Source organism: Mycoplana sp. 10N416, from assembly GCF_056394765.1.
Genome location: NZ_JBFTIM010000007.1, coordinates 57672 through 171392, shown reverse-complemented (window position 1 = coordinate 171392; position 113721 = coordinate 57672). Strand labels below are relative to the sequence as shown.

At 61.9% G+C, this 113721-nt stretch carries 106 protein-coding genes, 1 tRNA gene and 2 pseudogenes (2 of these 109 running past the window's edge); 45 read left to right on the top strand and 64 right to left on the bottom strand.

The genetic code is table 11. The features are described 5' to 3' along the window. The 3 genes from AC1DDS_RS16015 to trpLE form a co-directional block, all read right to left on the bottom strand. Positions 1–900, bottom strand: partial view of a cation diffusion facilitator family transporter gene (locus AC1DDS_RS16015; protein ID WP_477479805.1) — the 5' portion only. Its footprint begins 18 nt before the window's first position; the window shows 900 of its 918 coding nt (coding positions 1–900); it begins with the start codon at positions 898–900; its stop codon lies beyond the left edge, outside the window. A 140-nt stretch (positions 901–1040) separates the two neighbouring features. Beyond that, positions 1041–3230, bottom strand: a complete 2190-nt coding sequence (locus AC1DDS_RS16010) for an anthranilate synthase (protein WP_477479804.1) — start codon at positions 3228–3230, stop codon at positions 1041–1043. Positions 3231–3341: 111 nt separating this feature from the next. Then, positions 3342–3386: a trpE operon leader peptide TrpLE gene (gene trpLE / locus AC1DDS_RS16005; RefSeq protein ID WP_197065633.1), complete on the bottom strand. Its 45-nt coding sequence runs from the start codon at positions 3384–3386 to the stop codon at positions 3342–3344. Between the two features lie 164 nt (positions 3387–3550). Here trpLE and AC1DDS_RS16000 point away from each other — a divergent pair, with 164 nt between their 5' ends. The 3 genes from AC1DDS_RS16000 to AC1DDS_RS15990 all read left to right on the top strand — a co-directional run bounded on the left by AC1DDS_RS16000 (position 3551) and on the right by AC1DDS_RS15990 (position 5303). Beyond that, complete coding sequence (locus AC1DDS_RS16000; protein WP_477479803.1) at positions 3551–3892, top strand: hypothetical protein; 342 nt, start codon at positions 3551–3553, stop codon at positions 3890–3892. Between the two features lie 245 nt (positions 3893–4137). Continuing rightward, positions 4138–4689, top strand: a complete 552-nt coding sequence (locus AC1DDS_RS15995; RefSeq protein ID WP_477479802.1) for an extensin-like domain-containing protein — start codon at positions 4138–4140, stop codon at positions 4687–4689. Between the two features lie 98 nt (positions 4690–4787). Continuing rightward, a complete protein-coding gene (locus AC1DDS_RS15990; protein ID WP_477479801.1) occupies positions 4788–5303 on the top strand; it encodes a DUF1993 domain-containing protein in 516 nt (171 codons plus the stop codon). A gap of 131 nt (positions 5304–5434) precedes the next feature. Here the strand turns inward: AC1DDS_RS15990 and AC1DDS_RS15985 are convergent, their stop codons facing one another. Further along, the gene (locus AC1DDS_RS15985) at positions 5435–7114 is read right to left on the bottom strand and encodes a formate--tetrahydrofolate ligase (RefSeq protein WP_477479800.1); all 1680 of its coding nucleotides are present in this window, start codon (positions 7112–7114) and stop codon (positions 5435–5437) included. 361 nt (positions 7115–7475) lie between these two features. Here AC1DDS_RS15985 and AC1DDS_RS15980 point away from each other — a divergent pair, with 361 nt between their 5' ends. Then, complete coding sequence (locus AC1DDS_RS15980; RefSeq protein WP_310419325.1) at positions 7476–7937, top strand: Lrp/AsnC ligand binding domain-containing protein; 462 nt, start codon at positions 7476–7478, stop codon at positions 7935–7937. Between the two features lie 64 nt (positions 7938–8001). Here AC1DDS_RS15980 and AC1DDS_RS15975 read toward each other — a convergent pair whose 3' ends face one another. From AC1DDS_RS15975 to AC1DDS_RS15940, 8 genes and pseudogenes are all read right to left on the bottom strand, one after another. Continuing rightward, complete coding sequence (locus AC1DDS_RS15975) at positions 8002–9129, bottom strand: DUF2333 family protein (RefSeq protein WP_310419322.1); 1128 nt, start codon at positions 9127–9129, stop codon at positions 8002–8004. Beyond that, positions 9122–10423, bottom strand: coding sequence for a DUF6638 family protein (locus AC1DDS_RS15970; protein WP_477479799.1), 1302 nt, complete (start codon positions 10421–10423; stop codon positions 9122–9124). The genes AC1DDS_RS15975 and AC1DDS_RS15970 overlap by 8 nt, the downstream gene beginning before the upstream one ends. 59 nt (positions 10424–10482) lie before the next feature. Next, positions 10483–10638 (bottom strand): annotated as a pseudogene (locus AC1DDS_RS15965) (DUF559 domain-containing protein); the annotation flags it as partial. Positions 10639–10996: 358 nt separating this feature from the next. Beyond that, positions 10997–12916 carry an AAA family ATPase gene (locus tag AC1DDS_RS15960; protein ID WP_477479798.1) on the bottom strand — a complete coding sequence of 640 codons (1920 nt, stop codon included), beginning with the start codon at positions 12914–12916 and terminating at the stop codon, positions 10997–10999. 4 nt (positions 12917–12920) lie between these two features. After that, positions 12921–14069 carry a hypothetical protein gene (locus AC1DDS_RS15955; RefSeq protein ID WP_477479797.1) on the bottom strand — a complete coding sequence of 383 codons (1149 nt, stop codon included), beginning with the start codon at positions 14067–14069 and terminating at the stop codon, positions 12921–12923. A gap of 150 nt (positions 14070–14219) precedes the next feature. Continuing rightward, the gene (locus tag AC1DDS_RS15950; RefSeq protein ID WP_477479796.1) at positions 14220–15308 is read right to left on the bottom strand and encodes a hypothetical protein; all 1089 of its coding nucleotides are present in this window, start codon (positions 15306–15308) and stop codon (positions 14220–14222) included. Positions 15309–15482: 174 nt separating this feature from the next. Next, positions 15483–15887: a c-type cytochrome gene (locus tag AC1DDS_RS15945; protein ID WP_477479918.1), complete on the bottom strand. Its 405-nt coding sequence runs from the start codon at positions 15885–15887 to the stop codon at positions 15483–15485. Between the two features lie 155 nt (positions 15888–16042). Further along, on the bottom strand, positions 16043–16630 hold the full coding sequence (locus AC1DDS_RS15940) for a thymidine kinase (RefSeq protein ID WP_310419302.1): 588 nt from the start codon (positions 16628–16630) through the stop codon (positions 16043–16045). A gap of 257 nt (positions 16631–16887) precedes the next feature. On the opposite strand from AC1DDS_RS15940, the gene AC1DDS_RS15935 reads away from it, so the two are divergent. The 9 genes from AC1DDS_RS15935 to AC1DDS_RS15895 all read left to right on the top strand — a co-directional run bounded on the left by AC1DDS_RS15935 (position 16888) and on the right by AC1DDS_RS15895 (position 24489). Then, the gene (locus tag AC1DDS_RS15935) at positions 16888–17820 is read left to right on the top strand and encodes a choline ABC transporter substrate-binding protein (protein ID WP_477479917.1); all 933 of its coding nucleotides are present in this window, start codon (positions 16888–16890) and stop codon (positions 17818–17820) included. Between the two features lie 194 nt (positions 17821–18014). Continuing rightward, the gene (gene choW / locus AC1DDS_RS15930) at positions 18015–18887 is read left to right on the top strand and encodes a choline ABC transporter permease subunit (protein WP_310419299.1); all 873 of its coding nucleotides are present in this window, start codon (positions 18015–18017) and stop codon (positions 18885–18887) included. Beyond that, the gene (choV, locus tag AC1DDS_RS15925) at positions 18884–19927 is read left to right on the top strand and encodes a choline ABC transporter ATP-binding protein (protein ID WP_477479795.1); all 1044 of its coding nucleotides are present in this window, start codon (positions 18884–18886) and stop codon (positions 19925–19927) included. The genes choW and choV overlap by 4 nt, the downstream gene beginning before the upstream one ends. A gap of 104 nt (positions 19928–20031) precedes the next feature. After that, the gene (locus AC1DDS_RS15920; RefSeq protein ID WP_477479794.1) at positions 20032–20805 is read left to right on the top strand and encodes a HugZ family pyridoxamine 5'-phosphate oxidase; all 774 of its coding nucleotides are present in this window, start codon (positions 20032–20034) and stop codon (positions 20803–20805) included. 130 nt (positions 20806–20935) lie between these two features. Next, positions 20936–21271: an ArsR/SmtB family transcription factor gene (locus AC1DDS_RS15915; protein ID WP_310419292.1), complete on the top strand. Its 336-nt coding sequence runs from the start codon at positions 20936–20938 to the stop codon at positions 21269–21271. Between the two features lie 283 nt (positions 21272–21554). Continuing rightward, complete coding sequence (locus tag AC1DDS_RS15910) at positions 21555–21929, top strand: tudor domain-containing protein (protein WP_477479793.1); 375 nt, start codon at positions 21555–21557, stop codon at positions 21927–21929. 56 nt (positions 21930–21985) lie between these two features. Then, positions 21986–22222 (top strand): DUF4189 domain-containing protein, encoded by a 237-nt coding sequence (locus tag AC1DDS_RS15905; protein WP_477479792.1) that lies wholly within the window; start codon positions 21986–21988, stop codon positions 22220–22222. 331 nt (positions 22223–22553) lie between these two features. After that, complete coding sequence (gene ade / locus AC1DDS_RS15900; protein ID WP_477479791.1) at positions 22554–24248, top strand: adenine deaminase; 1695 nt, start codon at positions 22554–22556, stop codon at positions 24246–24248. A 67-nt stretch (positions 24249–24315) separates the two neighbouring features. Then, on the top strand, positions 24316–24489 hold the full coding sequence (locus tag AC1DDS_RS15895; protein WP_477479790.1) for a hypothetical protein: 174 nt from the start codon (positions 24316–24318) through the stop codon (positions 24487–24489). 307 nt (positions 24490–24796) lie between these two features. Here AC1DDS_RS15895 and bglA read toward each other — a convergent pair whose 3' ends face one another. Continuing rightward, positions 24797–26443: a beta-galactosidase BglA gene (gene bglA, locus AC1DDS_RS15890; RefSeq protein WP_477479789.1), complete on the bottom strand. Its 1647-nt coding sequence runs from the start codon at positions 26441–26443 to the stop codon at positions 24797–24799. 209 nt (positions 26444–26652) lie between these two features. On the opposite strand from bglA, the gene AC1DDS_RS15885 reads away from it, so the two are divergent. The 3 genes from AC1DDS_RS15885 (at position 26653) to AC1DDS_RS15875 (ending at position 29221) form a co-directional block, all read left to right on the top strand. After that, positions 26653–27660 carry an Ldh family oxidoreductase gene (locus AC1DDS_RS15885; RefSeq protein ID WP_477479788.1) on the top strand — a complete coding sequence of 336 codons (1008 nt, stop codon included), beginning with the start codon at positions 26653–26655 and terminating at the stop codon, positions 27658–27660. A 12-nt stretch (positions 27661–27672) separates the two neighbouring features. Then, positions 27673–28584, top strand: coding sequence for a sugar kinase (locus AC1DDS_RS15880; RefSeq protein WP_477479787.1), 912 nt, complete (start codon positions 27673–27675; stop codon positions 28582–28584). 217 nt (positions 28585–28801) lie between these two features. Beyond that, complete coding sequence (locus AC1DDS_RS15875; protein WP_477479786.1) at positions 28802–29221, top strand: plastocyanin/azurin family copper-binding protein; 420 nt, start codon at positions 28802–28804, stop codon at positions 29219–29221. Positions 29222–29309: 88 nt separating this feature from the next. Here AC1DDS_RS15875 and der read toward each other — a convergent pair whose 3' ends face one another. The 3 genes from der to AC1DDS_RS15860 form a co-directional block, all read right to left on the bottom strand. Continuing rightward, positions 29310–30731, bottom strand: coding sequence for a ribosome biogenesis GTPase Der (gene der, locus AC1DDS_RS15870; RefSeq protein ID WP_477479785.1), 1422 nt, complete (start codon positions 30729–30731; stop codon positions 29310–29312). 38 nt (positions 30732–30769) lie between these two features. Then, complete coding sequence (locus AC1DDS_RS15865; protein ID WP_477479784.1) at positions 30770–31441, bottom strand: tetratricopeptide repeat protein; 672 nt, start codon at positions 31439–31441, stop codon at positions 30770–30772. 100 nt (positions 31442–31541) lie between these two features. After that, entirely contained in the window at positions 31542–32129 is a 588-nt protein-coding gene (locus tag AC1DDS_RS15860; RefSeq protein WP_477479783.1) for an NnrU family protein, read from the bottom strand. Positions 32130–32326: 197 nt separating this feature from the next. On the opposite strand from AC1DDS_RS15860, the gene AC1DDS_RS15855 reads away from it, so the two are divergent. Then, positions 32327–33334 carry a polysaccharide deacetylase family protein gene (locus tag AC1DDS_RS15855; protein WP_477479782.1) on the top strand — a complete coding sequence of 336 codons (1008 nt, stop codon included), beginning with the start codon at positions 32327–32329 and terminating at the stop codon, positions 33332–33334. A 7-nt stretch (positions 33335–33341) separates the two neighbouring features. Here the strand turns inward: AC1DDS_RS15855 and sbmA are convergent, their stop codons facing one another. From sbmA to glpK, 9 genes are all read right to left on the bottom strand, one after another. Continuing rightward, positions 33342–34607, bottom strand: a complete 1266-nt coding sequence (sbmA, locus tag AC1DDS_RS15850) for a peptide antibiotic transporter SbmA (RefSeq protein ID WP_477479781.1) — start codon at positions 34605–34607, stop codon at positions 33342–33344. Positions 34608–34701: 94 nt separating this feature from the next. After that, positions 34702–35895 carry a YbfB/YjiJ family MFS transporter gene (locus AC1DDS_RS15845; protein ID WP_477479780.1) on the bottom strand — a complete coding sequence of 398 codons (1194 nt, stop codon included), beginning with the start codon at positions 35893–35895 and terminating at the stop codon, positions 34702–34704. A gap of 91 nt (positions 35896–35986) precedes the next feature. Beyond that, positions 35987–36736, bottom strand: a complete 750-nt coding sequence (gene map / locus AC1DDS_RS15840; RefSeq protein ID WP_477479779.1) for a type I methionyl aminopeptidase — start codon at positions 36734–36736, stop codon at positions 35987–35989. 54 nt (positions 36737–36790) lie between these two features. Beyond that, entirely contained in the window at positions 36791–37840 is a 1050-nt protein-coding gene (locus AC1DDS_RS15835) for an LLM class flavin-dependent oxidoreductase (RefSeq protein WP_477479778.1), read from the bottom strand. 115 nt (positions 37841–37955) lie between these two features. After that, positions 37956–38441, bottom strand: coding sequence for an SRPBCC family protein (locus tag AC1DDS_RS15830; RefSeq protein ID WP_477479777.1), 486 nt, complete (start codon positions 38439–38441; stop codon positions 37956–37958). Between the two features lie 82 nt (positions 38442–38523). Beyond that, complete coding sequence (locus AC1DDS_RS15825; protein ID WP_477479776.1) at positions 38524–39777, bottom strand: RNA polymerase sigma factor; 1254 nt, start codon at positions 39775–39777, stop codon at positions 38524–38526. Next, positions 39774–40154, bottom strand: a complete 381-nt coding sequence (locus tag AC1DDS_RS15820) for a YciI family protein (protein WP_310419234.1) — start codon at positions 40152–40154, stop codon at positions 39774–39776. Before AC1DDS_RS15820 ends, AC1DDS_RS15825 begins: the two co-directional genes overlap by 4 nt. Before the next feature lie 94 nt (positions 40155–40248). Beyond that, the gene (locus tag AC1DDS_RS15815; protein WP_477479775.1) at positions 40249–40419 is read right to left on the bottom strand and encodes a hypothetical protein; all 171 of its coding nucleotides are present in this window, start codon (positions 40417–40419) and stop codon (positions 40249–40251) included. Positions 40420–40693: 274 nt separating this feature from the next. After that, on the bottom strand, positions 40694–42187 hold the full coding sequence (glpK, locus tag AC1DDS_RS15810; RefSeq protein WP_477479774.1) for a glycerol kinase GlpK: 1494 nt from the start codon (positions 42185–42187) through the stop codon (positions 40694–40696). Positions 42188–42390: 203 nt separating this feature from the next. On the opposite strand from glpK, the gene AC1DDS_RS15805 reads away from it, so the two are divergent. From AC1DDS_RS15805 to xdhB, 3 genes are read left to right on the top strand one after another with little or no spacing between them, the layout of a single operon-like run. After that, a complete protein-coding gene (locus AC1DDS_RS15805; RefSeq protein WP_477479773.1) occupies positions 42391–43164 on the top strand; it encodes a 3-hydroxybutyrate dehydrogenase in 774 nt (257 codons plus the stop codon). 19 nt (positions 43165–43183) lie between these two features. Continuing rightward, complete coding sequence (gene xdhA, locus AC1DDS_RS15800; protein ID WP_477479772.1) at positions 43184–44659, top strand: xanthine dehydrogenase small subunit; 1476 nt, start codon at positions 43184–43186, stop codon at positions 44657–44659. Continuing rightward, on the top strand, positions 44659–46995 hold the full coding sequence (gene xdhB, locus AC1DDS_RS15795; protein WP_477479771.1) for a xanthine dehydrogenase molybdopterin binding subunit: 2337 nt from the start codon (positions 44659–44661) through the stop codon (positions 46993–46995). The genes xdhA and xdhB overlap by 1 nt, the downstream gene beginning before the upstream one ends. Positions 46996–47054: 59 nt before the next feature. Here xdhB and AC1DDS_RS15790 read toward each other — a convergent pair whose 3' ends face one another. Further along, on the bottom strand, positions 47055–47222 hold the full coding sequence (locus AC1DDS_RS15790) for a hypothetical protein (RefSeq protein WP_477479770.1): 168 nt from the start codon (positions 47220–47222) through the stop codon (positions 47055–47057). A gap of 136 nt (positions 47223–47358) precedes the next feature. Here AC1DDS_RS15790 and AC1DDS_RS15785 point away from each other — a divergent pair, with 136 nt between their 5' ends. The 3 genes from AC1DDS_RS15785 (at position 47359) to guaD (ending at position 51105) form a co-directional block, all read left to right on the top strand. Beyond that, the gene (locus AC1DDS_RS15785) at positions 47359–48255 is read left to right on the top strand and encodes a LysR substrate-binding domain-containing protein (RefSeq protein WP_477479769.1); all 897 of its coding nucleotides are present in this window, start codon (positions 47359–47361) and stop codon (positions 48253–48255) included. A 301-nt stretch (positions 48256–48556) separates the two neighbouring features. Next, the gene (gene puuD / locus AC1DDS_RS15780) at positions 48557–49801 is read left to right on the top strand and encodes a urate hydroxylase PuuD (protein ID WP_477479768.1); all 1245 of its coding nucleotides are present in this window, start codon (positions 48557–48559) and stop codon (positions 49799–49801) included. Continuing rightward, positions 49798–51105 (top strand): guanine deaminase, encoded by a 1308-nt coding sequence (gene guaD, locus AC1DDS_RS15775; protein WP_477479767.1) that lies wholly within the window; start codon positions 49798–49800, stop codon positions 51103–51105. Before puuD ends, guaD begins: the two co-directional genes overlap by 4 nt. Positions 51106–51178: 73 nt before the next feature. On the opposite strand, the gene uraH is transcribed toward guaD, so the two are convergent. Genes uraH through puuE form a run of 4 tightly spaced genes read right to left on the bottom strand, consistent with a single transcriptional unit; the run spans position 51179 to position 53496 of the window. Further along, the gene (uraH, locus tag AC1DDS_RS15770; protein WP_477479766.1) at positions 51179–51541 is read right to left on the bottom strand and encodes a hydroxyisourate hydrolase; all 363 of its coding nucleotides are present in this window, start codon (positions 51539–51541) and stop codon (positions 51179–51181) included. Next, on the bottom strand, positions 51538–52071 hold the full coding sequence (locus AC1DDS_RS15765) for an ureidoglycolate lyase (protein WP_477479765.1): 534 nt from the start codon (positions 52069–52071) through the stop codon (positions 51538–51540). The genes uraH and AC1DDS_RS15765 overlap by 4 nt, the downstream gene beginning before the upstream one ends. After that, on the bottom strand, positions 52064–52570 hold the full coding sequence (uraD, locus tag AC1DDS_RS15760; protein WP_477479916.1) for a 2-oxo-4-hydroxy-4-carboxy-5-ureidoimidazoline decarboxylase: 507 nt from the start codon (positions 52568–52570) through the stop codon (positions 52064–52066). The genes AC1DDS_RS15765 and uraD overlap by 8 nt, the downstream gene beginning before the upstream one ends. After that, the gene (gene puuE, locus AC1DDS_RS15755; RefSeq protein ID WP_477479764.1) at positions 52567–53496 is read right to left on the bottom strand and encodes an allantoinase PuuE; all 930 of its coding nucleotides are present in this window, start codon (positions 53494–53496) and stop codon (positions 52567–52569) included. The genes uraD and puuE overlap by 4 nt, the downstream gene beginning before the upstream one ends. A 183-nt stretch (positions 53497–53679) precedes the next feature. On the opposite strand from puuE, the gene AC1DDS_RS15750 reads away from it, so the two are divergent. Beyond that, positions 53680–54054: a PRC-barrel domain-containing protein gene (locus AC1DDS_RS15750; protein ID WP_477479763.1), complete on the top strand. Its 375-nt coding sequence runs from the start codon at positions 53680–53682 to the stop codon at positions 54052–54054. A gap of 3 nt (positions 54055–54057) precedes the next feature. Here AC1DDS_RS15750 and AC1DDS_RS15745 read toward each other — a convergent pair whose 3' ends face one another. Beyond that, positions 54058–55203: an NAD(P)/FAD-dependent oxidoreductase gene (locus tag AC1DDS_RS15745; RefSeq protein WP_477479915.1), complete on the bottom strand. Its 1146-nt coding sequence runs from the start codon at positions 55201–55203 to the stop codon at positions 54058–54060. 40 nt (positions 55204–55243) lie between these two features. On the opposite strand from AC1DDS_RS15745, the gene mnmC2 reads away from it, so the two are divergent. Further along, the gene (gene mnmC2 / locus AC1DDS_RS15740; protein ID WP_477479762.1) at positions 55244–55975 is read left to right on the top strand and encodes a tRNA (5-methylaminomethyl-2-thiouridine)(34)-methyltransferase MnmC2; all 732 of its coding nucleotides are present in this window, start codon (positions 55244–55246) and stop codon (positions 55973–55975) included. Between the two features lie 3 nt (positions 55976–55978). Here mnmC2 and AC1DDS_RS15735 read toward each other — a convergent pair whose 3' ends face one another. Beyond that, positions 55979–59662, bottom strand: a complete 3684-nt coding sequence (locus tag AC1DDS_RS15735; protein WP_477479761.1) for a PAS-domain containing protein — start codon at positions 59660–59662, stop codon at positions 55979–55981. Between the two features lie 229 nt (positions 59663–59891). Here AC1DDS_RS15735 and AC1DDS_RS15730 point away from each other — a divergent pair, with 229 nt between their 5' ends. Next, positions 59892–61484, top strand: coding sequence for a trimethylamine methyltransferase family protein (locus AC1DDS_RS15730; RefSeq protein ID WP_477479760.1), 1593 nt, complete (start codon positions 59892–59894; stop codon positions 61482–61484). A 12-nt stretch (positions 61485–61496) separates the two neighbouring features. Here AC1DDS_RS15730 and AC1DDS_RS15725 read toward each other — a convergent pair whose 3' ends face one another. Together AC1DDS_RS15725 and AC1DDS_RS15720 are read right to left on the bottom strand one after the other, a co-directional pair. Beyond that, positions 61497–62006: a c-type cytochrome gene (locus AC1DDS_RS15725; protein ID WP_477479759.1), complete on the bottom strand. Its 510-nt coding sequence runs from the start codon at positions 62004–62006 to the stop codon at positions 61497–61499. 84 nt (positions 62007–62090) lie between these two features. Next, the gene (locus AC1DDS_RS15720; RefSeq protein WP_477479758.1) at positions 62091–62537 is read right to left on the bottom strand and encodes a host attachment protein; all 447 of its coding nucleotides are present in this window, start codon (positions 62535–62537) and stop codon (positions 62091–62093) included. A 418-nt stretch (positions 62538–62955) separates the two neighbouring features. Here AC1DDS_RS15720 and AC1DDS_RS15715 point away from each other — a divergent pair, with 418 nt between their 5' ends. Next, a complete protein-coding gene (locus tag AC1DDS_RS15715) occupies positions 62956–64494 on the top strand; it encodes a DEAD/DEAH box helicase (protein WP_477479757.1) in 1539 nt (512 codons plus the stop codon). A gap of 75 nt (positions 64495–64569) precedes the next feature. Here the strand turns inward: AC1DDS_RS15715 and AC1DDS_RS15710 are convergent, their stop codons facing one another. The 7 genes from AC1DDS_RS15710 to chvE form a co-directional block, all read right to left on the bottom strand. Further along, the gene (locus AC1DDS_RS15710) at positions 64570–65460 is read right to left on the bottom strand and encodes a DMT family transporter (RefSeq protein WP_477479756.1); all 891 of its coding nucleotides are present in this window, start codon (positions 65458–65460) and stop codon (positions 64570–64572) included. A 219-nt stretch (positions 65461–65679) separates the two neighbouring features. Then, entirely contained in the window at positions 65680–67425 is a 1746-nt protein-coding gene (gene araD / locus AC1DDS_RS15705; protein ID WP_477479755.1) for an L-arabinonate dehydratase, read from the bottom strand. A 49-nt stretch (positions 67426–67474) separates the two neighbouring features. Further along, the gene (locus AC1DDS_RS15700) at positions 67475–68908 is read right to left on the bottom strand and encodes an aldehyde dehydrogenase family protein (RefSeq protein ID WP_477479754.1); all 1434 of its coding nucleotides are present in this window, start codon (positions 68906–68908) and stop codon (positions 67475–67477) included. A gap of 56 nt (positions 68909–68964) precedes the next feature. After that, positions 68965–69960 carry an AraD1 family protein gene (gene araD1 / locus AC1DDS_RS15695; RefSeq protein WP_477479753.1) on the bottom strand — a complete coding sequence of 332 codons (996 nt, stop codon included), beginning with the start codon at positions 69958–69960 and terminating at the stop codon, positions 68965–68967. A gap of 131 nt (positions 69961–70091) precedes the next feature. Then, a complete protein-coding gene (gene mmsB, locus AC1DDS_RS15690) occupies positions 70092–71300 on the bottom strand; it encodes a multiple monosaccharide ABC transporter permease (RefSeq protein ID WP_310419154.1) in 1209 nt (402 codons plus the stop codon). After that, positions 71300–72835, bottom strand: a complete 1536-nt coding sequence (gene mmsA, locus AC1DDS_RS15685; protein ID WP_477479752.1) for a multiple monosaccharide ABC transporter ATP-binding protein — start codon at positions 72833–72835, stop codon at positions 71300–71302. Before mmsA ends, mmsB begins: the two co-directional genes overlap by 1 nt. Positions 72836–72948: 113 nt before the next feature. Continuing rightward, positions 72949–74019 (bottom strand): multiple monosaccharide ABC transporter substrate-binding protein, encoded by a 1071-nt coding sequence (chvE, locus tag AC1DDS_RS15680; RefSeq protein WP_310419149.1) that lies wholly within the window; start codon positions 74017–74019, stop codon positions 72949–72951. 275 nt (positions 74020–74294) lie between these two features. On the opposite strand from chvE, the gene AC1DDS_RS15675 reads away from it, so the two are divergent. Then, positions 74295–75293, top strand: a complete 999-nt coding sequence (locus AC1DDS_RS15675) for a LysR family transcriptional regulator (protein ID WP_477479914.1) — start codon at positions 74295–74297, stop codon at positions 75291–75293. A gap of 9 nt (positions 75294–75302) precedes the next feature. Continuing rightward, entirely contained in the window at positions 75303–75788 is a 486-nt protein-coding gene (locus AC1DDS_RS15670) for a hypothetical protein (RefSeq protein ID WP_477479751.1), read from the top strand. Between the two features lie 35 nt (positions 75789–75823). On the opposite strand, the gene AC1DDS_RS15665 is transcribed toward AC1DDS_RS15670, so the two are convergent. Beyond that, a complete protein-coding gene (locus AC1DDS_RS15665; RefSeq protein ID WP_477479750.1) occupies positions 75824–76057 on the bottom strand; it encodes a hypothetical protein in 234 nt (77 codons plus the stop codon). Between the two features lie 274 nt (positions 76058–76331). On the opposite strand from AC1DDS_RS15665, the gene iolG reads away from it, so the two are divergent. Beyond that, positions 76332–77324: an inositol 2-dehydrogenase gene (gene iolG / locus AC1DDS_RS15660; protein ID WP_477479749.1), complete on the top strand. Its 993-nt coding sequence runs from the start codon at positions 76332–76334 to the stop codon at positions 77322–77324. 562 nt (positions 77325–77886) lie between these two features. After that, positions 77887–77963: transfer RNA gene (locus tag AC1DDS_RS15655), tRNA-Arg, on the top strand. A gap of 143 nt (positions 77964–78106) precedes the next feature. Here AC1DDS_RS15655 and AC1DDS_RS15650 read toward each other — a convergent pair. Continuing rightward, positions 78107–78295 carry a hypothetical protein gene (locus AC1DDS_RS15650; RefSeq protein ID WP_477479748.1) on the bottom strand — a complete coding sequence of 63 codons (189 nt, stop codon included), beginning with the start codon at positions 78293–78295 and terminating at the stop codon, positions 78107–78109. A 102-nt stretch (positions 78296–78397) separates the two neighbouring features. Beyond that, positions 78398–78622: an RNase H family protein gene (locus AC1DDS_RS15645; protein WP_477479747.1), complete on the bottom strand. Its 225-nt coding sequence runs from the start codon at positions 78620–78622 to the stop codon at positions 78398–78400. 1551 nt (positions 78623–80173) lie between these two features. On the opposite strand from AC1DDS_RS15645, the gene AC1DDS_RS15640 reads away from it, so the two are divergent. The 3 genes from AC1DDS_RS15640 to AC1DDS_RS15630 all read left to right on the top strand — a co-directional run bounded on the left by AC1DDS_RS15640 (position 80174) and on the right by AC1DDS_RS15630 (position 83457). After that, the gene (locus tag AC1DDS_RS15640) at positions 80174–80746 is read left to right on the top strand and encodes an FAD synthase family protein (RefSeq protein ID WP_477479746.1); all 573 of its coding nucleotides are present in this window, start codon (positions 80174–80176) and stop codon (positions 80744–80746) included. A 4-nt stretch (positions 80747–80750) separates the two neighbouring features. Next, positions 80751–81893, top strand: a complete 1143-nt coding sequence (locus AC1DDS_RS15635) for a CDP-glycerol glycerophosphotransferase family protein (protein WP_477479745.1) — start codon at positions 80751–80753, stop codon at positions 81891–81893. Between the two features lie 313 nt (positions 81894–82206). Next, positions 82207–83457 carry a hypothetical protein gene (locus AC1DDS_RS15630; protein ID WP_477479744.1) on the top strand — a complete coding sequence of 417 codons (1251 nt, stop codon included), beginning with the start codon at positions 82207–82209 and terminating at the stop codon, positions 83455–83457. Here AC1DDS_RS15630 and AC1DDS_RS15625 read toward each other — a convergent pair. Then, positions 83450–84472, bottom strand: a complete 1023-nt coding sequence (locus tag AC1DDS_RS15625; RefSeq protein ID WP_477479913.1) for a polysaccharide pyruvyl transferase family protein — start codon at positions 84470–84472, stop codon at positions 83450–83452. The two genes, AC1DDS_RS15630 and AC1DDS_RS15625, sit on opposite strands and share 8 nt — an antisense overlap. 219 nt (positions 84473–84691) lie before the next feature. Between AC1DDS_RS15625 and AC1DDS_RS15620 the strand changes: the two genes are divergently transcribed. Continuing rightward, complete coding sequence (locus AC1DDS_RS15620) at positions 84692–85759, top strand: hypothetical protein (RefSeq protein WP_477479743.1); 1068 nt, start codon at positions 84692–84694, stop codon at positions 85757–85759. Positions 85760–85813: 54 nt separating this feature from the next. Here AC1DDS_RS15620 and AC1DDS_RS15615 read toward each other — a convergent pair whose 3' ends face one another. From AC1DDS_RS15615 to AC1DDS_RS15605, 3 genes are all read right to left on the bottom strand, one after another. Beyond that, a complete protein-coding gene (locus AC1DDS_RS15615) occupies positions 85814–86782 on the bottom strand; it encodes a hypothetical protein (protein ID WP_477479742.1) in 969 nt (322 codons plus the stop codon). 453 nt (positions 86783–87235) lie between these two features. Further along, the gene (locus tag AC1DDS_RS15610) at positions 87236–90826 is read right to left on the bottom strand and encodes a CDP-glycerol glycerophosphotransferase family protein (protein ID WP_477479741.1); all 3591 of its coding nucleotides are present in this window, start codon (positions 90824–90826) and stop codon (positions 87236–87238) included. Positions 90827–91472: 646 nt separating this feature from the next. Next, the gene (locus tag AC1DDS_RS15605) at positions 91473–91943 is read right to left on the bottom strand and encodes an aminoacyl-tRNA deacylase (RefSeq protein WP_477479740.1); all 471 of its coding nucleotides are present in this window, start codon (positions 91941–91943) and stop codon (positions 91473–91475) included. A gap of 249 nt (positions 91944–92192) precedes the next feature. Here AC1DDS_RS15605 and AC1DDS_RS15600 point away from each other — a divergent pair, with 249 nt between their 5' ends. Both AC1DDS_RS15600 and AC1DDS_RS15595 read left to right on the top strand, forming a co-directional pair. Further along, complete coding sequence (locus AC1DDS_RS15600) at positions 92193–92621, top strand: GFA family protein (protein WP_477479739.1); 429 nt, start codon at positions 92193–92195, stop codon at positions 92619–92621. 232 nt (positions 92622–92853) lie between these two features. Continuing rightward, the gene (locus AC1DDS_RS15595; protein WP_310419110.1) at positions 92854–93213 is read left to right on the top strand and encodes a DUF488 domain-containing protein; all 360 of its coding nucleotides are present in this window, start codon (positions 92854–92856) and stop codon (positions 93211–93213) included. Positions 93214–93322: 109 nt separating this feature from the next. Here AC1DDS_RS15595 and AC1DDS_RS15590 read toward each other — a convergent pair whose 3' ends face one another. Then, the gene (locus AC1DDS_RS15590; protein WP_310419108.1) at positions 93323–93664 is read right to left on the bottom strand and encodes a DMT family transporter; all 342 of its coding nucleotides are present in this window, start codon (positions 93662–93664) and stop codon (positions 93323–93325) included. A 37-nt stretch (positions 93665–93701) separates the two neighbouring features. Continuing rightward, positions 93702–94262, bottom strand: coding sequence for a TetR/AcrR family transcriptional regulator (locus AC1DDS_RS15585; protein ID WP_477479738.1), 561 nt, complete (start codon positions 94260–94262; stop codon positions 93702–93704). Positions 94263–94436: 174 nt separating this feature from the next. On the opposite strand from AC1DDS_RS15585, the gene AC1DDS_RS15580 reads away from it, so the two are divergent. Both AC1DDS_RS15580 and AC1DDS_RS15575 read left to right on the top strand, forming a co-directional pair. Next, positions 94437–94844: a group II truncated hemoglobin gene (locus AC1DDS_RS15580; RefSeq protein ID WP_477479737.1), complete on the top strand. Its 408-nt coding sequence runs from the start codon at positions 94437–94439 to the stop codon at positions 94842–94844. Positions 94845–94856: 12 nt separating this feature from the next. Next, on the top strand, positions 94857–95231 hold the full coding sequence (locus AC1DDS_RS15575) for a DUF423 domain-containing protein (RefSeq protein WP_477479736.1): 375 nt from the start codon (positions 94857–94859) through the stop codon (positions 95229–95231). Positions 95232–95286: 55 nt separating this feature from the next. Here AC1DDS_RS15575 and AC1DDS_RS15570 read toward each other — a convergent pair whose 3' ends face one another. Both AC1DDS_RS15570 and AC1DDS_RS15565 read right to left on the bottom strand, forming a co-directional pair. Then, positions 95287–95553, bottom strand: coding sequence for a hypothetical protein (locus AC1DDS_RS15570; protein WP_477479735.1), 267 nt, complete (start codon positions 95551–95553; stop codon positions 95287–95289). Positions 95554–95576: 23 nt separating this feature from the next. Next, positions 95577–95900, bottom strand: a pseudogene (locus AC1DDS_RS15565) (DUF2325 domain-containing protein); the annotation flags it as partial. 792 nt (positions 95901–96692) lie between these two features. Between AC1DDS_RS15565 and AC1DDS_RS15560 the strand changes: the two are divergent. Next, on the top strand, positions 96693–97070 hold the full coding sequence (locus AC1DDS_RS15560) for a hypothetical protein (RefSeq protein ID WP_477479734.1): 378 nt from the start codon (positions 96693–96695) through the stop codon (positions 97068–97070). Positions 97071–97171: 101 nt separating this feature from the next. Beyond that, positions 97172–97612, top strand: a complete 441-nt coding sequence (locus AC1DDS_RS15555) for a hypothetical protein (protein ID WP_477479733.1) — start codon at positions 97172–97174, stop codon at positions 97610–97612. Positions 97613–97652: 40 nt separating this feature from the next. On the opposite strand, the gene AC1DDS_RS15550 is transcribed toward AC1DDS_RS15555, so the two are convergent. From AC1DDS_RS15550 to AC1DDS_RS15540, 3 genes are all read right to left on the bottom strand, one after another. Then, the gene (locus AC1DDS_RS15550) at positions 97653–99137 is read right to left on the bottom strand and encodes a sensor histidine kinase (RefSeq protein WP_477479912.1); all 1485 of its coding nucleotides are present in this window, start codon (positions 99135–99137) and stop codon (positions 97653–97655) included. Positions 99138–99363: 226 nt separating this feature from the next. Continuing rightward, positions 99364–99915, bottom strand: a complete 552-nt coding sequence (locus AC1DDS_RS15545) for an RNA polymerase sigma factor (protein WP_477479911.1) — start codon at positions 99913–99915, stop codon at positions 99364–99366. Between the two features lie 5 nt (positions 99916–99920). Next, positions 99921–100121, bottom strand: coding sequence for a NepR family anti-sigma factor (locus AC1DDS_RS15540; RefSeq protein ID WP_405030230.1), 201 nt, complete (start codon positions 100119–100121; stop codon positions 99921–99923). Between the two features lie 131 nt (positions 100122–100252). Between AC1DDS_RS15540 and AC1DDS_RS15535 the strand changes: the two genes are divergently transcribed. Beyond that, entirely contained in the window at positions 100253–101053 is an 801-nt protein-coding gene (locus tag AC1DDS_RS15535) for a response regulator (protein WP_477479732.1), read from the top strand. Positions 101054–101251: 198 nt separating this feature from the next. Here AC1DDS_RS15535 and AC1DDS_RS15530 read toward each other — a convergent pair whose 3' ends face one another. From AC1DDS_RS15530 to AC1DDS_RS15495, 8 genes are all read right to left on the bottom strand, one after another. Beyond that, positions 101252–102835, bottom strand: a complete 1584-nt coding sequence (locus AC1DDS_RS15530; RefSeq protein WP_477479731.1) for an FGGY-family carbohydrate kinase — start codon at positions 102833–102835, stop codon at positions 101252–101254. 4 nt (positions 102836–102839) lie between these two features. Beyond that, positions 102840–103526: an HAD family hydrolase gene (locus AC1DDS_RS15525; RefSeq protein WP_477479730.1), complete on the bottom strand. Its 687-nt coding sequence runs from the start codon at positions 103524–103526 to the stop codon at positions 102840–102842. Between the two features lie 63 nt (positions 103527–103589). Further along, entirely contained in the window at positions 103590–105074 is a 1485-nt protein-coding gene (locus AC1DDS_RS15520) for a mannitol dehydrogenase family protein (protein WP_477479729.1), read from the bottom strand. Between the two features lie 132 nt (positions 105075–105206). Beyond that, entirely contained in the window at positions 105207–105980 is a 774-nt protein-coding gene (locus AC1DDS_RS15515) for an L-iditol 2-dehydrogenase (RefSeq protein WP_477479728.1), read from the bottom strand. Next, positions 105977–106978, bottom strand: a complete 1002-nt coding sequence (locus AC1DDS_RS15510) for an ABC transporter ATP-binding protein (protein ID WP_477479727.1) — start codon at positions 106976–106978, stop codon at positions 105977–105979. The genes AC1DDS_RS15515 and AC1DDS_RS15510 overlap by 4 nt, the downstream gene beginning before the upstream one ends. A 12-nt stretch (positions 106979–106990) precedes the next feature. Further along, positions 106991–107821 (bottom strand): carbohydrate ABC transporter permease, encoded by an 831-nt coding sequence (locus AC1DDS_RS15505; RefSeq protein WP_477479726.1) that lies wholly within the window; start codon positions 107819–107821, stop codon positions 106991–106993. A 4-nt stretch (positions 107822–107825) separates the two neighbouring features. Then, positions 107826–108698 (bottom strand): carbohydrate ABC transporter permease, encoded by an 873-nt coding sequence (locus AC1DDS_RS15500; protein ID WP_477479725.1) that lies wholly within the window; start codon positions 108696–108698, stop codon positions 107826–107828. Between the two features lie 224 nt (positions 108699–108922). Continuing rightward, the gene (locus AC1DDS_RS15495) at positions 108923–110236 is read right to left on the bottom strand and encodes an ABC transporter substrate-binding protein (RefSeq protein ID WP_477479724.1); all 1314 of its coding nucleotides are present in this window, start codon (positions 110234–110236) and stop codon (positions 108923–108925) included. 227 nt (positions 110237–110463) lie between these two features. On the opposite strand from AC1DDS_RS15495, the gene AC1DDS_RS15490 reads away from it, so the two are divergent. Beyond that, positions 110464–110682, top strand: a complete 219-nt coding sequence (locus tag AC1DDS_RS15490; RefSeq protein ID WP_477479723.1) for a hypothetical protein — start codon at positions 110464–110466, stop codon at positions 110680–110682. 236 nt (positions 110683–110918) lie between these two features. After that, positions 110919–111932, top strand: coding sequence for an HAD family hydrolase (locus AC1DDS_RS15485; RefSeq protein ID WP_477479722.1), 1014 nt, complete (start codon positions 110919–110921; stop codon positions 111930–111932). Positions 111933–112043: 111 nt separating this feature from the next. Here AC1DDS_RS15485 and AC1DDS_RS15480 read toward each other — a convergent pair whose 3' ends face one another. Then, complete coding sequence (locus tag AC1DDS_RS15480) at positions 112044–112997, bottom strand: sugar-binding transcriptional regulator (RefSeq protein ID WP_310419050.1); 954 nt, start codon at positions 112995–112997, stop codon at positions 112044–112046. 255 nt (positions 112998–113252) lie between these two features. Between AC1DDS_RS15480 and AC1DDS_RS15475 the strand changes: the two genes are divergently transcribed. Then, positions 113253–113721 carry the start of an NAD(P)-dependent oxidoreductase gene (locus AC1DDS_RS15475; RefSeq protein ID WP_477479721.1) on the top strand. Its footprint extends 893 nt past the window's final position, so 469 of the gene's 1362 nt are visible here — the first part of the coding sequence; its start codon is at positions 113253–113255; the stop codon falls past the right edge of the window.

Sequence of the window (113721 nt, the reverse complement as noted above, 5' to 3'; positions counted from 1 at the left end):
CACTTTTACCCTGATGCCGTGCGCTTTCTCAGTTTCCGGTTCGACGTGGATGGCGATCTGTGCGCCCGGCTGCACCGCTTCGATTGCCGCTTCGAGCCGGTCGCAGATTTCATGCGCATCGCCCACCGCCATCCTGGCCGGAACCACCAGATGGAAATCGACGAAGGTGGCCGATCCGGCTTGTCGCGTCTTCAGATCGTGGACGCCGAGCGATCCTTCCGCATGGGTGGCGATTGCCTGCTTGATCGCCGCCTCCTCGGCCGGATCGACCGCATGGTCCATCAACCCGCTTACAGAGTTGGAGATGATTTTCCACCCCTGGAAGACGATGTGCAAGGCGACGAGGATCGCCATGACCGGGTCGAGGATCGCGTATCCGGTCGCAAGTGCCAGTAGAAGCCCGGCAAGCACGCCCGCCGACGTGACCACGTCGGAAAGAATGTGATGCCCGTCCGCGGTCAATGCCGGCGAGCGGTGCCGGCGGCCCGCACGGATCAGGATCGTTGCCCAGCCGGCGTTCACAAGCGCCGCAACCAGGTTGATCGCAAGACCCAGTACCGGCTGTTCCAGCAGCGTCGGCGCCCACAGCTTCGGCACGGCCTCCTGCAGGATGAGCAGCGCCGCAACGACGATCAGCACGCCTTCGATGACGGCAGAGAAATACTCGGCCTTGTGGTGGCCGAACGGGTGCGTCGCATCAGCCGGCCGCGCGGCGTAGCCGATCGCGCCCCAGGCGATAACGGCAGCGATCACATTAACCGTCGATTCGAGCGCGTCCGACAGCAATGCGACCGAACCGGTCACCCACCAGGCAAGGAGCTTCAGCCCCATGACGAACACGGCCAGCGGAATGCCGATCAGGGCCAGTCGCTTGACGGTCGGGTTTCCGTTGGTAGTCATGCTCGCTCCACTGCGGATGCAAACGAATTGCAAAATCCATGTTCTTCAACGCAAAACCGCCCGCGCGGGTTTTCGCGCAGGCGGTTTTTCTATGCGGTTTCTATCAGCCAATTCGGCCGAGATGTCAAAGGCTGATTGGGTTATGCAGCTTTCGTTTTTGTCTTGCGCGCAAGATGGGCGACCACATTTTCGATCATTCGCATGCCCGCGTCACCGCCGAGCGTCATGATCGATTCTGGGTGAAACTGCACAGCGGCCACCGGCTCCTTGGCATGCTCGATCCCCATGATCGTGCCGTCCTCGCTCTCGGCGGTGACGATGAAATCCCGCGGCAACGTTGCCGGGTCGGCGAAGATCGAGTGATAACGCCCGACCGTTACCTCCTTGCCGAGGCCGGAGAAGACGATGCCGGGTTCCAGCACGCGGATGCGCGAGGGCTTGCCGTGCATCGGCACCGCAAGCTGGCGCAGTTCCCCGCCATAGGCCTCGGCCAACGCCTGCAGACCGAGGCAGACGCCGAAGACCGGCAGGTCGCGCGCACGCGCCTTCTTGATCGTCGCCTTGCAGTCGAAGTCCTTCGGGTTGCCGGGGCCGGGCGAAAGCACGACGAGGTCGGGCTTCAGGCGGTCGAACAGTTCGTCGGCGACGGGCGTGCGCACCGTCGTCACGGTTGCCCCCGTCTGGCGGAAATAGTTCGCCAGCGTATGCACGAAGCTGTCTTCGTGGTCGACGAGCAGGATGTTCACCCCGGCGCCGACGGTGGCGACGTCGCGCTGGAGTTTGGCCGTATTGCCGGCCTTGGCGTCACGGATGGCTGCGATCATGGCGGATGCTTTCAGTTCAGTCTCGGCTTCTTCCTCTTCCGGATTGGAATCGTTGAGCAGCGTCGCCCCGGCCCGGATCTCGGCGATCCCGTCCTTGATGCGGATGGTGCGCAGCGTCAGCCCGGTGTTCATGTCGCCGTTGAAGCCGACCATGCCGATCGCGCCACCATACCACAGCCGCGGGCTCTTCTCGTGCGCCTCGATGAAGCGCATCGCCCACAGTTTTGGCGCGCCGGTGACGGTCACGGCCCATGCATGGGACAGGAAGCCATCGAAGGCATCCATGTCGTCGCGCAGGCGCCCTTCGATGTGATCGACCGTATGGATCAGGCGGGAATACATCTCTATCTGGCGGCGGCCGATCACCTTGACGGAACCCGGCTCGCAGACGCGGCTCTTGTCGTTGCGGTCGACGTCCGAGCACATCGTCAGCTCCGACTCGTCCTTCTTGGAATTCAGAAGTTTGAGGATCTGTTCGCTGTCGGCGATCGGATCGTCGCCACGCTTGATCGTCCCGGAAATCGGGCAGGTCTCGATGCGCCGACCCGACACACGCACGAACATTTCGGGCGAGGCGCCGACGAGATATTCCTGGTTTCCGAGGTTGATGAAGAAGGAATAGGGCGACGGATTGATCGCCTTCAGGCGCTTGGAGATCTCGGAGGGCTTGCTCTCGCAGCGCTCATAAAATTTCTGGCCCGGCACCACCTCGAACAGGTCGCCGCGGCGGAAACTTTCCTTCGCCTTGACGACAAGCTCGGCATATTCGCCGGGCTGATGGTCGCCGCGCGGCGGGACAGTGTCGGTGGCGCGGAACGGCTCCGGCGCGATGGTCTCGCCCTTCCCTTCCGTGGTCAGCCCGTCCTTGGCAAAGTCGTAGCGATCGATCCAGGCCTTGGCGGAATAGTGATCGACGACGAGGATCTCATCGGGAAGGAACAGTACCATGTCACGCTGGTCTTGCGGACGATCCAGCTTGAGGTCGATCGCGTCGAACTGGAAGGCCAGGTCGTAGCCGAAGGCACCGTAAAGGCCGAGGTTGGCATCCTCCGGCGAACGAAACAGCTCCGTCACCGCCCGCAGGACCGTAAAGACCGTCGGGATCTTGGAGCGCTCCTCCTCGGTGAAGACACGATCCGGCTCGTTGACCCTGATATCGAGGCGCCGCGAGGACGACGCACCGATCGTCAGGTCGCCCACCTCCGCAAGACGCGGCGCGATCATGGCCAGCAGCGCTTCGCCGCGCTCGTTGTACGCTTCGAGCCAGACGTCCCGTCCGAACGAGGTGATGGCGAGCGGCGGATCGACAATCGCGGTATCCCAACGCGTGTAGCGGCCGGGATACTCGTAATTCGACGAGAACACCGCGCCGCGATGCTGGTCGAGCCGGTCGACATAGGCCGAGATCGCGTTCGCATAGTCCGCCGCCCGGCGCCGGCGCGTGACGACGATGCCGCCGCGCGTCTCGTAGGTCTCGGCGCCATCGTCCCGAAGTTTCGTCACCATTCCTTGCTCTCCTGTTCGGCCCAGTTCCGAAGGCAGCCCGAAATGAAAAAGCCGCCTCGAGGTTTCCGGGCGGCTTGTCGTTCAATCGCGCATGACTGGTCGAGGCCGCGGTTAGCGTGCCCACCACCAGATCGCGATGTTGCGTGCGTTCGTCATCGCAGAATTGTTAGCGTGAAGCACAAACGAACGCAACGCCATTTTCGGCGACGGCCACGTCCTTCCGAAACCTCGCGATATCTGGGGATAGCCAGGCTTTACCGGCCCTGACATGCTGGCACCGCATTGAATTCATCCTGTCGAATTTCAGGGACGGCCCACGCATGGTGACATGCCAACTTGCCCGCTTTCGTCACTTGCAGCGGCGCCTGCTCGAGAGGATCGACGAATACGACACGCCTGAATTTCAAGCGCTGGACCGCGAGGCGGCGGACACGTTCGAGGCCATTCTGCAGCTTTCGCCGGCGAACGCCGACGACATTCGGGCGCTCATTAGCTTTCTTCTCGACATGATCGCCGGAAGCGAAGCTTGCGGCAGTGGACGTCTGATCGAACGCGTCCGCGAACTGACGGGATTTCTCGCCGCTTGCGCCGAAATCTCGCATCGTTTCGAACCGGCGCAGGCGTCTGAGCTCGAAAACGCGCTTTCTTCGGGGAACCGATAATCTTCCCGATCGTTCTATGACCACCCACACGAACAGGATGGAGTGGATTCATACACCTGCGATCGACCGCCGTTCTCATTGCCAGCTTGCTGCTGGCCGGAGCAACGCTTCCTGAAAAAGGCCCGGTGCCGGCCCCGCGTCCGGCAAAGGAGAGCCCCCAGTCGAACAAGGAGGCTCCGCCGGCAGACAGTTTGCACGACAAGGAACGACCGCTCCCGCCACCGCCGCTTGCCGAGGAGGACGCAGTGGCATTCCGTGCCTGCACGGAGGAACTGAGATCGGCTGGCGCGATCATCAAGGAAGAAGCCCGCATCGATACCAAGGATGGCTGCGGCATCGCTCGGCCGGTCACTGTCTCGCGTCTGGCCAGCGACATCGAGATCGGACCCACGGCAACCTTGCGATGCGAAACGGCATTGCAGCTGCAGCGATGGACCCGCGAAGCGGTCATTCCTGCAATCAGTGCGGTGATGCCAACCAAGCGCCTTGTCGGCCTAGAGCAGGCCTCCACCTATGTCTGCCGAAATCGCAACGGCGCGCCGAACGGCAAGATCTCCGAGCACGCATTCGGCAACGCGGTCGATATCGCCGCCTTCCGTTTCTCCGACGGCAGCCGGCTTGCGATCGCGCCGCGCGACGAGGATGGGTCAGCCGAAGGCGCGCTACAGCGCGCCGCGGTGGCCAGCGCCTGCCTGTATTTCAGGACCGTCCTCGACCCGGGCAGCGACGCCGCGCACGAAAGCCACCTGCACCTCGACGTCATGAAGCGCACGAACGGTTACCGATACTGCTGGTAGGCGTGAAATGCAGGCATATTTGGCTCCCGTAGCCGATGAACGTTCTATATTCATCGCCAGTACGAAGAACCTCACATCATTCTTGAAGGACCGCTTCTATGACCGTCTCCATGCACCGACTTTCCGTCCCCGTCTTCGTTCGCGGCCTCAAGGTATTGGCGAGGTTGGTCGACAAGGCACAAGCCCATGCGGATGCCAACAAGATTGCCCCCGAAGTGCTCATCAACGCACGGCTCGCGCCGGACATGCTTCCTTTTTCCGGGCAGATCCAGCGTGCCAGCGACACCTCGAAGAACGCGTTGGGGCGCTTGACCGGAGCAGGCGCGCCGAGCTTTCCGGACATGGAAACGACGTTTGAGGAACTGCAGGCGCGCGTCGACAAGACCATCGCCTATCTCAGTTCGATCAGCGAGACGGACCTCGATGGCAGTGAGGCCCGCACGGTCACCCTCAATGTCGGCAAGCTGCAGGTGACTTTCAGCGGTGACGATTATCTGCTGGAATTCGCCCTGCCGAACTTCTTCTTCCACGTCACGACTGCCTACGACATTCTTCGCCACAACGGCGTTGAGATCGGAAAGAGCGACTATCTCGGTCCTTTTGGCCATCAGTAACAATGAGTCTGGGTCGCCGCGCTTGTGGAGGACAGACCACCAAAAACGAGGCGCCGCGACACAATCGCGGCGCCCCGTCGTTCGACTGACGCAGTGAGCCTATGGCCTCGCGGGGAGGCCAGAGGATGCCATCAGAACAGTCCCTCGATCTGCCCCATCTCGTTGAGGAAGATCTTTTCCGAGGACGGCACCTTCGGCAGGCCCGGCATGGTCATGATCTCGCCGGTGATGACGACGATGAAGCCGGCTCCGGCCGAAAGCCGCACTTCGCGGATCGGCACGGTATGCCCTTCCGGCGCACCGCGCAGGTTAGGATCGGTGGAGAAGGAATACTGCGTCTTCGCCATGCAGATCGGCAGGTGTCCGTAGCCCTGCGCTTCCCAGGCGTGAAGCTGGTCGCGCACCGACTTGTCGGCGATCACCTCGCCGGCATGGTAGATATCCTTGGCGATCGTCTCGATCTTGTGGAAGAGCGACATGTCGTCCGGATAGAGCGGTGCGAACTGCGAATGGCCGGACTCGGCGAGTTCGACGACCTTGCGCGACAGTTCCTCGATGCCGGCCGAGCCCTGCGCCCAGTGCTTGCACAGGACGGCTTCGGCGCCGAGCGTTGCGACGTATTCCTTGATCGCCCGGATTTCCCGGTCGGTGTCGGTGATGAAGTGGTTGATCGCGACGACGACCGGCACCCCGAACTTCTTCACGTTCTGCACATGGCGGCCGAGGTTGGCACAACCCTTGTGGACCGCTTCGACGTCCTCGCGGCCGAGGTCTTCCTTCTTGACCCCGCCGTTCATCTTCATGGCGCGCGCCGTGGCGACGATCACCGCCGCGTCCGGCTTGAGCCCGGCCTTGCGGCACTTGATGTCGAAGAACTTCTCCGCTCCGAGATCGGCACCGAAACCGGCTTCCGTGACGACGTATTCGCCGAGTTTCAGCGCCGTCTTCGTCGCGACGACCGAGTTGCAGCCGTGCGCGATGTTGGCGAACGGGCCGCCATGGACGAAGGCCGGATTGTTCTCGAGCGTCTGCACGAGATTCGGCTGCATTGCGTCCTTGAGCAGAACGGTCATGGCGCCGTCGGCCTTGATGTCGCGGGCGAAGACCGGGGTCTTGTCGCGGCGATAGCCGATGATGATGTTGCCGAGCCGCTTTTCGAGGTCCCTCAGGTCGTTCGCCAGGCAGAGGATCGCCATGACTTCCGAGGCGACGGTGATGTCGAAGCCGGCCTCGCGCGGATAGCCGTTGGCGACGCCGCCGAGCGAACAGACGATCTCGCGCAGCGCCCGGTCGTTCATGTCCATGACACGGCGCCAGGCGACGCGGCGGATGTCAATGTTCTGCTCGTTGCCCCAGTAGATGTGGTTGTCGATCAGGGCGGCGAGAAGGTTGTGCGCCGAGGTGATCGCGTGGAAGTCGCCGGTGAAGTGGAGGTTCATGTCCTCCATCGGCACGACCTGGGCATAGCCGCCGCCGGCAGCGCCGCCCTTCACGCCGAAGCACGGGCCGAGCGAAGCTTCACGGATACAGACGATCGCCTTCTTGCCGATGCGGTTCAGACCGTCGCCGAGGCCGACCGTCGTGGTCGTCTTGCCTTCGCCGGCCGGCGTCGGATTGATCGCCGTCACCAGAATAAGCTTGCCGTCCTTCTTTTCCCTCTGTTGAGCGATGAAGGAGGCGCTGATCTTCGCCTTGTCGTGGCCGTAGGGAAGCAGGTGCTCAGGGGGAATGTCGAGCTTGGCGCCGATTTCCAGGATCGGCTTCTTCTTCGCCGCGCGGGCGATCTCGATATCGGATTTGACCTCGGTCATGGTTGTACTGCTTCCTCTCCAGCTAGGGCGTTCAAGCGCCGCCCTCTCATTGTGATTCTTTGCATTGCAGCCATCGCGAGCCACCGCCCCACATCCGGCGCAGAATCGCCCACCGGGCGCCGAAGCGCCCGTTGAGCGGCACGTAATTAGTACCTGAACGCCTGAATGGCGCTACGCCGGAATTTGCCGCCCGATTGGCTAAAAGCGACAAGCGAGTGGGTTGCTCGCAACGATCGGAACGCCCGATACGCCGCCAACGGGGCCATGTTGCGAGCTGCGCGAAATTGTGAGGTGACTTTCACCATTTTTCGTGCCAACTGCCGGCCAAACAATCACCAGAAGACAACATCGATAGGGAAACATGAAGGAACTCGATCGACTTGACCGAAAGATACTCCGCGCCCTCCAGCAGGAGGGGCGTTTGACGAACATCGAGCTGGCGGAGAAGGTCAATCTTTCCCCGACAGCCACGGCCGAGCGCGTCAAACGCCTGACCCGCGACGGCTACATCACCGGCTACATGGCGGTCCTTTCGCCCGAGCGCCTCGGCCGCAATCTTCTCGTGTTCGTGCAGATCAAGCTCGACCGGACGACGCCGGACGTATTCGACACCTTCGCCGAAGCGGTCCGCCAAAGCGACCATGTCATGGAGTGCCACATGGTCGCCGGCGGCTTCGACTATCTCGTCAAGGCGCGCGTCGCCGGCATGGAAGCCTACCGGGCGTTCCTGTCGGATACGTTCCTGTCCCTGCCCGGCGTGCGTGAGACGCACACCTATGCCGTGATGGAAGAGGTCAAGAGCACCGGCTGGCTGCCCGTGTAAGGGCAGCCAAGCCCCATGTCCGTGCCGCAGGTGCCGGCCCGACAGGGCCCCGCACCCTTGGCAATCATCGCGTCAGGATGTCCCGCATCTCGACCAGGTTGGAACGGACGCGCAGGATGTAGAAGCCCATCGTCGCCAGATGCGTCGGCATGATCCAGCCGTCCTCGCGGCCGTTGGAGATGATCAGCGGCTGGATGTTCAGAGCGGCGCGCAACTGCTTGACCGTCTCCGTCCAGATTTGCGTCAGGCCGCGCTGGGTGATGACGGCATCGAAGTCGGCGCCGGCCGCCGACAGAATCCCGTAGTAGCCGTAGAGCTGGCCGTAGGCGAACCAGAAGCGGTCGTCAGCGCGCGTGTCGAACCAGCCGCCATTGTGGAACTCGGAGCGCTCGCGGATGATCGCGGACGTATTGCCAAGGTCGTTGGCGATGCGGTCGAGGAACTGGACGAGGTTGTCGGAGCGGGCGTCGAAGGTGGCGTTGCACTGTTCGAGCGCGTCGTTGAACTTGTGCAGGTCCCGCATCGCCGCGCGGTAGAAGCTCGGCGTCGGCGTCTTCGGCCCGAACGGGCTGAAGCCGAAGTACCAGGTTTCCTCGTCGAACTGGATGTTGCCGCGCGCGGTCTGGAGATCGTTGTTGACGCCGGAGGTGCCACGTACGCGCCCGAGCGTATCGACCAGTTCCACCGACGTGCGGCGGACGGCCTGGTTGATGCCGCGCTGGAACGAGGCCTTGTTGTCGAGCCAGGGCGTGTCATCCCAATCCATGCCGAAAAGGCCAAGCTTGTAGAGGATCATCGACGAGACCCAGGCATTCTGGTTCACGTTGAAGTCGATCAGGTCGGCCGTCACGTCGACGATCGCGGAACGCTCGCACTTGTTGGCCGGCGCCGCCTCGCCGACCGCAACCTTCACCGGCAGGCCCGCATCGTTCTTGCGGGCCGGATAGTTGTAGGCATTGACGTAGTCGACGTTGAAATTGTGCCAGGCCTGGGTCTGCCAGATGAAATAGCCATAGAGCCCGACAAGGCCAAGAAGGACGATTGCGATCGGGCCCTTGATGACCCAGCCGCGCTGCCGATACCAGTTGCCAGCTGCGATGAAAGGCCAGACCAGCCACGACACGAAAAGGCCTATGCCGCGCCCGATGGCGGCGAAGACGCGCTGGAAAAACGCGGCGATCGGGTCAAGCATTGCCTTTGTCCTCTCCAATTCCATAGAGCCTCTGCCGGAAGGCAGGCTTGTCCTTCAAATAGGTTCGCGTCAGCGTTTCAACCACATATTCCCTAAACTTTTCGCTGAGCGTCTCATAGCTTTTGTAAAAGCCCTGCTTGTCGAAGATAAAACGGGAGACGAAATCGAACGGGGTCATCTGCGAGATCAGCTGGTTGACCAGCCATCGGTCGGGATGGCCGGGGGCGGCACGCACGAGCAGAAACCGGTCCCGGGGGGCAACATCGTTGAGCCGGATCTCGCCGGTTGCGGCAATGACGCGCATCGCCTCCTGCAAGGTGGGATAGATCCCGTCCTCGGCGATCAGCGCGGCGTTGCGATGCATCCAGGTCTGGAGCCAGATGCGGTCCGCCTTGGCCAGGTCGGCGCGAGGATCGACCCGGTTGATGAGGTTCATGATCACCATTTCGGCGCGATGCTGTAACAGCCCCGAAGCCTCGACCCAGGAGGCGCGCGGCAGTTCCAATCGCCCGGTCGCGGCGAGAAAATCGAATATTCGCTGATGGTCATCGAGCGCGATGTAACTCACCTGCCAGGGCCGCGAACGGCGGAAGCCGGGCACGGAGGGATCGCAGATCACCGTCGTCTGCCGGCCATCGAGAAAGACGAAGACGCCGCCGAAGTGGTTGGCCCAGAAGGCCTCGTGGCGGAAAACGAGCTGGTCAGGCACCAGCGCGTTCTGGCGGATGTCGCCCGTCTGCTTGGCAAGCTCGACCATGTGCTCCAGCATCGCGTCGTCGGCCCAGGCATTGGGAACGGCCTGCAGGCGGTCGACCAGCGTCCGCAGTTCCGCCGCCTTGCCGAGCAGGTCGTCTGCCGAAAGCACGCGAAAACGCACCTCGTTGATCGATAGCAGGTCGTCGATGTCATCGACGACCGAGACGCTGTCCTCGATCTCGCCATAGAGCGCATCGCGGATCGTCACCGCATTGATGGCGCGCGCATTGGCGTCGAAGAACTCGTGCATGAGGGCTGCAGTGTTGGAGAAGCTCGTGTGCACGACGGGCAGTTCGGCCTGATCCGGCGTGAGGATGATGAAGCGGCGGTTCACCCGGTTCGGATCGAGATAATCGCGGTCGCCGAGTTCGTCGGCGATCTCCGGCGCAAAGCCGGTCATGTCGATGCTGAATTGGGAAAGCCTGGTGCGCGGCAGGCCGAAACCCTCGAGCGCCCTGTTGTAGCGCTCGACCAGATGCGGCTCGGAGATCTCGAGCAGCCGCCCATAGATCAGCTCGCTTTCGAGGAGGCGGTTCATGGCGTTGCTGCCGAAGGCAGAAATTTGAGATCAAGCGCCCTAACCCTCTCGGTCAATCAGTCCGCGAAATATGCTCCGATCGGGTACTGGCGTACGAACTTGTGCCCATTCAGCCGCCGGCCGCGCAGTTCTGACCAAAGCAGTTCTTCAGCGTCGTTATCAACCTGCCGAAGCTGCCTGGCACGCTCTGTTCTCTTCGAATTCGCTCCCCTCATCTGCCCTCACCTAATCTCATCAAGCCCCTCACCCTAGCCCTCTCCCCGCGAGCGGGGAGAGGGGACTGGACGCGTCGCGACAAATGTCCTTCTCCCCGCCTGCGGGGAGCGGCAGGCGGATGAGGGGCAAATGGGCATCGCCGCGCGCGAAGTTCTGACGACTCTGCGACGATCCGAACACGGTTGCACCTCATTTCGATACCGTTCGATGCCCCTCACCCTAACCCTCTCCCCGCAAGCGGGGAGAGGGAATTCGAAGGGCGCGGCACCCGTCCTTCTCCCCGCAAGCGGGGAGAAGGTGCCGGCAGGCGGATGAGGGGCAATCGTGCGGATCTGTTCGGAAACCCAGACCCCGACATTAGTCCCTCTCCCACCGCCCGTCCGCCTTCATCGCCTCGATCTCCCGGATCGCCCGTTCCCGTTGCCGCTCACGGCGGATGATCTCGGAAACGGCGGCGGCGTCGGCCTTGTCGGCGTAGCGGAACTCGCTGTCGGCGTAGCGGTTGATCTCCTGCAGCACCATCTCGATCGTGATCGGCCCGCGCAGCGCCTCGATCATCTGTTTCTTGTCGTCATAGGACTTGTGCATGAACGCCTCCGGGGTGGCGAACCACTCGTCGGGCAGGTCCACGTCCATCGCCCGCATCTTGACGGCATCGGTGATGTTCTTGATCGCCCGGCCGGTAAAGCCCGGCTCGGCCACCTTGATCATGTGGAGGTAGGAGCCGACATCCGCGAGCGTCCCAAGCTTGCCATGGGTCTTCTCGTAACGCTCCCAGACGGCGCGCAGACCATCCTCCTGCGGCAACGAATGCTGCCCATAGGACGTGGAGACCGCGCGCTTGATCTCCTGGCCGGCCAGAAGCGCGTGCTCGCCAAGCGGGATCGCGTGGTCCTTGCCGACGAGGATCGCGAAGATGTCGATATAGTCGTCGCGCGACTGCGGACCGTCGACCAGCCAGCGGGCACCGGCGCGCTGGCGCAGCGCATCGTCGACGTTTTCCGGAAAGTTGGAGAACATCCCGAAGCTGCAGTTGCCGCGCACCACCGTCGAGGCGCCGGCAAAGCTCTCCATCAAGACCGCCGTCACCTCATGCTGGCCCGCCGAGGCGCGGTCGTCGGAGCGTTTTGCCGCGACCTGGTCGACGTCGTCGATGGTGCCGAAGCCGATCGCCTTCGGATTGACGATATTGTTGACGAATTCCTTGCAGTTCTGCCCAGACTTGCCCTGGTAGGAGGAGATCTGGTCGACGCCGAAATTCTCGTAGTGGAACGGGTAGCCGGCGATGCGGCAATACTCGTCCAGCAGGCCCGCCAGCATCTGGATCAGCATGGTCTTGCCGGTGCCCGGCATGCCGTCGCCGATGAAGGTGAAGAGGAAGCCGCCAAGCTCGACGAACGGGTTCATCTGCCGGTCGAAATCGTAGGCCATCAGCATCTTGGCGAGCCGCATCGCCTGATGCTTGGCGATGTGGTTGCCGACGATCTCGGTCGGCTTCTTGAAGCTCATCGACAGCGGTTTGCGCTTCTGCCCCGGCGCCACGTCGAAGCCGTTGATGGTGACATCGTCCTGCTCGATGCGGATGTGCGCGGTCTCGAAGGTGGAAAGGCCCGTGAAGCGGGCCTTTCGGCCGATCAGCCCTTCCAGCGCCACTCGGGCAAAGGCCCGGGCACGCGCGATCAGCGCGATATCGTCCGGGGCCCCGGCGATGGCCCGATCCAGCCCGGCAACAAGGCTCTTCACCGCATCCTGTGCGGTCTCGAACAGGTAGTCCGGCTCGTCAGTATCCTCCGCTGGCTCCCCCTCGCCCGGCAGGGTCGCACCGAGATAGGCGGCGAAAGTGAAGGCGGCGACGTAAGCCGCGGCCGAAAGCAGCGCCTTGAAGCGGGTCGCCTCCTCGCTGGCAAGTGGCGCCGTCGCGTTCCGCGCCTGCAACTGTTCCAGGTCCGTTTGCCGTGCGAAGACGTCGGCGACGGCGAGCGCGATCTCGACACCCCTACGGCAGCGGTAGAGAAGCTGGTGCTGCGCCGGCGACAGCATCGGATCGTTCGGCCTGACCGAGGCAATGGACTTGGCCAGTGCCACCTCGCGCGTACGCCGCACGCCACCAGTCGAAACGGTGGAGACGTATCGCCGGCCGGTGCCCGCAAGCGCACTGCCGCTCGGCCCGCCGTCGGCCTCGAGGATGACGAGCCGCGTCACCATGCCCTGCGCCACCGCCTGGTGCTTTGCAATGTCGCTTTCGGGGATCATCGTCAGGCCGGCGTTCAGGCTCATGGCGTCAAACCTCGCTGATCACCTGGTTTGCGGATATCACATGCACCTTGTAGTCGCCGAAGATCGCCTCCGCCTCGCCGGCGGCATAGAGCGCCTGATAGGCGTCGTGCGGCACGAGCGCATGCTTCTCGTAGGCGCTGACGCCCATGCGGGCGGCCTCGAGGCTGTTCGTGTCGATGTAGAATTCCTCCTGCGCCGGCGTCGAGCTCCAGAAGCCCCGGCTGGCGGGGCGCTCGACCTGCGAGAACACCTCCTGGATCGTCCAGGTCAGGATCCAGGCGTTCTCGACCTTGCGGACCTTGGACAGGATCTCACGCACCTTGTCGTTGTTCTCGGTGATGTCGGCGGAATAGAAGGGGCCGAGCACGAAGCGGCGAAGCTGCTTGGGGTGCAGCATCTCGAAATCCCGGTCGAGATTGGTGGCAATCGTCACTGGCGACAGCGAATAGGCGCTGTTCTTCAGCGCGAAATCGTCTAAGCGGCTGGCAAGCTCGGGATTGAGGAGGCCGCCGACGGGCAGGTCGATGCGGACATCCGGATTGAGCTTGCCGTCAGGCGTGACCAGCATCTCGACAATCTTCTCCGACGAATCCTCGACCGTCGCCATGTAGACCATCGGCAGCGTGCTCGCTCCATCAAAGGCGGCCCAGGTGACGACGTAGTAGGGCCGCATCGTCTTCGGATTGACGGCGACACGGACCGTCTCCGGCAGGATGAAGGGCGAAAAAATCTCGCCCTTGCCGATCTGCTGCAGGTACATGCGCTCGGCCATGCGCGCCTGCAGGTCGGTCGGAAACGCCTTGTTGCGCAAAATGAAATCGGCCATCTCCCCGCGCAGCGCATCCGCGTTGGGGATCTCGGACAGGCGCCTGTCGGCGTTTCTGCGGTCGTTCTCGAGTTCCAAAACGTTCTGGTAGACGGGAAAACCGCTCTCGGCGCGTGAGATGCGGAACTGGTCGACGAAGCCGATCCGGTTTTCCCAGCACGCGAAGGAGGCCTTGAGCCGTTCGAGGGAGGGCACGATCGCTTCGCCGATCACGCCATGCTGGTAGAGCGGCGAATTGCGGTCGGCGAGAAATATCTCCAGCCCGCCGAGCGCTGCGCGGATCGAGGCGAAGTACTGCGCAACGGCGCTGTCGGCGGCGGCTTTCATGGACACCCCTCGTCCGCCCGCGGGCATAGTCTTCCCGTGAACAGGGAGACGGGACGAACCGCAACGCGTCGGTCCCCTCTCCCCGCCTGCGAGGAGAGGGCCTGGGTGAGGGGCAAAACTCTGCCGAACGAGCGGGTCACGGCGGCACCGTCACGCCTTCACGTAGTTCGATGCGTTGTGCTTATCCATGACCTCCTGGAAGCGCCGGGCAAAGGCGTCGTCGGCGAGCTTCTTGCGGCGCTGGATGTCCTGAGTGGCGAGCATGTTCTTCTCGTGCATCTCGAGAAGATCGCCGATGTGTTTCTGGGCCGCAGCACCGATCCCGGCCATGGTTTCCTCCGCCGCCGTATCGACCTTGCTGCCGAGCGTGTTGATCCGGTGGGCGACGTCCTGCTGGGCCGCCGTCTTCAACGAATCCTCCAATGCCTTGTAGAGCACGATGCGCTGTTCGGTATCGATGGTCAGCTTGTTGATCAGCGTGTTCTGCGCGGCGATCTGGTTGTTGAGCGAATCCACGAAGGTCTGGAACATCGAGGTGTAGCGCTCGAGCGTCTGACTTTCGGCCAGCAGTTCCTGCTCCTTCGCCTGCTTCTCGTTGTATTCCGTGGCGAGCTTCGAGCGCTCGCCCTCCAGCTGCGCGCGCGCCTTCTGGTCCGTCGAGGCGGCGATGCGGTTTTCGACGTCGAGCAATTGCGGGTTCAGTTCCTCGATCCGTTTCTGCGTCATCTCCAGGTTCGCCATCGTCTGCTTGCGCCGCTCGATCACCTGGACGAGGCTCGCCTCGGAGGTCTTGTAGCGGCTGTCGAGGACGGATTTCTGCTCCTTGAGGATGCCGACGATCGTGTCGGACTTGGCGAGCAGTTCCTGCAGGTTGCCGGCAAGCGACATGTTACGCACCCGGTCAGTGCGCATGCGCTGCATCTTCTGCTTGGAGAAGATGCCGATGAACTTCTCGTAGCCCGTATAGCTCTTCATGCTCTCGAACTCGGCGCCGAAGACATTGGTGGCGTCCTCGAGCCCGATGATCAGGTCGGCGATGTTGGCTTCCATCACCTTCTGCTGGGCGAGCACGTCCTGGATGCGGGCATTCTCGATGTCGAAATTGACATCGCCGAGCTTGGTATCTGCCTTGGCGAACTGGTCCAGCGCGACGCTGGACTGCTCCATCTTGCCGCGCACTTGGTCGACGACCGCGCGGGTCGTTGCGATCTCGGCGTCGAAATTCTGCAGTGTGGCCATGCCTGCTCCCCTTTTCGTGGCAAACAAATGTCGCCATCCGCCGCGCGACCGGCTGCTGGTCGCGGGCAAACATGATGTGGGAAGCCCGACGGAGCGTGCAAGCCCCGGTAGCCATGTATTTTTCCGTTGAGGGCAGGTGTCGTCACCGGCGGCGCCTGGCCCGATACGAAACGGTTATTTCGCCGCCGCGGGATCCTTGAGGTAGGCCAGAAGGTCGTCGATATCCTGCGGCTTCTTCAGGCCGACGAACACCATCGAGGTTCCCTTCACTGTCGCCCTTGGCGCGGCGAGAAATTCGGAAAGGGCCGCTTCATCCCAGACCTTGTCCTTGCCAAATTCCTGCATGGCCTTGGAGTATTTGAACCCCTCCACCGAAGCCACCGGCCGACCGACCACACCGCCCAGGGACGGGCCGACCCGGTTGGCCGGATCGATGGTGTGACAGGCAACACACTTCTTGAAAACCGCTTTGCCGGCTGTTGCGTCCCCGTCCGCTTGCGCAGCGGATGCAGTCGCGAGGAGGAGGATAACGGTGGAAGCTAAAGTGATTTTCACGTTGTTTCCTTTCGGTTCAAATATCACCAATTAAACCGCGATTTGGACAGCAGGCCATGCGGCAAGGCGTCGTTTAGTCGGAGAAAGCCAAGTATACCCCCGAAAAATGACGGCCCATTATGCGAGGAATACAGAAAAGAACCTAACATTTTCAAGTATCAAAAAGATTGCGAGGCACATTAGTCGCCGCGCATCGTGTCTTCCCAGTGTCGCCGGCAGTAGGACACGTATTTCTCGTTCCCGCCTACCTCGACTTGCGCGCCCTGCTTGACTGGCTGGCCCTTGCCATCGAGGCGCACCACCATCGTCGCCTTGCGCCCGCAGTGACAGATGGTGCGCACCTCGCGCAGTTCATCGGCGAGCGCAAGCAGTGTGTAGGAGCCGGGAAAGAGCCTTCCCTGAAAATCCGTGCGTAGACCGTAAGCCATGACGGGGATGCCGAGACGATCGGCGATACGGGCAAGCTGCCACACCTGATCCTCGGTCAGGAACTGGGCCTCGTCCACAAACACGCAGGCGACCGCGCCCGTGCCGTCGCCGCTCAGTCCCTCGACCATGGCATAGAGATCGTCGTCGCCATCGAAGGCGATGGCATCCGACTTCAGGCCGATGCGTGACGATATGCGCCCCTTGCCGGCGCGGTCGTCCAGGGCGGCGATGAAAATCGCCGTTCGCATGCCACGCTCCTGATAGTTGTACGACGCCTGCAGCAGCATCGTCGACTTTCCGGCGTTCATTGTCGCATAATGGAAGTATAGCTTGGCCATGATGGTCTCCAGCCTCGTTCTGGCCCGGACGAGACCGGATTTCCAGTGGCCACCTGACAAAAATCACAGAATTCCACGCGCGCCGTTCACAGCGACATTCTTGCGCGCGATTGCGAACCGGCGTGAAATAATCTAGGCCCCTGGCACCGATTCAAACATCGTAAAGTGCTTGAACAATGACGTTTTTGATGCTTGGCTTGAACATCAGAACAAAGATATGGGGAGCAGGAAACATGAAATCGAACTCAACTTTTAGGATGTCCGCCCTTGCGGCCGTCTCGCTCTTTGCCCTCGGCCTGTCCGGCGCGATGGCGGCAGAACCCGAAAGCTGCGGCAAGGTCCGCTTCTCCGATGTCGGCTGGACGGACATCACCGCGACCACCGCCACCACATCTGCAGTTCTAAAGGGCCTCGGCTACGAGACCGAAACGACCGTGCTGTCGGTTCCGGTGACCTATGCCTCGCTGGCAAACAACGACATCGACGTCTTCCTCGGCAACTGGATGCCGACCATGGAAAACGATATCAAGTCGTTCCGCGACGCCGGCACGGTCGAGACGGTGCGCGAGAACCTCGAGGGCGCCAAGTACACCCTGGCCACCAACGCCAAGGGCGCCGAACTCGGCATCAAGGACTTCAAGGACATCGCTGCCCACAAGGACGCGCTCGAGGGCAAGATCTACGGCATCGAGCCGGGCAATGACGGCAACCGCCTGATCATCGACATGGTCGACAAGGGCAGCTTCGACCTGAAGGGCTTCGAGGTGGTCGAGTCCTCCGAGCAAGGCATGCTTGCCGAGGTCGCCCGCGCCGAGCAGGACGGCAAGCCGATCGTCTTCCTCGGTTGGGAACCGCATCCGATGAACGCCAATTTCAAGCTCACCTATCTCGCCGGAGGCGACGACGTCTTCGGGCCCAACTATGGCGGCGCGACGGTTCTCACCAACGTTCGCAAGGGCTACACGACCGAATGCCCGAACGTCGGGCAATTTCTGAAGAACCTCACGTTCTCGCTGCAGATGGAAAACGAGATCATGGGCAAGATCCTCAACGATGGACAGGCGCCCGATACCGCCGCGACCGAATGGCTCAAGGCCAATCCGTCGATAATCGAACCATGGCTGGCTGGCGTGACGGCAAAGGACGGCAGCGATGGTCTGGCGGCGGTCAAGGCGTCGCTGGGCCTTTAACCGCTCGGATCAAGGGGCGGCAGGATAACCTTCCGCCCCGTCCGATTCCGACATTTCAGCGTGCATCAGGAAGGCATGCTGTCGCTCGATAGTCTTATGAGCATCTATCTGCCGCGCCATTTCTGGCGACCGCCCGGCGAAGCGCATCGGCGCACGGCAAAGATGTCAACACCCTTGGAAGGTGGTGTGATCCCGTGGACTGGCTGACAAACATCAAACTGCCCATCGGCCCGTGGGCGAAGACGGCGGTCAACTGGTTGACCACCAACGGCAAGGGCCTCTTCGACATGTTGAAGGTGGTGCTGCAGAGCGGCATCGACGCCATCCTTTACTTGTTGCAGGGGCCGTTTACGAGCGACGCGGGCAAATTCACATATGCGCTGGCGCTGATCACGCTGATCACCGCGCTCTGCTGGTATCTCCGCCGGTCTTTCGGCGTGGCGCTGTTCACCTTCCTTGGCCTGCTTCTGATCGTCAACCAGGGCTACTGGAAGGAAACCACCGAGACGCTCGCACTCGTCCTGGCGGCGACCAGCGTCAGCATGTGTGTCGGTGTTCCGCTCGGCATCGCTGCCGCTCGCCGGCCCTGGTTCTATACGCTGTTGCGTCCGGTGCTCGATCTGATGCAGACGATCCCGACCTTCGTGTACCTGATCCCCGCCCTTATCCTGTTTGGCCTCGGCATGGTTCCGGGCCTGATCGCGACGGTGATCTTTGCCATTCCCGCGCCGATCCGCCTGACGCGGCTCGGCATCATCTCGACACCGCCCTCCTTGGTCGAGGCGGCGCAGGCCTTCGGCGCCACACCGAGACAGGTCCTTCGCAAGGTCGAACTCCCCTTTGCCACGCCGCAGATCATGGCCGGCCTGACACAGACGATCATGCTGTCGCTGTCGATGGTGGTCATTGCCGCGCTCGTCGGCGCCAGGGGGCTCGGCGTGCCGGTCGTTCGCGCCCTGAACTCCGTAAACATCTCGATGGGCTTCGAGGCAGGGTTGTGCATCGTCATCCTCGCCATCATCCTCGACCGCCTTTTCCGCACCTCCGATGAAGGAGAAGGCAAATGAGCGAGACCGTCGTTTTCCGCAATGTGGACATTGTCTTCGGCGAGAAGCCGGAGCGCGCCATCGCCATGATCGATGCCGGCAAGAGCCGCGACGAGATCGGCAAGGAGACCGGCCTCGTGGTTGGCGTCGCCGGCGCCTCGCTCTCGATCAACGAGGGCGAGATCCTGGTGTTGATGGGGCTGTCCGGCTCGGGCAAGTCGACGCTCTTGCGCGCCGTCAACGGGCTGGCTCCGGTCGTTCGCGGCGAGGTCCAGGTCAAGACCTCGGATGGCGCGCTCAATCCCTACGACTGCTCACCGAAGTCGCTGCGTGCCTTCCGCATGCACACGGTTTCGATGGTGTTCCAGCAGTTTGCCCTGCTGCCCTGGCGCACGGTTGCGGACAATGTCGGCTTCGGGCTCGAGCTGGCAGGCATGCCCGATGCCGAACGCAAGGCCCGCGTCGAGGAACAGTTGCATCTCGTCAACTTGGCCCAATGGGCAAACCGCAAGGTCAACGAGTTATCCGGTGGCATGCAGCAACGCGTCGGCCTCGCCCGCGCCTTCGCCACCGGCGCACCGATCCTCCTGATGGACGAACCGTTTTCCGCGCTGGATCCCTTGATCCGCACCCGCCTGCAGGATGAACTGCTCGAGTTCCAGCGGCGCCTGAAGAAGACGATCATTTTCGTCAGCCACGATCTCGACGAGGCCTTCCGCATCGGCAACCGCATCGCGATCATGGAGGGCGGCCGCATCATCCAGTGCGGCACGCCGCCGGACATCGTGAAGAACCCGGCCAACCAATATGTCGCGGACTTCGTGCAGAACATGAACCCGATCAACATGCTGACGGCCCGCGACGTCATGCAGGAGGGGCTGAGCGGACCGGCCATCGGCGTGACCGCCACGGCGGCACCCGGCACCCCGCTGGTTGACGTTCTCGACGCCATGGCGCGGCAGCCTGGGAATATTGGCGTGGTCGAGAATGGTGCGGTCGTCGGCATGATCAACGCCCAGAATGTGGTGGAAAGCCTGACCCGGCATCGCCGTCGCGAGTGACCTGAGCGCCGCCCATCTGTGAGGGCCCGGTCCCGAAGTTCGGCTTGACTTTCGGGGCCGTTCGCCGTTTCCAGATGGAAACGACAGTCATTCGAGGAATTGCCATGACGGGAGAACCGAAGGACACGCCGAAGGTCTTGCGTGATACGGACGACGATGCGCGCAGGCTCGCCCGGGTGTTGCTGCGCGCGTCGCGCAGCGCTGCTCTGGCCGTCCTCGAGCCGGACACCGGCTTTCCCTACGCCAGCCGGGTTCTGACCGGTTTGGACATCGACGGCGCGCCAGTCATCCTCGTCTCGGCGCTTTCCGTCCACACCCAGGCGCTGCGCCGCGATCCGCGCGCATCGCTACTTGCCGGTGAGGCGGGAAAGGGCGATCCCCTCGCCCATCCGCGACTGACCGTCATCACGCAGGCCTGCGAAGTCGATCGCGGCAGCGATCAGCATGCACGGCTGCGCGACCGCTTCGTCCGCCGCCATCCCAAGGCCAAGCTTTACGTCGACTTTCCTGACTTCACCTTTTTCAAACTCGTACCGCTTCGCGCCAACCTGAACGGAGGCTTCGGCAAGGCCTACGTGCTGACGGCGGACGATTTGCTGATTCGCTCTCCCGTCCGCGAAGCGCTGGCACTGCACGAGGCGGGCGCCATCGAGCACATGAACACCGACCACGCCGAAGCCGCCGGCCTCTACGCTCGCTTCTACTGTGGAGCGAGGGACGGAAACTGGTCCATATCCGGCATTGATGCCGCCGGCATCGATCTTTCATCGGGGGACCGGCTCGAAAGGCTTGAATTTGCAACAGAACTTTCAGATGCGAGGGATCTTCGCACTGTGCTCGCCGACCTTTTGGTACGGGCCAGATCGGCGGAAACCTGATGCATAACGCGTAATTCGACGACCTACCCCCATTTCTGACCACTTGATGTGTGCAATTTTGTTTATATGCTAACAGTCATACAGTACGGAACCGCACATATTTGAAGTGATTGCGCCGACGGAGTGATGAATGGACCCTTTTACTGAAGACGAGCAGGCCGAGGCCGAAGTGGCAACGAACTTTCTTTCCGCAATGGCCAACCCGAAACGGCTGCTCATCCTGAAGGTGCTGGTCCGTGGCGAAATCGCGGTCGGCGCACTGGCCCAGAGAGTGGGCCTCAGCCAGTCGGCGCTGTCGCAGCATCTGTCAAAACTCCGGGCGCAGAACCTCGTTTCGACGCGGCGTGACGCGCAGACGATCTACTATTCCAGCAAGTCGGACGCCGTTCTGACGATCCTGGACGCGATCGACACCATTTACGGCGACGCTCAGCCGCAAGAGAGCAGGCAGCGGCGCTACGCTTGAAGCCAGTTCGGCCCCATCGAGACGCCCGGCGGAGACTCCGCCGGGCGTTTCTTTTGGTCGGACACGCCCGATGACGGTGGATGGCCAAGCGCCGAAGAATTTAGACAAGTTAGGGCGCGGTTCCATATTCTGAGGCGGGCGCGCTACCCTGGTTTGAATGACCCCTCGCGCCATCATGCAGTTCAGCCGTGGCGAGATCGCTGGACCAGTTCAGACACCATTCATGTTCCTTGCCATATTTTCGCCCCACTCGGCTCAATTCGGGCCGATATGGGAGATAGAATTGAATAGAATTGGTTCATTATTGATTGCTGCCAGCATGGTCGTACTCGGCGCTGGCGCCGCGCCGGCACAAACGACTGGCGACTGGGTGCTCGGAAATTTCAAAGGGGCAGGCTACTGGTTCCCTGGAGTGATCGCGAAAATTTCGAAAGACAAAATCACCATCCAGTACGATGACGGAGACACGGAAACTGTCTCGATCAACGCGGTTCGTCCTTATGATTGGACGATTGGCACGAGGGTTGAGTGCAACTACAAGGGCGCCGGTGATTGGTACGCTGGCAAGATCTCCTCTCTGGCCGGAGAGAAAATCGGCATCGCCTATGACGATGGCGATAAAGAAACGACCAAGACCGGTATGTGCCGTTCAAAGTGACCCGTATTTGATGTGATCGCACATCTACGGCCAACTATCACCACAGAGGAAACACAATGACATCGACTGTACGGGCTGGTCTTGCAGCTCTCGCCTTTGCCGCCGCCATGGCCGCTACGACCAACTCCGCGTTCGCATGGGGCTGTATCGCAGTCTCCGAAGAAGGATCTTATGGCTACAGCTATAGCTTCGACAACGAAGGTTCCGCTCGCGAACGCGCATTGAATGAGTGCGCGAACCGTACAACGGACGAGTCCGTCTGCGAAATCACCGAGTGCAACGAAGACGATTGAGCAAACCTGGCCCGCCGCTATCATAACGTGGCGGGCCTCCCCATTCCCTCTACCACACCATTCCGATGTCAATCCGGAAAAACACAATCGCCGAGGGCCTGTTCGTCATCCTGATGGACGCGGTTCGCGGCCTCGGAGGCCCACTAGGGGTTTCCCTAAAAATGAGATGGTTGCGCAGTTCAGGAGGCGCTTCGTAGTAGGGAGCGCACAGGTCGAGTCACTCAAAATTGTCAGTTCAATTCAGAATCCTAATTTGTATTTGGCGGTTTTCACTACCTGATGCCGGACCTATCGCGTTACCTTCGTTTTGCTACAGAATCGGAGCATGCGCATGACAAGCCTGGACAACCTCATCGACCAGGGCACCGGCCGCGAACCTGCTGACATGGTCCTGAAGGGCGGACGGTTCTTCGATCTCGTCACCGGCGAACTCGTCGCCTCCGACATCGCCATCTGCGGCGACCGCATCGTCGGCACATGCGAGGGCTACGAGGGCCAAGAGGAGATCGATATCTCCGGGCGCATCGTCGTGCCCGGCTTCATCGACACGCACCTGCACATCGAATCTTCACTCGTCACTCCGCACGAGTTCGACCGCTGCGTGCTGCCGCTCGGCGTGACGACGGCAATCTGCGATCCGCACGAGATCGCCAACGTTCTGGGTGTCGAGGGAATCCAGTTCTTCCTCGATTCCGCCGAGCAGACGATCATGGACGTGCGCGTACAGCTTTCGAGCTGCGTGCCGGCGACGCATCTGGAGACCTCCGGCGCCGACTTGCCCGTCGAAAAACTCCTGCCATTCCGCGACCATCCGAAGGTTATCGGGCTTGCCGAGTTCATGAATTTTCCCGGCGTGATCCACAAGGATCCCGTCTGCATGGCCAAGTTGGAGGCCTTCCAGGGCGGGCATATCGACGGTCATGCGCCGCTTTTGTCCGGTCGCGACCTCAACGGCTATCTCGCCGCCGGTATCCGCACCGACCACGAATGCACGAGCGCCGACGAGGCCCTGGAAAAGATCCGCAAGGGAATGCACATCCTGATCCGCGAGGGCTCGGTGTCGAAGGACCTGCTGGCGCTGTTGCCGCTTTTCACCGAGCGGCTGTCGCCGTTCATCGCGCTTTGCACTGACGACCGCAATCCGCTCGATATCGCCGAGCAGGGTCATCTCGACCACATGATCCGCACCGCGATCGCCCACGGGCGCGCACCGCTCGCCGTCTATCGCGCTGCCTCGATCTCTGCCGCCAAGGCTTTTGGCCTGCGGGATCGCGGGCTGGTGGCGCCAGGCTGGCGCGCCGATCTCGTCGTGATCGACACGCTGGAGGACTGCCGCGCAGAAATGGTACTTGCCGGCGGACGCCGGGTCACGGACGCGCTCTTTGAAAGCCGCAGGCCCATCGCTCCGGTCGGGCTCGACAGCGTCAAGGCGCGTCCCGTGAAGGCCGCGCACTTCGCCGTCCCCGTCAGCGAAGGCGAGACGCCGGTGATCGGCGTGATGCCCGGCAAGATCATCACCGAGCACCGGCGCTACCGGCTGCCGGCGAAGGGCAACGAGACCGCGGTGGATCTCGACCGCGACATCATCAGGGTCGCCGTCATCGAGCGCCACGGCAAGAACGGCAATCACGCCAACGGTTTCGTCCAGGGTTTCGGACTCAAGAAGGGGGCGATCGCCTCCACCGTCGGCCACGACAGCCACAACATCTGCGTGGTCGGCGTCGATGAGGACGACATGGCGCTTGCCGCAAACCGCCTCGGCGAGATCCAGGGCGGCTTTGTCGTCGTCGAGGGTGGCAAGGTCACCGGCGAGATCGCGCTACCGGTCGCAGGTCTGATGAGTCTCGAGCCCTACGAGGCAGTGCGCGACACGCTGCACCACCTGCGACAGGCCGCCATCGCGCTGGGCGCCACGCTGGAAGAACCCTTCCTCCAACTCGCCTTCCTGCCGCTGCCGGTCATTCCGCATCTGAAAATATCGGATCGCGGCATGGTGGACGTGGACCGGTTCGCGCTGATCGGGTGAGAGCCATCTTGGCAAGTCACGGTCGACGGCATATCCAGAAGATGGAGGTTTGCCGAATGTCCAAGCTGTGGCCGAACTCGACGCAAAGGAGTTCGAGGCCTTTACCCTGTGGTTCGAGAAACTGCAGGCGGAACGCTGGGATCAGCAGTTCGAGCGTGACGCGCGCAACAGCCAGGCACTTGACCGTCTTGGAGACGAGGCGTTGAAAGACCACCGCGCCGAACGAACGAGCCGCCTTTGAAGCATTACGCGAGCCCTTCATTCTGGCGCGCGTACAATGCTCTCCCCGCACCTGTCCAAGAGCTGGCCGATCAAAACTTCGAGCTTCTTAAAAGCCGAACCGAAGCATCCGTCCTTGCATCTGAAGCAAGTCGGCCGTTTTTGGTCTGTACGCGTTAGCCTTTCGTGGCGTGCGCTTGCGGTCAGCGATGGAGACGACCTGATCTGGTTCTGGATCGGCAGGCATGCAGACGATGACAAACTGGTGAGATAGGTGTTCTGCCTGCTTTCCGGCGGCTCGCTAGCGCCCGGCTGCCTGAGGCTCAAATTCATGACAGCCGGCCGCAAAACGCGTTGAGGGGCCCGAGCTTGATCACGCCGTGGTCCAGTGCGGAGGCAAAGCCCGGCAGAGGCACCGCTTCGCAGTCCAATGTATCCTTCGGTAGCGAGAACCCAACAGGCTTGCGCGTCAGGTTGAAGACGAAGAGAAGCTTTTCTCCGCCCTCCTCGCGGGTGAATGCCAGGATGTCGTTGTGCGATGTCACGAAGGTCATGTCGCCGTCGCGCAGGGCGGCGTGCGCTTTGCGGAAGGCGAGCGTCTGGCGATAGTGGCTCAGCACCGAGCCAGCCACCGCTTCTTGGGTGTCGACCGCATGCCGCGCATGCTCTTCGGGTACCGGCAGCCACGGCCTGCCCGCCGAGAAACCCGCATGTGGGGCGCCCGCTTGCCAGGGCATCGGCGTGCGGCATCCGTCGCGTCCCTTGAAGGCCGGCCAGAAGCGGATGCCGTAAGGGTCGCGCAGATCCTCGAAGGCCAGCTCCGCTTCCGGCAAGCCGAGTTCCTCGCCCTGGTAGAGGCAGATCGAGCCGCGCAGTGTCGCAAGCAGCGTGATCGCCAGCTTGGCGACCCGGTCGCGTTCCTGCAGCGCAGCGGTGAAACGGCTGGCATGGCGCTCGACGTCATGGTTAGAGAAGGCCCAGCACACCCAGCCGTCCGTCACCGCCTTCTGAAAATTCTCCACGCATCTGCGGATATGCTCCGCGGTGAAGTCCGGCCCGAGCAGGTCGAAGGTGTAGCACATGTGCAGCTTGTCGCCGCCGCTTGTATAGTCGGCCACTGTCTTCAGTGAGAGGGCGCCGTCCCCCACTTCGCCGATCGAGGTGCGATCCGGATATGCGTCGAGCAGCGCCCGCACCCGCCGCAGGAAGGCAATGTTCTCCGGCTGTGTCTTGTCGTGCAGATGCGCTTGCATGCCGTATGGATTGCTTTCCGGCGCGTCGAAGCCGGTGGCCTCCGGGTCCGGCACGTGTGGCGGGTTATCCCTCAATCGCGCATCGTGAAAATAGTAGTTCACCGTGTCGAGGCGGAAGCCGTCGACGCCGCGATCGAGCCAGAAGCGCATCGCCTCGACCAACGCCGTTTGAACCTCCGGGTTATGAAAGTTGAGGTCCGGCTGCGAGGCGAGGAAATTGTGCATGTAGTATTGCCGACGCACGCCGTCCCACTCCCAGGCCGTGCCGCCGAAGACTGCGAGCCAGTTGTTAGGCGCCGTACCGTCTTTCTTCGGCTCCGCCCAGACGTACCAGTCGGCCTTGGCGTTGTCGCGGCTGGCGCGACTTTCCCTGAACCACGGGTGCCGGTCGGAGGTGTGCGAGATCACCTGGTCGATGACGACCTTCAAGCCGAGGCGGTGTGCTTCGTCCAGCATCGCGTCGAAGTCCGCAAGCGTTCCGAACATGGGATCGACGTCGCAGTAGTCGGAAACGTCGTAGCCCATGTCCGCCATCGGCGAGGTGAAGAACGGCGACAGCCAGATCGCGTCCACGCCGAGCGAGGCGATATGCGTAAGCCGCTCCTTCACGCCTTTGAGGTCGCCAACGCCGTCGCCGGTCGTATCCTGGAAGGAGCGTGGATAGACTTGGTAGATCACGGCACCGCGCCACCAAGCGGCGGCCGCTGTCTGCGAAACGGTCATGGAGGGTCCCCCGGTCGTGGTCATCAACAATGTGTAGCGGGGACGACCGAACGCGTAAACGGTCGGATGCGCCGGTTCCGAGTTGTCGAGCCCGCACTGCCCCCCCGGACGCCTCTTGCGGTTGACGTGCGACAGAACGGACCCGATGATGCCGGCAATCGAATCCATGCACCGGACTGGTGAACCGCTTACGGAGCGGGAGACTTGAAATGCCTGACCAAACCGTCGTCCTGACCCTGGCTGAAGTCTCGGTGCTGGCCTCTACGGCGCTCTTGCGGGCCGGCGCAAGCGAGGCGTTGGCGCGCTCGCTTGCGAAGGCGACCGTCGACGCGGAAGCCGCCGGCAAGCCAGCGCTCGGCCTGGCCCACCTAATGGACTACCTCGATGCGCTCGCCTCTGGCCGGATCGACGGCCACGCCGAACCGCTGATCACCTCGCCGATACCGGCACTGGTGAAATGCGATTGCCACGGCGGTGTCGCACAGCTCGGTTTCGACCTGGCCTTTGACGAACTGGTGATAAAAGCGAAGACTTTCGGCCTGACCCTCTACGCCTCGCAGAACAGCTTCACCACGGGCGAACTCGGCTGGTATGCGGCCCGGCTCGCCGATGCCGGACTGGTCGCGCTGGCAGCGACCAACGGCCCCGCCCTGATCGCCGGCGGCGGCAGCACCAAGCCAGTCTACTGCACCAATCCGCTTGCCTTTGCCGCCCCGCGCGCGAATGGGCCGCCGCTCGTCATCGACCAGTCCTCCAGCGCAACCGCCTACGTCAAGGTCAGGCAGGCGGCCGAAAGCGGGGCGCCAATACCTGAAGGCTGGGCGCTCGATTCGACCGGTCGCCCGACAACCGACGCAAACGAGGCGCTGAAGGGTGCGCTGCTCGCTTTCGGCGGCAGTCGCGGTGCCAACATTGCGCTGATGGTGGAGGTACTCGCGGCGGGACTGACCGGCGCCAACTGGTCACTCGACGCGCCGGATTTCCAGACCGGAAGCGAGAGCCCGCGTGCCGGCCTCTTCGTTCTTGCCATCGCGCCGCAGTTTCTCGCAGCCGATTTTGAAGAACGCCTCGCCGGACAGCTGGAACGCCTTTCCCGGGAATACGGCGTGCATGTCCCGGGTGTCTCCCGCGCCACTGCGCGATGGCGCGCAGGCGGCGCCGGAATCGCCGTGCGCCGCGGCATCATCGACAGCATCGCCTCGTTCCGGCGCAACTGAGGAGCGGCAAGAATGGCGAGGCAGCTGCTTTCGATCGGCGAATGCATGGTGGAATTGATGCAGGCGGACGGCGGGCTGATGCGAAAAAGCTTCGCGGGCGATACCTTCAACACCGCCTACTACGCCCGCCTGTTCCTGCCGCCCGACTGGTCGGTCAACTACTTCACCGCCGTTGGAACCGATACGATCTCCGACGAGATGCTCGCCTTCATGGAGGGACACGGCATCGGCACGGGCGACATCGCCCGCATCGAGAACCGCACGCCGGGCCTCTACATGATCCATCTCAACAACGGCGAGCGCAGCTTCTCCTATTGGCGGTCGGTTTCCGCTGCAAAGCTCCTCGCGCGCGATCCGCACCGCTTGCGCCATGCGATCGAGGCGGCGGATGTCGTTGTCTTCTCCGGGATCACGCTCGCTATCCTGCCGTTCGAGGACGTCGACACGCTCCTTGCCGAACTGCGCCGGGCCAAGGCGTCCGGCAAGCTCGTCGCCTTTGATCCGAACATCCGCCCGCGGCTGTGGGATAATGCCGAGCGGATGCGCGCGACGATCAGTGAGGGTGCCCGAGCGGCCACGCTGGTCATGCCGAGCTTCGAGGACGAAGCCGCCCACTTCGGCGACCATTCGATCGACAATACGATCGCACGCTACCGGGCGGACGGCGTTGCCGATGTCGTCGTCAAGGACGGCCGGGAAGGCGCCAGGCTCGCCTTTGGCCAAACGGAAATCCATGTACCCTCGGTGGCGGTCGAGCAGGTCATCGATACGACAGGCGCCGGCGACAGCTTCAACGGCGGCTTCCTGGCCCGTTACGTCGTGACCCCGGACGCCCCCTCTTCCGCCCGCTTCGCAGCGAAACTGGCAGCAGCCGTCATCCAGCATCACGGCGCGCTCGTGCCCCGGGAAAAGCTGTCGGCCTGACAAGCGAGGACGCGGCGCGAGCGCGCTGCGCCAACCAGCGGAAACCATGGCCACGGCCTCCTCGTACCGACATCGAACGGCAGCATTCCGGCCCATCACGCCCTTCCGTCAGCGCGTATCCAGTCCGGTGTCTGTGGTCCTGGTCTTTCAGGCTACCGTCAGGAAGGGGCGGCAGAAAGGCTGCGCAAACGTCCTCAACCGAAGGAAAACGCCACGCATGCTTGCCGTCAATGCAGCCGCAATTGCTCTGGCGCTCTCAGCAACGCCCCTCTTGGCGGCCAACACCATCCACGTCACCGCAACCGGTGAGGGTGGCGGGTCGATGGCCCTCAAGCTTGACCAGACAAGTGTTGCAGCCGGACCTGCGACGTTCGTGGTGCACAACGATGCGATGAGCGAAGAGCACGAGGTGATCCTGGTAAAGCTTCAGTCCGGCGACCAGAAGATCCCGCTTGTCGCCAGCAAGCATCGAGTAGACGAAAAAGACCTCGAGAGCCTCGGCGAGGTCGAGGATCTCAAACCGGGAGCAGACGGCAAGCTCGACGCCGATCTAGCGGCGGGTACCTATCTTCTGTTCTGCAACTTGAAAGGACATTACGAGGCAGGAATGGCTGCGAAGCTCACCGTCACGCCGTGACCCGATCCGTCGGTGAATGACGGACGAACCATTTCATCATCGCAATTGCACCGGCTGACCTTGCCAGCCGGTGCAATTTTTTTCATTTCTACCTCTTCCGCTTCTTCGGCTCGAAGGGATTCTCGGAGGCCTTGAAGTGGATCCGGATCGGCACGCCCGGCAGGTCGAAGTCGCTGCGCAGGCCGTTGGTCAGAAAGCGCACATAGGAGTCCGGCAGCGCTTCAGGCCGCGTACAGGAAATCATGAAGCCCGGCGGACGGGCCTTCACCTGCGTCATGTATTTCAGTTTCAGCCGGCGGCCGGATACTGCCGGCGGCGGATGCTGGACCTGCTGGGACTCGAGCCAACGGTTCAGCCGCGCCGTCGAGATCCGGCGGTTCCAGACCCGGTCCGTGTCGATGATCGACTGCATCAGCTTATCCAGCCCGCGCCCCGTCTGGCCGGAAATCGGCACGGCGCGGATACCGCGCGCCTGCGGCACAAGCCGTTCCGTCTTTTCGCGCAGTTCGGCGAGCACCGCTTGCGGGTCCTCGATCAGATCCCATTTGTTGAAGGCGAGCACGGCCGCGCGTCCCTCGCGCAGCACGAGATCGACGATCTGCAGGTCCTGCTTCTCGAACGGAATGGTGGCGTCGAAGACGATGACGACCGTTTCGGCGAAGCGGATGGCGCGCAGGCCATCCGCGACCGACAGCTTCTCCAGCTTCTCCTGTACCCTGGACTTGCGCCGCATGCCGGCGGTGTCGAACATCTTGATCGTGCGCCCACGCCATTGCCATTCGACGGAGATGGAATCGCGGGTGATGCCCGCCTCGGGGCCGGTCAGAAGCCGGTCTTCGCCGAGGAATCGATTGATCAGCGTCGACTTTCCGGCGTTCGGCCGGCCGACGATCGCCACCCGCAGCGGCTTCGTCTCGTCATAGGCGGGCTCCTCCTCGTCTACGTCTTCGCCGGCGACGTGGGGAACGTCGACATTCGTGACGGCCTCGTCGTCCTTGCGCGGGAAGGCGCGCTCCTCGCCAATCGCCGCGACGATCGCATCGCGAAGATCGAGCATGCCCTGCCCGTGCTCGGCGGAAATCGGCGTCGGTTCGCCAAGACCAAGCGTGAAGGCGTCGTAGAAGCCGGCGTCGGAGCCGCGAGCCTCGGATTTGTTGGCGACCAGAACGACGGGCCTGCCGTGGCGGCGCAGCATCTCCGCAAGCGCCTGATCGACCGGGGTCAGCCCCGTCTTGGCATCGACAACGAACAGCGACAGATCTGCCTCGTCGATCGCCGCCTCCGTCTGCGCCCTCATGCGCCCCTGCAGCGTCTCGGGTGCCGCCTCCTCGAGGCCGGCGGTATCGACGACGCGGAACCGCAGGTCAACGAGCCTGGCCTCGCCCGGACGACGATCGCGGGTAACGCCGGGCGTGTCATCGACCAGCGCGAGCTTCTTGCCCACCAGGCGGTTGAACAGCGTGGACTTGCCGACATTGGGGCGCCCGACAATGGCGACGGTGAAACTCATTACCTGTTCCGTTCAGATTGAGCCGCGCGCACGCGGCTTCAGGAGGCCTTGCCGCTGGCGGCGATCAGGTCCAGCATGATCTGCGCACGGTTGGCGAGGTTGCGCGGGCTTTCCGCATCGCCGGTGATCTCTTCGAACCACTCCTTCGCACGCTTGAAGTCGCCGTGCTTGTAGGCGGAGAGGCCAAGCACCTCGCGGGCGGAATGGCGCATCGCACTGGCGGGGTTCGCCAATTGCTCGGCTTCGGCCGACACGTCCTCATACGAGGCGCTGTCGACCAGGAGATAGGCCGCGCGCAGGCGGGCGGCATCGCGCAGCGCCTGCGGGATGGAGCCGTCCTTGGCGATCGCGGCAAACGCCGCTACCGCACCGGCCGTGTCGCCGCTTTCCGCCAGAAGCGAGGCGGAGCGCATGCGCGCCAGCACCGGATAGGCCCCGAAGCCGTCCTTTTCCAGGGCGGCGAGTTCCTTCTGCCCTTCCTCCTTCTTATCCTCGCGGATCAGCGTGAGGGCGGACAGGAACCGGTCGCCGGCGGCGGAGGCCTCGGTCTCCCGCCAATATTCGTAGCCCACCTTGCCGATCGTGCCGAGGACGAGCAGGACCGCCGCGCCGATCAGAACACGGCCGAACTTCCGCCAGATGGCACGCATCTGGTCGGAGCGGAGTTCCTCATTGACTTCGCGGATAAAACTGTCGTCTTGATTTGCCATTCTCGGTCCGGCTTTCACAAATGATCGGATTTCGCGCTTCTACCTGATTTTTGGCGCGTTGTAAGGGGGCAGCGGCGAATTCAGCCGCCGGCCCTTCCGGTTACATCACCAGTGGAGCAACGCCGATCACCCATTCATGCAGCTTCAGCACGATCACACCATAGAGCGCCACACCGAGCACGATGGCGATGAGGTCGTAGAGAACCGAAACGAAAACCGGCAGCTTCGCTTCACCGGAGGCAATCCGCTTCTTCAGCGTGATGCGCAGGATCACCGCCCAGACGAGGATTGCTCCAAAGAGCAGCACCGGATAGCTCTCTCCATTGGCCAGCAGGTGCGAGAACGCCCAGAGCTTGATCGCAACCAGCGCTGGAAACTTCAGCTTCGTGCGGATGTAGCCGGCCGGCAGGAAGGCTGCGACGAGGCAGACGGAGGCGATCAGCATCAATGTCAGGGTGATGTGGGCCATGAAGACGGGCGGCTGGTAAAGGATACTGCCGCCGGCCTCGCGGGCCTGGACGAAACCATACGCCATCATCACGAGGCTGAGCAGCGAGACGATGCCGTGAACCGCCATGAAGCCGGACTTGCCAAGACTGGCAATCGCACTCGCCCGCAGTCCGGGCGCGAAGGGGCGCACCAGATGGGTGGCGATGAAAAGAATGATACCGGCAACCAGCAAAGTCATGGAAATCCGCCTTCCGTCAATGGAATCCGATTTAGGTCCTTGTTCATTCGCATATCTTCTGTCCCGAAACCGTTTCCCGCTTTCGGGAGACATGCTGTAGCCATGGGATAGCGTTCCCCACAGGCAATTTCCAGTGGGAACACGGCTTTGCCGCATTCGCGAAGGATTAGGCCCCTTTGCAAATTGCCGCGGTAGTCATGATACGTCCCAGCCTTTCCTCCCTTCTTGCCCTTTCCCTCACCAGCCTTCCGGTTCTCGCAAGCGACGCGCAGCAAGCCGGCGTCAAGCCGGAACAGCTCGTGATCGTCTCGTTCGACGGCGCGCACGACAACACGCTGTGGGAGAGAAGCCGGGCGATCGCACAGCGAACAGGGGCGCATTTCACCTATTTCCTCTCCTGCACCTTCATGATGACGAAGGAGAACCGCAAGAGCTACCAGGCGCCGCACGAGAAACGCGGCAAGTCGAATGTCGGTTTTGCGCCGGACGACGCCGACGTGCTTGCAAGACTCGACCAGATCTGGCGGGCGCGCAGCGAAGGACACGACATCGGCAGCCACGCCTGTGGCCATTTCGACGGCGCAAAATGGAGTGCGGAGGACTGGGCGCAGGAGTTCGAATTTTTCCGCAACACGCTACGCGATGCCTGGCAGAATGCCGGAGCGGCGGAGCGCGAGCCCCTCGAATGGAGGGATTTCGCCGAGAAGGAAATCATCGGCTTTCGCGCGCCCTATCTGTCATCCAGTCCGGCCCTGCACAAGGCGTTGCACAGCTTCGGCTTTCGCTATGACGCCAGCACCGTTTCGAAAGGGCCGACAGTTCCAGGGGTCAGCGACGACCTTGTTCGCTTCGCGCTGCCCTTGATTCCGGAGGGGCCTTCGGCCAAGCCGGTGGTGGCGATGGACTACAACCTCTACGTCCGCCACTCGCGCGGCAAGGAGGACGCCGGAAACAGCACGACGTACGAAGAGCGGACGCTCGCCGCCTTTCGCGCCGCCTTCGAGAAGCAGTATTCCGGCGAGCGCATCCCGCTCCAGTTGGGGTTCCACTTCGTGGAGATGAACGCCGGCGCTTACTGGCGTGCGCTCGACCGCTTTCTGAGCGAAACGTGCGGCAAGCCCGAGGTTGCCTGCGTCAGCCACCGGGAGGCGCTGGACAGGCTGGCGACGTCAAAGGCGGGCGAGCCCGCCTCCGAGGGGCTCTGATCGTTTCCTACTGTGCCAGTTCCTCGACGCCGCCGGCGGCGATGAACTCCTCGTCGATGGACGGCAAGGGCTTTTCGTCGATCGACGCTTCGAACGCCTTCAGACGTTTGTAGATCGAGATCAGCTCGATCACCGTCGGCCAGGAATTGACGAGGTACTGGAACGAACTCGTCACCTGCGAAAATGCCCCCTGAATCTGCTGGAACAGCCCGTAGGTGATGCTGGCGGTCACCAGCGACGGCACCAGCAGGAACAGCGGAAAGATGTTGTCCGTCTGCAGGTAGAAATATCGTGCGACGTTGAAATACATGTAGTGGAAATAGAGCCGGAAATAGTTCTTCCGGACGTTGTCGAACAGTTCGCGAACCGTTGGCGGCTGCGCGCGGTCGGCATGGTCCTCGCCATAGACGAGTTCCTTGCGGTAGGCCGCCTCCACACGCTGGTTGCGGAACTCCAGCCCCGGCAGCTTCACGCCGACGAGGGCGAGCATCACTGTGCCGAAGATTGACCAGAAGATTGCCGCCGTGACCAACGGATAGGGAATGGAGCCGACGATCGGCAGATCCTTGATGCTTGCCGAGAGCGTATGCAGCACCGGCAGGAAGGCGATCAGGGTCATGAAGGAATCGACCAGCCTGATGCCGAGGCCTTCCACCGTGCTGGCAAAGCGCATCGTGTCTTCCTGGATACGCTGGGAGGCACCCTCGATGTGGCGCACCTTCGGCCAGACCGAGACGTAGAAGTTGTTCATCGCGTTGCGCCAGCGGAAGACGTAATGGCTCGTAAAGAAGGCGATGAGCACTGCAGCGATAATGTAGACGGTGGCAAGCTGGAAGAAGATGAGGACGTAGCCGTAGATTTCCTCGGCGCTGACGGTGTTAGGCGCCTTCAGCGCCTCGACGATGCGGTCATAGGTCGGACGGCGCCAGTTGTTGAGCGCCACGCTGATATCGACGGAGAAATAGACGGTGAAGATGAGAAGGGCCGAACCCCAGACGGACCACAGGCGCCACGGCTGGTCGGTCGCGCGGATCTGCCAGTAGAGGCAGAACACCGCCATCGACGAGATGAAATAGATGTAGAACCAGATCGAGGCCGTGGTGAAGAAATGACCGAGACCGATCGGCGGCTCCTGCCCTTCGGCCAGCGGCGGCAAGCCGAGCGCCGCACCTAAACTGTCGCCGAACACATACCAGAAGCCGACAACCACGGCCGTCCAAAGAAGCGCGGAAAGGAAAAATTTCTTCGGCTCGGGAAAAAAGGAGTGTAACAAGGCCGTCGTCTCTCATTGCGGGAACAGGTCGTCCGTTCCGGTTCGGCGGAAACTAGAGCAGTTTACCAACGGCAACAATTGCCGGCACTGTCCATTACCGAGATTTAATAGAGCTTTCGCCAACTACAGGCAGTGTAACCAGTGCTGCAATCGCCAGGATTGCAGCTGCCATCAGGCTCGGAAGGACGTAACTGCCACTGCCTGCGGCAAGCCAGCCGGCGGCCAGTGGTCCGACGATCTGCCCCACGCCGAAGGCCGCGGTCATCGTCGCCAAGGACCGACGGGGGCTTTCCGGCGCCATGGCGCGGCCGAGTTGCAGTCCGTAGGCCGTGATGACCACGAAGGTCGCACCGAGCAGCACGCCACCCACCAAAACCGAAAACGGCATCGGCAGGACTACGGTGGCAGCGACCCCGAACGCCTCCAGCACGAGCGCAGCTCGATATCCACCGAGCAAGCCAAGCCTGCGCTCCGGCCACTTCCAGAGGGCAAGCGAGAGCGCCGCCGTCAAACCGGTGGCGAACCAGGTCAGCGCTTCGAGCGATGGATCGGCGCCGCCTTCGCGGACGATCGCGACGATGAACGTTGCAGTGACGACATAGCCGATGCCGAACAGCCCGTAGCTCAGCGTCAGCAATGCAAACGGACGCGTCCAGCGAAGCGGCGGCTCCGGCCTCGTCGAGACCCCGGCGGCCGTGCGCGGCAGGAGCACGCTCACCGCCACGAGCGCAAGGCTCGTGAAAACCGCCGCAACGATCCAGTCCAGCCGCCAGACCGCAAATCCGCCCTGCTCGAACGCGGAAAGCCCGAGGACCAGCAACGACGAGACCGCTATTCCGGCACCGACACCGGAGAAGTGGATGACGGGCACGCGTGTATCGCCGGCGGCAAGCCCGTGAGAAAGCACGATGCCGGACGTGAACACCAGCCCGAAGGCGCTGGCCAGTCCGGCAAGGAAGCGGATGATGACGAAAGTCGGCAAAGTGCCGGCAATTCCCATGGCGGCAAGCAGAGCAGAATTCGCGGCGAGTGCCAACAGCGCAAGCCGCCGCTCGTGCCCTGCCGCCCAGCCATAGGCGGCGAGTATGGCGCCGGCGAGGTATCCCGCGAAGTTGGCAGCGGCGATCAGACCGCTCTGCGCCGGATCGAGATGAAGGTCCGCCATCATCGCCGGCAGGACCGGCGTGTAGAAGAACCGCCCGAACCCCATGACGGCAGCGAGTGTTATTGCACCGGCAATCGCGACGGGCAGCGGATGGATGACGGACGATTTGGAAACGTGCAGCATGGCGACAAGCTATTGCAGCGCAGCACGGCCCGGCAAACGACAATTTCTGATGCCTTGCCGATTTTCCTTGAAGGATAGCGGGCCCGCGCCTCTAGCCGGGCAGCGTCAGAATCAACGGACCGTTCTTCGTCGCCACGACCGTGTGCTCGAACTGCACCGTCGGTGCGCGCGGTTCGCTGTAGAGCGTCCAGTCGTCGTCGCCGTTCTCCGCCCAGTTCGCACCGAGCGACAGGAACGGCTCGACGGTGAAGACGAGGCCGTCGGTCATCATCCGCTTTTCGCGCGGATCGGGCCAGGTGGCGATTTCCGAGGGTTCTTCGTGGAGGGAGCGGCCGACGCCATGGCTCGCGAGATTGCTGACCAGCGTATAGCGGTTCTTGCGGGCGAAGGCGCCGATCGCGTTGCCGATCGCCGAGAGCGGCCTGCCTGCCTTGATCTCCTTCAGCCCGACCCACATGGCGCGCTTGCCGTCGCGGCAAAGACGATCGACATTTGGTGCGACGCGGCCGACCGTGAACGATGCCCCGGTGTCGGCGAAATAACCGTCGAGTTCAGCGGAGACATCGATGTTGACGAGGTCGCCCTCGGCGATGACCCGGTGCCCGGGGATGCCATGGGCAACTTCCTCGTTGACGCTGATGCAGGTCGCGCCCGGAAATTCGTAGCAGGCTTCCGGCGCCGAACGGGCGCCCGCCTCTTCCAGCAGCCGCCGGCCGATCAGATCCAGCTCTGCCGTCGTCATGCCAGGCCGAATGGAGGCGCCCATGTGCTGGAGCACATTGCCGCAAAGGCGGCCGATCGCCTGCATGCCACGCAGGTCTTCGTCGTTGTTCAGTGTCATCTTGTCTCGCTTTCGGCGGCTCCTTATCACGTCGTCGCGCGGAAAACCATTCGCTCAGCTTGCGGTTTGATCCTGCTCGTCAAGGGCCTTGCGGACCAATGGCGCCACATTGGTGCCGTAGAGCTCGATCCCCCGCATGATCTGGTCGTGCGGCATCGGCCCGATCGCCATCTGCAGCACGAACCGGTCGTTGCGGAAGATCTTGTGGTGGGCGACGATCTTGTTTGCAACCGTCTCCGGATCACCGAGAAAGAGATGTCCCTCCGGCCCGGTTGCGAGATCGAACTGCGCCCGGCTCGTCGGTCCCCAGCCGCGTTCGGCGCCGATCCGGTTCATCACCGTCGCCTGCGGCCCGTAGAACTGATCCGCAGCGCCTTCGAACGTATCGGCGATGAAGCCGTGCACGTTGATGCTGGTCTTGAGCGTCGACGCCTCCTGCCCGGCCCGCTTGGCCGCCTCGCGATAGAGATCGAAGAGCGGCGCGTAGCGTGCGGGCGTGCCGCCGATGATCGCCAGCGCCAGCGGCAGCCCGTAGGCGCCGGCGCGGGCGACCGATTGCGGCGTGCCGCCGACGGCAATCCAGATCGGCAGCTTTCCGTGCAACGGCCGTGGATAGACACCAAGGCCGGGAATTGGAGCGCGCAACTCGCCGCGCCAGGTGACCTTCTCGCTGTCGTTGATCGCCAACAGCAGGTCGAGCTTTTCCTCAAACAGCCGGTCGTAGTCCTTGAGGTCGTAACCGAACAGCGGGAACGATTCGATGAACGAGCCGCGGCCCGCCATGATCTCCGCCCGTCCGCCCGACAGAAGGTCAAGGGTGGCAAACTGCTGAAAGACGCGCACCGGATCGTCCGACGACAGCACGGTGACGGAACTGGAAAGCCGGATCCGTTTCGTGCGCGCGGCGGCCGCGGCGAGGATGACGGGCGGCGCCGAGGCGGCATAGTCCGGCCGGTGATGCTCACCGAGACCGAAGACATCGAGCCCCACCTGATCGGCAAGCTCGATCTCCTCGAGAAGCTGCCGCAACCGGCGCTCGCCTTCCCTCCCCCTGTCGGCGGCTGCAGGATCTACGTCGGCAAAGGTGTGAAGGCCAAGTTCCATGGGTGCGCTCCGGATTGTCAACTGCGCCTAGAGATATGGACGCAAGCAAGCGCTGGAAAGGGCGGAAATGGAAACAATGCGTTCGCAAGTGTGCTCCCGGCCTGGGGGCGTTCGATCAGAGTTTTGAGGCCACCTGCTCCAACTGCTCGGCGACCTTGCCCCACCCCTCGTGGAAGCCCATCTTCTCGTGCGCTTGGCAGTCTTCCACGCTCCAGTGGCGGGCGATCGCGGTGTAGCGGGTCTTGCCGTTGCCAGCGTCCTCGAAGAGGATTTCGGCGGCGAAGAACGCCTTCTCGGTCGGCTTCCAGTCCGGCGCGAACGCGTCGGTGAAGATCAGGCGCCTGTCCTTCTCGACCTTCAGAAGCACTCCGGTCGAGTCCATGTGGAAGTCGTTCGGCCCGCGCATGACCGTGCGGAACTTGCCGCCGTCACGCGGCTCGATCTCCACGACAGGCGTCTCGTAGGGTTTCGGTGCAAACCACTGCGTCATCAGTTCAGGCGTCGTCCAGGCCTTGAAGAGTTGGGCGGGCGTGGCATTCAGGATGCGGGTCAGCACCAGTTCGCGGTCGTTTGCGGGTCTGATCTCGGCAGTCTGGTCCATGATCGGCTTCCTCGTTTCGGTGGGTTGGTTTGCATCAAGGACGAGCGACACATCGGCCATCCGACATCGGCACTGGAAAATTCTAAGCGCCCGCCGCCATGTCGCGCGTCAGGCAATCGAGGTGCTGGCGGATATGTGCCGCCTCGGCCGGCGTCGTGGCCAGGGCGATCGCCCGCTCGAAGGCCTCGTGCGCCTCGCGCCCCCGGCCGAGTTGCTTCAGCAACCCGCCCTTCAGCCCATGGAAATAGAAATAGCCGGACAGGCGTTCTTCCAGCGGGGCAATGAGTGCCAGTGCCGCCTCCGGTCCGTACAGCTTCGATACCGCCACCGCGCGGTTCAATGTCACCACCGGCGAGGGCTGGCGACGTTCGAGCGACTGGTAGAGCAGATCGATCTCGGCCCAGTCCGTGTCCTTGGCCCGCGCTGCGCGCGCATGGAGAGCGGCGATCGCCGCCTGGATCTGGAACGGGCCGGGCGTGCGATGACGGATTGCCTTGTCGAGAAGGGCAAGCGCCTCGCGGATCATCCGGCCATCCCACAGGCTGCGGTCCTGGTCCTCCAGCAGCACGATCTGGCCGTCCGCGTCGAACCGTGCCTTCAGTCGCGAATGCTGAAGCAAAAGCAGGCTGGTCAGGCCCATGATCTCCGGTTCGGAGGGAAAAAGCCGCAGGAGCAGTCGGGAAAGCCGGATCGCTTCTTCGCAAAAGGGCTTGTCTGCACGCTCGGTCTCGCCCGCCGAGTAACCTTCATTGAAGACGAGGTAGATCATCTCTGCGACGACGCCGAGACGTTCTGAGCGCGACACCGCGTCCGGCGTTTCGAACGGCAGGCCGGCTGCGGCGATCTTCGCCTTGGCACGCGTGATGCGCTGCTCCATCGCCGCTTCCGAGACGAGGAACGCACGGGCGATCTGGCGCACCGACAGTCCCGAGACGATGCGTAGCGCCAGCGCGATCTGCTGCGTCGCCGGCAGGTCGGGATGACAGCAGACGAACAGCAGCCGCAGGATGTCGTCGCGATAATGCGAACCATCCAGCCGTTCGGCGAGATCGCCTTCGACATCGTCGAGATCGGAGAGCATCTCCTCCGGCGGCAGCGGCGCCTGGCGGGCGCGCTTGCGCAAGTGATCGATGCCGCTGTTGCGGCCGACGAAGATCAGCCAGGCAACCGGATCGCGCGGCGGCCCTTTCTCCGGCCATGTCCGCACCGCCCGCAGGCAGGCCTCCTGAAACGCCTCTTCGGCAAGGTCGAGGTCACGGAAATAACGCAAAAGCGCGCCCATCGCCTGCGGACGGGCGGAGGTCAGGGCAAGATCGATCCAGCCAAGTTCGCTCACAGCGGTTCCAGTGCTCCACCCGGTTTGAAGACCCGCAGCGGCCGGATTTCATAGGCTCCGGCGCCGGGATTTGCGACGGCGAGTTCCTTGGCAAAGGCGATCGCCTCGTCGAGCGTTTCGACATCGACGAGGAAGAAGCCGAGGAACTGTTCCTTCGTCTCGGCAAAGGGACCATCGATGACGAAGCTCTCGCCTGGCGTCTTGCGCAGCGTCGTCGCCGCCGTCGTCGGCATCAGCCGCGCTACCGGTCCGAGCTTGCCGGCGGCGGCGTATTTCTTCTCCACCGCGGCGAGGTCGGACATAACCTTGTCCTCCTCTTCCTTGCTCCAGGCAGAGACGGCTTCCTCGGAATTGTAGCAAAGCACGGCGTAAAGCATCGTTCACTCCCATCGTTGGAAAGACGTAGGAGTAACGCCGATGTCGACAGGGCGCATCGGATTATTTTTTATTTTGATAGAAGGCTCTGTTGGATCAGATCTTGAACACGTCGTCCTGACAGAAAACGATGACATAGCCGCCGTCGGGCTCGGCCTGATTGGCCCACGCCCGCAGTTGCGTATGATATGGCTCGCTCCGCCAGATGTCGGGCCAATCAGGATCCACAAGCACTGTGATTTGCGGCCCCTGCCGGTAGATCATCATGTGCGAGCGGGATGGCTCCCACGCTTCCCCGAGCCCTTCGTCAGTCATCCAGAGACAGAGAAAATCCCGGCAGACCGAAGGCCGATCCGGATAGATCGAACAGCCCTTGCCCTCGATGCAATACCGGCACCAGGCATTCGCCGGTTTATCGAAGAGATCGATATCGGGCAGCCGGCAACAGAGCGTGCAGGTTCCGCAGGATCGGCCTGCAACAGGGGTCGGGGATGGGTGCATGGCCGACGCATAGCATTTGCAAGCGAGGTCCAGAAGAGCCCTACCCCGCGCTCAACGTCCGCCGCACCGCATCCCGCCAGCCGGCGATCTTGGCGGCGCGCGCCTTCGCGTCCATCTGCGGCTCGAAGCGCCTGTCGCGCGCCCAGGATTTTGCGATCCCCGCCTTGTCCGGCCACACCCCGGCACGGTGCCCGGCAAGCCAGGCGGCGCCGAGCGCCGTCGTCTCCAGGATCGTCGGCCGGTCGACCGGCGCATCGAGAATGTCGGCGAGCCGCTGCATCGTCCAGTCGGAGGCGACCATGCCGCCGTCGACACGCAAGACGGTTTCGCTGTCGCCGTTCTTCCAGTCGCCATGCATCGCGTCGAGCAGGTCGCGCGTCTGATAGCAGACGGCTTCCAGCGCCGCGCGGGCGAATTCAGCCGGGCCGGTGTTGCGGGTCATGCCATAGATCGCCGCGCGCGCCTCCGCGTCCCAATGCGGTGCGCCGAGGCCGGTGAACGCGGGCACCAGGTAGACATCCTGCATCGGGTCGGCTTTCGCTGCCAGTTCGCTCGCCTCGGGAGCCGCACCGATCATCTTCAACCCGTCGCGCAGCCATTGGACGGCAGCGCCGGCGATGAAGATCGAGCCTTCGAGGGCATAAGTGGTCTCGCCGTCCAGCCGGTAGGCGATCGTCGTCAGCAGCCGGTTCTTCGAGCGCACCATGTCTGCACCGGTGTTCAAAAGCGCAAAGCAGCCAGTGCCATAGGTGGATTTCATCATGCCGGGCTCGAAGCAGGCCTGGCCGATCGTCGCCGCCTGCTGGTCGCCGGCAACGCCGAGGATCGGCACCGCGGCGCCGAGATGCTCCCTCACGCTGACGCCGAAATCGGCCGCGCAGTCGAGCACCTCCGGCAGCATGGCCTTCGGCACGTTCAGGATGTCGAGGAGTTCGTCGTCCCAGGCATTGGTCGCGATGTTGTACATCAGCGTGCGGCTGGCATTGGTCGCATCGGTCCTGAACACCTTGCCGCCGGTCAGGCGCCAGATCAGGAACGTGTCGACGGTGCCGAAGCACAGTTCGCCGCGTGCAGCCCGTGCCCGTGCGCCCTCCACGTTGTCGAGGATCCAGGCCAGCTTCGTGCCGGAAAAATAGGGATCGAGGAGCAGCCCGGTCTTCGCGGTGAAGGTCTCCTCAAGACCTTGCTTCTTCAACTCGTCGCAATGGCTTGCCGTGCGCCGATCCTGCCAGACGATCGCATTGTGGATCGACCGGCCGCTGTCCCGCTCCCACACCACGGTGGTTTCGCGCTGATTGGTGATGCCGATGCCGGCGAGGTCGGCGGCACCAATCCCTGCATGCTCGAGCGCCACGCGTGCGGACCAGATCACGCTCTCCCAGATGTCCTCGGGATTGTGCTCGACCCAGCCGGACTTGGGAAAGAGCTGTGTAAACTCGCGCTGCCCGGTGCCGACGACGTGCTGGTTGCCGTCAAACACGATTGCCCGGCTCGATGTCGTGCCTTGATCGATCGCGAGTATGTAACCGCCCATATAATCCTCCCGACGTCGACGGCCGCTCCCGACGACCTTTCGATTTTTTCAATATGCCATCAAATCGAATGCCAAAGGAAAGTAAAGCGCAAACAGAACTCACAACTATTGGCATGTTGGAGACCGAATAGCCGATTGCAACCGTCCAGTCTTTGCGCGTAGGCTACCGCGAAGGCTGCTGGATAGAAATGGGAGAAGCAGACATGAGAACGGCCGTCGTCACCGGCTCCACCAGCGGCATCGGCCTCGCCATCGCCACCGCCTTTGCGAAAAGCGGGACCAATGTCGTTATCAACGGCCTTGGCAGCCTGACGGAAGTGGAGGCCATCCGCGAGCGGCTCGAAGGCCTTGGCGACGGCAAGGTGATCTTCCACCCGGCCGACATGACCAAACCGCCAGAAATCGCCGACCTGATGGCGGTCGCCGCCTCCGAATTCGGCGGCGTCGACATCCTGGTCAACAATGCCGGTATCCAGCACGTCGAGAAGATCGAGGATTTTCCGGTCGAGAAGTGGGACCAGATCATCGCGATCAACCTGTCGAGCTCGTTCCACACGATCCGGGCGGCGATTCCCGGCATGAAGGCGAAAGGCTGGGGCCGCGTCATCAACATCGCCTCGGCCCACGGCCTCATCGCTTCGCCGTTCAAGGCCGCCTATGTGGCGGCGAAACATGGTATCATGGGCCTGACCAAGAGCGTGGCGCTGGAAGTTGCCGAGAACGGCATCACCGTCAACGCCATCTGCCCCGGCTACGTGCTGACGCCGCTCGTTGAAAAGCAGATCCCCGACACGGCGCGCGCGCGCGGCATCAGCGAGGCGCAGGTCAAGTCGGACGTCATGCTGAAATTCCAGCCGACCAAGGAATTCGTGTCCGTGGAAGAGGTGGCGTCCACCACCCTGTTCCTGGCCAGCGACGCCGCCCGCTCGATCACCGGCACGCACATCTCCATCGACGGCGGCTGGACGGCGCAGTAGCTACGCGAGATCAGGTTTCATGCAGATTCAGGCCAACACCATCCGTTTCGTTCTCAATGATGAGAAAATCGCGCTTGCCGACGTTCCGGCGACGCGCACGCTCCTCGACTGGCTCCGGCTGCATCGCCGGCTGACGGGCACCAAGGAGGGCTGCGCCGAGGGCGATTGCGGCGCCTGCACAGTGCTGGTCGGCCGTCTGCTCGACGGGGCGCTCGTTTATGAAAGCGTCAATGCCTGCATCCGGCTCCTGGGCTCGATGAACGCGACCCATGTCGTCACCGTCGAACATCTTGCCTCCGCCGATGGCGCGCTGCATCCGGTGCAACAGGCACTGGTGGATCAGCACGGCTCGCAGTGCGGCTTCTGCACGCCCGGCTTCGTCATGTCGCTCTACGGGCTGTGGCTGACCAACGATCGGCCCGGCCGGCCGGAGATCGAGCGGGCTCTGCAGGGCAATCTCTGTCGCTGCACCGGCTACGAGCCGATCGTCAAGGCGGCCGAAACGATCGCCGAAACGCGGCCGAGCGCCGTCTTCGACCCGATCGAACGCGCCCGCGCGCAGATCAAGGAAAGGCTTGCGGCACTCGCACCGAAAGAGACGATCCGGCTCGGTGCTCCGGGGGACCGGGTCATCGTGCCCGCTTCCGTCGAGGACCTGGCCGATGTGCTGGCGCAGGAGCCGAAGGCGACGGTGGTTGCCGGCTCGACCGATGTCGGCCTTTGGGTGACCAAGCAGATGCGCGACCTCGATCCGGTCGTCTTTATCAATCATCTGCCCGAGTTGCAGGCGATCTCCCACAGTCCCGGCGGACTCACGATCGGCGCCGGCGTGACTTACACACAGGCCTGCGACGCGCTGGCCGCCCTCGTCCCGGCGCTGGGCCCGCTGATTGCCCGCATAGGCGGCGAGCAGGTGCGCAACATGGGCACGATCGGCGGCAACATCGCTAACGGTTCGCCGATCGGCGACACGCCGCCGCCGCTGATTGCGCTCGGCGCACGGCTGACGCTGCGCTCCGTCTCGGGCCGACGTGAACTGCCGCTCGAAGAGTTCTTCATCGCCTACGGCAAGCAGGACCGCCGCCCCGGCGAATTCGTCGAAAGCCTGTTCGTACCCACGCCGCCCGCGGGCGAGCATTTTGCCGTCTACAAGGTTTCGAAGCGGCGCGACGAGGACATCTCGGCGCTCTGCGGCGCCTTCCGGATTGCACTAGACCCGAGCGGGCGCGTCAGCGAAGCGCGCATCTGTTTCGGCGGGATGGCCGGAACACCGAAACGGGCGAGCCATGTCGAGGCGTTCCTCAAGGGCAGGCCCTGGACGGAAGAGACGGTCTCGGCCGCGCGTACGGCCTTCGAGACGGACTACACCCCGCTCACCGACTGGCGCGCGTCGGCGGACTACCGCCTGCTGGCGGCGAAGAACCTGCTGACCCGGTTCCTCCTGGAAACGTCCGGCGCACCGGCGCAGTTGGCGCGCTTCGAGGAGATGGCGTGATGGACAAGACCACCTTCGAGGACCGCAAGACGATCTCGGCGCCGATGCACGCGCCGCTCCGGCACGATTCGGCACACAAGCACGTGGCCGGCACCGCGGACTATATCGACGACATGCCCGAGCCGGAGGGCACGCTGCATGCGGCCCTTGGCATGAGCGACCGGGCGCATGCCGAGATCGTGTCGTTGGACCTTTCTGCCGTACGCGCCGCTCCCGGCGTCGTCTGGGTGATGACTGGCGCGGACGTGCCCGGCATCAACGACATCAGCCCGTCCGGCCGGCACGACGAACCCGTACTGGCCGAGGGCAAGGTCGAGTTCCACGGCCAGCCGGTTTTCGCCGTGATCGCACAGACGCGCGAGGCGGCGCGCCGGGCGGCCCGGCTGGCGAAGATCGAGTACCGCGAACTGCCGCACTGGACCGACGTCACCGACACGCTGGCGAACGGCGCGCAACTCGTGACCGACCCGCTGACGCTTTCGCGCGGCGATGCCGACACGGGACTGGCAAGCGCCCCCCACCGCCTCAGTGGGCAGATGCGGATCGGTGGCCAGGATCACTTCTATCTTGAAGGCCATATCGCGCTCGCCATCCCCGGCGAGGATGACGAGGTCACAGTCTGGTCCTCCACCCAGCATCCGAGCGAAGTCCAGCACATGGTCGGCCACGCGCTCGGCGTGCCCTCCAACGCGGTGACCGTGCAGGTGCGCCGCATGGGCGGCGGCTTCGGCGGCAAGGAAACCCAGTCGAACCAGTTCGCCGCCATCGCCGCGATCGCCGCCAAGAAGCTCAAGCGACCGGTGAAATTCCGCCCCGACCGCGACGAGGACATGACGGCGACCGGCAAGCGGCACGACTTCTTCGTCTCCTACGAGGCGGGTTTCGGCGACGACGGACGGATCCACTCGGTGAAGGCGAACTATGCCGCCCGCTGCGGCTTTTCCTCCGACCTCTCCGGCCCGGTCACCGACCGCGCGCTGTTCCACGCCGACAACGCCTATTTCTACCCGCATGTGAAGCTGACCTCGCAGCCGCTGAAGACCCACACCGTCTCCAACACCGCATTCCGCGGGTTCGGCGGCCCGCAGGGGATGGTCGGCGGCGAGAGGATCATCGAGGAAATCGCCTACGCGCTCGGCAAGGACCCGCTGGAGATCCGCAAGGCCAATTTCTACGGCGAAGCCGGCTCGGAGCGCAGCCTGACGCCCTATCACCAGCCGGTCGAGGACAACATCGTCGGCCGCATCGTCGATGAACTGGAACGGTCCTCCGGCTATCAGGCTCGTCGCGCGGCCATCCTCGATTTTAACCGCACCAGCCGGGTGATCCGCAAGGGGATCGCGCTGACGCCGGTCAAGTTCGGCATTTCCTTCACCGCCACCTGGTTCAATCAGGCGGGTGCGCTGGTGCATGTCTACCAGGACGGCTCCATCCACCTGAACCACGGCGGCACGGAGATGGGCCAGGGCCTGTTCACCAAGGTGGCGCAGGTGCTGGCGGATGCCTTTCAGGTCGATATCGCGCAGGTGAAAATCACCGCGACGACGACCGCGAAGGTGCCGAACACCTCGGCCACCGCCGCTTCCTCCGGCTCCGACCTGAACGGCATGGCCGCCTTCGATGCGGCCCGCCAGATCAAGGAGCGTCTCGTCGCCTTCGCCGCGGAAAAGTGGAACGTGCCGCCGGAGGAGATCGCCTTCGTGCCGCATCACGTGCGCGTCGGCGAGGCGCTGATCCCGTTTGCCGATTTCATCCGGCAGGCCTATCTCGCCCGCGTCCAGCTTTCCGCCGCCGGCTTCTACAAGACGCCGAAGATCCACTGGGACCGCGCCAAGGGCATCGGCTCGCCGTTCTACTACTTCGCCTACGGTGCCGCCGTTTCGGAGGTTTCGATCGACACGCTGACGGGCGAGTACCAGGTCGACCGCGTCGACATCCTCCACGACGTCGGTCGCTCGCTGAACCCCGCAATCGACATCGGGCAGGTCGAAGGCGCCTTCGTCCAGGGCATGGGCTGGCTGACGACGGAGGAACTGTGGTGGGACGACAAGGGGCGCCTGCGCACGCACGCGCCCTCGACCTACAAGATTCCGCTCGCTTCCGACCGGCCGAAGGTCTTCAACGTGCAACTGGCCGAGTGGTCGGAAAACGCCGAGCAGACGATCGGCCGCTCCAAGGCAGTCGGCGAACCGCCTTTCATGCTGGCGATCTCGGTATTGGAGGCGCTTTCTATGGCGGTTGCCAGCGTTGCCGACTACCGCCAATGCCCGCGCCTTGATGCGCCCGCAACGCCCGAGCGGGTGCTGATGGCGGTGGAGCGGCTGAAGCACCTCTGAGCGGAGTTGAAGGTGCGGATAGCGCACGGCGACAAACGCCGCCGTGCGCTCGGCGTGGCTCAGAAATTCCCTCCCTTGCGTGGCTCGCGGCCGTCGAGAAAGCCGAGATCCCGCTTCAGATGGTCCGGCAGCGCGTCGACATCGAGCCGGGGCACGCGACGTCCCATGGACGGAAGCAGCGCGTCGACCACGGTGCGCACCCACCAGTCGAATGGCGTTGGGAGCATGTGGGAAGCATGATCTGCATCCTGGCAAGCCATAATGACACCTCATGGATGATCGTTGAACTTGCTTGCAGTTTGCGCCGCGAAGTGCTCGAATTCCAATCGAACATCCGACTGGACGCATCAAGAGAGCTTATCCATGAAAATGGCGCGGCAATTCCCGCTGAACGCGATGCGCGTCTTTGACGCCGCCGCCCGCCATGGCAGTTTCACGAGGGCCGGCGAAGAACTCGGGATGACGCAGACGGCCGTCAGCTACCAAATCAAGCTCTTGGAGGATCTGCTCGGCGAGCCGCTTTTCCTGCGTTGTCCGCGGCAGATCGTGTTGACCGAAATCGGGCAGCGACTCGCGCCGAAGGTGGCCGAGGCCTTCGGCATACTCAGCGATGCCTTCGCATCGGTGCTTGAGGACGCGGAAGGCACGCTGGTGATCAGCTCGACCTACACGTTTTCTTCGAAATGGCTGGCGCCGCATCTCGGATCTTTCCACCTTCAGAACCCGACGGTGGCCGTGCGCCTCCTGACCGACCAGCACCTGGTCGATTTCTCCCGCGAGACGGTCGACGTCGCGCTCCGCTATGGCGACGGCAACTGGCCGGGGCTGGTAAAGCACCGGATGATGGAACTGACCTTTACTCCGATGCTCAGCCCAGCGCTTGCCGAAAGCGTCGGCGGCATCGCCAACCCAGAAGACCTGCTGAAGCTGCCGATCTTCGATCCGAGCGACCCCTGGTGGGGCCAGTGGTTTGCCGAAGCCGGCGTTCCCGGTGTCGACCTCGGCGACCGGCCACACACCTATCTGGGCACGCAGACGCTGGAGGCCGACACCGTCATGGCCGGCCACGGTGTGGCGATGCTCAATCCGGAATTCTACGCGACCGAGATCGCACTCGGCCGCCTCTACCAGCCCTTCGACATCGCCTGCACCGACGGCAAGGCTTATTGGCTGGTCTATCCCGAAAGCCGGCGCAACGTTCCGAAGATCAAGCTTTTTCGCAACTGGCTGCGTGCCGAGGTTCCGACTTTCGTCGATTGACGCGCCGACATTCATCTTGACCACAAAATTGCCCCTCATCCGCCCTGCCGGGCACCTTCTCCCCGCAAGCGGGGAGAAGGGAGACTCGCGGCTCCCTCTTCGTCTGCTCGTCTACTCGGCGGCCAGGCGTGGCAAGTCCCCTCTCCCCGCTTGCGGGGAGAGGGTTAGGGTGAGGGGCAAACACATCTTTACAGCACGGCATCCTGCGCCGTGGCCGACAGTGGGAACTCCACGCTATCCCCTTCCCTCCCTTGCGATTTTTGCGCAATGTGCCGATGCGAACGAATGAGAGGGGCAACGCATGTATGAATACGCCATAGCCTGGGAGTGGGTCGCCTTTGCCGTGCGCTGGCTGCACGTGGTCACGGCGATCGCCTGGATCGGTTCGTCCTTCTATTTCATCGCCCTCGATCTCGGCCTCGTGCAGCGCCCCCACCTTCCCCCCGGTGCCTATGGCGAGGAATGGCAGGTGCATGGCGGCGGCTTCTACCATATCCAGAAATACCTGGTCGCCCCCGCCTCCATGCCGGAGCACCTGACCTGGTTCAAATGGGAGAGCTATGTCACCTGGCTTTCGGGCTTCGCCATGCTCTGCGTCGTCTACTATGGCGGCGCGGAACTGTTCCTGATCGACCGACACGTGCTCGACGTTTCCGCGCCAACAGCCATCGCGATCTCGCTTGCCTCGTTGGCGCTCGGCTGGATCCTCTACGACCTGCTCTGCAAGTCGCCGCTCGGAAAAAACACCTGGGGTCTGATGATCCTGCTCTATGTGCTGCTGGTCGCCATGGCCTGGGGCTACACCCAGGTCTTCACCGGCCGCGCCGCCTTCCTGCATCTCGGCGCGTTCACCGCCACCATCATGTCGGCCAACGTCTTCTTCATCATCATCCCCAACCAGAAGGTCGTCGTCGCCGACCTGATCGCCGGAAGAACGCCCGATCCGAAATACGGCGTCATCGCCAAGCAGCGCTCGCTGCACAACAACTACCTGACGCTGCCCGTCATCTTCTTCATGCTGTCGAACCACTATCCGCTGGCCTTTGCGACCACCTTCAACTGGATCATCGCGGCGCTGGTCTTCCTGATGGGCGTCACCATTCGCCATTGGTTCAACACCACCCACGCCCGCAAAGGCCGGCCGACCTGGACCTGGCTTGCCACAGCACTGCTCTTCATCGTGATCATCTGGCTGTCCACGGTACCGAAGGTCCTGACCGGCGAGACGGCAGAGGCCGCCGTCCCGGCTCCGGTCTTTGCGAAGTTTGCCTCCGATGCGCATTTCCCCGCCGCCCGCGACGTGGTCGCCAGCCGCTGCAGCATGTGCCATGCGGCAGAGCCGGTCTGGGAGGGCTTGCGGGCCGCGCCCAAAGGCGTGATCCTCGACAGCGACGCGGCGATCGCTAGCCTGGCGCGCGAAATCTATTTGCAGGCCGGCCGCAGCCATGCCATGCCGCCTGGAAACCTCACCGGTGTGACGCCGGAAGAACGCCAGTTGCTGACCGCCTGGTATGAGAGCGCGGTCTCTGGAGAAAAGACACAATGACGACCAAACTCCTGCGCGGTCGCCTGCTGACGTTCGTGCGCAGGCCCGAAAGCGTCGACGACACAGGTAGCTATCGATACGAAAGCGACGGCGGCCTTCTGATCGAGGACGGCAAAATCGTCGTCATCGGCGACTACGCCAACATCAGGGCCGGCGCGCCCGCCGATGCCGAGGAGATCGACCACCGGCCGCACCTCATCCTGCCGGGCTTCATCGACACGCACGTGCATTTCCCGCAGATGCAGGTGATCGGCGCCTATGCCGCCAACCTCCTGGAATGGCTGCACACCTATACGTTCCCGGAAGAGTGCCGCTTCGTCGAACCGGCGCATGCCGCCCGCATCGCCCGCCATTTCTACGACGAGATGATCCGACACGGCACGACGACGGCGGCGGCCTATTGCTCCGTGCACAAGGCCTCGGCCGACGCCTATTTCGCCGAGGCGCTGCGGCGGAACATGTGCATGATCGGCGGCAAGGTGATGATGGACCGCAACGCGCCGCAGGGGCTGCTCGATACGCCGCAGATGGGCTACGACGAGACCCGCGCGGTGATCGAGCAATGGCACGGCAAGGGGCGCAACCACGTCGCCATCACCCCCCGCTTCGCCATCACATCGACGCCGGCGCAGATGGAGGCGACCGCGCTGCTCGCCCGCGAGTTCCCCGATCTCCACATCCAGACCCACCTGTCGGAGAACGACGAGGAAATCCGCTTCACCGCGCAGCTCTATCCCGACGCCGTCGACTACACGGACGTCTACGCGCATTACGGCCTGCTCGGCGCCAAGAGCCTGTTCGGTCACTGCATCCATCTGTCGGAGCGCGAAGCGGACGCGATGAGCGAGGCGGGCGCCGTCGCCGTTCATTGCCCGACCTCCAACCTGTTCCTCGGCTCCGGCCTGTTCCCGCTGAAGGAGCTTGTGCGGCGCGATAAGCCCGTGCGCGTCGGGGTCGCCACCGATGTCGGCGGCGGCACGAGCTATTCGATGCTCAAGACGCTGGACGAGACCTACAAGATCCAGCAGTTGCTCGGCGAACGGCTGAACCCGTTCGAGAGCTTCTACCACATGACGCTCGGCAACGCCGAGGCTGTGTCGCTGGCCGACCGGATCGGCACGCTCGAACCCGGAACGGATGCCGACCTCGTCGTTCTCGACGCGGCCGTCACCCCGGCAATGGCGCTCAGGATGGAAGTGGTGCGCTCGCTCGCCGACGAATTGTTCCTGCTGCAGACGCTCGGCGACGACAGGGCGGTGCGCGAGACCTATGTGGCGGGCAAGGCGATGAAGGCGGGGCTCTGAGCACCCGCCCAGCATCGTCCAAGCGGGAGCAGATGCCCTGCCTGCCGTTTGGTCGGCTCGACCATTCGGCAGGCTAGCTCCCCCGATAGGTCGAATAGCCGAAGGGTGAGAGCAGCAACGGCACATGGTAATGGGCCGAGGGATTGGCGATGCCGAAGCGCAGCGGAATGATGTCCAGGAAGGCCGGGTCCGGCAGGTCAACCCCCGTTCGGCGCAGATAGTCACCGGCATGGAACAGCAGTTCGTAGGTGCCGGCCATGAAGCCGATGCCCTCGACGAGCGGCCCGTCGACGCGGCCGTCGGCATTCGTCTTGACCGTCGTGATCCGCTGCCGCTGTTCGCCTTCCAGCCAGAAGAGCTCGATCGTCAGCCCTTCCGCCGGTTTTCCGAGGGCGGTATCGAGGACGTGCGTGGTGAGGCGTCCAGCCTGAGTCATGCGCTTGCTCCAGGAGCTTCGATGATGAATGGCGTGTCGTAGAAAAATTCCTCGAGGTTGCCGCCAGGGTCGCTGCGATCGACGACGAGGAAATCGCTGACGGCGCCAACCGTCATCAAGGGGTGATGCCAGACGTTACGACGGTAGTTCACCCCTTGCCGTCCGCTGGCGAGAAACACTTGCGGCATGCCCGGCCGGCCGTTCTCGTCCTCGGCGACGACGACAAGCCAGGGCCGGTTGTCTATCGGCGAAAAGCTCTGACTGCCGAGTGGGTGGCGCTCCATCATGGTCACCGCATATGGGAACGCCCGCGGGCTGCCGCGAAAGATGTTGATGATGACGTGCGCGCCCTCGCCAACCGCCTCCGCCTCGGCGAGCGCATGGTAGCGCTCCGTCGCGCCGCTATTGATCAGCCGCATCGTCGCCGGATCGGCTTCGATCACCGTGCCGAAGGGCGCGAACGCCGCCTTCGTCAGCGGATGGATCGGAAGGCGGATCGGCGCGGCGCTGGTAGGAGTGGTCTCAGGCATTCTCGTCTCCAGGAAGCTGGGCTTCAAGCCGCAGGCGCGCGATGCGCTCGACCTGCGCTTTCGCAGTCTCGAATTCCTGCTCCCGACTATTGTCGATGCGTGTTTCGAAGGCCGCAAGAATGTCGTCCTTGGTCAGTCCCTTGACGGCAATGATGAAGGGGAAACCGAATTTCTCGACATAGGCGGTGTTCAGCGCGGTGAAGCGGGCGTGCTCGTCGGCGCTCAGCCGATCGAGCCCGGCGCCCGCCTGTTCCTTGCGGCTGTCTTCCGTCAATTCGCCGGCGATCGCCAGCTTGCCGGCAAGGTCGGGATGGGCGCGCAGGACGCCGAGTTGTTCGACCGACGAGGCCGCACGGAACTGCGTCGCCAAGGCCTGGTGCACGCCGGACGCCATCAGCGGCTCGACAGCCAGGCCGTCATCGAAGGCCCGCTCGGCAATCCAGGGCGAGTGCTCGAACACGCCGCCGAAGCGGGTGATGAATTCCTCACGTGCCGTCACCATTGGCCCGCCTTCGGCTTGTGATGTTCGTGCCAGTGGCGGGCAATGTCGATGCGGCGCGGCACCCAGACCTTGTCGTGCGACAGCACGTAGTCGACGAAGCGGGCTAGCGAGGCAACACGGCCGGGGCGGCCGACGAGACGGCAGTGCAGGCCGATGTTCAGCATTTTCGGGCTGCCCTCCTTGCCCTCCTGGTAAAGCACGTCGAAGGCATCCTTCAGGTAGGCGAAGAACTGGTCGCCCGAGTTGAAGCCCTGCGGCGTGGCGAAGCGCATGTCGTTCGTCTCGAGCGTATAGGGAATGATCAGGAACGGTTCGTCCTTCAGTCCCTTCACCCAGTAGGGCAGGTCGTCGGCATAGGAATCGGAAGAGTAGACGAAACCGCCCTCCTCCATCACCAGCCGCAACGTGTTGTCCGACGGCTTGCCCTGATACATGCCGAGCGGATGCGATCCGGTCAGTTCGGTGTGGAGCCGCACGGCATCGCGGATGTGCTGGCGCTCGACCTCCTCGGAAACGTCCTTGTACTCCAGCCAGCGGTAGCCGTGGCTGGCGATTTCCCAGTTCGCCTCCTTCATCGCCGCGACGGCTTCGAGATTGCGCGCCATGGCGAGCGTGACGCCATAGACGGTGACAGGCACGTTGCGGCCGGTGAAGAGCCGCCACAGCCGCCAGAAGCCGGCGCGCGACCCGTATTCATAGATCGATTCCATGTTGAGATTGCGCTGTCCCGGCCATGCCTGGGCGCCGACGATTTCCGACAACAGGCATTCGGAAGCAGCGTCGCCGTCGAGCACGCAGCTTTCGCCGCCCTCCTCGTAGTTGACGACGAACTGGACGGCGATGCGGGCGTCCCCGGGCCAAAGCGGGTTGGGCGACGTGCGGCCATAGCCAACGAGATCGCGCGGATAGGTCAATGTGGACATGATTTCACCCTTGGACTTTGCCGCGAACGGTAGCATTCGCGGCTGGAAAGTCGAGGCGAAATCCGCAGTTTCCAATGCTCGAATGGAGACCATTCGGTGTTAGGCGGAGGCTGGCGGAACGCTCCATCCGGAACAACCGTCGCAGCTTTACGTTGTCCCACCGAACGACAAAGGAGTAAGCACATGGTCTCGCAGGATCCGAACATCAGGGAAACCGAAGCGCTCATCGCCAGCGACAAGGTGGAGGGCACCGCCGTCTACGGTGCCGACAGCCGGCATATCGGCTCGGTCGAGCGCCTGATCCTCGACAAGCGCAGCGGCCACGTCTCCTACGCCGTCCTCAGCTTCGGCGGTTTCCTCGGAATGGGTCACGACCACTATCCTCTGCCGTGGAGCAAGCTGAACTATGACGAAGGTCTCGGCGGCTATCGGATTGACGTGACCAAGGCACAGGTCGAGGCCGCCCCACACTATGAGAGCGGCGCCGAATACGAGTGGAACCGTCGCAACGGCAAGATCATCCACGACTACTATGGGGTGCCGCCGTACTGGATGTGACCTTCAAGGCTTTGCGCGGCGCGCAGCCTCCAGATGGGCGTCCACCGTGAAGGACGGCGGCAGCTTGCAGGGGCTGCCGCTTTCCATTTCCCCGACCACGAGGCGGGCCAGTTCGTGGGCAATGCCGAAGCTGATCTTGAAGCCGCCGGTGAGCAGGCTAACCGCTGGGAAATCCGGATGCCGGCCAATCATCGGATCCCGTCCGATCGCCTTCGGGCGAAGGCCGGCCCAACGCTCGACGAGCGTGGCTCCCTTCAGGATCGGCGCAAGCCGCCAGGCAGCGGCGATCACCTCGTCGAGCCGCCCGTCGGTCGCGGCCGGGTCATCAAAACTGTCCTCGCTGGTACTGCCGACCGCGCAATACCCGCCTTCATGCGGAACGACAAAGATGCCGCCGTCAAAGATGACCGGGAGCGCCGGATCGATATCGCCCCTGAAAAGGGCCGCCTGGCCTTTGACTGCGGTTCCGATCGGGCGCGGCGGCGACAGCCCGAGGCTGGAAAAGAGATCGAAACTGGAAACCCCGGCGGAGAGAACGACGTGCCCGAAACTGACACGCCCGCCATCGGCAAGCAGTGCCGTCCGGGCCGACGGATCGATCGAGACGACGTTCGCTCCCTCTCGAATCTCAACGTGGGGCATGCTCTCCAACACGGCGCGAAGCACTTGCAGATAGCGGCGCGGCGAGATGTGGCCGGAAAGGCTGTCGAACATGACGCCCGCCGGCATTGCCTCGGTCGCGGGCCAGCCTGGCACCGGAGCAGCGTCGAGGACGTCAAAGGAAAAGCGTTTGCCGTCAAGGGTCCAGGCTGCGGCCGCGTCCCGCGCATGCTTGAGCGCACGCTCGCGGTGATGGTCGGCGGCGAGCGGCATCAGGCGCCCGGTGCGGCGATAACCGGCCGAGAGGCCGCTTGCCGCCTCCAGCCCCGCAATCTCCGCCTCCAGCGAGACCAGCGCCTGAAGCTGGAACTGCTTCTTGGCGTTCCAGCGATCCGGCTGGTGCGGCATCAATGCCCCGAGGAGCCCCCCGCTGGCGCCGGCGCCCACCCGATCGCGCTCCAGGACGAGCACGGAATGGCCCGCGCGCGCCGCCATGACCGCCGCCCACAAGCCCATGACCCCGGCGCCGACCACCAGCACTGCCGGCATCGGTTGACCGGAGGGGCGCGCGCGACTATCGACTGTTGGCATGGCTGAGAACGCTCCTGATACCGCCTCCGCGGAAAACGGTTTGACGCTGGACTGGCACGAGGGCGATATGCCCTATTCCCAGGCCTATGGCGATCATTTTTATTGCCGCACGGATGGGCGGCTGGAATGCGGCCACGTGTTTCTCGGCGGCAATGGTTTGCCCGAACGGTGGGCCGCAGGTGGCGATTTCGTCATTGGTGAACTCGGCTTCGGCACCGGTCTCAATCTGTGCGAGACCTGGCGCCAATGGCGCTCGGTCCGGCCAGCCGGTGGCTCGCTGCATTTCGTCTCGTTCGAGCGATTTCCACTCGCAGGCGCTGCCATTGACCGCGCCCTTTCGCACTGGCCGGAGATTGACCTGGAGCGAGAAACGCTCACTTCGCTGTGGCCGGATGCGCCTCCGGGCGAAGGTGAAATCACCCTCGTCCTCGATGAACAGACGCGGTTGACTGTCGTCTGCGGTCCGGCGCTCGAACGGCTTGCGGCCAGCCACTACACATTCGATGCCTGGTATCTCGACGGCTTCGCGCCCTCGCGCAATCCGGATATGTGGTCGATCGACCTCATGCAGCAGGTGTTTGCCCACACGAACGGTGGCGGCACCTTTGCCACCTATGCCGCCGCCGGTTTCGTCCGGCGCAACCTCGCTGCTGCCGGTTTCAATGTGGAACGGCGGCCCGGCTTTGCGGGAAAACGCGAGATGCTGTGCGGGACAAGGCCGTGGACGTAGAGCTCAGTGCAGTGTCGAACGTCTGGCGGCAGGCTTGCCCATGTTCAGCCAGCGCTGCACCATTTCCTCCAGCCTGTCGGTACTGATCGGCTTCGCCAGATAGTCATCCATGCCGGACGCGAGGCAGGCTTCGCGATCACCATCAAGCACATGGGCCGTGACCGCAACGATCGGCACCCGTTCGCCGGTCCCCGCCTCAATGCGGCGTATGGCACGAGCCGCCTGATGCCCGTTCATGATAGGCATCGACACGTCCATCAAAATCATGCGCGGTTTCAGCTTCCTGAAGCATTCGACGGCCTGCTCGCCATCGGCGACAAGCGTGTAGCTGACGCCCGATGCCTCCAGTAACTGGCGGAAAAGGATCTGGTTGACCTCGTTGTCCTCGGCGACCAGCACATCGATCGGTTCCGCATCTGAGGCGGGGAAAGTCTGCATAAGGGAGGCAGCGGACGAATCGCTGGCGGACGACCTGATTGCGCTGGCAGGCATTTGGTGACGATGGCGGACAGAGCGGATCACCTCGCACACCGTTTCGCGCAACAGCCCCGCGCGGATCGGCTTCATCAGATGGGCATCGCTCTCGAGAGAATCAAAGCCGCTGTCCTGTGGCGGTGCTCCAAGGGCGGAAAGAGCGATCAGCGCGGTCGACGGAAAATCCTGGCGGATCGCCTCGATCAGATTGCGTCCTCGTGCGTCGCGCAGGTTCTTGTCGACGATCGCCGCCTCCACGGTAATATCGATTGCGCTTGCCGCGGAAAGCAATGGGAGCGCCTCCTCGGCATCGGCGACTGCGGTGGCATCGAAGCCCCATTCCGTCAGCAACTCACGAGCGACGCTTCGAGTGGCCTCGTTGCGATCGACAACGATCACGCGAGCGCCGCGGAGGTTGACGGGAACCACCACGTTCAACGCGTCTGCGTGCTCGATCTCCATTGGAAGCGTGACGGTGAACACTGAGCCTTTCCCGACCACGCTTTCCACGGCAAGCGATCCGCCGAAAAGCGTGACCAACCCTTCGGTAATCGCAAGGCCAAGCCCGGTGCCTTCGTGACGCCGGGTGGAAGAAGAATCCACCTGGGAGAACTTGTCGAACACCGACGACAGCTTGTCCTCGGGAATGCCGACACCGGTATCCTCGACGCGCAGAGTGACCGCGACCACGCCGTCTTCAGTTCCGGTCGCCGACATGTCGATCCGAACGTGGCCAAAATCAGTAAACTTCACCGCATTGCCAACGAGGTTGGTTACGATCTGGCGGAACCGCCCCGCATCGCCGACAACGACGGCAGGGATGTCGGCCGCGCCACGCACGACGAGTTCGAGATCCTTTTCCGCTGCCTTCGCCGAAAGCAGCGTCGCCACGTCCTCCACGGCCTCCACCAGATTGAACGGCGCCTTGCGCAGGCTCATCTGTCCGGCGTCGATCTTCGAGAAGTCGAGGATATCGTTGATGATCGTCAGGAGTGCGTTGCCGGACTTCACCATGATGTCGATGAAGGTCTTCTGGCGAGTGTCGAGATCCGACTTGGCAAGCAGTTCGGCCATGCCGAGAACACCGTTCATCGGCGTACGGATCTCATGGCTCATATTGGCGAGGAACTCGGACTTCGCCTTGTCGGCGGTCTCAGCCCGCACGACAAGCCGGCGCAACTCGTCCTCGCGCGCCTTCAGTTCGGTGATGTCGGAATAGACGAGAACGATGCGACCGTGCTCGGTGGGCCGCGCTTCCATTTGGAGCCACACGCCCCGGCCGCTGCGGAAGACAAGGGGCAATGGTCGGGCGCGCATCAATGTATCGATGAAATCACGCGCCTCAACCCGCTGTTCGCCGATGTGGCCAAAGATGCCTCGTCTGGCGCTGTCCTCGACTAGGTCCGCGACCAGCGCTCCCGGCTGAAGCAGCGCCGGCGGCGCGGTGAACATTGAAGACAACGCCTCGTTGGCGAGCTCGATGCGGTCGTTGTCGATGATCAGCAAGCCCTGCCCCATCGCCGACATGGCATCCTTCACCAGGCTGCCGACCTCTTCCAGCGCGCTGCGCGTCTCGAGCACCTCGCGCTCCCGCTCACGACGCTCGGTGATGTCGATATAGGTCAGCAGGCAGCGGCCGTCCGATATGGGCTGGCCGGACTCGATCAGCGTGCGCCCGTTGACATAACCGACCTCGCGCGCTGGAAAGCTGCCGTCGCGTACGCGCTGCAGCCAAGCCTCGTGGTCGGTGTCACATAGGCCCGCTTGAACTTCGATTGCCTCGCCCTGTTCGCGCTTGAATCGGTGCAATTCGGCCAGCGGTCTGCCCTGCATTTGCGGCAGGGTTCCGTCCCACAGACTCTCGAATGCTTCGTTGACAAGCTCTATCATCGAGTTCTCGTCAACCACAACGATCCCGACGTGAAGCGAAGCGACGATGCTCTCCAGATCTGCCTTGATCGCCTCGGCCTGCTGGCGGGCTTCGATCAGTTGATCCTCCCGCCGCTTGAGAAGCGTCGTGTCGGTCATCGAGCCGATAAGATAGTTGCGACCGTCCGCCGAAGTGACGCGATAGGCGCGGGAGATGGTCGGCACAATAGTGCGATCCGGGCGCTGGAATTCGAATTCCGACTCGTTGAGCTCTCCGCTGTCGAGCACTATTTGGTTCTCGGCGTGAAAACGTTCTCCCTGCTCGGGATACATCTCCACGGTGGTCTTCCCGAGTATGTCTGTGGCTGTCGCCCCGATCAGATCGAGGAAGGCCCGGTTTGCGAACATCAGCCGCTGTTGCTCGTCTCGCACATAGGTTGCCGCTGGCAACTCGTCGAGAAGCGCACGATAAAGAGCGATCTCCTGGCCCTGCTGGCGCAGTCGCGCTTCGTTTTCCTTCAGCGCGGTGACTTCCGAGCGCAGCGCGATAAGCGTCCCATCAGGACGGCGCTGCGTCACAAGCCGCATCCACCCGCCGGCAATCGTCCGGCTGACGCGCTCGAACAGCGGCAACTCGTACTCGGCAAGGCGCTGATTAATCCAGTTCTCACGTTCCACCGGATCGACGTCCGCCGTCTCCACGTCGTGGATGGCGCTGAGGAGCGTGCGCATGTCGAGATCGGCATCCGCGAAATCACCGACAAGAGCGCGGTAGAATTCACCCATGACACGGTTGGCGTGCATCAGGCGCCCGCTTCGGTCAAAAATCGCCACACCCGTCCCGATCGCGTCGAGCACATGTTCAGCGGAGGAGTCCGTCATGTCGCCGTTGCCGGTGACGATCGTGTCGAGTGCGTCAGCCGCTGAAGTCCCGCTGAACGAGATTCCGGCGCCGCGGGCGAGCGCATCGACACGGCCAGCAAGCGTCTCGTTGGCCGGAATGAAAGTGGCCACCAGGATCGACAGTTCAGCGGAGATACGCTGGCGTCGCATCGAGATGATGAAGTTTGCGCCGCTTTGCGCGTGAGAGTAGCGCACCGTCTCGTCGCCGCCGAAAACAAGGCAGCGACGCTCGTGCTCGTGCCTATCCTCGTGACCGTCGGCTTCACCGATCTCGTCGTCGCTGCGGCCGAGCACTCTTTCCTGGCTGATCTTGAAAAGTTCGCAAAAAGCGGCGTTGACGGCGAGGTATCGCATCTCGCTGCCTTTGATGTATGCCGGTGATGTCTGCGAGCGAATCCGCTCGCAAGCGGCAAACAGCAAATCGTCTCGTACTTCAGCCACACTAACGCTTCCCAACCAGGGGTGCGGGGAGTCCCGCACGCCGAGTTAGCACGCGGAAATTGAACAGATGGTTAAGAGAACCTTGCTTGGCGCCGTCCGGTTGTGCGAAAGCGTTACAGACCTGCCAAAACGCATGTCCGTCTGCACGCTTCGCTGTCGCAAACGACCGGCTATTTGCCTCTTTCCTGTGGCAGGATAGCCCGCATGAATCGACAATCGGGACCACACCATGGGTGACGTTGTAAATCTGGAACTGCATCTCGCACAGCAGCGTTCAGATTCCCCGACCAGGCAACGCAGACGCCAGAACCGCGCTTCCGAGCGCCAGCGCAAGGGTCCCGGAAGTGCGAAATATCTGAACCTCACCAACGCGACGACACGGTCGACCGTCCTTTCCGAGGATGCGCTTGAGGCCGTCCACAGGGCGTCGCTCACCATCCTCGAAGAGATCGGCATGGACATCATCCTGCCGGAGGCACGGGAGCGAATGCGCGCGGCCGGCGCCGATGTGACGCCCGGCACCGATCGCGTGCGCTTCGATCGCGGGCTGATCATGGAGATGATCACTTCCGCCCCGTCGGACTTTACAATGTATGCGCGCAATCCGCTGCGCAACGTCGAGATCGGCGGCAACAACCTCGTCTTCGCACAGGTCGCGTCAGCTCCATTCGTCACCGATCGGCAAGGCGGCCGGCGTGCCGGCAACCAGGAAGACTTTCGCAAGCTGGTCAAGCTTGCCCAGTGCTACGACGTGATCCACACGACGGGCGGCTACCCGGTCGAGCCGGTCGACCTGCACGCCTCGGTCCGCCACCTCGACTGCCTGGCCGACCTGGTGAAGTTGACCGACAAGGTGTTCCACGTCTACCCGCTCGACCGCCAGCGCACCATCGACGGCATCGAGATCGCCCGCATCGCGCGCGGCATCACCATGGAACAGATGGAGCGGGAGCCATCGGTCTTTACCAACATCAATACGTCCTCGCCTTTGCGTCTCGACGAGCCGATGTTGCAGGGCATCATCGAGATGTCCTCGCGCAATCAGGTGGTCGTCGTCACGCCGTTCACGCTTGCCGGCGCCACGGCCCCGGTAACGATTGCCGGCGCACTCGCTCAGCAGAATGCCGAGGCGTTGTGCGGGATCGCCTTCACGCAGATGGTGCGGAAGGGGGCGCCGGTCATGTATGGGGGCTTCACATCCAACGTCGACATGAGAACCGGCGTGCCGGCGTTTGGCACGCCGGAATACATGCAGGCCGTGATCGCCGGTGGCCAGCTGGCGCGCAGATACCGCATTCCCTACCGCAGTTCGAACACCAGCGCCTCCAACGCGCTCGACGCCCAGGCAGCCTATGAGTCGGCTTTTTCGCTTTGGGCGCTGACCCAGGGAGGCGGAAACTTCATCATGCATGCAGCTGGCTGGAGTGAGGGCGGGCTTACGGCGTCGTTCGAGAAATTCATCCTCGACGTCGACATGCTGCAGATGGTGGCAGAGTTTCTAACACCGCTGGACACCAGCACCGATGCGCTTGCGCTGGACGCCATCCGCGAGGAAGGCCCTGGCGGGCACTACTTCGTGACGCCGCACACGCTCGTCCGCTGCGAGACAGCGTTCTATTCGCCGATCCTTTCCGACCGGCGCAATTTCGAGGCGTGGTCGGAAGCGGGTCGTCCAACCACCGACGACCACGCCAACCGGGTGTACCAGGAAAAGCTGAACGCCTACGAGCGTCCGCCGCTTTCCGCTGCGATCGAGGAGGAACTCGACACCTTCGTCGCCAGGCGCAAGGAAGAAATCAGCGCGCCGACCATCGACACCTGACGCCCCAGCCGCTCACTTTGCTGGTGACGCCGCCCCTTCCGGCACAATGATCGTCATCACCGGGAAGGTGGCCTTCTCACCGACGCCAAGCGGGCCGGGAACCTTGTGCTGAACGGGCTTCAAGGACTTCAGGAAGGCGGCGATCGCCGCAGCATCCTCTGGCGTCAACTTGGCGAAGGCATGCCAGGGCATGATCGGAGCAAGCACGCGGCCATCCGGCCTGGCGCCGGTCTGTAGCGCGGTGACGATCTCCGCCTCGGACCACTTCCCTAGCCCGGTTTCGACATCCGGCGTCAAATTCGGGCCGACAAAGGTTCCCTGCGGCAGCTGAAATCCGACGTCCGACCCGGACAGAAAGGTTTCGGGGGTCGTCTTGCCGAAGAAATACCCCGGCGAATGGCAATCGTTGCAGCCGCCGAACTGCACCAGGTACCTGCCCCGCTCGGCGGGCGGTTCCGCCTGCGCCACTGTCACGGGACAGAGAAACAACATGGACAAGACAAAGGCATGATGCGTGCGCATGCGCGGCCTCCCCTGCACGTTGCGCGACGATATCAAGCATCGCCACGCGCCGACAACTCAGGCAATGGGGGTAGGTGAAGGTCGCTACTCGAACATGATCGACCGCACCGAGGAGACGAGCTTTTCGGTAGGCAGGTTCGTGAAATCCTTGTCGATCTCCGCGGTTGTTTTCTCTCGCGACCTCACGCCGAGCATCGAGCGCAAGGCGCCGAGGGTTTGTGGCGCCGCACAGACGATCAGGCGATCGAAGGCACCAGCTTCGGCATAGCACTCCAGTTTGCCCGCCACTTCGGCGGTGAACTTCTGCTGTTCGTCGCGCACCGGATCACTTGTGTATTCCATCGCCGAGCGGCCCGGCCCATGCGAGGAATAGCTACGCCCTGGCCGGTCGCTCATGATCTCCTGCGCCTTCTTCGGTTCGCTGCGGAAGATTTCCTGCTCCGGGCTCTTCTGCCCGTCCTTGAGAAAATTGACGCCCTTCAACAGGCGAGCCTGGTTACCGTCGGCGGCGAGGATCCAGGTTGTCGTCATCGTTTTCACTCCTTGGCGGTTCCCGGCTGCAGCATCCGTTGCCGCGGCCCGTGGCATCTCGATAGCGTGCCATGCCTAGGTGCAACGCGAGGTTCGGGCCGGGGTTCCCTTCCCGGGGCGGTGGCGCGGAGATGCTGCACCTGCGAAAACTAGTACTTGACTTTCCGGCCCAAAAACATGACATGGGGCCAGCGTTACCTTCCGGCCGCCGCGTGAGCGAGCCCTGCGAAGTCCCCGATTGGATCGCGGAAGAAGGATGCGCGCAATTGAATTGTTCCGCCAGCGCGCGGAAGACTGCGCCAGACGCCTCTATCAACCACAAGTTCCCAGATCACGCGGGGTTCTTGACGCCAGACGAAACCGGATCGGCATGGTGCCTGTCCGGTCGATGTGTTTGGCGCCCCGAAAGGCTATTGATTTGACCACTTTTCACGACCTCGGCCTGTCGAGCAATGTTCTGGCTGCGCTGTCCGCGCTCGGCTTCGACAAACCGACCCCCATCCAGGAGAAGGCCATTCCGCTGGTGCTCGCCGGCAATGACCTGATCGGCCTTGCCCAGACCGGCACCGGCAAGACGGCCGCCTTCGGCCTGCCGATGATCGAACGCCTGCTCGCCGAAGGCCGGCGCCCCGATCCGAGGAACATCCGCGCCCTCGTGCTCGCCCCGACCCGCGAGCTTGTCAACCAGATCGCCGACAACCTGCGCGACTTCGTCAAGAAGACGCCGTTGCGTGTCGTCACCGTCGTCGGCGGCGCCTCGATCAACAAGCAGTCGGAAATGCTGAGCCGCGGCACCGACATTCTCGTCGCCACGCCGGGCCGCCTGCTCGACCTCGTCGCCCGCAAGTCGGTGACGCTGACGCAGGGCCGCTATCTGGTCCTCGATGAGGCCGACCAGATGCTCGACCTCGGTTTCATCCACGACCTGCGCAAGATCTCCAAGCTGGTACCGAAGAACCGCCAGACGCTGCTGTTCTCCGCCACCATGCCGAAGCTGATCGCCGAGCTTGCCGGCGAGTACCTGACCAACCCGATGAAGGTGGAGGTGGCGCCGCCCGGCAAGGCCGCCGACAAGGTCGAGCAATACGTGCATTTCGTGCCCGGCAAGGACCACAAAACGCAGATCCTCAAGCAGTCGCTCACCGACAATCCGGACGGCCTGTCGCTGGTCTTCTCGCGCACCAAGCACGGCGCCGAGAAGCTGATGAAGCATCTCGACCACGTCGGCTTCAAGGCCGCCTCCATCCACGGCAACAAGAGCCAGGGCCAGCGCGAGCGCGCGCTCAAGGGTTTCCGCGACGGCGAGATCCGCGTGCTGGTGGCGACCGACGTTGCCGCGCGCGGCATCGACATTCCCGGCGTCACCCACGTCTACAACTACGACCTGCCGGAAGTGCCGGACGCCTATGTCCACCGCATCGGCCGCACCGCCCGCAACGGCCGCGACGGCATCGCCATTGCCTTCTGCGCACCTGACGACATCCGTCTGCTGCGCGATATCGAAAGGCTGATGGGCATTTCGATCGCGGTTGCCAGCGGCGAGGCCCCGGCCGATCTCGCCGGTCCCGGCGGCAAGTCGCGCAAGGGTCGCGGCGGCAATGGCGGCGGCCAGCGCAATGGCGGCCAGCATCGCCAGCCCCGGCCGCAGGGCCAGGGCGCCCGTGGCGCCAATGGCCAGCAGCGCAATGGCGAGCGTCCGGCTACGGCCCGGGCAGAGGGGCAGATCGTCGATCGCGGCTTCTCCGACCGTCCGCAGAAGCGGCATGAACCCCGCCAGGACCGCGGCGAACACGCCGCCCACGAGGGCACACCAAACCGGCACGCCCCCGGCCGCCCCGCCCAGAAGCAGGGCGATCACCGCAACCGCAACCACGGCGGCGGTCGCAACGGGCCGAACAACGGCGGCAACCGCAGCCAATCGCGCCGCCCGAACGGCCAGCGCCGCGAACAGGCCTGATCTCGGTTCGGCTTAGTCTTCGCAGAAATAAGATGGCGGGCTCCGGCTCGCCATTTTTTTTGGCAGGGCGCAGCCCTATTCCGCCGGCGCCGTTCGCGGCTCCTTGCGATTGGCGAGGTAGACGCCGGCCACGACGATCGCCGTGCCGACGATCATCGGCACGCTCAGTTCCTCTCCGAAGGCGATGGCCGCCTCGATCGCCGCAAGCGGCGGCACGAGGTAGATGAGGGAGGCCGCGCGCGAGACCTGCCCCCTGCGGATCAGGTAGAGCAGAAGCAGCACCGCCCCCATCGAAATGCCGAGCACCGACCAGCCGAGTAAGGCCAAGAACTCCCAGGACAGCTGGATTTCCAGCGGCTCCAGCAGAAAGGCGAGCGGCAGGGTCACGACCAGTGCCCCGAGATATTGCAGCGTGGCAATGGCGCGGATGTCGCCGGTATGCAGATGCTGCTTCTGGTAGATGGTGCCATAGGTCACCGAGGTCATGCCGAGGACGTTGACGACAAGCGCCACCGTCGGAATATCGGCGCCGCCGATCCCGGCGAACTTCGGAAAGATGGCAATGGCCACGCCGGCAAAGCCCAGCGTGATCCCGAGCTTCTGCATCGGCGACAGCCTCTCGCCGATGATGTAGGGCGCCGCCAGCGCCGTCATCAGCGGCTGCAGCGCCGCGATGATGCCGGACAGCGCCGCCGGCACGCCCTGCCCGACCGCCCACCAGACCGCCGCCAGGTAGAAACCGTGCAGGAAGGCGCCGGAGACGACCGCATGGAAGATCGTCGCGCGATCCTTCGGCCACCGCACGCCGGCGAGCTGGCACAGCATCGCAAACAGCACCGCCGCCGAGACATAGCGCACACTGAGGAAGGTTAGCGGATCGGAGTAGATGGCGCCGAACTTTGCCACCACCCAGCCCGTGGACCAGAGCAGGACGAACAAAGCCGGAGCCAGACGGTCGAGGGACATGGGAACTCCGGTGGGCAGTTCATTCGCGCGGAGGACGACCGATAGGCGCGGCGGGCGCCTCGGTCAAAGCAATAATCCTGAACCTCAGGTTCAATGGGAACTCACACGCAGATCAGTTCGGAGCGAACCGCGAATCTGCCGCCATGGTCGACGCCGGCCCGATCCCCAGGAGCGTCCCGCCAAGAGTGGCCGCCGCGGCGTGCGGCGGCCGCTCCGATGTCAATGGCTGTCACGGTCCATCGGAATGCCGGCCCCTCGCGCGCCGACGAGGAAGTCGAGGTCGGCGCCGGTATCGGCTTGCATGACGGTCTTCACGTAGAGGCCGCTATAGCCGCCGACCAGCGGCTGCACCGGATTGACCCAGGCGGCGCGGCGGCGCTCCATTTCCTCGTCCGAAACATCAAGGCGGATCGAGCGGGCGGGAACGTCGACCTCGATCATGTCGCCGTTCTGCACCAGCGCCAACGGCCCGCCGTCGGCGGCTTCCGGTGCGGTATGCAGGATGACCGTGCCGTAGGCCGTGCCCGACATGCGCGCGTCCGAAATGCGGATCATGTCGGTGATGCCCTTCTTCAGCACCTTCGGCGGCAGCCCCATGTTGCCGACCTCCGCCATGCCGGGATAGCCCTTCGGCCCGCAATACTTCAGCACCATGATGCAGTTTTCGTCGATGTCGAGATCGTCGCGGTTGATGCGGGCGTGGTAGTCCTCGATGCTCTCGAAAACGACAGCACGGCCCCTGTGCTGCATCAGGTGCGGCGAGGCCGCGGACGGTTTCAGCACGCAACCCTTCGGCGCGAGATTGCCACGCAGCACCGCGATGCCGCCAGACTTGGTCAGCGCCCTGTCGCGCGGCACGATAACGTCATCGTTGTAGTTCACCGCGTCCTTGACGCCGTTCCAAATTGTATCGCCAGAGACGGTGATGGCGTCCTTGTGCAAGAGGCCCATCTCGCCGACAGCCTTGATCACGACCGGCAGGCCGCCCGCATAATAGAACTCCTCCATCAGGTACTTGCCGGACGGTTGCAGGTTGACGACCGTCGGCACGTCGCGGCCAAGCCGGTCCCAGTCGTCCAGCGTGAGATCGATGCCGACGCGGCCGGCGAGCGCCAACAGGTGCAACACCGCATTGGTCGAGCCGCCGACCGCGCCGTTGACGCGGATCGCGTTCTCGAAGGCCTGCCTGGTCAGGATGTCCGAAGGCTTGAGATCCTCCTTGACCATCTCGACGATGCGCCGGCCGGACAATTGGGAGATCACCCGGCGCCGGGCGTCGACGGCGGGGATCGCGGCATTGCCGGGCAGCGTCATGCCGAGCGCCTCGGCCATCGAGGCCATGGTCGAGGCCGTGCCCATCGTCATGCAGCTGCCGGCCGAGCGAGCCATGCCCTGCTCCGCATCCATGAACTCCTCCAGCGTCATTTCGCCGGACTTCACCATTTCCGAGAACTGCCAGACGGCCGTGCCGGAGCCGACGTCCTTGCCGCGCCATTTGCCGTTCAGCATCGGCCCGCCGGAGACGAGGAGCACCGGAATGTCGACCGAGGCCGCCCCCATCAGCAGGCTCGGCGTGGTCTTGTCGCAACCGCCAAGCAGCACGACGCCGTCGACCGGGTTGCCGCGGATCGCCTCTTCGACGTCCATCGCCGCCAGATTGCGGAACATCATCGCCGTCGGCCGCAGCGTGCTCTCGCCGCAGGAAAAGACCGGGAACTCGACCGGGAAACCGCCCGCCTCGTAGACGCCGCGCTTCACGCGCTCGGCGAGATCGCGCAGATGCGCGTTGCAGGGTGTCAGCTCCGACCAGGTGTTGCAGATACCGATGATCGGCCGCCCGTCGAACGTGTCCGCCGGCAGGCCCTGGTTCTTCATCCAGGAGCGGTGCATGATCGCGTTCTTGCCGGTGCCGCCGAACCATTCCTGCGACCGCAGCTTGCGCGGCCATTCAGCTTTCTTCTTCATTTCGTTTCGTCCTTGCGTAAGACGCCCCGGCCAGTGCCGCGGCACTGGGTCAGGCCAGCGTGTAGGCGGTCTTGACCGTGGTATAGAATTCGTTGGCGTACTTGCCCTGCTCGCGCGGGCCGTAGGAGGAGCCCTTGCGGCCGCCGAAGGGCACATGGAAGTCGACGCCGGCGGTCGGCAGGTTGACCATCACCATGCCGGCCTCCGAGTTGCGCTTGAAGTGGGTGGAGTGCTTCAGGCTCGTCGTGGCGATGCCGGAGGAGAGTCCGAACGGCGTGTCGTTCGCCATAGCCAGCGCCTCGTCGTAGTCCTTCACCCGGATCACGGAGGCGACCGGCCCGAAGATTTCCTCGCGGCTGATACGCATGTCGTTCGTGGCTTCAGTGAACAGGGCCGGTTGCAGGTAGAAGCCGGGGTTGTCGCGTTTCAACAGATCGCCGCCATAAGCGAGCGTCGCGCCCTCGCCTTTTCCGATCTCGATATAGTCGGTGTCCTGCTTCAGCTGCGACGCGTCGACCACCGGGCCGATATGGGTGCCGGTCTTGAGCGCGTCGTCGACGACGAGGTTTTTCAGCTTTTCCGTCAACGCCGCCACGAACCTGTCGTGGATGCCCTCGGTGACGATCAGCCGAGAGGACGCCGTGCAGCGCTGGCCGGTCGAGAAGAATCCGGAATTGGCGGCGGCCTCGACGGCAACGGTCAGGTCGGCATCATCGAGCACGACGAACGGGTTCTTGCCGCCCATCTCCAGCTGGAACTTGCGGTTATACTCGATCGAGGCGGCGGCGACCCGCTTGCCGGTGACCGTCGAGCCGGTGAACGTGATCGCCTGCACGTCGGGGCTGTCGAGCATCACCTGGCCAACGACCGAGCCCTTGCCCATCACGAGGTTCAGCACGCCCTTCGGCAGGCCGGCGCGGTGGAGGATATCGACGATCGCCCAGGCGCAGCCGGGCACCAGCTCGGCCGGCTTGAAGACGACGGTGTTGCCGTAGCAAAGCGCCGGCGCGATCTTCCAGGCGGGGATGGCGATCGGAAAATTCCACGGCGTGATGATGCCGACGACGCCGACCGGCTCGCGGGTGACCTCGACGCCGATGTTCGGGCGCACCGACGGCAGCACCTCACCGGCGAGCCGCAGACATTCACCGGCGAAGAACTCGAAGATCTGCCCGGCGCGAACGGTCTCGCCGATCGCCTCCGGCAGCGTCTTGCCCTCCTCGCGGGCAAGCAGCGTTCCCAACTCGTCCTTGCGGGCGAGGATCTCGTCGGCGGTCTTCTTCAGGATCGCGTGCCGCTCGAGGATGCCCGAGCGCGACCAGGCCGGAAACGCCGCCTTGGCGGCGGCAATCGCCGCCCTGGCGTCGTCGGCGGAGGCGCGCGCATATTCGCCCACCACGTCGTTGGTGTTCGACGGGTTGATGTTCTTCACCGCCTCGGTGCCGACCCACTCGCCGGCGATCAGGTTCTGGTGGATGGTCATGGGCGTTGCCCTCCTGCCATTTGTCGGCGGCGGCGCGGATGCGCCGGCTCGTCCGGTTACAACTGCTTGATCTCGACCGTTTCTTCTTCGGCGACCGCCAGCGAATTGCGCAGCGGCAGGCCGAAACCATCGGCGCCGATCTCGAACACGTCGCCCTCCTGGGTGCGGATGCCGTCACCGAAGGAGAGCGTTGCCGTGCCGAACATATGAACATGCACCTCGCCGGGCTGGCGGAACAGTCCGTATTTGAAATGGTGGTATTCGAGGTTGGCGAAAGTGTGCGACATGTTGGCCTCGCCGGAGACGAACGGCTTCTCCCACAGGACCTTGCCGTCGCGCAGGATGCGCGAGAAGCCGCGAATGTCGTCCGGCGCTTTGCCGATCCGGATCTCCGGGCCGAAGCTTGCCTGCCGCAGCTTTGAGTGCGCGAGCCAGAGATAGTTCACCCGCTCGGTGACATGATCGGAGAACTCGTTGGCGACGGCAAAGCCGAGACGGAACGGCACGCCTTTCGAGGAGATCACGTAGATGCCCGCCATCTCCGGCTCCTCGCCGCCGTCCGCGGCAAAGGAGGGGGACGTCAGCGCCGCCCCCGGCGCAACCGCCTGCGTGCCGTTGCCCTTGTAGAACCACTCGGGCTGCACGCCCTTTTCGCCGGGCTTCGGCTTGCCGCCCTCAAGCCCCATCCGGAACATCTTCATCGAGTCGGTCAGCGTTTCCTCGGCCGCCTCGCTCGTCTTCTTGTGCATGGCGTCGCGCGTGGCGGCGGAGCCGAGATGGGTCAGGCCGGTGCCGGTCAGGTGCAGGTGCCCCGGATCGGGATGGGTGATCGGCGAGAGCAGCCGACCCTCGGCATAGGCCCTTTCCAGGTCGACCGCATCGCCAAGCCCATGGGCGTCGATCACGTCCTTGAGGCTCTTGCCGGCATCGGCGGCTTCCATGGCGAGCGCATGAAGGCTCGCGGCTCCCTTCACGGCGCGACCGCCCTGCCCTTCTTCGCGGACGACGACGGTGATCGAGCCATCGGCATTTTTCAACTGCGATACCAGCATGTTCACTTTCCTTACATTCCGGCGGGCACCTGTCGGCAACGCTCCGCCACGGACCCGGTCCGAGCCGCGCCGTCCGACCGCCGCGCGGCCCAATCTTCAGATGACTTGTCCGGCTGGCCGGCCGCGGCCGATCAGCCCTTGTTCTTGTTGTAGACGTCAAAGAACACGGCAGCGAGCAGCACGAGCCCCTTGATGAGTTGCTGGTAGTCGATGCCGATGCCCATGATCGACATGCCGTTGTTCATCACGCCCATGATGAAGGCGCCGATCACCGCACCGGTGATCTTGCCGACGCCACCGGAGGCCGAGGCACCGCCGATGAAGCAGGCCGCAATCACGTCCAGCTCGAAGCCGACGCCCGCCTTCGGGGTCGCCGAGTTCAGGCGTGCGGTGATAATCATACCGGCAAGGGCTGCGAGCACGCCCATGTTGGCGAAGGTGTAGAAGGTCAGTCGTTCGGTGTTGATGCCCGAGAGCTTCGCCGCCTTCTCATTGCCGCCCATGGCATAGATCCGCCGGCCGATCGTCGAGCGGGTGGTGAGGAACGAGTAGAGTGCGATCAGCACGCCCATGACGATCAGCACGTTCGGCAAGCCGCGATAGGTGGACAGCTGGAAGCCGATGAACAGCGCCACGACGGCGATGACCGCCATTTGGATCGCGAAGAAGACGAAGGGCTCGTTTTCCGTCCCATGCATCTCGTTAATCTGGCGGTTGCGGAAGCCGGACCAGATCGCCAGTCCGACGAGGACCAGAACCGCCACGAGCGCGACCATGTTCTTGATCGTCTCCGGTGCCGGATTGAGAAAATACAGGAAGTCGGGCACGAAGCCGGTCGACAGGATCTGGAATTCCTTCGGGAACGGACCGATCGGCCGGCCGCCGAGCACCACATACGTCATGCCGCGGAAGACGAGCATGCCGGCGAGGGTCACGATGAACGCAGGGATTTTCTGATAGGCCACCCAATAGCCTTGCGCAGCCCCCATGATGCCGCCGACGATAAGGCAGGCGGGAACGACGATGATCGCCGGCAGGCCCCATTTCACCAGCATGATCGCCGATATCGCGCCGATGAAAGCGACAATCGAGCCGACCGACAGGTCGATGTGTCCCGCCACGATGATCAGCAGCATTCCGAGCGCCATGATGACGATGAAGGAGTTCTGCAGCACGAGGTTGGTGATGTTGACGGGACGGAACAGCACGCCGTTGGTGACGATCTGGAAGAACACCATGATGACGACGAGCGCGACCAGAAGGCCGTATTCGCGGATATTGTTCCTGAGATAGTCCCCGATGGACGGTTTGGTGGTGTGAGCGCTGGTATCGGCGACCATTAGTGTTTCCCCCCGGAGCGCATGATGGCGCGCATGATCGATTCCTGGCTTGCTTCCTCCCGGGAAAGCTCCGCGACGATGCGTCCTTCATTCATGACATAGATGCGATCGCAGGTTCCGAGCAGCTCGGGCATCTCCGAAGAGATCATCAGGATGCCTTTGCCCTCGGCTGCAAGCTGGTTGATGATGGTGTAGATTTCGAACTTGGCGCCGACATCGATGCCCCGTGTCGGTTCGTCGAGGATCAGCACGTCGGGCTTGGTGAACAGCCACTTCGACAGCACGACCTTCTGCTGGTTGCCGCCGGACAGGTTGACAGCCTCCTGGTAGATCGAGTGCGAGCGAATCCGCAGCTTGCTGCGGTAGTCGGTGGCAACCTTCGTTTCCTTGTGGTCGTCGATGATGCCGTTCTTCGAGACTGCGTCGAGGTTCGAAAGCGTCGTGTTCTGCTTGATGTTGTTGATCAGCACGAGACCGAGGTGCTTGCGGTCCTCGGTGACATAGGCAAGCCCCGCATCGATCGCCTTCGGGATCGTGCCGACATCGACTGGCTTGCCGCGCATTTTCACTTCGCCGGTGATCTTGTGGCCCCAGGACTTGCCGAAGATGCTCATCGCCGTCTCGGTGCGGCCGGCCCCCATCAGGCCGGCAATGCCGACCACCTCGCCGGCGCGGACGTTGAAGCTGACATCGTGCAGGAACTGGCGGTCGCGGTGCTGCTGGTGGAAGACGTTCCAGTTCTTCACCTCGAGCAATGTTTCGCCGATATCAGGCTCGCGCGCCGGATAGCGGTCCTCCATGTCGCGGCCGACCATGCCCTTGATGATCCGGTCCTCGCTGATGTCTTCCCCGTGACAGTCCAGCGTTTCGACCGTGCCGCCGTCGCGCAGAATGGTGATCTTGTCGGCGACCTTTTTGATCTCGTTCAGCTTGTGCGAGATGATGATCGAGGTCATGCCCTGGTTGCGGAACTCCATGAGCAGCTTCAGCAGCGCATCGGAGTCCTTTTCGTTGAGCGAGGCGGTCGGCTCGTCGAGGATCAGCAGCCGCACCTTCTTCGACAGCGCCTTGGCGATCTCGACGAGCTGCTGCTTGCCGACACCGATGTCGGTGATGAGGGTCGAGGGCGACTCGCTGAGACCGACCTTGTTCAGCAACTCCTTCGTGCGGGCGAACGTCTGCGGCCACTGGATCACGCCGTTCTTGGCGATCTCGTTGCCGAGGAAGATGTTCTCGGCAATGGACAGGAGCGGCACAAGGGCCAGTTCCTGATGGATGATGATGATGCCGAGCTCTTCGCTGTCGGAGATCGTCGAAAAGCTGCGCGGCTTGCCGTCGTAGTGGATCTCGCCGTCATAGGTGCCGGCGGGATAGACGCCGCTTAGGACCTTCATCAGGGTCGACTTTCCGGCCCCGTTTTCACCGACGAGCGCGTGGATTTCCCCTTCGCGGACCTTGAAGCTGACATTGTCGAGCGCCTTGACGCCCGGAAACGTCTTGGTGATGCTCCGCATTTCAAGAATGATGTTGTCCATATCCAAGCATTCCGCGGCAGTCTTCAAGCGATGGATCACAACTGCCGAAAGTACAGTCTTCCCCGTCGAGAAAAAAGGTCCGCGACGGATCGCGGACCCTGCTCGTTGCGCGATCAGTTGTTGATCTGATCTTCCGTGTAGTAGCCAGAGCTGACCAGGATGTCCTTGACGTTGGACTTGTCGGCAGCAACCGGCTTCAGCAGGTAGGAGGGAACGACCTTCACGCCGTTGTCATAGGTCTTGGTGTCGTTCACTTCCGGCTCCTTGCCGTCCATGAGGGCATTGACCATGCCGACGGTGACCTTGGCGAGTTCGCGGGTGTCCTTGAAGACGGTCGAGAACTGCTCGTCGGCGAGGATCGACTTGACCGACGGCAACTCGGCGTCCTGACCGGTGACGACCGGCATCTTCTGGTCGCCAGAGCCGTAGCCGACGCCCTTCAGCGCCGAGAGGATACCGATGGAAAGGCCATCATAGGGCGAAAGCACGCCGTTGACCTGTGCATCGGTGTAGGTCGAGGACAACAGGTTTTCCATGCGGGCCTGAGCGACCGCACCGTCCCAACGCAGCGTGCCGACTTGGTCCATGCCCTGCTGGCCGGACTTGATGACGACGTCGCCGCTGTCGATGAGCGGCTGCAGAACGGACATGGCGCCGTCATAGAAGAAGAAGGCGTTGTTGTCGTCCGGAGAACCACCGAAGAGCTCGACGTTCCAAGGCTTCACATCGCCGAACTTCGCCTTCAGGCCATCGACGAGGCTGGTTGCCTGCAGGACGCCGACCTGGAAATTGTCGAACGTGGAGTAGTAGTCGACATTGCCCGAGTCGCGGATCAGGCGGTCATAGGCGATGACCTTGACGCCGGCGTCGTGCGCCTTGGCGAGGATGTCGGAGAGGGTAGTGCCGTCGATAGCGCCGATCACGAGCACCTTGGCGCCCTTGGTGACCATGTTCTCGATCTGGGCGAGCTGGTTCGGAATATCGTCATCGGCGAACTGCAGGTCCGGCGAATAGCCGGCTTCCTTGAAGAGCTTCTCCATGGTCTCGCCGTCGGAAATCCAGCGGGTCGAGGTCTTGGTCGGCATGGAGATACCGACGGTGCCCTTGTCCTGGGCAAATGCAGGCACGGCGAACGACGCCACGCTGATGGCAGCCGCGGCGAGAAGCGAGGTGATCAATTTCATTGGCAAATCTCTCCCTTGTTTTGCCAGGCCCGCCCCATGGTTCGGACCATAATCAGTGCTTCGTTGCCCGCTGCTGCAGACGACGGTCTCCAACGGAGGAAAAGGATAAAAACCCTTCCGGCCCCCACACTCCCTCGGGCACGAGCGCACCTGGCGAAAACCTCTACCGAATTGCCATAACTGTCAAATACAATAAGGTTCTATTCCCATGCCATTTCTGGTATAAAAAAACTGAATGGTATGATTTTTAGAAAGGCTCGCAGCAGTTGCACGACATCGACAGCCCATTGCCGGAAAAACCGAGCGAGGAACAACTCGGGCTCGGCCTGCTGCGCTCCGGCCTGAAACTCAACCATCTGCGGATGATCGTCGCGATCGACGACCACAGGCAGATCAGTGCCGCCGCCGCGGCCCTCAACATTTCCCAACCCGCCGCCTCGCGGATGCTGACGGAAATGGAGGGGATCCTTAAGGCCCAACTGTGCGAGCGCGCCTCGCGCGGGGTGGAACTGACGCAGTTCGGACGGGCCTTTGCCCGACGGGCAAGAAGCATCCTCCTCGAACTGCACGAAGTCGATCGAGAGATCAGCGCGCTGAAATCCGGTGCCGGCGGAACGGTGTTCCTCGGCACCGTGACCGCACCGGCGATCAGCCTTGCGGTGCCGGCGATCCAGCAGGTCAGCGCCGCCTATCCGGGCATCGAGGTCAATGTCCGCATCGAAACGAGCAACGTGCTCGCCCGCGAACTGTTGTCGGCCAAGCATGACTTCATCATCGCCCGCGTGCCCGACGATCTCGATCCGCGTCTCTTCAACGTCCAGGAGATCGGCATCGAGAAGGCCTGTCTGATCGTGCGCCGCGGCCATCCGCTGCTGGACAAGCGGGCCGTGTCGCTTTCGGACCTGCCGTCCTACGACTGGGTGTTCCAGCCGCCCGGCACGCTGCTGCGCCGCCGCGTGGAGGAGTTGTTCATTGCCGCTGGCGTCCCTCTGCCGACGACGGTGGTCAACACCGCCTCGCTGCTCCTGACTGTTGCGCTCGTCTGCTCCTCCAATGCCATCGCGCCGATCGCCCGCGACATGGCCGAGTTCGTCACGCAAAAAGGCGGCGGTCCGGGCGAGGTACGCATCCTCAACACCGACTTCGACATCGATATCAAGCCCTACAGCCTCATCGCCGTGAAAGGTCGGGCGCTGCCGCCGAGCGCCAAGCTGTTCTATGATCTGATTCTGCAGCGCGCCCGGATGCTCTTCCCGGACCGTGCGCAGCGCTGAGGAGAAACCGTGTTCGGCAGAAGCGTCTTTGAAACCGTGCTGGAACGCCTGAAGGCGGAAGCGCAGGAAACCGAGGCAGCGGCAGAGAGCGAGGCGAGCCGTCCCTCGGCGGCGGTCGGCCCGTCAGCGCCCTTCGTCTTTGGCGCCGGCTCTGCCTTTACCTCGGCGAACCATGCCGCTGCCGCCTACAGGGACGTCTTCGACGATAGCCGTCAGGAGACTGTAGAACATCAACCCCTTGCCCCACCTCCCCCGCCGCCACACCTCCTGCGGACCGCGCCGGAGGACGTGGCCGCCGATCTCGGGCTGACCGGCCGGGAAACACGCGCCCAGCTCATCGCGCTGCGCCGCGCGTTCGCCCGCGACAACCACCCCGACGGCGTTCCGGCCGAACTGAGGCCGAATGCCACGCGCCGAATGATGATCGCCAACATGCTGCTCGACGAAACGCTACGGCGGTTGCAGGCCGAGGAAGCAATCGGTCTGAAGCGCTAGAGTGAAAACGGGCTTCGAGGAAAAGTGCGGCAGGTTTACTTCTGGCCGTCCTCTTCCGGTGCCGTTTCAGCGGGTGCGGCGGAAGCGACGGGCTTGTAGAACAGCAGTAGCTGGGCAAATGCATAGGCGGTCATGACAAGAAAGATCAGCCCCCATGTCTGCTCGCCGTTATAGTATTCGACCGCGGTCCAGGCAGCGCACAGCCCAACCAGGAGCAACCTGACCCAGAGCGGGCGATAGAACGGGTGGGCGGGATCGATGAACTTCACGGGGCTGTCTCCGGCTTTTGTCCGTCACGTTTTTAGGGCGTTTCGCACGGTATGGAAACAGCACAGCTGGAGCAGGAACCGCTTGACGGCTCGGCCACAGAATGGAATAAAAATTCCAATAGAAATGGCATTCGGTTCGCACATTCCGCACAATTGGAGTGCGGCGACCGAGTTGCGGCTCAAACTCCGCGACCATCGCAGGCGCGATCCGGGGAAGCGCGCTCCCCGCCCCCTCACCCGGCAGGTGCAGCCGGCCACAGGAGAGTGAAGCAACATGACTGTCAGATTTGGCCTTCTCGGCGCAGGCCGTATCGGCAAGGTTCACGCCAAGGCAGTGACGGGCAATCCCGACGCCGTCCTGATCGCGGTCGCAGATGCCTTGCCGGCCGCCGCCGAGGCGATCGCCGGCCAGTACGGCTGCCAGGTGCGCACGATCGAGGAGATCGAGACGGCCAAGGACATCGACGCCGTCGTCATTTGCACCCCGACGGATACCCATGCCGACCTGATCGAACGGTTCTCGCGAGCCGGAAAGGCTGTCTTCTGTGAAAAGCCGATCGATCTTGACATCGAGCGCGTCCGCGCCTGCATCAAGGTGGTGACTGAAACCAAGGGCAAGCTGATGGTCGGCTTCAACCGGCGCTTCGATCCTCATTTCAAGGCCGTCCGCAAGGCGATCGACGAGGGGCGGATCGGCGAGGTCGAAATGGTGACGATAACCTCTCGCGACCCCGGCGCGCCACCGATCGACTATATCAAGCGCTCCGGCGGCATTTTTCGCGACATGACGATCCACGACTTCGACATGGCGCGCTTCCTGCTGGGCGAGGAACCGGTCTCTGTTTGTGCCACCGCCGCAGTGCTGGTGGACCAGGCGATCGGCGCGGCCGGCGACTTTGACAGTGTGTCGGTAATCCTGCAGACGGCATCCGGCAAGCAGGCCATCATCTCCAATTCCCGCCGCGCGACCTACGGCTACGACCAGCGCATCGAAGTGCACGGCTCGAAGGGCATGGTCTGCGCCGAGAATCAGCGGCCCGTATCGATCGAAATTGCCAACGGCGACGGCTACACGCGCCCGCCGCTGCACGATTTCTTCATGACCCGCTACACCGAAGCTTATGCGAACGAGATCGCAGGCTTCATCGCCGCCGTCGAAACGGGCGCGCCGCTTTTGCCCTCCGGCGCCGATGGCCTGGCGGCCCTGGAAATCGCCGACGCCGCACTCAGATCGGTCAAGGAAAAACGGCAGGTCGCGATCGGCTGACGACGGCTTCCTCCCAGCGACTGGCCGGGCAACTCGCCCGGCCGTTTTTTTGAGTTCGGCGCGGCAACGCTTTGGCAGGCTTTGTGCTTTGCCCCGGATCGGCGCTCCGATCTGCGTCATGCTTTTTCAGGCCCTCGAAGACCGCTCGGAATTTAGGTGTCCGCTCTAACAGACGCTCGGTGATGAACGGCTGGTCGAAGGCTACGTCCGCACCGAGTACGCGACCAAGGTCGAGGCGCGCGGCATGCCCATGCTCGATCGTGCTTATCCGCGGCCCGGAGCAGCCACCCGAAACGGCCGAACATGCCCAGGTCGGCCACCGCGTCACCGATCAGCGCGCCGCGGATCGGTGTCTGACCGAAAATTCAATGTCCTGGGCCCCAAAAAGGCGCGCATTGGCCCACAGGGTCCAATCAAGCCCAAGGGCTCCATCACAGAGCGCGGCCATTTCGCCGTCCCGATGGATCACCATTGAATTTTCGCATTTTCGTGATTGAAGCCCATCCGATCCTAGGCTAATAACCGTGCATCGGACAGGGCGAGTCATCGACCCCTGCGGCAGGCACCCGTAGCTCAGCTGGATAGAGTGTTGGATTCCGATTCCAAAGGTCACAGGTTCGAATCCTGTCGGGTGCGCCATTACTTGTAACGCTTGGCATCAGCGTGCACCAGCTTGGCAACAGCGTGCACTGCGCTTGGCAACAGCGTGCACCGATTTCCAGAAAATCGAAGAAAACAAAGAAGCCGCTGTTTTCGCGCGTCTCAGCAGAGAGACCGCGAACTCAGACGATCAAGTGCAGGTCTTTGCGTTTACGTTCGAGAGCCTTCAGTACCTTGGCCTTCAAATCGAGCAACTCATCCGTAGATTGAGTACGTAACTTACACCACGAGACGTGACCAATCGCGTGTGCTCTTGCTGCGACATCGATCGAGGATTGAGGTAGATCGCTGATCTGTATATGATCGTTCATTAATCTCTCCGTATGTTCAAGGTACGCTTCAAACGTGGGTGAGGCACAGGACGTAGCTTGTCAGTATGATCCTGCGTCACTTGACCGGCTGCAATGGAATAATCAGAACCCAAGGGCCCGGAGGCCGGGGGTATGCATCAGGTGATGCCGAGCGCTTGCTATCGCCTCCCTAGCCGCCGCATCAGCTCGCCCGTTGCCCGCGATACGCGAATGTCCCTTGCACAAATGAATCCTGACCTGCGGGTTCTGTTCCAGCAGTCTATCGAGTTCCTGCCAGAGCTTCACATCCAGGATCGCCCGGTTCCGCTCACGCGAGTTCGCCCTCACCCCTTCCAGCCGTTGCCGCGCTAGATCGCCGCCATCGGTCGCATGGCGGAGTCCATCCAGATGATCGCGCGTCGGCGCTTCGCGCCCAAGTCATAGCATCGACATCAGTGTCTGCATTGCACTTGGTCGGTCATCACTTAGGGATCTCTGTCGTTTCCAGAACTTGCTCGAACGAGCCCGGACCGACGATATCTTCTAAATGAGGAGATGACGATGGCATGAGCGAGAAGGCAGCTATTGCGATGGCGGCATTGCTGGAAACGAATCTTGCAGCGCCTACGTCGTGCGAATGCAGTATCAGGCGACAGCTCCATTCGTGCGCGAACATGGCACCTGACATGATCGCGCACGATAATTTCGAAGAGCGGCATCCTGAGCTAATGTCCGCCTGGACCTTTCCAGCCACGCGCAACCCCTACCCTTCATCATCATGTCCATCCGATTTAGCCGGGAAATAGCATCGGAACGCCCAGTGTACGCTGTTGCCAAGCAGGGTGAACTCGGTGCATGCCGTTGCCAAGCCCGGTGTAGGTTTCAACGAGCAGTTGATCCGGAAAGCGCAATGATTTCTATGGTTGTCAGTTTACGCTGATGCCGAGCGCTACATTACTCTTTGATTTCATTCAATAAATCTGCATGAGTGGAAATCTGCCGCTAACGTGCCCCTAAATCTGTCTTGCTGCGCAACATCGCCTCCTGTTCTTCTGGTGCGTCGTCGACGGCGTGTCTCGCACGTCCGCCCCACCCCCGGCCTCACGGGAGAGCCACTCGAAATCTCTTACATTGCCCGCGCACAAAACGACGGCTTTTCAAACTTTCTGACAAAACAGACATACCGGTGACGCGGCACGCCCCGTGCACGTTCACGGTTAGTACAAAGGCGCAGGCGAGTTCGGCTCCTGCCCTTCGGCGGGCATCAGATCTTCGTCGATGGAATCGAGAACGTGCAGGCCTCCCGGACTCTTGTGGTCGGCGCGATAGTTGCGGATCAGGAGCGGCATCGCCCACTGGGCATCTTTCCCTTCCGGGACCCAAAACTCGCACAGATCATCATGTAACCATTCCGCACGCCGAACCTTGCAGACTTGTAGGATACCCAGTGCCCTGCGAGCGGACCGTCAAGGCACAGCCCTTTGTATCTCATAAAGTGCCTCCGATCAGGAATTGTATTTCTCCGGCAGTTCACCGCCATTGGTCTCCTCACGCGGAGGCGGACACCAATATGAACCTGCAACTGCGCGTAGCTCGGTGGTCAATCGATCTCCAACAGGCAAGCGCCCGGACGATCTTCATCGCGACCGCATTCTGGCCTCGGTTGGCTAACACCTTCAGGCCCCAAAGAAACAGTCTTTGGGCACGAGCGGCAAATATTTGCGTCTGCAATGCGCCCGCATATCGGTCGTATAAAGTGCCCCCTTCCGTTCCCGAAAGCTGTCGTCTGTTTACCTGGCTCCTGTCGGCAGTCTATCCGAGGTTTCGTTACAATAGTCGGCCGACATCTCGAATATGCCGATATGCTCGGCCAACTCGCCGACCGGCTGCACTACCTCAATGCGTCCGGCGACGAAATTCGCTGAGGACATCCGCTCGGCATTCCCCGTGCCAAAAATATCACACCTGAAACTTGAATACACCGATGCGCGTGAGCACACATTTGCGTCGGTTGCGACGTTGTTACAAATCCGCCATCAAACGGTTAGAAGACGAGGAGTTGATATGAAGCGAGTGATTACGTTCGGAACATTTGACGTCCTGCACATTGGGCATATCCGCATCCTTCAGCGCGCTCGCGCGCTAGGCGATCATCTGACCGTCGGAATTTCGACTGACGCGATGAATTTTGCGAAGAAGCAAAAGAATACAGTTTATTCGCAGTTTGACCGTCTGGAGATCGTGAAGGCGATCGCCGGTGTAAACGAAGTCTTCTTTGAGCATTCTCTGGACTTGAAGGGCGAGTACATCAAGAAATACCAGGCTGATGTCCTCGTTATGGGAAATGACTGGGAAGGCCGCTTCGACGAATTCAAGAGCCTCTGTGAGGTCGTATATCTGCCGCGAACTGAGGGCATTTCAACGACTGAACTGTTGGCGGGAATTAGGGCAACCGCGTCTGCGGTAGCGTGACGAGATGCCCCCAAAAACTGGCTTTCTGGTCAAAAATAAGTTTCAGATTGCGCAGTTTGAAAATCTGGCCAGGTCCTATCCTGGTGCGGAATACCTCCTTATGGATCGTAAGACACTTTGGAGCGAGTTCTCGCCCAAGGATGTTGCCGCGTCCTCAGTTCCGTTGCGAATCGTAAATCGGCAGAACGTAGCTGCCGCTGCAGCTGAGTACGACGTACTTTTCTTCCAGACGGTATTCCCTGGCATAGAGACAATTTCCGGAACGCCCCTCGTATCCATGCAGTATGGCTTGGCGAAGGAGCAGCATAACTATGGCGAATGGCGGTCGCTGGCCGACCTGAATTTGATGTACGGCAAATATTCAGCCGACCGGATTTCACATTTCTCCCCGAGTTTCCCCGTTGGAAACATTAAATTCGCTGGATGGGACTACAGATCGGAGCGGCTCAAAGGCGCTGAAGCGAAAAAAGCCCTTGGGCTAGATCCAGCAAAACACACCGTTCTCTTCATGCCGACTTATGGAGAGCTTGGGTCATTCGAGACCCTCGTGCAACCATTGGCCGCGCTACCCCGTGACTTCGAAGTCGTCATAAAAATGCACCACAACAATGAGATGTCCGGACTAGGTTGGGCAAAAGAGGCTGAGGCTCACGGGCACAGGCATCTCTACCACGGCGGGTCCGACCAACGGGCACTACTTGCTGCGGCAGACGTTGCGCTTAGTGATTTCTCTGGCGCGATTTTCGATGCTGTATATGCCGAGGTTCCGGTAGTGCTGTTCCAGGCTGGAGCTAAGGAGAAGGTTGGCCTTCAGAAATTCGATTTGTCGTCGCTTGAGTTTCGTCGGCGCGACGAAATGGGAATGGTAGTTGAAGATGTCAAAGACCTGGCGCCGACGATTGCGCTAGCGGCCCGACAGTCCCAGTATCTCGTTGCACGGAGCACTTTGTTACGACAAGAATTGTTCATTGATGGGTTGGCAACTGATATCATCGACGTTGTTCATCACTTGATCGGGGATCTGCTTTGCGGGCGCATGCCGACTTTGAGTGAGCAGCAACTTTATGTCCGGCACTGCGTAAAGATGCAGATGAAATCTCAGCAGCAGGGTTTATGGCGGCGGCTTGCCAAACTCGTCACGAGTTGAGCGAGCGTAAAATCGGACCAGAGATTTCAGAGTGACGGCGACGGAGGCTATCAATAGCTGGCATAACCCTGCATCGTTAGTTGGCCGCCTCGTTGATAGTGCGCCTGATCTATATTCGGCCGATCGATGAGGCCTTGCGCTTTGGTGCGTACATCACGGCGCTTAGCAGCTTTTCGAAGCATTCTGATGTCGCTCAATCCTAACCCTATGTCCTTAGCCGACATTTGCCAATACCAGCGTTAATCGATGTAGACAATCTTCCTCCTGCTCGTTAGTCAGCGACAGACTGAGGTGGCTGGGCAGGTAGTGGTAAATGCAGATTTCGAAAAAGTGGTTCAACCGAGTCGATGCCGAACATGTTCGGGCAGCGAGTGAACGCGCAGGGCTTTTAGGCGATATCCTCTTTCCTGTCTCGCAGGCTATTGGAGAATTCCAAGGCAACCTAGAGCAGCTTACGACAACGGCTTTCATCACCTCGATCGATCGGTTGAAGGATGATGCACAGGCCGTCGTTGCAACACACGAATTCGAAGACGCTGGGTTTGAAGCGTTGCTAGTCATTCATGACCTGTTGACCCTCCGCATGCATTTGCTCACCGCTTACGAATGCAGACTCGCTGCGGAAAGGCTGATGCAGCGCCATACTGAGAAAGTGCTCGCCGCACCAAATTCCTGGTCCCGGCTGGGTCCGCTAGAGTTTTCGGTGTTGGCTTCGTGGATTGCGGAACGCGATGAGGGCGGATTGTCGTCACGCCTGAAGGCAGTTTACAAAGCGCTGACCCCGGACGTTTCGCGCGAAGCTAGGCCGGTATATCGAGGTTTTGCGTTGGCTACCGGCGATGTCGAGGCATATCGTGTGCAGTCAACGTCAACGATTTCTCCGATCGCCGATGCTGGATTCGCGGATTATCTACGCGGGAAAAGGATCGCTATTGTTGGCCCCGTAAACACGGGCGCTCGGAATGGAGAGGAAATCGAAGAATTCGACATCATAATCAGGTTCAACCACCATGACAATGCGAAATACGACCAGAAGTTTTTTGGCGGACGAACAGACGTATCTTACTACACTGACCCTGCGTTCAAGAAGCTCGTTGCAAAGCCGGGGGGCAAGCTTGGCGATCTGAAGTACGCAATTCCGCAGAATGCGTCGGAGGTTAGCAAGGACGCTGATCTGTCCGAATTGAAGGCCGTACTAAGGAGCCAGTACCGCCGATCCAACGGGATTTTCTTTAAGTCACACGGGAATGCTCTGCAGCGGACGTTGTTCGACATTATGCGCTTTGACGTTCAAGAGGTCCGCGCGTTCAACATGGACATGTGGGTGTCTTCACATGACCGAAACTATAAAGCCCGTCGGGCAACGATGGACCCACATATGTTCATCCATCACGACCTGATCGCAAATCTGTTGTTTACAAAGAACGCCGTCGCAAACGGGGTGATCACGGTGGACGACGTTTTGGCCAAGGTGTTGCTGATGAGGCCGAAAGACTACGTCACGCGCCTGGAGCTGATTCACGGCGAGAACTTTCGCGATCAACAGGATGCCGCGCTTAAATAGCTTCTGGTTGCGCGTCTCCGCCCGCGGGTAAGCCAGCCGAAGCCTCTACTGGATTTAGTGCTAGATCGCGAATTGATTGGAACATCGCCGCGGCCCGTTTGCGGTGCTTCGCCAAGAATTTGTCAATTTTCTCCAGTTCGATATCGGTGTACTCGAATTGCGAAAGATCTAGGTTTTTGAGTTCTTCTGGCGGCAGGATACGCCGCGTGTCGCCCAAAATATCTTTGAATAGCGATCTAATCTTTGGAGTGTTGGATTCGATCGCCACGACTGGTGTTTTGGACAGAATTGCCAAAGTGGCGCAGTGGAAGCGGCCGGTCACCGCATATCTATGCGTCTGTAGATGTTCGATGAAGGCAGCAGCCGGAGACACTGCCCATAGGCGAGCATCAAGGGCTTCTGGTCTTTTACCCTTGTGTACCATCGACAAGTACTCCCAACCATTGCGCTTCGACGCACCATCGAGAAGCTCGGTGATCGCAGGGATTGTACTGTCCGTAGCAATCACGCCGCGTCGACGGTGTCGACAGTCTTCCGGCGTTGCGCAAAGTGTGAGATCTTGCACAACATATCCAGTGTCAACACCCATGCGTGTCAGTATTCGTTGGCTTGCTTCGCTGCGCAGATAGATTGAGTTGTACGCCCGCAGGTGATGGGCATCCTCATCTTGCATAGCGTGCAGAGTTGTGTTGACCAGGACCGCTGGCACTCCCATTTGTCTGCGGGCAAACTCCGCCAACTGGACGAGCGACTGCGCCCGGCTGTTCCTGGCAGTGTGGTGGATGCTACCCTCGCCATTCACAACGACGATGTCGGGCCGGGGAAATTTGAGGAGGACGTCTCGGTCTTGCCGCCAGTCGCTGTTTACGGAGCGGGTCCAGATCGTTGCTATGCCGACGTACCGCAGTTGCTGCTTCAACTGCTCCATGACCAACTCGCAGCCGTAGTGTTTCGAGACTGAAGTGTCGTTGAATATGGCCGCTGTTAGTGGAGTCGCATCTGACGACCTCTTCATAGCGAAAAAGATCCGATCCTTGGAAGGAAGATACTTGAATATGTTATTGCCCATAGTCGCCACTGACCCATCTCTCGTGTGCTAACGGACGCGTCCTAACTGATCTGATACAGGCCGTAAATAGGCGCAGCGACGGGGCGTCTATCCCATTGCCGCGGTCTTGATGTGGTCGCCATTATCAGGGTAAGGAGAGGCTACTATTCGGAGCGCGAATTACATATGTCGCAGTCAGAAAATACCGGTAGCTTTCTCTTTCAGGCGACTCGAGACACTTATCTGAAGCGGACCGCACGCAAATCCTCGCATCTCTATAACATCGGCAAGGTTCCCGTCCGAAGAGGTGCTATCCTGGAATGCCATCGGGTTGTCGTTGGAAAGCGGCATCTTTTATTAGGGAATGCGCGGCTGGACGGCGTAGCCTTACGGGCGAGCCTGAAATTCGCATATAAGAGCCACTGGAAACCTCTTCCACAGTTAGCTGCCCCAAGTTCACAGCCAAAGCGTCATGCTTCTTCGTCGCGGCCCTTGTTGGAGCTCGACAGTAATTTTGTGCACTTCTACGAGGTAGATTCGCCGACACTTGTGGTCACATTCGACTACTTTGGCGCCACGGAATTGGCCTATAAACCGTGGGGTGGAAAATTCATCCAGGAGAATGGGTGGTCGCTGGTCGGTGTCACGTCGAAAAAAAAGAACTGGTTTAGGTCTCCAGATCTGCATGAATTTCTCATCGGGTTCAGGGATAGCGGCGGCTTTTCAGGTTACGACAAGGTGGTGTTTGCTGGTCCATCTATGGGTGGCTTTGGCGCCGGGGTATTTAGTGGGTTAAGCCGGGGGTCCGTAATTGTGACCACTAGCCCGCAAAGCACGTTGGACCCAAACCTAGTTCCGTTCGAGAAGCGCTATGATCGAGAGCATCGGTTGAACTGGAGTGGATTGTTTGCGGACGCCGCTGTGGAAAGCGCGTCCGCCTCGAAGATCTATGTCGCATATGACCCGCTTGTGATTCCCGACAAATTGCACGTCGACCGGTTGCCGCAGGTCAACCTGGTTCGTTTCGAAATTCCTCATTTGGGGCACACGATTGTATCGTCTCTTTTGAAGATGAACCTTCTCAAGGCATTCATGCGGAAAGGGATCGAAGGGACGTTGAGCGAGTCTTTCACTGATGACGCTCGTCGGCTCCGAAGATTGGACGAGAAATACTACCGAAACTTGATAAAGCATTTGGATCGAACTGGCAGGTCGGGACTAGCAGGACATGTTCGAACATTGTCGCGCTATTAGCTCGACTTGCAACCAGGAGTAAATGTCGTTTCCCATTATCATTTCCGTCCGCCGCTATCGCCTCAGTTTCGGAACTGTCTCTTCAATTAAAACCATGCCGCCTGACAACGCTTCCGGCGTATTTGCGCCTTGAGTGATGGCCAATGTGTAGACCTGGTTGCTTTTGGTGACCAGCAGCCCTTCGTTCTCAAGCCGTTTTGCCGCAACTCCCTGGGCTTTGAGTTCATCTAATACGCTTACTGGATCAGACACCTTGTCGCTCAATAGAGTGCCATCATGCGAAAACACCCTGATCCCGTACGCTGTCTTTTTGGGGTCGCGGCCCGCGATGAAATTGGATCCGTAGCTGCCGATGATTCCGTAATCCGAGATAGCAATGGCCTGCCTCTTAGGCTTGTCGTGCTGATCTCCAGGGGGATCTGTAAGCGTGAACGATCTTGTAGTTCTGAAGTCACTATTTAAGTTGGCGACGGCGCTTCGATTTTCTGTCTGGAGTTCCGCGACCCAACGACCATTTCGCATCGCGGACTGATAGTAGACCGGCGCTTTCGACTTTCGAACCCATCGCGGAGCGGACATTGGCGGCGGGATCTGGCTAACATCAAACGCCAAGAGATTGCCGCCGCGAGATTTCACCCACAGCATTGACGAACGGCCGTTGGCTGAAATGACGCATGTCTCACCGAGACCAGTTCCAACTTGAAAAAGGCTGATGAACTTGCCGTCGCGCCAATTATATACGCCGGCCCACTGGCTTCTATCGCCGTCCCCTCCGCGCGTCGCCATGATAATAAAAAGACGACTGTTCGAGTCATCTAGGCAGATCTGTTGTGGGTAAAGGTACTTCGCTCCGGACTTGTCGAGCACCTGTTCATTGTAAGGCGTCGTCAGGGGTAAGCTGAACTTTACAGTGCGATCATAAGCGAGGCCGGGACTGGAGGTCGATAACAGAAACACAGTCATTTTAAACAAAAAGCCCGCTTCTCGGAGGCGGGCCTTTTGAAACCTGATTTCGAACAACATATACAAACCTGTCTGGATAGAGGATGGGTTTGACCTACACCAAAACTACGTGGGCAAATCAAGTTAAGTTTTCACGTCAAGGTGCTCCATTTTAGGCCGGCCCACACGTCCATCGTTCCCGCGCGGGCATCAAAGAACCCGCTCACTACGGGCTGAATTCCAGTGACAACAAGGAGAAATCCATGGTTCGGGAAACCCTTCCCGGGGCGCCCTCGAACTTATGTTCGGGGCGGGGGCGGCTATTCGAATGCAAAGACCGACCCCCGCAATTTTTCTGAACGGCGTTCTGGCCTGGACGAAGTACCGCGTGACCGGAGCAATGCTTGCAGCGCATCGTCGTTGCGGCAAGCTGCGTTGCAACCCTGGCGACCTTAGGGAATGGATCGCCGTGAACATGGGGGCACGCGATCCACAGGCGGCCATCGGTTCGTTTTGCATAATTCTGAAGCCGATTCAGGAGACCAGCGTCGTGAACCTTCTAATCGCCTCGTACCGGTAGGCTGAAGGGTTGAAGGTGCCGACCGCTGCGACCTGTTTTGTTAAGACTTTCTGCAGCCCTTCAACTAATCCATTTTCACTGTTTGGGACAATCAGCCCATAATTATCGAGCAGCACTCCCCGATTGCCTGCAATGTCCGTTGCCACAACCGGGATATTTAGAATCATAGCCTCCAGAAGCACCATAGGCTGCCCTTCGTGATTGGAAGGGAGAACAAAGCATGTTGACCGTCTCATCGCGGGGAAGGCGTTCTGTCTGTGTCCGGCCAACAAAATTCGATCAGTTAAACCCATGTCCGAAATAGCATGGGCCAACGCACCCCGCAGCGGTCCGTCGCCTATAATGACGAGCTTAGCGTCTGCAAATTCGTCAGAGATCCGCGAAAAGGCCTTGATGAGTTTATGATGATCCTTCTCGGGCGACAGCCGGCCGACCGTAGTTAGTACGATTCTACTATCAAACCATGGATGAAGATCATCGTCTAGGCGCTCTTCACTTCTGGCGATTATCTTCTCGGCCGAGACAAGATTTGGGGACGCAACGAACTTGCTCGGATCGAGGTCGAATGCTGGGGACATTGCCGACCGGTTGTGATCCCGCAGAGTATCGCTAACGGATACGATCGCGTCAAAGTCTTTATAACTTCTGAAGAGATACTGCAGGGGCGGATTCTTTGTGTACCATTCCTGGTACATATCGTTATGCAGGTAAGCAATCTTCTTATCTGCGCCAGAATTTGCCAGAAGCATAGACCAAAAATAGTTGTAACCCTCGTAATGCACAACAGCATCGAAGTGGTTGTCACCAAATATGCGCTGAAATTCGTTTGAGTGCGCTTTATTCACAATTGACGATACAAGAGGATTGTCGATACTCTCCATCGTCAAAGCTTTGTTTACCAGCCATCTTTCCTCAGGCGACATGGGCATCGGGCCGACGCGCCCCAGAAGTTGTACGCTGGCAGGAAGCTTCGCGACTTCATTCAGCCGCTTCTCTTCACGCGCTATAGAGTCCGGGTCGAGCGCCAAGTAGTTGACGCCTCCTTGTGCATCCAGCGCCTCCCCCAGATTGATGAAGGAGGACGTGATGCCATTCGCCATAAATGGACCTGCATAAAAAAGAGTCCGCCTTGCGATACTCGCTGCTACCGGTACCTCATTGAAAAAATACTCGGCGACGCGCTTGCTCGCCTGTCCATCGTCGTCCGCGCAATAGTTGGAGATCGAGTCCTCATAAGCGGTTTTATTATCCTCATAAAAGTCTTTTCCGCTACGCAATGCGTTAAGGGACGATGCCAGCTCATCGATAGTCCGCACGACCTTTCCTGGCATATCGTGGATGTCCAGGCAAAAACCCCGATCCTTTGTGTATTCGTCGTAGTCATAGGCATAGTAGAATATCGGTTTGCGTAGCGGAATAAACTCAAAAAAGACAGAAGAGTAGTCTGTGACCAGAACGTCGGTTACTGCAAGAATTTCGTTTGTATCCAGGTCGGCTGGCGCGATTGTTACGCGGAGGTTCTGGGTGGATAAAGCTTTCTGCATCATCGAGTGGCCACGAAACACGATCGCATGGCCGCATTCGTTCAATGCCGCCAGATCACGCTTGATACGCGCCAGGTCCACCTTGATCTTTTTGTGCGTACCTCTCCAGGTCGGCGCATAGAACAAAATAGGCTTATCGCCTTCCACGTTAAGCATTTTCCGCGTCAATGCCTTCTGCTCCGGGGAAGCAACCAAAGTCATATCAGCTCGCGGATATCCGGTCTGCCGAATCTTGTGTTCAATAAGGCCCTTCACACCGAAGTCATCAGTTGTACTAGCAGTCGTGTGACTGTTGGGCGTGACCAAATGGGTAGCCTGCAAAAAGTTTCGGGCTCCGTTGACATGCTCCAAGAAGCGCCCGTTCATCTTGACGCCAAGCGTTTTCAGCGGAGTTCCATGCCAGGTATTCAGGTACTTCTGCTCGGGGCGACGGGTAAACCAATGTGGGAATGTGCTGTTGTTGATCAGGTGGCTTGCAGTGGCGAGATAACGCCGGTAGGCATCGCTCTCCTTCGCGATGATTATCACATTGCGCAAGTTTCGATACCCCGGCGGGACGGCCGACATATGGTTCACTGCCCAGACATGCTTCCAATCTGCAAAGGCAGGGTCGGTCAGCAAATGCCGAAAGATTGCAAAGGGATTGCAACTCATTGATAAGCCGCCGAATGATTCATATACGATCGTTCTTTCCTGAATCGGCGAGGACGATCGCAGGTAGGAGTAGTCTTCCAACTCGCGGCGATCTACCGATCGCCGAAAGATTACATGGTCCATCCCATGGTGCTGAGCATCAATGCGGGCTTCTAGCAGTGCAGCAACACCAGAAGGCAAGTCGCCGCTGCGGATCAAAGCGTAGCCCAACATTGTGTAATTGTGGATGTCGTGTACGCTGGACCTGGCGATGAGATGTCGATAAGCTGCCGCTGCGGTCGGCCAATCCTCATGCCGGATTGCAGACGAACCTACCTCTTGCAGTCCGGGGATCGAGAAGTCGCGGATCTCTTTAGGTGCACCGATGTTCGGGGGCGGAATAAGCCAATTTGGCTCAAAATCCCTATGCAGCGAATTGAGGAGCGCCGTTGCAGCTCCGGTCCAATCACGTTGGGCGGCCAATACGACGCCAAGGCGAAAGCGCCAGCCGCTATGATCACGAAGCTCTAGCGCTTCGCGGTACGAGGTTGCGGCTTCAGCGAAATTCTTCTGACGCTCATGAATGAACGCTAACCGAGCGGGCCAATGCGGTATACTCTTTAGCTCAATAGCTTTCTGATACCAATGCGCTGCATCATCCCACTGATAACAATAATCATATGCCTGGCCCGTGCGATAGTACAGCTCAGCGTCCGGTTTGGAAGCGACTGCCCGATCTCGATAGGACATGGCCGCATCATGCCAGCGCTGCGCTCGTTGGTGGATATGACCCACCCCAAACCGTTGAACATTACTATCGTCTGTTTCCCTTTCGGCCAAACGGCACTGCTCAGCGGCAGCGTCGTGCTCTCCCACTGACGCCAGAAGTAGACCAAACTCGCAATGCCAGACTGATTTGCCCGGTAGCTTGGTCACAGCCGCTTCGAATGCTTCAATCGCTTCTTCGTAGCGATTCATTTTTTGAGCGGCCACAGCGAGTCGGTGCAGCCTATACGCTGACGCTTTCCCCGAGGCTACCGCGTTCTGCATTGCCTGGAGTTGGAGCCATGGCCTTCTTTGCTTCTCATAAAGCATCGCCAATCTCTCCCAGAGTTTGGGATCGTTCGGGTCAAGTTGCGATGCCTTTTCGAGAGCATTGACAGCGGCTGCGGTCTGCCAGAGGCGCGCCATCCAACGTCCGCGGCTGTGATGTAGGGCTGCGCTATGTGGGAAGATGGACAGGAATGGCGTGTGAAGATTATCGATTGTTTTGGCGGCAATTTTGCTGAACTTTGTAGCGGCCTGGCCCGCCGGTGTGTTTTTGTTCCTTAGATAGTGTTTTTTCAGCCAACCGGCGATCAGTTTCATCTGCTTCGCAAATCCAATATTGACTGCAGTTGTGCGTAGCGCCCCGTTTAACGGGCCAGCGACGGCAGTTCAAGTCTCTATTGTTGAATACACCATGGCTGGCTGTGACTGGCTGTTGATTGCGCAACTTTGATGCCGCCCGCTGCACCGTCTCCCGGCTCATGAGGCGATGGCCGAAGAGTACCATAGTGAGTTGCTCATATTGAAGACCAGAGGCCAACTTGGAGCATGTGCGCATCGTCACCTTTCCCGCATAAGACGGCCTAAATCCCAGGGTGCAGTGACGACCGCAGGTTCTGGTACGTTCTTGCATTCTCCTTGGACAAAACTCCGAGCGGAACTACATCCCCCGGCAAGATCGGGGCCATCGCGTGTACCCTACACCGATCCGAGACATGGCAGTGCTGATCCACCGATTAGGCGCATTTGCGGCTGGAGTTCGGTGGTTGGTTATTCGCGTTTGCGCGGAAGGAATGGGTGACGCGTGCAGCGTTTCGGTTGTGCGAAGCGTTTTGCCCACACTGCCATTGCCGGCGGCCACCGCCGCAATGGAGGCTACCGGTATCATGTCGCGGTTTACGGAAACCCGTTGCTGACATGTCTGTCGCTTGCGAGCGCCAGCGGAATGCGGACCGGTTCCGCCAACCTAGGCCGGATGGCTGAACCGCGCGACACGGGCGTCCTTCGTCAAGGTGCGAAAAGCCGGGCCGCTGACGTGCACCAGTGTCCGATGATCTCCCCCCTCGAAGTAGACGTCGCCGCCGTTTTCCAGGCTCTCATCCAGAACAACCGGCACATCATAGGCCAGTCCGATCGGCGGGACGGCGCCTTCGTCGCAATCGGAGAAAAGCGCACTGACCTCCTCCTCCGAGGCGAGGCCAAGGCGTCGGTCCATGACCTCCTGCAAGGTGGTAAGCTCGATCCGGTGGGTGCTGGGAACCACCGCCAGGACGTAGCCCATCTCATGGTGCACGACCACGCTCTTGGCCAGTCTTCGTCCGGGGACATGGGCTGCCTGCGCAGACTGACTGGTGGTGGCGGTTCTGTGGTGCGCGACGGTATCGTATGCGACACCTTCGCGGTCGATGTAATCCTGAAGCTTCTTGGCGATCGTCATCGTAGGCGCCCCTTCTGCTTTCGTAGTGACGCGAAACGGGACCATTCTCCTCCCATCATCGGTGAAGTCAACGGCGAAAGGCGCGCCTTGGCCCCTCTCGCGGCCACCGCCATCTAGCCGCTGATCGCACTGACGGGGGGCAGATCATTTTCCCTCTGGCTCGGGCATTATCAGCCCCATGGCTCCAAATCTCGGAATGATGCAGTACACTTCTGCATCCAGATCCGTCGCGCACGGAAGGAGGGCGCCATGCAGGAAAAGTACTCGGGGACCTGCTTCTGCGGGGCAATTGAGATCGACGTGACCGGCGAACCGCTTGAGATGGGTTATTGTCACTGCAACTCCTGCCGGGCCTACTCCGGCGGCCCGCTCAGCGCCTATGCCCTGTGGCGGAGCGGGAATGTGAAGATAACGCGCGGCGCAGAGTTCATCGGCCGTTACAACAAATCGGGTATGAGCGACCGGCAGTTCTGCATGAAATGCGGCGGCCACATCATGTCCGCGCATCCCGACCTTGGCCTGACCGACGTGAGGGCCGCGGTCGTTCCAGGCCTCGCATTTGAGCCGACGGTGCATCTGAACTACATCGAATGCGTGCTGCCCGTGCGTGACGGCCTGGCGAAGCTAAAGGACTTTCCCGCCGAAGCCGGCGGGTCGGGCGAGACGGTGCCGGAGTGACTTTGGCACCAAGGGAGGAGCAACAGCCGCCGCCGTTGCCTGCCATTTTGCAACCATCACGCATGGTCGCGTCGATCAGACCCCGCATTGATAAGCTTGCCGGCGCAATCTAAAGTAAACATGGATATGGCGGCGGCATTTCCTGATGAGACTGTCTCCGACAGGAGGTCAAGACGGGAAAGCGCCCGGCCGTCGCCTGGCTCGGCAGAATCATTTTCGTGGACGTCGTGCAATGAGCAAGATCGCGGTGAAGCGCATATATGCCCCCTCCGATCCCGGCGACGGGATGCGGATACTCGTCGATCGGCTCTGGCCGCGTGGCATTTCAAAGGCGAAGGCGAACATCGACCTTTGGCTGAAGGACATTTCTCCCAGCGACGACCTTCGCAAGCGCTTCCACGCCAAGCCGGAAAGCTGGGACGCCTTTCGCAGCGCCTACGCGGAGGAACTGACGGGCGAAGCGGCGCAGGCGGCGGCAGCGGAACTGCGCGCCCTCCTCCGGAACGGCCCCGTCACCCTGCTCTTTGCCGCGCGGGACGAACGGCAAAACAATGCCGTCGCCCTGAAGGAATGGCTGCAACAGCACGTCTGAAGTTTTCTGGTTCCGCAAAGATCGCGCCGTTCAAGACAGCCGGGCGTGCACGGCGCATCGTTGTACGCCCCATTGATGGCGAACCTCGATGGCACGAGCATGCAGCGTGTCAATGAAATGTCGATTTCGAGAACAGGTTCAGGACAAGGACGCCGGCAATGATCAGGGCCAGCCCGATGACGGCGGCGAGATCGAGCGTCTGGCCGAAGACGAAGTACCCCACGAGCGAGATCAGGACGATGCCCAGCCCGCTCCAGATTGCATAGGCAATGCCGACGGGGACGTAGCGCAAACTCCAGGAGAGGAAATAGAAGGCGATCGCGTAGCACACGACCATCATCAGCGTCGGCATTGCGCGAGAAAAATGCTGCGCCGCTTGCATCGCCGACGTGCCGAGCACCTCGAACACAATCGCGACCACGAGGACCGAATAGACAAGGGAAAGGTTCATGACAACTCCGGCGCAGCGCACGAGGCAAAAGGGATATTCAGGATCGGGTGAGCTCGACCAGCCGATGCATCAGGTCCAGCTCGCGACCCGGATCGAGCGGGTGGCTTTCGAGCAGGGACGCGAGCCAGAGGCCGTCGGCGGCGAAGCGGACCAGTTCGCAATCGATCGACGAGTCCGTTCCGGCATGGAGTAGCGACTGGTCTTCCACCCAGCGGCGCCAGCGTTGGCGCAGGTGCGGCTCGCCAAGCAGTGCCATCGTCATTGCCTTCCAACGCTCCTCCTCGGCCATCCCGCCCAGCACGAAACACACTCTCAGATACGCCCTGGTAAAGCGGCCGCGCGGTTCGGGATCGTCGATCATCGCCTGACGGATCGCCGCATCCAAGCGGCCCATCAGGTCGTCGAGAAGCCCATCCAGCAAGGCGGCCTTGCTGGGGAAATGATGCAACAGACCGCCCTTGCTGACGCCCGCCGCCGCCGCGACCGCATCGAGGGTGACACCGGCCGCCCCCTTTTCGATGCAGAGTCCGGCCGCGACCCCCAGCAGCAGCTGGCGGACGGCTTCGGGTTGCTTCTTACGGTGATGTGCCGTTTTCATGAGCAAACATACCGTCTGGACGGTTTTAATTCAATTGCTTTGTTCAGCCATGCTGGTTGTTTCTGTTTGTCGAACCCGTGGCGATTCTCGACGATTCCTCGCACCGGTTCCGGTGCCGAGATTGCCCTCGCGCGTCCGCTGATCTATCTGTAAAGGCGAACGAAAGCAGCGGGAATGCCAGTGCAGGACGAGAAGCAGGAAGCGACGACAACGCTCTACGACGCAGTCGGCGGCGATGCCGCTGTGCGCGCGCTGACCAGCCGGTTCTACGAGCTGATGGACACGCTGCCCGAAGCCGCCGCCTGTCGCGCCATCCACCCGACAAGCCTCGCCGACAGCGAGGAGAAACTCTACGAGTACCTCACCGGCTGGCTTGGCGGCCCACCGCTCTACACCGACAAACGCGGCCATCCGATGCTGCGCCGCCGTCACTTTGTCGCGTCGATCGGGCAGGCCGAACGCGACGGCTGGCTCCTGTGCTTCACCCGGGCACTGGAGGAAACCGTTGCAAGCCAACAGTTACGAGCAATCGTTCTCGAGCCGGTGACGCGGCTGGCGCATCACATGGTCAACCAGGCATAGGACACGCCCCCGATGGCAGAATCAATCGCACGTTCAGCAACGCTGTTCTTCGCGGGCATCATTGGTGTGGCGGGGGTGGCGAGCGCGGCGCTGGCATCGCATGCAAGCGCCGATCCACGCCTGATGGCGGGTGCATCGGCGATGTGCCTTGCGCATGCTCCAGCCCTCGTCGCGCTCTACGCCGCCTGGCCGACCGTGCGCACGGCAGCCGTGGCCGCAATCCTTCTGGTCGTCGGAACGCTTCTCTTTGCCGGGGACCTCGCCATGCGGCATGCGGCGGGCCATGGCCTGTTTCCGATGTCGGCCCCAACCGGCGGCTTTCTGATGATGACCGGCTGGCTGACAGTCGCTGTCGGCGCGTTCCGCCATCGCACGACGACAGAATGAAGCGCGCAGACATCATTAAGCGGCTTGTCGTCCGCCCAGATCCGCCGCCACAGACCTAGCCCGTTTCGGGCAGGTCCTTGCGACGCTCCACCTGCACAGCGCGGCTTGGAAACGCGGTCACGTTGTCGCCGGTCTCCGTCTCCGCCTGAGCAACCGGGGCGAAAGGAATGTCCCGCGCCGGCGGGCGGGCCTCCCATACCGGAAACGTCGCGACGTTGGGATTTTCCGCCTGTAGGCGGCGCTCACGCATCAAGAGCGCATAGAGTTCCGGAACCAACCCATCGCCGTTTTGCGCGGCAAGCCTGTGCAGGCCGATCAACATGACGGCTCCCTGCCCCTCACCGCTCATTGGACAGGATTTCCCTCGCTGAGGTTCTGCAGGGCCCTCTCGAAACTGGACTTGCTGCCGTTGCGCAGCGGCACGAACGCCTTTTCCCATTTCTTGCAGCCCGTTTTCACCCGCAGACAGGCGTCGTGGCTGATGCAATCGATCGGGCAGAAGACGCAGTCGACCGAGGGCAGCACATTGTCGATGCGCGAAACCGCTTCGCGAAGGCCGCCATCGTGATGGATCAGGTTGGCGCCGAACGTGCTGGCAATCTGTCTGAGATGCGCCACCTGGCAATCGCGACCGCCGACATAGAGAAAGCTGCGTCCCTCGAGCGCCGATTTCGCCGACGCTTCCGCTTCGGCCGCGTTGCCGCCATCTGCGGGCTTCGCCTGCCGGTTCTGAATCGGCCGCCTGTCGATCTCGATGCTGCGCCGTTTCACCCGCGTAACCTCGACCGGGCGCGGCCCGCGTGGCTCGGCGACAGGCGGGCGCGGCATCTGCATGCCCTCCGCAGAACGGCTCGAAGCAAGGCGCGCCTTGAGCGAAGTCACCTCCTTTTCGAGCGCGGCGATACGAGCGTCACGCGCGGTAATCATCGCCCGCAGCACCGCTTCACGCTGTCCGTCCCTAGCTGTCTGCATGCGTCACTCCTCGAAACTTCTGATTGGTGGCGCGACCCTACAAAACATGACTTTGGGAGTAAAGTATAAACATGATTGTGTCCGTCATCTTTTTACAATGCCCGGCGCCCCCCCCCGGGGGAGGTCGGAAGCAGCACGGCGCGCCAATCCACTATCGTTCAAAGGGGCACGTTGAAGAGGGAAGAGCGGCCGGCGCGTTCCTGGCCACGGCATGGTCGCCACGTGATGGTAAATTTCGCCGAGGTGATGGTGATGACAAGACTGCCGCCGCGGCGCTGCCGGTCGGTGTTCTCACGGATGAAACCTGAAGGAAGTCTTTGATTGCGGAATGCACGTCGGCGGCTTGCTTGAAGAGGGAACTCCGTTCATTCTGCCTCAGACCACCTCGCCTGACGGCCTGACCTGCGCGCACAGGTGGAACCAGGGCGTCTCGTCGGCGTTGTGCTCGCAGAGCAAGGTTTTGCGTGCCAATCGGCAAGGAGAAAGCGAATGTCATCGGGAATGTTCTCGCGCGGTAAAGACCGCACCACATCGGAAACGGCCGAAAGCATCGAGGACCAGATCGCCGAACTGCGCGACCAGATTTCGGCGCTTGCCAAGGCCGTCGCCCGCGACGTTTCGGATGGTGCCGACGACGCGCGCAGCCGCTTTTCCGCGTTTCGCAAGCGCGCCGTGGATGCCCGCGACGACGCCGAGGCCAACCTTGAGGAACTGGTCGCCAGCGGCGAGGAGATTCTCGCCGAACTGTCGGAGAAGTATCGCGACGCCGGGCGCGAGATGCGCCGGACGGTCCGCGAACATCCGCTCGCAATGCTAGGCGCCGCAGCACTTGCCGGCTTCGTCATCGCCGCAATCCTTCGGCGTTGATCCATTTGCTTGCCTTCAGCCGGTAACAGTCTTTCGACCTCGCTGAGGAAGAGATCGGCTGGGGCTGGTGCGCATCGGCCCGAGAACAGGAGCGGCAATTCATGCATTCGATCGTAGCGGCCCTCGCCCAGAACCTGATTTTCAGGATCGAGGACAGGATAGAGGAGACCGTGGCTCGGTCGAAGCGCAACGCGATGTTTGCCGGAGCAGCAATCCTGCTGCTGCTGACAGCCTACGTCCTGGTGATCGCCGCCATCTGCGTGGCGCTTGCCAGCCACTATGGAACCGTCCCCGCCCTGCTCGGCCTTGCGGGCGGCGTGGCTACGATCGCACTGGTGCTGATCGCCATTCTCCTCTATCTCAACAACCGCGACGCCAAGCTGCGCCGGCACCGGCGAAAACAGATGCAGGCGCGCCGTCAACTTGCAGCGCTTGCCGCCGGAACCGCCGCGCGCCAGCCGCTGGCGACCGCAGCACTTGGGCTCGCCCTTGCGCTTTTTCTTAAGCCAGGGTCACGCGGGCGCCGGCGTCGGGACGACTAGGCTCTAGCTACAGCACAGACCGGTTCGAACGTCCGTCAATTTACTGCAGCGGCAGTCGAACGAGCGCCGTAAGCCCGCTTGGCAGAAATTCGAGATGCACGCTGCTTCCCAACACCTTGTCGAGGCTGCGCTCGATCAGCACGATGCCGAACCCGTAGCGCTTCGGCGGCTCGACCGGCGGTCCGCCGACTTCATGCCAGGTCATGTGCAGCACCGGCTTGCCCTCGTCCTCGACAATACGGGCGGTCACCACTAGCTTGCCGCCAGCGACCGACAAGGCACCATATTTTCGGGCGTTAGAGGCGAGTTCGTGCAACACAAGACCCAGGCCGATCGCCTGGTCCGGCCCCATCTGGACTTCATCCTTGTGGATTTCAACCTGCGCATCGAAGTCATCGACATAGGGCTTGATCTGCGCCTGCAGCAGTGCCGTAAGCCGAATGCCTCCCCACTCGTGGTCGCTCAGAAGACCGTGGGCCTCGGAGATCGCCTGCAGGCGACCGGCAAAGGCCTCCATGAAAGCGACCGGATCATTGGTTCGACGCAGCGTCTGGCGTGCGAGCGATTGCAGCATCGCGAGGGTGTTCTTCACGCGATGGTTCAGTTCGCGCAGCAGCAGGCGCATCCGTTCCGAGGCAATCTGTCCTTCCGTCACGTCGAGCGTGATGCCCAGAAACATCAGCGGTCGTTCTCCGTCCCACTCATGGACCCGACCCCGCCCCAGCAGCCAGCGCCCCGTCGCCCTCGCCCGAAACATGCCGTCGTATTCGGCGCCCGTCTGCAGCGCTCGACGCAAGCTTGCGATCGTCGCCTTCCTGTCCGCGGGATGGATCGCCGAAAAGACCCTGCGCGCGGTCAGCGGCGCTCCCGGCTTGAGGTCAAGCATCCGCATTAGCGGCGGATTGCCGACGACGGTCCCCGTCTTGAGGTTCCACAGCCAGCTTCCGACATTGGCCGCATCCAGGGCGGACGCCTGTCGCTGCTCCTCTCGCGCAATCGCCACGTTCGCGACCGCCCTCCGCCTCGCCTCCTCCTTGAGCAGGAGAAGCGTGCCGGCAAGCTTCGCAAACTGTTGCAAGTGCAGCAGCGCATCCTGCGGCCCGTCCGCGCGGGGAACGACGTCGAAGACGCAGACGCTTCCGATCGCCTGACCGAGATGCATGATCGGCGCCCCCGCATAGAAGCGCAAGCCGGCGCCGCCGGTTACACTGGGCAGTCTGGAGAAACGCCTGTCCTTCAGCGCGTTCCTGACGAGGAGCGGTGCGCAGGTCCCCGTCAACAGGTGTGCGCAGAAGGTGTCCCGCGCAGTTGCACTGATCTCGGTCATGCCTTTGCGCGCCAGAAACCATTGGGTGGCATCACCAATCAGGCTTACAAGTGCGATAGGCGCTGAAAAGAGCCCAGCCGCGAGATCTGCAATTCCGGTAAAGTCAGAATCCGGTCCCGCATAAGCGGGCAACGTCGCATCCACAGCGGCAAGCCGCTCGGGCGACGCAAGCGCGGCGGCGACAGACGGTGACGGCATGGCGCTGCCTATTGTTACGCCGGTCATTGACGCCCCACCCGCAGTTGCGGCGCGACGTCACCCCCGTCTCGGATGCCTGCATCTGTCACAACATTGTCCCCACTCACCAAGCTTGAAGCGTTCCGCCTGCCTAACATGCCGCGGTCCTTCCGGTTCGATTGCCGCGCCATTTGCTCCTTTTCGCATGTCTCTGACCCGATACCGCTTCCAGCTTTGGCAGAACGCTTCAGGACACGAAAGCCCGTGAGGTCAGCGGCGCCGAAACCGCATCCGGGCCGAATTCATCCTCATCGGTGATTTTCAGGATCTCCTGCAGTTTCTGCCTGGCCCGGTTCACGCGGCTCTTGATCGTGCCGAGCGCACAGCCGCTGATCTCCGCCGCCTCTTCATACGAAAGACCCGAGGCGCCGACGAGGACAATCGCTTCGCGTTGCTCGGCGGGAAGCTGCGCCAGCGCCTTCTGGAAATCGTGCATATCCAGCGCGCCGTACTGCGCAGGATGCTGAGCCAAGCTTTCCGTCAGCAGGCCGTCGCTGTCCTGCACCTCGCGGCCGCGCTTTCGCAGCTTGCTGTAGAGTTCGTTGCGCAGAATTGTGAACAACCAAGCCTTCATGTTCGTGCCCATCTCGAACTGCTCCTGCTTGGCCCAGGCCTTCAGGATCGTGTCCTGCACGAGATCGTCGGCCTCATGGTGGCGACCGACGAGGGAGATGGCGAATGCTCTGAGACTCGGCAGATTCGCGAGCAACTCTCGCTTGAAATTGGTGGCCTGTTCCATCTCGCTCACCGATCACCGTCTTCCAACTGCAGCTCGCTCAGTCTTTCGGCATCGTCGAGTTTCTCAAGAAGATCGAGAAACTGTTGGGGTACCGGCTCGCTCTCGATCGAGAGATAGAACGAGCGCAATTTATGCGCGATCTGGGCTTCGGCGCCGACCGGCATCGTCGGAGAATCTGGTTGTTGGCGTTGTGTCACGATCAGCATCTTTCAAAACACCTGAGAGTATTTCGCACAAAATGCGCGGCAACTAAAAAGGTTCCGTTTCCTGGGAACCCAAGAAGGCCGCGGGCGTTCATCGGTGACAGGTTAAATTCACAACACCAGGGGAGAGTTCCATGCCCATTTCCGATCGCATCCTGCCATACCTCCCAGGCCTTCGGCGGTATGCGCGCGCACTGACGGGCTCGCAGTCCTCTGGTGATGCATATGTGGCCGCCACACTGGAAGTGGCACTGTCCGATCCCCTGATCCTTCAGGGCGGTAATGATGGTGATGATGACCGTCTGTGCCTTTTCCGCCTGCTGTCGAGGATGATCGCAACGCTTCCCCTTTCGCTGAGCGTTTCGGTGCCTGTCCGCAGCGGCCCAGAGGCGCCGTTCGACTTCGCAGCTGTAGCTCCACAAGTCCGCCAGGCGCTGTTGCTGGTGACGATGGAGGGCTTCCCCACAACTCAGGCGGCGGCAATTCTCGAATTGGATGAGGCCGAAGTCTGCGACCTGCTCACTATCGCCTACCGCGAGATTGCGGCGCAGGCCGAAACCGGGATTATGATCATCGAGGACGAACCACTGATCGCGCTGGATCTGGCCGACATGATCACTGACATGGGCCATCACGTTACCGGCATCGCCCGCACCAAGGCCGAGGCAGAACAGCTCTGGGGCGACACCCTGCCCGGGCTGATCCTGGCGGACGTTAAGCTCGCCGACGGCAGTTCGGGCATCGATGCGGTCAATTCCATCCTGTCACGTACCGACCTGCCCGTGATCTTCGTGACCGCCTATCCGGAAAGACTGCTGACCGGCGAGCGGCCGGAACCGGCCTACCTCGTCAGCAAGCCGTTCCATCCCGAAACGATCAAGGTGCTCATCAACCAGGCATTGCTGTCAAACCAGTCGCAGCGGGCGGCCGCTTGAAGCAGACATCCAAAAAAAGCAGCAGCCAGTGCAGGGGGCACTGGCTGCTTGTTTTTCCGCGGCCGGAGGGGACACGGTCGCGGTCCTCTCACCGGCTTCAAGGGCCTCGCATTGGGGGAATGCGGGTGCCGGTGACATTGCCTAAAACACCGGTGTGGTGAAAAGGTTCCCGCTGTTGCAACTTTTCTTTTTGAGACCTCAGGCGATCCGTTCCAACTCGTCACGATGCCGATACATGGCCAAAAAGCGCCTGTACTCCCTGTCGTAAAGCGCGCGCTTTCGAGGATCAGGCAGATACTCAGTCCCTCCCGGGTACATGTGCTCACCCGCAGAGGCCAGGTTCGCATAGAGCCCGCCCGTGACCGCCGCAGCCATCGCCGTTCCCAGCAGCACCGCATCACTCGTCCGCGGCACCACGAGCTTGCAACCGGTCACGTCCTTGTAGATCTCCATCAAGAGCGGATTGCGAAGATGCCCGCCGGTCACATGCAACGCCTCAAGCGCGTAGCCGCCCTCGCCGAGCTTTTCGATGACGTGCCGAATGCCCAGAACGATGGCCAGGCAGGCTTTCCAATAGAGCCTGCACAATCCATCGAAGGAGCCGTCCAGCGAAAGGCCGCTGATGACGCCGAGCCCGTGCGGATCGGCTAGCGGCGAGCGGTTGCCATGGAAGTCCGGCAGAACGTGCAGGCGGGAAGCAAAGTCGTCCCCTTCCTTCTCTCGCAGTTCGCCGATCCGCGTCACGATGCGCTGATGGATAGCGGCAACCGGATCGCCGCCGGCACTATGCAGGCGGACGATGTGATCGAGCAGCGCACCCGTTGCCGACTGGCCGCCCTCCACCAGCCAGTGCCCGGGCAGAACCACTTCGTAGTATGGTCCCCACATGCCGAAACCGAACTTCTTTTCCCGCGACAGAGCCGCCACACAGCTCGAGGTTCCACCGATCAGCGCCAACTGGCGCTCCAGGCGCCCGCAGTCGCCGAGAAATCCACCAAGCACACCGAGCACCCCGGCATAGGCGTCAATCATCCCGGGGCCGACGACGCAGCCGGTATCGAGACCGAGCTCGGCGGCTGCCTGCGCGGTGAGCCGCCCGACCGCCGTGCCGACCGGCAGCGTTTCCTTTGGCAGGGATCCCCGCTCCCGCAGATCCTCAAGACCGATCTCGGCAAGAAAATCCTCGCACCAGCCGTCCTGTTCGTGCGCCATATAGTTCCACTTGGCCGTGATCGTGCAGCGCGACCGGCCCAGTGACCCGGTCGCCTTCCAGGTCATGAAGTCCGCGAGATCGAAGACATAGCCGACCTTGGTCCACTGTTGAGGCTGGTGGCGCTTCAACCACATCAGCTTCGGCATCTGCATTTCCGGAGACATCACCTTTCCGGAATGCGCAAGCAGCGGATGCCCGGTCGCCGTACAGAAATCGGCCTCTGCCAGCGCGCGATGGTCGAACCAGACGATCGTGTCCCAGCGCGGGTCCTTTCCGCCCGAAACGGCCAGAGGCCCTCCATCGCGATCCCGGACCACGAGGGAACATGTGGCGTCGAAGCCAAGGGCCGCGACCCGCCCTGCGCCAATGCCGGCCGCCTCGCGCGCTTCTCTCACCGCGATGCAGACGGCGCGCCAGATGTCCTCGGAATCGTGTTCCGCATGATTTTCGCACGGCTGGTTGATCGCGATGGGATGCTCAGCCCGCGCCAGCATCGCGCCACTTCGATCGAAGACGCCCGCACGGGCGCTCCCGGTCCCGATATCGACCGCAACGATCAGATCGCGCATGAATTCATGTTCCCGTCGGATATTCTTTTCGAACAAACTGGAGCAAATCCCGCATGTCGTCAAACAGGGCATCGGGTTGCAGACGGGAGAGAGATTGTCGATGGCGCTCGCCTTGCGCATGCGAGCCGCCGGCAAAGGCAAAGACCCGCATACCGGCCGCTTTCGCGGCCATCACGCCGGCCGGACTGTCCTCGATCACGGCGCAGGCATCGGGTGCAACTCCCATTGCCGCGCTGGCGTGGAGGAAAAGATCCGGCGCCGGCTTGCCGCGTTCCACCATCGAGGCGCTGAAGATATGCGGCTCGAACCGATCGAGCAGCCCGGTTACGGCAAGCGACAGCCGGATGCGTTCCGGCTGGCTGGAGGAGGCGACGCAGAACGGCACCGGCAGGGCTTCGACCGCGGCCCGGACACCATCGATCGGCTGCAACTCCTCGCGGAAGCGCGCATAGAGCGCCTTGCGCATGTTTTCCAGGAAATGGTCGTCGATCGCCAGGCCATAGTCCTCGTGCAGAATGTCCGACATGCTTTTGAGGCTTCTGCCGAGAAACCGGTCCGTGGCTTCATCTGCATCCATCGTCACACCGGCCGCGTCGAGGGCATCGACCAGAACCGCAAGGGAGATCGGCTCGCTATCGACGAGCACGCCATCGCAGTCGAAGATGATCAGGTCGATCGGACTTGCAGCCATGCTCTCCATTCCAGGCCGTTCGGCCGTCGAAAGCGGCCTGTTTCTTTCGTGCGGGCTTTGCGTTCAGTCTGCCAGACGGTCGTCGAGATAGAGCCGAAGCGTTGTGCGCGTTCCCTTTTCCCACAGCATTGTCAAAGCTTTGGCGAATCGCCGCCGGAACAGCTCGGAGGCGGCAACGTCACCGAATATGTCGGAGAGCGCAAGAAACACCGCCGGATCGTCCTTCGCCTTGACGGCTGCCGCATGCAGGCGGTCGGCGCTGGCATCGTTGAAGACGATGTTCTTGCCGCTGTCGGAGGTGCCGGCAAAGTAGCGGCACCACAAGGCCGACACGAGCGAAAGCCCGACGACGTCCTCACCGCGCCGCAATCGGTCGGCGGTCGACGGCAGGATGAATTTCGGCTGCCGGTTCGATCCGTCCTGGGCAAGGCGCGGAATCGTGTCGCCGATCTTAATGTTGGAGAAGCGCCTCTCGATCAGCTTGAAATAATCATCAAGGTCGGTGTCCGGCACTGGCGGGACGACCGGAATGATCTCTTCGCGTTCGAGTTTGGCGAGGAAGGCGCGGATATCGGCATCCTCCATGGCCTCGTGCACGAAGTGGATGTCGAGGAGTGCGGCGGGATAGGCGATCGCCGCGTGGCCGCCGTTGAGGATGCGGATCTTCATGTGCTCGTAGGGCGCCACGTCGGGCACGAACTGAACCCCCACCGTCTCGAGAGCAGGCCGTCCCAGCGGGAACTTGTCCTCCAGAACCCACTGCTTGAACTCCTCGCAAAAGACCGGCCATTGGTCCTCGATATCGTAGTCGTCCTTGACGATGCCGATCTCGCGCGGTCCGGTGGCCGGCGTGATCCGGTCGACCATGCCATTGGGGAAAGCCACGTTCACGTCGATCCAGTCGGCAAAGGCGGTATCCGAGAGACGCGCAAGTCCGGAAACAGCGGCATGCGTGACCTCGCCATTGCCGGGAATGTTGTCGCAGGACATGACGGTAAAGGGACGTGTCCCCCTTTCCTTGCGCGCCTTCAGTCCGGCGAGGATCAGTCCGAACACGGTCTTCGGATCGTCCGGATTCGCCCCATCGGCCTCGATCGCCGGATGGGCCGGGTTGAACACACCCGAGGCCGGATCGATGAAATAGCCGCCCTCGGTGATTGTCAGCGAGACAATGCGGATGGCTGGGTCGGCAAGCCGTGCGACGATGGCCGCCACATCGCCGGGCTTGAGATAGTCGATCATCGCACCGGTCACATGCGCGCCGGTGCGGTTGTTGTCCTGCTCGACAACCGTCGTCAGGAAGTCCTGGCTTTCGAGCTTTACCCGCATCGTCTCGTCGGATGGAAGCACGCCGGCGCCAACGATGGCCCAGTCGTGGTCGCGGCCGGCGTTGAACAGCGCGTCGAGATAGACCGCCTGGTGCGCCCGGTGGAAATTGCCGACGCCGAAATGTACGATCCCCGCCGCCAATGCGGATCGCGGATAGGATGGCACGCCTGCGGTCTTCTTCACCTGTTCCAGGTTGGCGAGCGACAGTTTGGTCGTCATAATCTCTTCCTTCCGGGTCCCAGCGGCAAGGCCGCTTCCCGTTCATGCAATTTGCAGCGTGCAGCAATGCTGCGGGCACCCCGCAGCGTTTCCTTCGTTTGCCTCAATCGACCCGAGCGGCGCAGCAGAGCCTCAACTCATCCAGTTGCCGCCGTCGACGTTGTAGGTCTGGGCGACGACGTAATCGCTTTCGGCAGAGGCGAGGAAAATCGCCATGCCGGTCAAATCCGCGGCCGTCCCCATCCGCCCGAACGGCACCTCCTGCCCGACCAGCCGCTTCTTCTCACCGAGCGGCCGGTTCTCGTATTTGGCAAACAGCGCATCGACCCCGTCCCAGTGTTCGCCGTCGACGACGCCGGGGGCGATCGCGTTGACGTTGATGCGGTGCTTGATGAGGTTGAGGCCCGCCGATTGGGTGAGGCTGATGACGGCCGCCTTCGTGGCGCAGTAGACCGCCACAAGCGCCTCGCCGCGCCGTCCCGCCTGGCTTGCCATGTTGATGATCTTGCCGCCGCGCCCCTGCGCGATCATCTGTTTCGCCACCGCCTGCAGGGTGAAGAGCGTGCCGGCGACGTTGATGGAAAACAGCCGCTCGTAGCTCTCTCGCGTGATCTCGACGATCGGTGCGAGATCGAACAGGGCAGCGTTGTTGACGAGGATGTCGATGCCGCCCGCCTCCTTCACGCAAGCCGCAATGGCATTGTCGATCGAGGGCTGGCCGGTGACGTCCATCTCCACGGCATAGGCAGCGGCGCCGATGTCGGCTGCGGTCTGCCGCGCGCGTTCGATGTTAATGTCGGCAATCGCCACGCGGGCACCTTCGCGCACGTATGCTTCGGCGAACGCGCGTCCAATCCCCCTCGCCGAACCGGTGATCAGGGCGCTCTTCCCGTCCAGTCTCTTCATCTGATCGCCAGTCCTTCCTCGTTGAAACGGTGCACGCGCCCTTCCTGCGGGCTGAGATACACCTGGTCGCCATGCCTGACGGGGAAGTCACCACCGACGCGCGCCGTCAGCGTCCCCACGCCATCGACGGCCACGTGCAGGAAGGTGTCGGATCCGAGATGCTCGGCGACCCCGACCGTGCCGCGCCAGGCGCCGGTCGAGGTGGAAAGATCGATATGCTCCGGCCGCACCCCCACGGTGTGCGCGCTGTATCTCCTGGCGATTTCGCCGGTGATGAGGTTCATTTTCGGCGAACCGATAAAGCCGGCAACGAAGAGGTTTGCGGGCCGGCGATAAAGCTCCAGCGGCGAGCCGACCTGCTCGACATTACCCTTGTTGAGCACGACGATCTTGTCGGCCATAGTCATGGCCTCGACCTGGTCATGGGTGACGTAGACCATCGTCGTCTTCAGCTGCTGGTGCAGTTGGCTGATCTCGAGACGCATGTTGACGCGCAGCGCCGCGTCGAGGTTTGACAGCGGCTCATCGAACAGAAACGCCGCCGGCTGGCGCACGATCGCCCGGCCGATCGCCACCCGCTGGCGCTGGCCACCCGAAAGCTGCCGCGGCTTACGGTCGAGATAGTCGGTGAGGTTCAGGACGCGGGCGGCGTCCTCCACCTTGCGATCGATCGCACTTTTGTCTTCGCCGGCCATCTTCAGCGGGAAGGCAATGTTCGAGCGCACGCTCATATGCGGATAGAGCGCGTAGGACTGGAACACCATCGACAGCCGTCGCTTGGCCGGCGGAAGGTCGGTGGCATCCTTGCCGTCGATGACGATCTGTCCGCCGGACACATCCTCAAGGCCGGCGATCAGCCGCAACAGCGTGGACTTGCCGCAGCCGGAGGGGCCGACGAAGACGACGAACTCACCGTTTTCGATAGCCAGGTCGATGGACGGGATGACGTTGTGGGCACCGAAGACCTTCGACACATTCTTGAGCGTTATGCTTCCCATTGTTCTTGTTCCCTATTTGACTGCGCCGAAGGTGAGGCCGCGCACCAGCTGCTTCTGCGAGAACCAGCCGAGGATGAGAATCGGGGCGATCGCCATCGTCGAAGCGGCCGAGAGCTTCGCGTAGAAAAGCCCCTCGGGACTTGAATAGGAGGCAATGAACGCCGTCAGCGGTGCGGCCTTTGATGCCGTCAGGTTGAGTGTCCAGAACGCCTCGTTCCAGGCGAGAATGATGTTGAGCAGGAGCGTGGAGGCGATCCCCGGCACCGCCATCGGCGTCAGCACGTAGACGATCTCCTTGGCAAGCGAGGCGCCATCCATGCGGGCCGCTTCGAGGATCTCGCCCGGTATTTCCTTGAAGTAGGTGTAGAGCATCCAGATGATGATCGGCAGGTTGATCAGCGTCAGGATCATGACGAGGCCGATGCGCGTATCGAGCAAGCCGGTGTTGCGAAACAGCAGATACATTGGCACCAGCACGCCCACCGCCGGCATCATCTTGGTGGAAAGCATCCACATCAGCACATCCTTGGTCTTCGGCGTCGGCGCAAAGGCCATGGCCCAGGCGGCGGGAATGGCGATGAGCAGACCCAGGAGCGTCGAGCCGAACGAGATCACCACCGAGTTCATGAAGTGCTTGAAGTAGTCGGAACGAACCTGGACCTCGCGGTAGTTCTCGAAGGTCCAATCGAAGAACACGAGGGACGGCGGCGAGGCAATCGCCTCGGCCTCGGTCTTGAAGCTCGTCAGGACCGTCCAGAGGATCGGGAAGAAGATCAGGACGCCGATCGTCCAGGCGACGACCGTGTTGACGATCTTGCGTTGGCTGGAAACGGTGCGGGCCATGGTTTCACGCCTCCAGGGTCTTGCCGATCATGCGCATCAGGAAGAATGCGACGATGTTGGCGAGGATGACGGCGATGATGCCGCCGGCGGACGCACCGCCCACGTCGAACTGCAGCAGCGCCTGCGCATAGACGAGGAAGGTCAGGTTCGTGCTCTGCGTGCCAGGCCCGCCGTTGGTGGTGACGAGGATTTCGGCAAAGACCGAGAGCAGGAAGATCGTCTGGATCAGGATGACGACGGTAATGGCGCGCGACAGGTGCGGCAGCGTCAGATAGACAAAGCGCGACCAGGCGCCGGCACCGTCCATCTGCGCCGCTTCCTTCTGTTCTTCATCCAGCGACTGCAGCGCCGTCAGCAGGATGAGCGTCGCGAACGGCAACCATTGCCAGGCGACGATCAGGATGATCGACATCAGCGGTGCATTGTTGAGGAAGTCGAACGGCTGCAGGCCGACAGACTTCGCCAGGTAGGCAAACAGCCCGTTGACGGGGTTCATGAACATGTTCTTCCAGACCAGCGCCGCCACCGTCGGCATGATCAGGAACGGCGCGATCACCAGGATGCGCACGATCCCCTGCCCGAACATCGGCTGATCGAGCAGGAGCGCCAGTCCAATGCCGCCGAGCACCGTGATGAAGAGGACACCAAGTACGATGGCAAGCGTGTTGAAGATCGCCTGGAAAAACGCAGGATCAGTCAGGAAGTACCTGTAGTTATCGAGGCCCGCCCACTCCTCCATGCCAGGCATCAGCAGATTGTAGCGCAGGAAGGAGAAGTAGACCGTCATCGCCAGCGGCACGACCATCCAGGCAAGCAAAAGCAACACCGAGGGCGCCATCATCAGGCGGGCGGCGGATCGGGTGTGGAGTGTCGCCATGGCAGTTCCCGGTCAGTTTGACCACCAGCCTCCGTCCACTGGGGCTTGGAAGGCGGCAGGTCCGGTTGAAAAAAAGCCGGCGCAACCCTTCAGGACACCTGCCGCTTGGGCTCGGAAGTTGTCCCGGCGGCGCCGGCAGGGAGGTTCCCTTCCCCCGGAGAAAAGGAGCTGGGAACCCCAACCCGGCGCACCGATCATGTCGCATGCGCCAGGCCTTGGGAGCCCTATTTGATGTAACCGGCCTTCGTCATTTCGCGCGTCGTCAGCTGCTGGGCGGCAGCAAGCGCATCATCCACGCTGGTCTGCCCGGCAAGCGCTGCCGAGAATTGCTGGCCGACGGCCGTGCCGAGACCCTGAAATTCCGGGATCGCGACGAACTGCACGCCGACATAGGGCACCGGCTTGACGGCCGGGTTCTTCGGGTCCGCCGCGTTGATGCTGTCAAGCGTCATCTTCGCGAACGGCGCAGCCTTCTGGTATTCCGGGTTCTCGTAGAGCGAGGTGCGGGTGCCCGGAGGCACGTTCGCCCAGCCGTCCTTCTCAGCCACCAGCTTCAGGTAGTCCTTGCCGGTTGCCCAGGCGACGAACTTCTCGGCGGCCGCCTGCTTCTGCGTGCCGGCCGGGATGGCGAGATTCCACGCCCACAGCCAGTTGCCGCGCTTGCCAAGTCCGGTATCAGGGGCGAGTGCGAAGCCGACCTTGTCGGCGACCGTCGATGCCTTCGGATCGGTCACGAAGGAAGCAGCGACGGTGGCGTCGATCCACATGCCGCACTTGCCGGTCTGGAACAGGGCCAGGTTCTCGTTGAAGCCGTTCGAGGAGGCGCCCGGAGGGCCGGCGTCGTTCATCAGCTTGACGTAGAAGTCGAGCGTGTTCTTCCATTCCGGCTGGTCGAACTGCGGCTTCCAGTTCTCGTCGAACCAGCGCGCGCCAAAGGCGTTCGCGGTTGCCGTCAGGAAGGCCATGTTCTCGCCCCAGCCGGCCTTGCCGCGCAGGCAAATGCCGTAGATCTCCTTGTCCTTGTCGGTGATCTTGCGGGCGGCATCGGCGATGAACTCCCAGGTCGGCGCATCCGGCATGGTCAGCCCGGCCTTCTCGAAGAGGTCCTTGCGGTACATCACCATCGAGCTTTCGCCGTAGAAGGGTGCGGCATAGAGCTTGCCGTCCTCGCCGGTCAGGCCGGAACGGATCGCCGGCAACAGGTCGTTGACGTCGTAGTCGGCGCCGAGATTGTCGAGCGGCAAGAGCCATCCCTGCTTGGCCCAGATCGGCACTTCATAGGTGCCGATCGTCAGGACGTCGTACTGGCCGCCCTTGGTGGCGATGTCGGTCGTCACGCGCTGGCGCAGCACGTTTTCCTCGAGCGTGACCCAGTCGAGCTGGATGTCCGGATTTTTGGAGGTGAAGTCGTCCGTCAGTTTCTGCATGCGGATCATGTCGCCGTTGTTCACGGTCGCAATGGTCAGCGTCTCCGCATTGGCAAATCCGCACAGGACAACGGCCGAGCAGGCGCCCAGCAGCAGCGTCTTCAATTTCATTTCTTCCTCCCAGAAGCCAAATGAGCATTTGCTTCGCTCATGGGCAATTACTCACCCATTCCCGCCAAATGTCAACGCTGATTCTTCGCTGCGCCGCCGAAAGCAGAGAGCGGGGATTGATGTACCTGGATAAATTTTCGCTTTTGCCCCGCGGGCGTTGGTGTATGTCCGAGCTCTCAATTTACATCGGGCACCGCCCGATAGATCGTCGCGATGGAGCACACGTCATGGGCCGAGACACACTGGACATTGCCGCCCTTCTCGACGCGATGGCGGAAAGTCCCAGACGCGACAACAGCGCCTATCACGCGGCCATGGCCGAAGCCCGCCGGGCGTTCGAGAATGCGGAAGCAGCATTGGGCGGACCCGTGAAGGTCAAGATCAAGACCAAGACCAAGCGAAACGGCAGCCACGTCGTGAAGTGGACCTTCAAGCGCCTCGCATAGAGCTGTGCCGGCAAACGTTTATCGGCTGTTTTCAGTCTGAAAGCGAACTGGTCGAGAAAGACGCAGAGCTTGACCTATGCGGGGCCTCTGACAATATCGAGCTACAGTTCCAGGAAGTTCGACAACAACGCAAAATGGAAGTCCTCGGCTTGGCAACGCCAGCCGGCAATTGAATTGCGATAGCGGCCACGCTTTGCATGGCCGGCGCTACTTGATGCCAGCAAGGAGTTCTCAAAATGATTTCAGCGTCGGAATGTCTGAATTTTGCTCGCAACACAGCGCTTGGCCTTGTTGCCTGGGTTGCGATTGCCACCGTCGCACAGGCGCAGTCCGATCCCCTGCCTTCATGGAATGACACCGCTCCCAAGAAGGCGATCGTCACCTTTGTCGAGAAGGTCACAAAGGAAGGAACACCTGACTTCGTGCCGGAACCGGCGCGCATCGCGGTGTTCGACAATGACGGTACGTTATGGACCGAGCACCCAATGTACACCCAGCTCGTCTTTGCCCTCGACCGGGTCAAGACCATGGCGAAGGACCATCCGGAATGGAAGGATAAGCAACCGTTCAAGGCTGTTCTGGAAGGTGACCTGAAGGCGTTGGCAGCCGCAGGCGAAAAGGGTCTGATGGACCTCATCATGACCACCCATGCGGGAATGACCGATGACCAATTCGCAACGATCGTGACCGATTGGCTCGCTACGGCTCGGGACCCGCGGTTCAAGCGTCCCTATACCGAACTTGTCTACCAGCCGATGCTGGAACTGCTCGCCTATCTGAGGGCGAACGGCTTCAAGACCTTCATCGTTTCGGGCGGCGGCATCGAGTTCATGCGTCCGTGGACAGAGAGCGTCTACGGCGTCCCGCCCGACCAGGTGGTCGGCTCGTCGATCAAGACGGAGTTCTTTATGCGAGATGGCGTACCGGTGCTGCTGCGCCTGCCGCAGGTCAATTTTGTCGACGACAAGGCCGGAAAACCGGTCGGCATCAATGCGCACATCGGGCAACGGCCGATTGCAGCATTCGGCAATTCCGACGGCGACCTGCAGATGTTGCAGTGGACGACGCTGGGGGCGTCGACGCCCCGCTTCGGGATGATCATTCACCACACTGATGCCGAACGGGAATATGCCTACGATCGTGACACTGATTTTGGCCGCCTGGACGAAGCCCTCGAAATCGCACCGATAAACGGCTGGACAGTCGTCGACATGAAATCCGACTGGAAGGAGATCTTTCCGCGCAATTGATCCAGGCGTGGAGACCCAGGGAGGATCGGGCGCAGGCATCGCGCTGGTAAGAGCAAGATCGTGCGCTCGCCGCCCTTCTGTTCCACCAATGAAGGAGCTTTCGGCCCGGACTCACGCCGACAGCAGATAGCGCGCCGTCGCCTCGTCCGTGACAAGGCCGTTGATCATCCGCCCCTTCAGGGCCGAAAGGATAGCCAGGTGTTTGCGCCGGCCCTTGGCAAGGCCGATGACGGTCGCCCTGTCACGCGAGGGAAGCGGGACGGAAGCGACGCGCTCGTTGATGCTTCCGGGCATCAGAACGCCCTCGCGGTCGAACATCCAGCCGCAGATTTCGCCCGCCGCCCCCTGCTCCATCAGCCGCGCCATTTCATCCCGGCCGAGAAAACCGTCCTCGCAGAGCGGCGCGTCGGGACCGAGTTCGCCGATACCGACGAAAGCGACGTCCGCCTCCTCTCCGAGTTTCAGGGCCCTCTGTACGAGACTCTGCCTGTGCAGCAGGTCCCGCTCCTCAGCCGACGAAACCAGAACGGGCAGCGGCATCGGAAAATGCCGCGCCTTGACGGCGTCCGCCATGCTGAAGATGACGTTGTAATAGGCGGCCGAGCCGTCCGGTCCGATATTGCCCGTCAGCGACATGATGCGATGCTGCGGACACTCCATGGCCGGCAACTGATCTATCGCGGCCTTGAGCGTGCGTCCGGTGCCGACCGCAAGCACGATCGGATCCGGACGCTTCAACCAACGCTCGATTTCCGCCGCCCCCGCCTCGGCGATGCCGACGGTCGTCGAGGTCGAGGCAGGATCGGTCGGCACGACGTCGACATAGCGCAGAGCGAAGTGCTGCTTGAGCCGCTGGGCAAGCTCGAGGCACTCGGCGATCGGATGATCGAGCCGCACCTTGATCAATCGCTCGGCGACGGCGAGCGAGACAAGGCGCTGCGCGGACTGCCGCGATATGCCCATGGCGGCCGCGATCTCGTCCTGGGTGCGGCCGGCGACGTAATAGAGCCAGCCGGCTCTCGCCGCATCGTCCAGCCTGCCACCTGTTTCGGATCGCCTTGCCATGGTCTGACCTCAAACTGTCTCGATGTGCTGACATCATTTCAGCAGCGCTGTCAAATCCGTCATCGAGGTTGCGCCGCAACCAATAGTTTGCGTTGCAGCATCAAACAAAACCAGATTTATGACTTTTGTAGTCAGGATTTATTCAGCTCAACCACCTGGAAATCCAGCACTTCCACCAAAACTTTTACCGTTTGATAAAAAAATAAAGCGTGTTACCGTTTCATCATCCAAAGCCCACTCGAATGGGAGATAACAATGGGAACAAACGCATCTGGGATTCATGGCGGCAGGCTTTCGTCGGCGGACTATGAGAAAAACTTCTCCGACCTTCATCCGCCCCTGGATCATCATGAGGCACTGGTGGCGGCCGATCGCTGCTACTTCTGCCATGACGCGCCATGCATGACGGCCTGTCCGACCACCATCGACATTCCGATGTTCATCCGCCAGATCTCGACCGGCAATCCGGTTGGGTCGGCCAAGACCATCTTCGACCAGAACATCCTCGGCGGCATGTGCGCCCGCGTCTGTCCCACCGAGACGCTGTGCGAGCAGGCCTGCGTCCGCAACACGGCGGAAGAGCGCCCCGTCGAGATCGGCCGGCTGCAGCGTTATGCCACCGACACGGCGATGGAGCGGAATATCCAGTTCTACGAGCGCGCCGCCCGCACGGGCCATCGCGTCGCCGTCATCGGCGCCGGCCCGGCCGGTCTTGCCTGCGCCC

Bases quoted from the DNA above. Each gene is read 5' to 3' on its own strand.
- AC1DDS_RS15765 (WP_477479765.1), bottom strand. From the start codon at position 52,071: ATGCCTGAGACCACTCCTACCAGCGCCGCGCCGATCCGCCTTCCGATC.
- AC1DDS_RS15580 (WP_477479737.1), top strand. From the start codon at position 94,437: ATGCCAGTGCAGGACGAGAAGCAGGAAGCGACGACAACGCTCTACGAC.
- AC1DDS_RS15950 (WP_477479796.1), bottom strand. From the start codon at position 15,308: ATGGCCACACTGCAGAATTTCGACGCCGAGATCGCAACGACCCGCGCG.
- puuD (WP_477479768.1), top strand. From the start codon at position 48,557: ATGTATGAATACGCCATAGCCTGGGAGTGGGTCGCCTTTGCCGTGCGC.
- AC1DDS_RS15525 (WP_477479730.1), bottom strand. From the start codon at position 103,526: ATGGCTGCAAGTCCGATCGACCTGATCATCTTCGACTGCGATGGCGTG.
- AC1DDS_RS15575 (WP_477479736.1), top strand. From the start codon at position 94,857: ATGGCAGAATCAATCGCACGTTCAGCAACGCTGTTCTTCGCGGGCATC.
- AC1DDS_RS15920 (WP_477479794.1), top strand. From the start codon at position 20,032: ATGACGGGAGAACCGAAGGACACGCCGAAGGTCTTGCGTGATACGGAC.
- AC1DDS_RS15745 (WP_477479915.1), bottom strand. From the start codon at position 55,203: ATGCCGGCAGTGCTGGTGGTCGGCGCCGGGGTCATGGGCTTGTGGGCG.
- AC1DDS_RS15535 (WP_477479732.1), top strand. From the start codon at position 100,253: ATGCCCATTTCCGATCGCATCCTGCCATACCTCCCAGGCCTTCGGCGG.
- AC1DDS_RS15495 (WP_477479724.1), bottom strand. From the start codon at position 110,236: ATGAAATTGAAGACGCTGCTGCTGGGCGCCTGCTCGGCCGTTGTCCTG.
- AC1DDS_RS15640 (WP_477479746.1), top strand. From the start codon at position 80,174: ATGCGTCCGGCGACGAAATTCGCTGAGGACATCCGCTCGGCATTCCCC.
- AC1DDS_RS15985 (WP_477479800.1), bottom strand. From the start codon at position 7,114: ATGACCGAGGTCAAATCCGATATCGAGATCGCCCGCGCGGCGAAGAAG.
- AC1DDS_RS15630 (WP_477479744.1), top strand. From the start codon at position 82,207: ATGCAGATTTCGAAAAAGTGGTTCAACCGAGTCGATGCCGAACATGTT.
- AC1DDS_RS15590 (WP_310419108.1), bottom strand. From the start codon at position 93,664: ATGAACCTTTCCCTTGTCTATTCGGTCCTCGTGGTCGCGATTGTGTTC.
- uraH (WP_477479766.1), bottom strand. From the start codon at position 51,541: ATGACTCAGGCTGGACGCCTCACCACGCACGTCCTCGATACCGCCCTC.
- AC1DDS_RS15875 (WP_477479786.1), top strand. From the start codon at position 28,802: ATGCTTGCCGTCAATGCAGCCGCAATTGCTCTGGCGCTCTCAGCAACG.
- AC1DDS_RS15620 (WP_477479743.1), top strand. From the start codon at position 84,692: ATGTCGCAGTCAGAAAATACCGGTAGCTTTCTCTTTCAGGCGACTCGA.
- puuE (WP_477479764.1), bottom strand. From the start codon at position 53,496: ATGTCCACATTGACCTATCCGCGCGATCTCGTTGGCTATGGCCGCACG.
- AC1DDS_RS15725 (WP_477479759.1), bottom strand. From the start codon at position 62,006: ATGCGCACGCATCATGCCTTTGTCTTGTCCATGTTGTTTCTCTGTCCC.
- AC1DDS_RS15510 (WP_477479727.1), bottom strand. From the start codon at position 106,978: ATGGGAAGCATAACGCTCAAGAATGTGTCGAAGGTCTTCGGTGCCCAC.
- AC1DDS_RS15805 (WP_477479773.1), top strand. From the start codon at position 42,391: ATGAGAACGGCCGTCGTCACCGGCTCCACCAGCGGCATCGGCCTCGCC.
- AC1DDS_RS15650 (WP_477479748.1), bottom strand. From the start codon at position 78,295: ATGAACGATCATATACAGATCAGCGATCTACCTCAATCCTCGATCGAT.
- AC1DDS_RS15710 (WP_477479756.1), bottom strand. From the start codon at position 65,460: ATGTCCCTCGACCGTCTGGCTCCGGCTTTGTTCGTCCTGCTCTGGTCC.
- AC1DDS_RS15855 (WP_477479782.1), top strand. From the start codon at position 32,327: ATGATACGTCCCAGCCTTTCCTCCCTTCTTGCCCTTTCCCTCACCAGC.
- AC1DDS_RS15785 (WP_477479769.1), top strand. From the start codon at position 47,359: ATGAAAATGGCGCGGCAATTCCCGCTGAACGCGATGCGCGTCTTTGAC.
- AC1DDS_RS15490 (WP_477479723.1), top strand. From the start codon at position 110,464: ATGGGCCGAGACACACTGGACATTGCCGCCCTTCTCGACGCGATGGCG.
- AC1DDS_RS15915 (WP_310419292.1), top strand. From the start codon at position 20,936: ATGGACCCTTTTACTGAAGACGAGCAGGCCGAGGCCGAAGTGGCAACG.
- bglA (WP_477479789.1), bottom strand. From the start codon at position 26,443: ATGACCGTTTCGCAGACAGCGGCCGCCGCTTGGTGGCGCGGTGCCGTG.
- AC1DDS_RS15990 (WP_477479801.1), top strand. From the start codon at position 4,788: ATGACCGTCTCCATGCACCGACTTTCCGTCCCCGTCTTCGTTCGCGGC.
- ade (WP_477479791.1), top strand. From the start codon at position 22,554: ATGACAAGCCTGGACAACCTCATCGACCAGGGCACCGGCCGCGAACCT.
- AC1DDS_RS15555 (WP_477479733.1), top strand. From the start codon at position 97,172: ATGCATTCGATCGTAGCGGCCCTCGCCCAGAACCTGATTTTCAGGATC.
- AC1DDS_RS15540 (WP_405030230.1), bottom strand. From the start codon at position 100,121: ATGCTGATCGTGACACAACGCCAACAACCAGATTCTCCGACGATGCCG.
- AC1DDS_RS16010 (WP_477479804.1), bottom strand. From the start codon at position 3,230: ATGGTGACGAAACTTCGGGACGATGGCGCCGAGACCTACGAGACGCGC.
- iolG (WP_477479749.1), top strand. From the start codon at position 76,332: ATGACTGTCAGATTTGGCCTTCTCGGCGCAGGCCGTATCGGCAAGGTT.
- AC1DDS_RS15720 (WP_477479758.1), bottom strand. From the start codon at position 62,537: ATGACGACAACCTGGATCCTCGCCGCCGACGGTAACCAGGCTCGCCTG.
- mmsB (WP_310419154.1), bottom strand. From the start codon at position 71,300: ATGGTCGCCGATACCAGCGCTCACACCACCAAACCGTCCATCGGGGAC.
- AC1DDS_RS15730 (WP_477479760.1), top strand. From the start codon at position 59,892: ATGGGTGACGTTGTAAATCTGGAACTGCATCTCGCACAGCAGCGTTCA.
- AC1DDS_RS15905 (WP_477479792.1), top strand. From the start codon at position 21,986: ATGACATCGACTGTACGGGCTGGTCTTGCAGCTCTCGCCTTTGCCGCC.
- AC1DDS_RS15960 (WP_477479798.1), bottom strand. From the start codon at position 12,916: ATGAGCCTGAACGCCGGCCTGACGATGATCCCCGAAAGCGACATTGCA.
- AC1DDS_RS15605 (WP_477479740.1), bottom strand. From the start codon at position 91,943: ATGACGATCGCCAAGAAGCTTCAGGATTACATCGACCGCGAAGGTGTC.
- AC1DDS_RS15530 (WP_477479731.1), bottom strand. From the start codon at position 102,835: ATGCGCGATCTGATCGTTGCGGTCGATATCGGGACCGGGAGCGCCCGT.
- AC1DDS_RS15830 (WP_477479777.1), bottom strand. From the start codon at position 38,441: ATGGACCAGACTGCCGAGATCAGACCCGCAAACGACCGCGAACTGGTG.
- AC1DDS_RS15545 (WP_477479911.1), bottom strand. From the start codon at position 99,915: ATGGAACAGGCCACCAATTTCAAGCGAGAGTTGCTCGCGAATCTGCCG.
- AC1DDS_RS15485 (WP_477479722.1), top strand. From the start codon at position 110,919: ATGATTTCAGCGTCGGAATGTCTGAATTTTGCTCGCAACACAGCGCTT.
- AC1DDS_RS15940 (WP_310419302.1), bottom strand. From the start codon at position 16,630: ATGGCCAAGCTATACTTCCATTATGCGACAATGAACGCCGGAAAGTCG.
- AC1DDS_RS15615 (WP_477479742.1), bottom strand. From the start codon at position 86,782: ATGTTGTTCGAAATCAGGTTTCAAAAGGCCCGCCTCCGAGAAGCGGGC.
- AC1DDS_RS15880 (WP_477479787.1), top strand. From the start codon at position 27,673: ATGGCGAGGCAGCTGCTTTCGATCGGCGAATGCATGGTGGAATTGATG.
- AC1DDS_RS15480 (WP_310419050.1), bottom strand. From the start codon at position 112,997: ATGGCAAGGCGATCCGAAACAGGTGGCAGGCTGGACGATGCGGCGAGA.
- AC1DDS_RS15515 (WP_477479728.1), bottom strand. From the start codon at position 105,980: ATGAAGAGACTGGACGGGAAGAGCGCCCTGATCACCGGTTCGGCGAGG.
- AC1DDS_RS15845 (WP_477479780.1), bottom strand. From the start codon at position 35,895: ATGCTGCACGTTTCCAAATCGTCCGTCATCCATCCGCTGCCCGTCGCG.
- xdhA (WP_477479772.1), top strand. From the start codon at position 43,184: ATGCAGATTCAGGCCAACACCATCCGTTTCGTTCTCAATGATGAGAAA.
- AC1DDS_RS15505 (WP_477479726.1), bottom strand. From the start codon at position 107,821: ATGGCCCGCACCGTTTCCAGCCAACGCAAGATCGTCAACACGGTCGTC.
- der (WP_477479785.1), bottom strand. From the start codon at position 30,731: ATGAGTTTCACCGTCGCCATTGTCGGGCGCCCCAATGTCGGCAAGTCC.
- AC1DDS_RS15560 (WP_477479734.1), top strand. From the start codon at position 96,693: ATGTCATCGGGAATGTTCTCGCGCGGTAAAGACCGCACCACATCGGAA.
- araD (WP_477479755.1), bottom strand. From the start codon at position 67,425: ATGAAGAAGAAAGCTGAATGGCCGCGCAAGCTGCGGTCGCAGGAATGG.
- xdhB (WP_477479771.1), top strand. From the start codon at position 44,659: ATGGACAAGACCACCTTCGAGGACCGCAAGACGATCTCGGCGCCGATG.
- AC1DDS_RS15970 (WP_477479799.1), bottom strand. From the start codon at position 10,423: ATGAACCGCCTCCTCGAAAGCGAGCTGATCTATGGGCGGCTGCTCGAG.
- AC1DDS_RS15865 (WP_477479784.1), bottom strand. From the start codon at position 31,441: ATGGCAAATCAAGACGACAGTTTTATCCGCGAAGTCAATGAGGAACTC.
- AC1DDS_RS15860 (WP_477479783.1), bottom strand. From the start codon at position 32,129: ATGACTTTGCTGGTTGCCGGTATCATTCTTTTCATCGCCACCCATCTG.
- AC1DDS_RS15600 (WP_477479739.1), top strand. From the start codon at position 92,193: ATGCAGGAAAAGTACTCGGGGACCTGCTTCTGCGGGGCAATTGAGATC.
- AC1DDS_RS15955 (WP_477479797.1), bottom strand. From the start codon at position 14,069: ATGAAAGCCGCCGCCGACAGCGCCGTTGCGCAGTACTTCGCCTCGATC.
- mmsA (WP_477479752.1), bottom strand. From the start codon at position 72,835: ATGGACAACATCATTCTTGAAATGCGGAGCATCACCAAGACGTTTCCG.
- AC1DDS_RS15700 (WP_477479754.1), bottom strand. From the start codon at position 68,908: ATGACCATCCACCAGAACCTGATCGCCGGCGAGTGGGTCGGCACCGAG.
- AC1DDS_RS15635 (WP_477479745.1), top strand. From the start codon at position 80,751: ATGCCCCCAAAAACTGGCTTTCTGGTCAAAAATAAGTTTCAGATTGCG.
- AC1DDS_RS15975 (WP_310419322.1), bottom strand. From the start codon at position 9,129: ATGCTTGACCCGATCGCCGCGTTTTTCCAGCGCGTCTTCGCCGCCATC.
- AC1DDS_RS15520 (WP_477479729.1), bottom strand. From the start codon at position 105,074: ATGACGACCAAACTGTCGCTCGCCAACCTGGAACAGGTGAAGAAGACC.
- AC1DDS_RS15570 (WP_477479735.1), bottom strand. From the start codon at position 95,553: ATGTTGATCGGCCTGCACAGGCTTGCCGCGCAAAACGGCGATGGGTTG.
- AC1DDS_RS15550 (WP_477479912.1), bottom strand. From the start codon at position 99,137: ATGCCGTCACCGTCTGTCGCCGCCGCGCTTGCGTCGCCCGAGCGGCTT.
- araD1 (WP_477479753.1), bottom strand. From the start codon at position 69,960: ATGCTGGTATCGCAGTTGAAAAATGCCGATGGCTCGATCACCGTCGTC.
- glpK (WP_477479774.1), bottom strand. From the start codon at position 42,187: ATGGGCGGTTACATACTCGCGATCGATCAAGGCACGACATCGAGCCGG.
- AC1DDS_RS15585 (WP_477479738.1), bottom strand. From the start codon at position 94,262: ATGAAAACGGCACATCACCGTAAGAAGCAACCCGAAGCCGTCCGCCAG.
- AC1DDS_RS15835 (WP_477479778.1), bottom strand. From the start codon at position 37,840: ATGGAACTTGGCCTTCACACCTTTGCCGACGTAGATCCTGCAGCCGCC.
- AC1DDS_RS15815 (WP_477479775.1), bottom strand. From the start codon at position 40,419: ATGATGATCTACCGGCAGGGGCCGCAAATCACAGTGCTTGTGGATCCT.
- AC1DDS_RS15790 (WP_477479770.1), bottom strand. From the start codon at position 47,222: ATGCTCCCAACGCCATTCGACTGGTGGGTGCGCACCGTGGTCGACGCG.
- AC1DDS_RS15935 (WP_477479917.1), top strand. From the start codon at position 16,888: ATGTCCGCCCTTGCGGCCGTCTCGCTCTTTGCCCTCGGCCTGTCCGGC.
- map (WP_477479779.1), bottom strand. From the start codon at position 36,736: ATGACACTGAACAACGACGAAGACCTGCGTGGCATGCAGGCGATCGGC.
- choV (WP_477479795.1), top strand. From the start codon at position 18,884: ATGAGCGAGACCGTCGTTTTCCGCAATGTGGACATTGTCTTCGGCGAG.
- AC1DDS_RS15625 (WP_477479913.1), bottom strand. From the start codon at position 84,472: ATGAAGAGGTCGTCAGATGCGACTCCACTAACAGCGGCCATATTCAAC.
- AC1DDS_RS15500 (WP_477479725.1), bottom strand. From the start codon at position 108,698: ATGGCGACACTCCACACCCGATCCGCCGCCCGCCTGATGATGGCGCCC.
- chvE (WP_310419149.1), bottom strand. From the start codon at position 74,019: ATGAAATTGATCACCTCGCTTCTCGCCGCGGCTGCCATCAGCGTGGCG.
- AC1DDS_RS15750 (WP_477479763.1), top strand. From the start codon at position 53,680: ATGGTCTCGCAGGATCCGAACATCAGGGAAACCGAAGCGCTCATCGCC.
- AC1DDS_RS15980 (WP_310419325.1), top strand. From the start codon at position 7,476: ATGAAGGAACTCGATCGACTTGACCGAAAGATACTCCGCGCCCTCCAG.
- guaD (WP_477479767.1), top strand. From the start codon at position 49,798: ATGACGACCAAACTCCTGCGCGGTCGCCTGCTGACGTTCGTGCGCAGG.
- AC1DDS_RS15885 (WP_477479788.1), top strand. From the start codon at position 26,653: ATGCCTGACCAAACCGTCGTCCTGACCCTGGCTGAAGTCTCGGTGCTG.
- AC1DDS_RS15610 (WP_477479741.1), bottom strand. From the start codon at position 90,826: ATGAAACTGATCGCCGGTTGGCTGAAAAAACACTATCTAAGGAACAAA.
- mnmC2 (WP_477479762.1), top strand. From the start codon at position 55,244: ATGGCTGAGAACGCTCCTGATACCGCCTCCGCGGAAAACGGTTTGACG.
- AC1DDS_RS15595 (WP_310419110.1), top strand. From the start codon at position 92,854: ATGAGCAAGATCGCGGTGAAGCGCATATATGCCCCCTCCGATCCCGGC.
- AC1DDS_RS15820 (WP_310419234.1), bottom strand. From the start codon at position 40,154: ATGCTTTACGCCGTGCTTTGCTACAATTCCGAGGAAGCCGTCTCTGCC.
- AC1DDS_RS16000 (WP_477479803.1), top strand. From the start codon at position 3,551: ATGGTGACATGCCAACTTGCCCGCTTTCGTCACTTGCAGCGGCGCCTG.